This is a genomic window from Streptomyces sp. NPDC002513 (assembly GCF_053595355.1).
Genome location: NZ_JBSFXK010000011.1, coordinates 57672 through 164213 on the forward strand (window position 1 = coordinate 57672; position 106542 = coordinate 164213).

At 70.0% G+C, this 106542-nt stretch carries 94 protein-coding genes and 8 pseudogenes (1 of these 102 cut by a window edge); 64 read left to right on the forward strand and 38 right to left on the reverse strand.

Annotated features, from left to right (window positions below):
- From kdpB to ACWD5Q_RS10565, 6 genes are all read left to right on the forward strand, one after another.
- A protein-coding gene (gene kdpB / locus ACWD5Q_RS10540) for a potassium-transporting ATPase subunit KdpB (RefSeq protein ID WP_451426635.1) crosses the window boundary here: on the forward strand, positions 1-124 show its 3' end. It extends 2006 nt beyond the left edge of the window; the window shows 124 of its 2130 coding nt (coding positions 2007-2130); the start codon falls outside the window, past its left edge; it ends in the stop codon at positions 122-124.
- A gap of 5 nt (positions 125-129) precedes the next feature.
- Positions 130-798, forward strand: coding sequence for a potassium-transporting ATPase subunit C (locus ACWD5Q_RS10545; protein ID WP_451426636.1), 669 nt, complete (start codon positions 130-132; stop codon positions 796-798).
- A gap of 132 nt (positions 799-930) precedes the next feature.
- The gene (locus ACWD5Q_RS10550; RefSeq protein ID WP_451426637.1) at positions 931-1614 is read left to right on the forward strand and encodes a response regulator; all 684 of its coding nucleotides are present in this window, start codon (positions 931-933) and stop codon (positions 1612-1614) included.
- A gap of 1 nt (position 1615) precedes the next feature.
- Positions 1616-4162: an ATP-binding protein gene (locus ACWD5Q_RS10555; RefSeq protein ID WP_451426638.1), complete on the forward strand. Its 2547-nt coding sequence runs from the start codon at positions 1616-1618 to the stop codon at positions 4160-4162.
- 102 nt (positions 4163-4264) lie between these two features.
- Positions 4265-4387: a hypothetical protein gene (locus ACWD5Q_RS10560; RefSeq protein ID WP_451426639.1), complete on the forward strand. Its 123-nt coding sequence runs from the start codon at positions 4265-4267 to the stop codon at positions 4385-4387.
- A 144-nt stretch (positions 4388-4531) separates the two neighbouring features.
- Complete coding sequence (locus ACWD5Q_RS10565) at positions 4532-6349, forward strand: APC family permease (protein ID WP_451426640.1); 1818 nt, start codon at positions 4532-4534, stop codon at positions 6347-6349.
- Positions 6350-6438: 89 nt separating this feature from the next.
- Here the strand turns inward: ACWD5Q_RS10565 and ACWD5Q_RS10570 are convergent, their stop codons facing one another.
- Complete coding sequence (locus ACWD5Q_RS10570) at positions 6439-7620, reverse strand: MalY/PatB family protein (RefSeq protein WP_451426641.1); 1182 nt, start codon at positions 7618-7620, stop codon at positions 6439-6441.
- Positions 7621-7896: 276 nt separating this feature from the next.
- On the opposite strand from ACWD5Q_RS10570, the gene tmpA reads away from it, so the two are divergent.
- Positions 7897-9534 carry a 2-trimethylaminoethylphosphonate dioxygenase gene (gene tmpA / locus ACWD5Q_RS10575; RefSeq protein ID WP_451426642.1) on the forward strand — a complete coding sequence of 546 codons (1638 nt, stop codon included), beginning with the start codon at positions 7897-7899 and terminating at the stop codon, positions 9532-9534.
- On the opposite strand, the gene ACWD5Q_RS10580 is transcribed toward tmpA, so the two are convergent.
- The 3 genes from ACWD5Q_RS10580 to ACWD5Q_RS10590 all read right to left on the reverse strand — a co-directional run bounded on the left by ACWD5Q_RS10580 (position 9531) and on the right by ACWD5Q_RS10590 (position 12317).
- Positions 9531-10325, reverse strand: coding sequence for a GntR family transcriptional regulator (locus ACWD5Q_RS10580; protein ID WP_451426643.1), 795 nt, complete (start codon positions 10323-10325; stop codon positions 9531-9533). The genes tmpA and ACWD5Q_RS10580 overlap by 4 nt on opposite strands.
- 178 nt (positions 10326-10503) lie before the next feature.
- Complete coding sequence (locus ACWD5Q_RS10585; protein ID WP_451426644.1) at positions 10504-11310, reverse strand: CAP domain-containing protein; 807 nt, start codon at positions 11308-11310, stop codon at positions 10504-10506.
- A gap of 431 nt (positions 11311-11741) precedes the next feature.
- Positions 11742-12317 carry a thiamine pyrophosphate-binding protein gene (locus ACWD5Q_RS10590; RefSeq protein WP_451426645.1) on the reverse strand — a complete coding sequence of 192 codons (576 nt, stop codon included), beginning with the start codon at positions 12315-12317 and terminating at the stop codon, positions 11742-11744.
- 813 nt (positions 12318-13130) lie between these two features.
- Between ACWD5Q_RS10590 and helR the strand changes: the two genes are divergently transcribed.
- Positions 13131-15278: an RNA polymerase recycling motor ATPase HelR gene (gene helR, locus ACWD5Q_RS10595; RefSeq protein WP_451426646.1), complete on the forward strand. Its 2148-nt coding sequence runs from the start codon at positions 13131-13133 to the stop codon at positions 15276-15278.
- Between the two features lie 240 nt (positions 15279-15518).
- On the opposite strand, the gene ACWD5Q_RS10600 is transcribed toward helR, so the two are convergent.
- The 4 genes from ACWD5Q_RS10600 to ACWD5Q_RS10615 form a co-directional block, all read right to left on the reverse strand.
- Positions 15519-16361: a patatin-like phospholipase family protein gene (locus tag ACWD5Q_RS10600; RefSeq protein ID WP_451426647.1), complete on the reverse strand. Its 843-nt coding sequence runs from the start codon at positions 16359-16361 to the stop codon at positions 15519-15521.
- A 225-nt stretch (positions 16362-16586) separates the two neighbouring features.
- Positions 16587-18653 (reverse strand): phosphocholine-specific phospholipase C, encoded by a 2067-nt coding sequence (locus ACWD5Q_RS10605; protein ID WP_451426648.1) that lies wholly within the window; start codon positions 18651-18653, stop codon positions 16587-16589.
- A 446-nt stretch (positions 18654-19099) separates the two neighbouring features.
- The gene (locus tag ACWD5Q_RS10610; RefSeq protein ID WP_451426649.1) at positions 19100-19669 is read right to left on the reverse strand and encodes a carbonic anhydrase; all 570 of its coding nucleotides are present in this window, start codon (positions 19667-19669) and stop codon (positions 19100-19102) included.
- A 552-nt stretch (positions 19670-20221) separates the two neighbouring features.
- Positions 20222-21580, reverse strand: coding sequence for a glycoside hydrolase family 3 N-terminal domain-containing protein (locus ACWD5Q_RS10615; RefSeq protein WP_451426650.1), 1359 nt, complete (start codon positions 21578-21580; stop codon positions 20222-20224).
- 801 nt (positions 21581-22381) lie between these two features.
- Between ACWD5Q_RS10615 and ACWD5Q_RS10620 the strand changes: the two are divergent.
- A pseudogene (locus tag ACWD5Q_RS10620) lies at positions 22382-22525 on the forward strand (VOC family protein); the annotation flags it as partial.
- Position 22526: 1 nt separating this feature from the next.
- Here the strand turns inward: ACWD5Q_RS10620 and ACWD5Q_RS10625 are convergent.
- The 3 genes and pseudogenes from ACWD5Q_RS10625 to ACWD5Q_RS10635 form a co-directional block, all read right to left on the reverse strand.
- A complete protein-coding gene (locus ACWD5Q_RS10625; RefSeq protein ID WP_451426730.1) occupies positions 22527-22895 on the reverse strand; it encodes a hypothetical protein in 369 nt (122 codons plus the stop codon).
- 315 nt (positions 22896-23210) lie between these two features.
- Positions 23211-23306 (reverse strand): annotated as a pseudogene (locus ACWD5Q_RS10630) (IS481 family transposase); the annotation flags it as partial.
- Positions 23307-23526: 220 nt separating this feature from the next.
- Positions 23527-23928 (reverse strand): hypothetical protein, encoded by a 402-nt coding sequence (locus tag ACWD5Q_RS10635; protein ID WP_451426651.1) that lies wholly within the window; start codon positions 23926-23928, stop codon positions 23527-23529.
- 519 nt (positions 23929-24447) lie between these two features.
- On the opposite strand from ACWD5Q_RS10635, the gene ACWD5Q_RS10640 reads away from it, so the two are divergent.
- The 6 genes from ACWD5Q_RS10640 to ACWD5Q_RS10665 all read left to right on the forward strand — a co-directional run bounded on the left by ACWD5Q_RS10640 (position 24448) and on the right by ACWD5Q_RS10665 (position 31452).
- The gene (locus tag ACWD5Q_RS10640; protein ID WP_451426652.1) at positions 24448-24612 is read left to right on the forward strand and encodes a hypothetical protein; all 165 of its coding nucleotides are present in this window, start codon (positions 24448-24450) and stop codon (positions 24610-24612) included.
- A gap of 408 nt (positions 24613-25020) precedes the next feature.
- Complete coding sequence (locus ACWD5Q_RS10645) at positions 25021-25761, forward strand: alpha/beta hydrolase (protein ID WP_451426653.1); 741 nt, start codon at positions 25021-25023, stop codon at positions 25759-25761.
- A 343-nt stretch (positions 25762-26104) separates the two neighbouring features.
- Entirely contained in the window at positions 26105-27187 is a 1083-nt protein-coding gene (locus ACWD5Q_RS10650; RefSeq protein WP_451426654.1) for a hypothetical protein, read from the forward strand.
- A 20-nt stretch (positions 27188-27207) separates the two neighbouring features.
- A complete protein-coding gene (gene tap / locus ACWD5Q_RS10655; protein ID WP_451426655.1) occupies positions 27208-29433 on the forward strand; it encodes a telomere-associated protein Tap in 2226 nt (741 codons plus the stop codon).
- A 13-nt stretch (positions 29434-29446) separates the two neighbouring features.
- Entirely contained in the window at positions 29447-30001 is a 555-nt protein-coding gene (tpg, locus tag ACWD5Q_RS10660; protein WP_451426656.1) for a telomere-protecting terminal protein Tpg, read from the forward strand.
- Between the two features lie 182 nt (positions 30002-30183).
- Positions 30184-31452, forward strand: a complete 1269-nt coding sequence (locus ACWD5Q_RS10665; protein WP_451426657.1) for a hypothetical protein — start codon at positions 30184-30186, stop codon at positions 31450-31452.
- Positions 31453-31546: 94 nt separating this feature from the next.
- Here ACWD5Q_RS10665 and ACWD5Q_RS10670 read toward each other — a convergent pair whose 3' ends face one another.
- Complete coding sequence (locus ACWD5Q_RS10670) at positions 31547-33388, reverse strand: TniQ family protein (protein WP_451426658.1); 1842 nt, start codon at positions 33386-33388, stop codon at positions 31547-31549.
- On the opposite strand from ACWD5Q_RS10670, the gene ACWD5Q_RS10675 reads away from it, so the two are divergent.
- Positions 33381-34064 (forward strand): hypothetical protein, encoded by a 684-nt coding sequence (locus ACWD5Q_RS10675; protein ID WP_451426659.1) that lies wholly within the window; start codon positions 33381-33383, stop codon positions 34062-34064. The two genes, ACWD5Q_RS10670 and ACWD5Q_RS10675, sit on opposite strands and share 8 nt — an antisense overlap.
- Here the strand turns inward: ACWD5Q_RS10675 and ACWD5Q_RS10680 are convergent.
- The 3 genes and pseudogenes from ACWD5Q_RS10680 to ACWD5Q_RS10690 form a co-directional block, all read right to left on the reverse strand.
- A pseudogene (locus ACWD5Q_RS10680) lies at positions 33984-34625 on the reverse strand (TniB family NTP-binding protein); the annotation flags it as partial. The gene ACWD5Q_RS10675 and the pseudogene ACWD5Q_RS10680 sit on opposite strands and share 81 nt — an antisense overlap.
- 8 nt (positions 34626-34633) lie before the next feature.
- On the reverse strand, positions 34634-36685 hold the full coding sequence (locus ACWD5Q_RS10685) for a transposase (protein WP_451426660.1): 2052 nt from the start codon (positions 36683-36685) through the stop codon (positions 34634-34636).
- Positions 36675-37307 carry a TnsA-like heteromeric transposase endonuclease subunit gene (locus ACWD5Q_RS10690; RefSeq protein WP_451426661.1) on the reverse strand — a complete coding sequence of 211 codons (633 nt, stop codon included), beginning with the start codon at positions 37305-37307 and terminating at the stop codon, positions 36675-36677. The genes ACWD5Q_RS10685 and ACWD5Q_RS10690 overlap by 11 nt, the downstream gene beginning before the upstream one ends.
- 581 nt (positions 37308-37888) lie before the next feature.
- Between ACWD5Q_RS10690 and ACWD5Q_RS10695 the strand changes: the two genes are divergently transcribed.
- A complete protein-coding gene (locus ACWD5Q_RS10695; RefSeq protein ID WP_451426662.1) occupies positions 37889-38473 on the forward strand; it encodes a hypothetical protein in 585 nt (194 codons plus the stop codon).
- 394 nt (positions 38474-38867) lie between these two features.
- Here the strand turns inward: ACWD5Q_RS10695 and ACWD5Q_RS10700 are convergent, their stop codons facing one another.
- Together ACWD5Q_RS10700 and ACWD5Q_RS10705 are read right to left on the reverse strand one after the other, a co-directional pair.
- On the reverse strand, positions 38868-39806 hold the full coding sequence (locus tag ACWD5Q_RS10700) for a MerR family transcriptional regulator (RefSeq protein WP_451426663.1): 939 nt from the start codon (positions 39804-39806) through the stop codon (positions 38868-38870).
- Positions 39807-40397: 591 nt separating this feature from the next.
- Complete coding sequence (locus ACWD5Q_RS10705) at positions 40398-40934, reverse strand: ArsR/SmtB family transcription factor (RefSeq protein ID WP_451426664.1); 537 nt, start codon at positions 40932-40934, stop codon at positions 40398-40400.
- Positions 40935-41034: 100 nt separating this feature from the next.
- Between ACWD5Q_RS10705 and ACWD5Q_RS10710 the strand changes: the two genes are divergently transcribed.
- The 6 genes from ACWD5Q_RS10710 (at position 41035) to ACWD5Q_RS10735 (ending at position 48328) form a co-directional block, all read left to right on the forward strand.
- Complete coding sequence (locus ACWD5Q_RS10710) at positions 41035-42285, forward strand: MFS transporter (protein WP_451426665.1); 1251 nt, start codon at positions 41035-41037, stop codon at positions 42283-42285.
- Positions 42286-42422: 137 nt separating this feature from the next.
- Complete coding sequence (locus ACWD5Q_RS10715; RefSeq protein ID WP_451426666.1) at positions 42423-43457, forward strand: Gfo/Idh/MocA family protein; 1035 nt, start codon at positions 42423-42425, stop codon at positions 43455-43457.
- A 419-nt stretch (positions 43458-43876) separates the two neighbouring features.
- Entirely contained in the window at positions 43877-44830 is a 954-nt protein-coding gene (locus tag ACWD5Q_RS10720) for a DUF5996 family protein (RefSeq protein WP_451426667.1), read from the forward strand.
- Positions 44831-45025: 195 nt separating this feature from the next.
- Positions 45026-45673, forward strand: coding sequence for an HD domain-containing protein (locus ACWD5Q_RS10725; protein WP_451426668.1), 648 nt, complete (start codon positions 45026-45028; stop codon positions 45671-45673).
- An 8-nt stretch (positions 45674-45681) separates the two neighbouring features.
- On the forward strand, positions 45682-46671 hold the full coding sequence (locus ACWD5Q_RS10730) for a GlxA family transcriptional regulator (RefSeq protein ID WP_451426669.1): 990 nt from the start codon (positions 45682-45684) through the stop codon (positions 46669-46671).
- Positions 46672-47074: 403 nt separating this feature from the next.
- The gene (locus ACWD5Q_RS10735; protein WP_451426670.1) at positions 47075-48328 is read left to right on the forward strand and encodes a PP2C family protein-serine/threonine phosphatase; all 1254 of its coding nucleotides are present in this window, start codon (positions 47075-47077) and stop codon (positions 48326-48328) included.
- A gap of 63 nt (positions 48329-48391) precedes the next feature.
- On the opposite strand, the gene ACWD5Q_RS10740 is transcribed toward ACWD5Q_RS10735, so the two are convergent.
- Both ACWD5Q_RS10740 and ACWD5Q_RS10745 read right to left on the reverse strand, forming a co-directional pair.
- Complete coding sequence (locus ACWD5Q_RS10740; RefSeq protein ID WP_451426671.1) at positions 48392-49129, reverse strand: class I SAM-dependent methyltransferase; 738 nt, start codon at positions 49127-49129, stop codon at positions 48392-48394.
- A 256-nt stretch (positions 49130-49385) separates the two neighbouring features.
- Positions 49386-50324 (reverse strand): RNA polymerase sigma-70 factor, encoded by a 939-nt coding sequence (locus ACWD5Q_RS10745; protein ID WP_451426672.1) that lies wholly within the window; start codon positions 50322-50324, stop codon positions 49386-49388.
- 173 nt (positions 50325-50497) lie between these two features.
- Here ACWD5Q_RS10745 and ACWD5Q_RS10750 point away from each other — a divergent pair, with 173 nt between their 5' ends.
- A complete protein-coding gene (locus ACWD5Q_RS10750) occupies positions 50498-50983 on the forward strand; it encodes a carboxymuconolactone decarboxylase family protein (protein WP_451426673.1) in 486 nt (161 codons plus the stop codon).
- Positions 50984-51062: 79 nt separating this feature from the next.
- Here the strand turns inward: ACWD5Q_RS10750 and ACWD5Q_RS10755 are convergent, their stop codons facing one another.
- Together ACWD5Q_RS10755 and ACWD5Q_RS10760 are read right to left on the reverse strand one after the other, a co-directional pair.
- On the reverse strand, positions 51063-51713 hold the full coding sequence (locus ACWD5Q_RS10755; protein WP_451426674.1) for an ankyrin repeat domain-containing protein: 651 nt from the start codon (positions 51711-51713) through the stop codon (positions 51063-51065).
- 163 nt (positions 51714-51876) lie between these two features.
- Positions 51877-52452 carry a GlcG/HbpS family heme-binding protein gene (locus ACWD5Q_RS10760; protein WP_451426675.1) on the reverse strand — a complete coding sequence of 192 codons (576 nt, stop codon included), beginning with the start codon at positions 52450-52452 and terminating at the stop codon, positions 51877-51879.
- Between the two features lie 286 nt (positions 52453-52738).
- Between ACWD5Q_RS10760 and ACWD5Q_RS10765 the strand changes: the two genes are divergently transcribed.
- The 8 genes and pseudogenes from ACWD5Q_RS10765 to ACWD5Q_RS10800 all read left to right on the forward strand — a co-directional run bounded on the left by ACWD5Q_RS10765 (position 52739) and on the right by ACWD5Q_RS10800 (position 58029).
- A complete protein-coding gene (locus ACWD5Q_RS10765; protein ID WP_451426676.1) occupies positions 52739-53998 on the forward strand; it encodes a sensor histidine kinase in 1260 nt (419 codons plus the stop codon).
- A complete protein-coding gene (locus ACWD5Q_RS10770; RefSeq protein WP_451426677.1) occupies positions 53995-54699 on the forward strand; it encodes a response regulator in 705 nt (234 codons plus the stop codon). The genes ACWD5Q_RS10765 and ACWD5Q_RS10770 overlap by 4 nt, the downstream gene beginning before the upstream one ends.
- Positions 54700-54904: 205 nt before the next feature.
- Complete coding sequence (locus ACWD5Q_RS10775; RefSeq protein ID WP_451426678.1) at positions 54905-55108, forward strand: hypothetical protein; 204 nt, start codon at positions 54905-54907, stop codon at positions 55106-55108.
- Positions 55109-55120: 12 nt separating this feature from the next.
- On the forward strand, positions 55121-56587 hold the full coding sequence (gene rox, locus ACWD5Q_RS10780; protein WP_451426679.1) for a rifampin monooxygenase: 1467 nt from the start codon (positions 55121-55123) through the stop codon (positions 56585-56587).
- 128 nt (positions 56588-56715) lie between these two features.
- A pseudogene (locus tag ACWD5Q_RS10785) lies at positions 56716-56862 on the forward strand (transposase); the annotation flags it as partial.
- The gene (locus ACWD5Q_RS10790; RefSeq protein WP_451426680.1) at positions 56863-56997 is read left to right on the forward strand and encodes a hypothetical protein; all 135 of its coding nucleotides are present in this window, start codon (positions 56863-56865) and stop codon (positions 56995-56997) included.
- Positions 56998-57016: 19 nt separating this feature from the next.
- Positions 57017-57457 (forward strand): hypothetical protein, encoded by a 441-nt coding sequence (locus tag ACWD5Q_RS10795; protein WP_451426681.1) that lies wholly within the window; start codon positions 57017-57019, stop codon positions 57455-57457.
- Entirely contained in the window at positions 57454-58029 is a 576-nt protein-coding gene (locus ACWD5Q_RS10800) for a hypothetical protein (protein WP_451426682.1), read from the forward strand. Before ACWD5Q_RS10795 ends, ACWD5Q_RS10800 begins: the two co-directional genes overlap by 4 nt.
- Positions 58030-58061: 32 nt before the next feature.
- On the opposite strand, the pseudogene ACWD5Q_RS10805 reads toward ACWD5Q_RS10800, so the two are convergent.
- From ACWD5Q_RS10805 to ACWD5Q_RS10840, 8 genes and pseudogenes are all read right to left on the reverse strand, one after another.
- A pseudogene (locus ACWD5Q_RS10805) lies at positions 58062-58223 on the reverse strand (IS30 family transposase); the annotation flags it as partial.
- A 78-nt stretch (positions 58224-58301) separates the two neighbouring features.
- A complete protein-coding gene (locus ACWD5Q_RS10810) occupies positions 58302-58958 on the reverse strand; it encodes a class I SAM-dependent methyltransferase (protein WP_451426683.1) in 657 nt (218 codons plus the stop codon).
- A 272-nt stretch (positions 58959-59230) separates the two neighbouring features.
- The gene (locus tag ACWD5Q_RS10815; RefSeq protein WP_451426684.1) at positions 59231-60079 is read right to left on the reverse strand and encodes an alpha/beta fold hydrolase; all 849 of its coding nucleotides are present in this window, start codon (positions 60077-60079) and stop codon (positions 59231-59233) included.
- A gap of 206 nt (positions 60080-60285) precedes the next feature.
- A complete protein-coding gene (locus ACWD5Q_RS10820) occupies positions 60286-60981 on the reverse strand; it encodes an alpha/beta fold hydrolase (RefSeq protein ID WP_451426685.1) in 696 nt (231 codons plus the stop codon).
- Positions 60982-61090: 109 nt separating this feature from the next.
- Positions 61091-63892, reverse strand: coding sequence for a helix-turn-helix transcriptional regulator (locus tag ACWD5Q_RS10825; protein WP_451426686.1), 2802 nt, complete (start codon positions 63890-63892; stop codon positions 61091-61093).
- A 339-nt stretch (positions 63893-64231) separates the two neighbouring features.
- A complete protein-coding gene (locus ACWD5Q_RS10830; protein WP_451426687.1) occupies positions 64232-65128 on the reverse strand; it encodes an alpha/beta fold hydrolase in 897 nt (298 codons plus the stop codon).
- 258 nt (positions 65129-65386) lie between these two features.
- Positions 65387-65986, reverse strand: coding sequence for an Rv1733c family protein (locus ACWD5Q_RS10835; RefSeq protein ID WP_451426688.1), 600 nt, complete (start codon positions 65984-65986; stop codon positions 65387-65389).
- 397 nt (positions 65987-66383) lie between these two features.
- Complete coding sequence (locus ACWD5Q_RS10840; RefSeq protein ID WP_451426689.1) at positions 66384-66848, reverse strand: pyridoxamine 5'-phosphate oxidase family protein; 465 nt, start codon at positions 66846-66848, stop codon at positions 66384-66386.
- A 459-nt stretch (positions 66849-67307) separates the two neighbouring features.
- Between ACWD5Q_RS10840 and ACWD5Q_RS10845 the strand changes: the two genes are divergently transcribed.
- Positions 67308-68000 (forward strand): response regulator, encoded by a 693-nt coding sequence (locus tag ACWD5Q_RS10845; protein WP_451426690.1) that lies wholly within the window; start codon positions 67308-67310, stop codon positions 67998-68000.
- A 263-nt stretch (positions 68001-68263) separates the two neighbouring features.
- On the opposite strand, the gene ACWD5Q_RS10850 is transcribed toward ACWD5Q_RS10845, so the two are convergent.
- Positions 68264-68719: a Crp/Fnr family transcriptional regulator gene (locus tag ACWD5Q_RS10850; RefSeq protein ID WP_451426691.1), complete on the reverse strand. Its 456-nt coding sequence runs from the start codon at positions 68717-68719 to the stop codon at positions 68264-68266.
- 650 nt (positions 68720-69369) lie between these two features.
- On the opposite strand from ACWD5Q_RS10850, the gene ACWD5Q_RS10855 reads away from it, so the two are divergent.
- The 11 genes from ACWD5Q_RS10855 to ACWD5Q_RS10905 all read left to right on the forward strand — a co-directional run bounded on the left by ACWD5Q_RS10855 (position 69370) and on the right by ACWD5Q_RS10905 (position 80912).
- Positions 69370-70785 carry an APC family permease gene (locus tag ACWD5Q_RS10855; protein WP_451426726.1) on the forward strand — a complete coding sequence of 472 codons (1416 nt, stop codon included), beginning with the start codon at positions 69370-69372 and terminating at the stop codon, positions 70783-70785.
- Between the two features lie 28 nt (positions 70786-70813).
- Complete coding sequence (locus tag ACWD5Q_RS10860; protein ID WP_451426692.1) at positions 70814-72028, forward strand: arginine deiminase; 1215 nt, start codon at positions 70814-70816, stop codon at positions 72026-72028.
- Between the two features lie 18 nt (positions 72029-72046).
- Positions 72047-73048 (forward strand): ornithine carbamoyltransferase, encoded by a 1002-nt coding sequence (argF, locus tag ACWD5Q_RS10865; protein WP_451426693.1) that lies wholly within the window; start codon positions 72047-72049, stop codon positions 73046-73048.
- Positions 73049-73052: 4 nt separating this feature from the next.
- The gene (locus ACWD5Q_RS10870) at positions 73053-73976 is read left to right on the forward strand and encodes a carbamate kinase (protein ID WP_451426694.1); all 924 of its coding nucleotides are present in this window, start codon (positions 73053-73055) and stop codon (positions 73974-73976) included.
- A gap of 178 nt (positions 73977-74154) precedes the next feature.
- Positions 74155-74787 (forward strand): hypothetical protein, encoded by a 633-nt coding sequence (locus ACWD5Q_RS10875; RefSeq protein ID WP_451426695.1) that lies wholly within the window; start codon positions 74155-74157, stop codon positions 74785-74787.
- Between the two features lie 299 nt (positions 74788-75086).
- On the forward strand, positions 75087-76100 hold the full coding sequence (locus ACWD5Q_RS10880; RefSeq protein ID WP_451426696.1) for a 2-hydroxyacid dehydrogenase: 1014 nt from the start codon (positions 75087-75089) through the stop codon (positions 76098-76100).
- A 36-nt stretch (positions 76101-76136) separates the two neighbouring features.
- On the forward strand, positions 76137-76517 hold the full coding sequence (locus ACWD5Q_RS10885; RefSeq protein WP_451426727.1) for a hypothetical protein: 381 nt from the start codon (positions 76137-76139) through the stop codon (positions 76515-76517).
- Between the two features lie 433 nt (positions 76518-76950).
- Positions 76951-77451 carry a hypothetical protein gene (locus tag ACWD5Q_RS10890; RefSeq protein WP_451426697.1) on the forward strand — a complete coding sequence of 167 codons (501 nt, stop codon included), beginning with the start codon at positions 76951-76953 and terminating at the stop codon, positions 77449-77451.
- A 515-nt stretch (positions 77452-77966) separates the two neighbouring features.
- The gene (locus ACWD5Q_RS10895) at positions 77967-78404 is read left to right on the forward strand and encodes a hypothetical protein (RefSeq protein ID WP_451426698.1); all 438 of its coding nucleotides are present in this window, start codon (positions 77967-77969) and stop codon (positions 78402-78404) included.
- A 64-nt stretch (positions 78405-78468) separates the two neighbouring features.
- A complete protein-coding gene (locus ACWD5Q_RS10900; RefSeq protein ID WP_451426728.1) occupies positions 78469-79503 on the forward strand; it encodes an Acg family FMN-binding oxidoreductase in 1035 nt (344 codons plus the stop codon).
- Positions 79504-79685: 182 nt separating this feature from the next.
- Positions 79686-80912, forward strand: a complete 1227-nt coding sequence (locus ACWD5Q_RS10905) for a glycoside hydrolase family 88 protein (protein ID WP_451426699.1) — start codon at positions 79686-79688, stop codon at positions 80910-80912.
- 219 nt (positions 80913-81131) lie between these two features.
- On the opposite strand, the gene ACWD5Q_RS10910 is transcribed toward ACWD5Q_RS10905, so the two are convergent.
- Together ACWD5Q_RS10910 and ACWD5Q_RS10915 are read right to left on the reverse strand one after the other, a co-directional pair.
- Positions 81132-81389 (reverse strand): alpha/beta fold hydrolase, encoded by a 258-nt coding sequence (locus ACWD5Q_RS10910; protein WP_451426700.1) that lies wholly within the window; start codon positions 81387-81389, stop codon positions 81132-81134.
- Positions 81390-81596: 207 nt separating this feature from the next.
- Complete coding sequence (locus ACWD5Q_RS10915; RefSeq protein ID WP_451426701.1) at positions 81597-82217, reverse strand: TetR/AcrR family transcriptional regulator; 621 nt, start codon at positions 82215-82217, stop codon at positions 81597-81599.
- 131 nt (positions 82218-82348) lie between these two features.
- On the opposite strand from ACWD5Q_RS10915, the gene ACWD5Q_RS10920 reads away from it, so the two are divergent.
- Positions 82349-82561, forward strand: coding sequence for a DUF4287 domain-containing protein (locus ACWD5Q_RS10920; protein ID WP_451426702.1), 213 nt, complete (start codon positions 82349-82351; stop codon positions 82559-82561).
- Between the two features lie 453 nt (positions 82562-83014).
- On the opposite strand, the gene ACWD5Q_RS10925 is transcribed toward ACWD5Q_RS10920, so the two are convergent.
- The 4 genes and pseudogenes from ACWD5Q_RS10925 to arsM all read right to left on the reverse strand — a co-directional run bounded on the left by ACWD5Q_RS10925 (position 83015) and on the right by arsM (position 86660).
- Positions 83015-84532 carry an MFS transporter gene (locus tag ACWD5Q_RS10925; RefSeq protein ID WP_451426703.1) on the reverse strand — a complete coding sequence of 506 codons (1518 nt, stop codon included), beginning with the start codon at positions 84530-84532 and terminating at the stop codon, positions 83015-83017.
- A 403-nt stretch (positions 84533-84935) separates the two neighbouring features.
- Complete coding sequence (locus ACWD5Q_RS10930; protein ID WP_451426704.1) at positions 84936-85478, reverse strand: nucleotidyltransferase domain-containing protein; 543 nt, start codon at positions 85476-85478, stop codon at positions 84936-84938.
- Positions 85479-85561: 83 nt separating this feature from the next.
- Positions 85562-85741, reverse strand: a pseudogene (locus ACWD5Q_RS10935) (ATP-binding protein); the annotation flags it as partial.
- A gap of 25 nt (positions 85742-85766) precedes the next feature.
- Entirely contained in the window at positions 85767-86660 is an 894-nt protein-coding gene (gene arsM, locus ACWD5Q_RS10940; RefSeq protein WP_451426705.1) for an arsenite methyltransferase, read from the reverse strand.
- A gap of 107 nt (positions 86661-86767) precedes the next feature.
- Between arsM and ACWD5Q_RS10945 the strand changes: the two genes are divergently transcribed.
- The 15 genes and pseudogenes from ACWD5Q_RS10945 to ACWD5Q_RS11015 all read left to right on the forward strand — a co-directional run bounded on the left by ACWD5Q_RS10945 (position 86768) and on the right by ACWD5Q_RS11015 (position 99533).
- Positions 86768-87145 carry an ArsR/SmtB family transcription factor gene (locus tag ACWD5Q_RS10945; protein ID WP_451426706.1) on the forward strand — a complete coding sequence of 126 codons (378 nt, stop codon included), beginning with the start codon at positions 86768-86770 and terminating at the stop codon, positions 87143-87145.
- Positions 87142-87876, forward strand: a complete 735-nt coding sequence (locus ACWD5Q_RS10950; protein ID WP_451426707.1) for an aquaporin — start codon at positions 87142-87144, stop codon at positions 87874-87876. Before ACWD5Q_RS10945 ends, ACWD5Q_RS10950 begins: the two co-directional genes overlap by 4 nt.
- 30 nt (positions 87877-87906) lie before the next feature.
- The gene (locus ACWD5Q_RS10955; RefSeq protein WP_451426708.1) at positions 87907-88329 is read left to right on the forward strand and encodes an arsenate reductase ArsC; all 423 of its coding nucleotides are present in this window, start codon (positions 87907-87909) and stop codon (positions 88327-88329) included.
- Positions 88330-88540: 211 nt separating this feature from the next.
- Entirely contained in the window at positions 88541-88882 is a 342-nt protein-coding gene (locus tag ACWD5Q_RS10960) for a hypothetical protein (RefSeq protein WP_451426709.1), read from the forward strand.
- Positions 88875-89771: a polysaccharide deacetylase family protein gene (locus tag ACWD5Q_RS10965; RefSeq protein ID WP_451426710.1), complete on the forward strand. Its 897-nt coding sequence runs from the start codon at positions 88875-88877 to the stop codon at positions 89769-89771. Before ACWD5Q_RS10960 ends, ACWD5Q_RS10965 begins: the two co-directional genes overlap by 8 nt.
- An 83-nt stretch (positions 89772-89854) precedes the next feature.
- Positions 89855-90190 (forward strand): annotated as a pseudogene (tnpA, locus tag ACWD5Q_RS10970) (IS200/IS605 family transposase); the annotation flags it as partial.
- Between the two features lie 177 nt (positions 90191-90367).
- On the forward strand, positions 90368-90811 hold the full coding sequence (locus ACWD5Q_RS10975; RefSeq protein WP_451426711.1) for a hypothetical protein: 444 nt from the start codon (positions 90368-90370) through the stop codon (positions 90809-90811).
- A gap of 190 nt (positions 90812-91001) precedes the next feature.
- Positions 91002-91195 (forward strand): annotated as a pseudogene (locus tag ACWD5Q_RS10980) (IS256 family transposase); the annotation flags it as partial.
- Between the two features lie 416 nt (positions 91196-91611).
- Positions 91612-92898, forward strand: a complete 1287-nt coding sequence (locus tag ACWD5Q_RS10985) for a flavin-containing monooxygenase (RefSeq protein WP_451426712.1) — start codon at positions 91612-91614, stop codon at positions 92896-92898.
- A gap of 10 nt (positions 92899-92908) precedes the next feature.
- The gene (locus ACWD5Q_RS10990) at positions 92909-93379 is read left to right on the forward strand and encodes a RidA family protein (RefSeq protein ID WP_451426713.1); all 471 of its coding nucleotides are present in this window, start codon (positions 92909-92911) and stop codon (positions 93377-93379) included.
- The gene (locus ACWD5Q_RS10995) at positions 93376-94050 is read left to right on the forward strand and encodes a DUF1028 domain-containing protein (protein ID WP_451426714.1); all 675 of its coding nucleotides are present in this window, start codon (positions 93376-93378) and stop codon (positions 94048-94050) included. Before ACWD5Q_RS10990 ends, ACWD5Q_RS10995 begins: the two co-directional genes overlap by 4 nt.
- Positions 94050-95195 carry a M20 family metallopeptidase gene (locus ACWD5Q_RS11000; RefSeq protein WP_451426715.1) on the forward strand — a complete coding sequence of 382 codons (1146 nt, stop codon included), beginning with the start codon at positions 94050-94052 and terminating at the stop codon, positions 95193-95195. Before ACWD5Q_RS10995 ends, ACWD5Q_RS11000 begins: the two co-directional genes overlap by 1 nt.
- A gap of 275 nt (positions 95196-95470) precedes the next feature.
- The gene (locus tag ACWD5Q_RS11005) at positions 95471-96913 is read left to right on the forward strand and encodes an aspartate ammonia-lyase (protein WP_451426716.1); all 1443 of its coding nucleotides are present in this window, start codon (positions 95471-95473) and stop codon (positions 96911-96913) included.
- 64 nt (positions 96914-96977) lie between these two features.
- The gene (locus tag ACWD5Q_RS11010) at positions 96978-98333 is read left to right on the forward strand and encodes an MFS transporter (protein WP_451426717.1); all 1356 of its coding nucleotides are present in this window, start codon (positions 96978-96980) and stop codon (positions 98331-98333) included.
- Between the two features lie 273 nt (positions 98334-98606).
- Positions 98607-99533, forward strand: coding sequence for a LysR family transcriptional regulator (locus ACWD5Q_RS11015; protein WP_451426718.1), 927 nt, complete (start codon positions 98607-98609; stop codon positions 99531-99533).
- A 48-nt stretch (positions 99534-99581) separates the two neighbouring features.
- Here ACWD5Q_RS11015 and ACWD5Q_RS11020 read toward each other — a convergent pair whose 3' ends face one another.
- Positions 99582-100145 (reverse strand): TetR/AcrR family transcriptional regulator, encoded by a 564-nt coding sequence (locus ACWD5Q_RS11020; RefSeq protein ID WP_451426719.1) that lies wholly within the window; start codon positions 100143-100145, stop codon positions 99582-99584.
- 297 nt (positions 100146-100442) lie between these two features.
- Here ACWD5Q_RS11020 and ACWD5Q_RS11025 point away from each other — a divergent pair, with 297 nt between their 5' ends.
- From ACWD5Q_RS11025 to ACWD5Q_RS11035, 3 genes are all read left to right on the forward strand, one after another.
- A complete protein-coding gene (locus tag ACWD5Q_RS11025; protein ID WP_451426720.1) occupies positions 100443-101915 on the forward strand; it encodes an aldehyde dehydrogenase in 1473 nt (490 codons plus the stop codon).
- Between the two features lie 82 nt (positions 101916-101997).
- Positions 101998-103365 carry an aminotransferase family protein gene (locus tag ACWD5Q_RS11030; RefSeq protein ID WP_451426721.1) on the forward strand — a complete coding sequence of 456 codons (1368 nt, stop codon included), beginning with the start codon at positions 101998-102000 and terminating at the stop codon, positions 103363-103365.
- Between the two features lie 130 nt (positions 103366-103495).
- Positions 103496-105001 (forward strand): APC family permease, encoded by a 1506-nt coding sequence (locus tag ACWD5Q_RS11035; RefSeq protein ID WP_451426722.1) that lies wholly within the window; start codon positions 103496-103498, stop codon positions 104999-105001.
- A gap of 69 nt (positions 105002-105070) precedes the next feature.
- Here ACWD5Q_RS11035 and ACWD5Q_RS11040 read toward each other — a convergent pair whose 3' ends face one another.
- The gene (locus ACWD5Q_RS11040; protein ID WP_451426723.1) at positions 105071-106063 is read right to left on the reverse strand and encodes a phosphotransferase family protein; all 993 of its coding nucleotides are present in this window, start codon (positions 106061-106063) and stop codon (positions 105071-105073) included.
- Between the two features lie 196 nt (positions 106064-106259).
- Here ACWD5Q_RS11040 and ACWD5Q_RS11045 point away from each other — a divergent pair, with 196 nt between their 5' ends.
- Complete coding sequence (locus ACWD5Q_RS11045) at positions 106260-106469, forward strand: hypothetical protein (protein ID WP_451426724.1); 210 nt, start codon at positions 106260-106262, stop codon at positions 106467-106469.
- Positions 106470-106542 lie beyond the last annotated feature (73 nt).

Genomic DNA, 106542 nt, shown 5'->3' on the forward strand with positions numbered 1-106542 from the left:
GGTGAGCGCGGACAGGATGCTCCGCCGCAACCTCGGGATCTACGGGCTCGGCGGCCTGATCGCCCCCTTCATCGGCATCAAGATCATCGACATGCTCATCTCCCTCATCCCCGGAATCGGCTGATCGCCATGAACAACTCGGTATCTTCCACGGCCCGGCTGCTCGGGGCGGGCCTGCGTGCCCTCCTCGTGCTGACCCTGGTGACGGGCGTCATCTACCCGCTGGTCGTCACCGGCATCGCGCAGGGGCTGTTCCCCGGCAAGGCGAACGGCTCGGAGATCAAGGCGGACGGCAAGGTCGTCGGATCGTCCCTGATCGGGCAGTCGTACGACCTGCCCCTGAAGAAGGGGCAGCAGACCCCGGACGCGGACCTGAAGTGGTTCCAGGGCCGCCCGGCCAACGGTCTGGGCGCCAACAGCGTGAACACGCAGTACAAGCTGCTGCTGTCGGGTGCCACCAACCTCGCCGCCGACAGCAAGGTGCTGGTCAAGCAGGTCGAGGACGCCAAGGCCGCGGTCGTCAAGGACAACTCGGTGCCCGGTTACACGGTCACGCCGTCCGAAGTGCCCGCCGACGCGGTCACCTCCTCCGGCTCGGGCCTGGACCCCGACATCTCCACGGCCTACGCCGACCTCCAGGTCCACCGGGTCGCCGCGGAGAACGGCCTGCCCGTCGCCCAGGTGGAGAAGCTGGTCAAGGACCACACGACCGGCCGCACCCTCGGCTTCATCGGCGAACCCCGCGTGAACGTCCTGGAGCTCAACATCGCGCTCAAGGACCTCGCGGCGAAGAAGTGATCGCCTTACGCGACCCGCACGGGAGTCGGCGGTCCGGGAGTGCATCCCGGACCCCGGCTCCCACAGCCGTGAAGCCGGTCACCCCGCTTCCGGCGCGTACGGCCCGACGCACGACAGGAGAGGCAGACCCCCATGACCCGGGTGCTCGTGGTGGAGGACGACCCGCAGCTCGTGCGGGCCCTCGTCATCAACTTGCAGGCACGTCACTACGGCGTGGACGCGGCCCCGGACGGGGCCACGGCTCTCCGGCTCGCTGCCGCCCGTCCGACCGATGTCGTGGTGCTCGACCTCGGCCTGCCCGACATGGACGGCGTCGACGTCATCAAGGCCCTGCGCGGCTGGACCCGAATGCCGATCGTGGTGCTGTCCGCCCGTCAGGCGTCCGACGAGAAGGTGGCCGCGCTCGACGCCGGGGCCGACGACTACGTCACCAAGCCGTTCAGCATGGACGAGCTGCTGGCCCGGCTGCGGGCCGCCGTCCGCCGCACCGAGGACACCCTGCTCGTCCCGGAGGTGGCCCTGGTCGAAACGAAGCACTTCAGCATCGACCTGCTCGCCAAGAAGGTCGTCCGGGGCGGGCAGGACATCCGGCTGACGCCGACCGAATGGCATCTGTTGGAGATCCTGGTCACCAACCCCGGCCGGCTGGTCACCCAGAAGCGCCTGCTCCAGGAGGTCTGGGGCGCCTCGCAGAGCAACAAGACCAACTACCTGCGGGTCTATATGGCACAGTTGCGCCGCAAGCTGGAGACGGACCCCGCCCACCCCCGCTATCTGATCACCGAGCCCGGCATGGGCTACCGCTTCGAGGAATGACATGGCACGCGGCAAGCTCCGGATCTACCTCGGCGCGGCACCCGGCGTCGGCAAGACGTACGCGATGCTGTCCGAGGCACATCGTCGTATCGAGCGAGGCACCGACTGCGTGGTCGCCTTCGTCGAGCACTACCACCGGCCGCGCACCGAGGTGATGCTGCACGGCCTGGAACAGGTGCCGCGCAAGGAGATCGAGTACCGGGGCACTACGTTCTCCGAGATGGATGTGGACGCCGTCCTGGCGCGCCGTCCTCAGGTGGCCTTGGTGGACGAACTGCCGCACACGAACATCCCCGGCTCGCGCAACACCAAGCGCTGGCAGGATGTCGAGGAACTGCTCGCGGCCGGGATCGACGTGATCTCGACCGTCAACATCCAGCACCTCGAGTCGCTGGGCGACGTGGTCGAGTCGATCACCGGCATACGACAACAGGAAACCGTCCCGGACGAGGTGGTGCGGCGCGCCGACCAGATCGAACTGGTCGACATGTCGCCCGAGGCGCTACGCCGCCGGATGGCCCACGGCAACATCTACAAGCCGGACAAGGTCGACGCGGCTCTCGCCAACTACTTCCGGCCCGGCAACCTGACCGCGCTGCGGGAGCTGGCGCTGCTGTGGGTGGCCGACCGGGTCGACGAGTACCTGAACGCCTACCGCAGCGAGCACCAGGTCTCCACGATCTGGGGTTCGCGCGAGCGGATCGTGGTCGGCCTGACCGGAGGCCCCGAGGGCCGGACCCTGATACGGCGTGCCGCGCGGCTCGCCGAGAAGGGAGCGGGCGGCGAGGTGCTCGCCGTCTACATCGCCCGCAGCGACGGCCTCACCGCCGTCTCTCCGAAGGAACTGGCCGTTCAGCGCACGCTGGTCGAGGACCTGGGCGGAACGTTCCATCACGTCGTCGGTGACGACATCCCGGCGGCCCTGCTCGACTTCGCCCGCGGCGTGAACGCCACCCAGATCGTCCTCGGCGTCTCCCGCCGCAGGAGCTGGCAGTACATCTACGGGCCCGGCGTCGGCGCCACGGTCGCCCGCGAGTCCGGCCCCGATCTGGACGTCCACCTCATCACGCACGACGAGGCCGGCAAGGGCCGCGGACTGCCGGTGGCGCGCGGAGCACGCCTGGGACGCTCCCGGGTCATCGGGGGCTGGCTCGTCGGAGTGCTCGGCCCCGCCTTCCTCACCTGGCTCCTCACCAGCGCCACCCCGTCCGTCGGCCTCGCCAACGACATGCTGCTGTTCCTGACCCTGACGGTGGCGGCGGCCCTGCTGGGCGGCCTCTTCCCGGCGCTCGCCTCCGCCGTGGTGGGCTCCCTGCTGCTCAACTGGTACTTCACCCCGCCCGTCCACACCCTGACGATCGCCGACCCGAAGAACATGGTCGCGATCGTGATCTTCGTCGGGGTCGCCGTGTCGGTGGCCTCGGTGGTGGACCTCGCGGCCCGGCGCACCCATCTGGCGGCACGGCTGCGCGCCGAGTCGGAGATCCTGTCCTTCCTCGCGGGGAACGTCCTGCGCGGCGAGACCACGCTGGAGGCGCTGCTGGAGCGGGTCCGCGAGACCTTCGGCATGGAGTCGGTGGCCCTGTTGGAGCGGACCGGCGAGACGGAGCCCTGGACCCGCGCCGGGAGTGTGGGGCCCGAGCCCGCGAGGGTCCCGGAGGACGGGGACGTCGACGTGCCGGTCGGCGACCTCATGGCCCTGTGCCTGCGCGGTCGGGTGCTGCCCGCCGCCGACCGCCGGGTACTGGCCGCGTTCGCCGTGCAGGCCGCCGTCGTCCTGGACCGCCGGCGACTCCAGCAGAAGGCCGACGAGGCGAAGGAACTGGCCGAGGGCAACCGCATCAGGACCGCGCTGCTCGCCGCCGTCAGCCACGACCTGCGTACCCCGCTCGCCGGCATCAAGGCCGCCGTGTCCTCGCTGCGCTCCGACGACGTCGAGTGGTCCGCGGAGGACCGGGCGGAGCTGCTGGGCGCGATCGAGGAGGGCGCCGACCGACTCGACCACCTCGTGGGGAATCTGCTGGACATGTCCCGTCTGCAGACCGGCACCGTCACGCCGATCATCCGGGAAACCGACCTCGACGAGGTGGTGCCCATGGCCCTCGGCGGGGTGCCCGAGGACAGCGTGGAACTGGACATCCCCGAGACCCTGCCCATGGTGTCAGTCGACCGGGGGCTGCTGGAGCGGGCGGTCGCCAACGTCGTCGAGAACGCCGTCAAGTACAGCCCGCCGGAGGAGAAGGTCCTGGTGTCCGCGAGCGCCCTCGCCGACCGCGTCGAAGTGCGGGTCGTCGACCGTGGGCCCGGGGTCCCGGACGAGTTCAAGGACCGGATCTTCGAACCCTTCCAACGGTACGGTGACTCGCCCCGCGGGGTCGGCGTCGGCCTCGGCCTGGCCGTCTCACGCGGCTTCGCCGAGGCCGTCGGCGGCACGCTCCATGCCGAGGACACCCCCGGCGGCGGCCTCACCATGGTCCTGACCGTACCGACGGCGCCGGAGCGCGGCTGGCCGGAGCAGCCGGCCCTGCCGGTGGCGGTCACGCCGTGAGGACGTCAGCCGTCGGACGGCACGGTGTGGAACTCGCGCTCCGGTCCAACGGCAGCCGCCAGGTCTTCCGGCGGCCGGCGCGGCACCGCCGACCCCGCCCGGGTGACCGCGGCGGGCCGGCACTGCGAGGCCGGCGACGGCCTGGCCCGCCGCCCGGTCCGCCGGGAAGTACGCCGTCACGGCGGGCCCCTGGAGGACATCGGCAGCCGCGACATGGGCCTGTAGCCGTCTCTCCCTCCAGCTCCCGGGCCGGTCTTCCCTCCCCCACACGGCCGACCCGCCCGGGCCCCACCAGGAAGCGGACGCCCACCCCACGACGGACACTGACTCCGACCGTTCGACTGTCCGACCGGCCCAGACGAGGTCCCGATGGCGTATGGCCTGGCACGACGTGAGCTGAAACCGAGGGTGCCACTGCGGCCCGGCGAGGGGGAGAAGCACCATCTCACCAGCCTGGAAGGGCTGGCCGCGCTGTCACTGGACGCGCTCAGCTCGGTGGCGTACGGCCCCGAGGCGATCGTCCTGGCGCTCGTGGCCGCCGGCACCGGCGCGCTGAGCGCGACCCTGCCCATCACGCTGGCGATCACCTTTCTGCTCGCCGCCCTGGTCATCTCCTACGGCCAGGTCATCGCCGTACACCCGGACGGCGGAGGCGCCTACGCCGTAGCGAAGTCGGACCTGGGCAAGAAGGCCAGCCTGCTCGCCGCCGCCAGCCTGGTCGTCGACTACGTGCTCACCGTGGCCGTCAGTCTGGCCGCCGGCGCCGACGCGCTCGTGTCGGCGTTCCCCGTCCTCGCCCACGACAAGCTGCTCGTCTGCCTGGCGGGCCTCGCCCTCCTGACGGGCGTGAACCTGAAGGGCATCACCGACAGCGCCCGGGTGCTGATGCTGCCCACCGCGCTGTTCGTCGTGGCCATCCTCGGAGTCGTCGTCCTCGGCCTGCTCCGTTCACATCCCGCGGCCGTCGTCGGTACGGCACGGTCCCTGCCGGCGCACGAGACGCTCGGTCTGCTGCTCATCCTCAAGGCGTTCTCCTCCGGCTGCTCGGCCCTGACGGGTGTGGAGGCCATCGCCAACGCCGTCCCGACCTTCCGGACCCCGAGGGTCAAGCGCGCCCAGCGCACCGAACTCATGCTGGGTGCCCTGCTGGGGCTCATGCTGGTCGGCCTCGCCGTGCTGATCCGCCGCGACCGTGTGGCCCCGCGCGGCGACGTCACCGTACTGGCACAGCTCACCGCAGGCGCCTACGGCACCGGCTGGGCGTACTACGCCACCAACATCCTCGTCACCCTGGTCCTGCTCCTCGCCGCCAACACCAGCTTCGGCGGACTGCCCGTGCTGATGAGTCTGCTCGCCCGCGACCACCGTCTGCCCCATCTGTTCGGGCTGCGCGCCGAACGCCCCGTCTACCGCTACGGCGTCGTCTCCCTGGCCCTCATGGCCACCCTGCTGCTCATCGCGGTCGACGCCGACACCCACCGGCTGATCCCCCTCTTCGCCATCGGCGTCTTCATCGGCTTCACTCTCAGCCAACTCGGCCTCGTGAGGCACTGGGCGAGGCGGAAACCCGAGGGGTGGAAGCCCCGCGCGCTGATCAACGGCACCGGGGCCCTGCTGACCACCCTGGCCGGCGTCATCCTCCTCACCACGAAGTTCCTGGACGGCGCCTGGGTGGTCGTCATCGCCGTCCCGCTGATGATGCTGCTGTTCTCCCGCATCCAGCGCTACTACACCGCCGTGGGGGAGGAGCTGGGACTCGGCCGCATCCCCGGCCCACCCGACCGGCGTACCTCGAGCCTGGTCATCGTCCCGCTCGGCGACGTCAGCACACTCGCGCGGCACGCCATCAGTGCCGCCCTCGCCCTGGGAGACGAGGTGATCGCCGTCGCCGTCCAAGCCGACCCCGACAAGACCCGCGCACTGCGGGAGGCATGGGAGCGCTGGAACCCCGGCGTCCGGCTCGACGTCATCGACAGCCCGCACCGCTCCCTCGTGCAGCCGGTGGTCGACTACGTACAGCGCGCGGCCCAGGACAGCCGGCAGATCGCCGTCCTCATCCCCGAGGTCGAACCCCGCCACCGCCGCTACGAGATCCTCCAGAACCAGCGCGGACTGCTCCTCGCCACCGTCCTGCGGGCGCGCACGGATGTGGTGGTGTGCCTGTTGCCCTACCGCCTGCGTGTCTGAGCCGGCAGCTTGTCCGGGGGAGCGGTTCTCACGCGGGATTGCTGTCGTGCCCCCTCCTACGGACGAGACGTGCCGTCATTCTTGCGGTGTCACAGCTCGCGCAGCGCGCGTCCCATCCGGGTCAGCGCCTGGCGCAGAATGGCTGGTGACGTCGCGAAGTTGAGCCGCACGCACCCCGCCCCGCCGGAACCGAAGACGTGCCCGGAACTGAGGGCCACTCTGGCCTTCTCCAGGAACATTCCCGCCGGCCCGGCCATATCACTCACCACCCCGGGACGATCGGAATGCTGGTCGCTGTGCAACCCCAGCTCTGTGCAGTCCAGCCAGGCGAGGTAGGTGGCCTGCGGCGGGCGGTACCGAACACCGGGAAGGTGTTCCTCGATGAGCTGCCCCAGCAGGCGCCGGTTGGCGTCGAGCCCGAGCAGCAGTTCGTCGAGCCAGTCCCCACCGTCGTGAAACGCCGTGGTGTGGGCGATGACCCCCAGATGGCTGGGGCCGTGGCTGACTTCTTCGGGCATGCGACGCAGGTCGTCGGCCGCGTCGGTGCCGGCGATCGCCAGAGCCGCCTTGAGACCGGCGAGGTTCCACGCCTTGGACGCCGAGATCAGTGCGAAGCCGTTCTCGGACCCCGGAACGCGGAGGAAGGGCGTGAACGTGGCCCCGGGCAGCACCAACGGAGCGTGGATCTCGTCGGACACCACCCGTACGCCGTGTTTCCGAGCCAGCTCTGCGATGGCCCGGAGTTCTTCACGGGTGTGGACGACACCGGTCGGGTTGTGCGGGTTGCTCAGGAGGAACGCCGCGCGGCGGCCGCGGCGTCGGGCTCGTATGAATGCGTCCTCCAGGGTGCCGAGGTCGACCCGCAGGTCCTGCCCGAGCCTTGCCTCGATGACTTCCCTGGCGGCGTGCGCGATGAATGCGTAGAAGGGCGGGTACACCGGTGAGCACACGACGACGGCGTCACCGGGGTCGGTTGTCAACCGGAGTATTTCGACGATGCCCATCATGACGTCGGGCACGATCGCCGTGTGCTCGATGCGCAGATCTTCCCAGCCCCATCGCGCGCGGGCGAACCCCGCCAGCGCCTCGGCGTAGGCGCTCCCGTGCGGATATCCGGTGTCGCCGAGATCGATCGTCGTGTGCAGCGCTTCGGCGATGGGAGGCGCGAGAAGCACGTCCATCTCTGCGACCCACAGCGGGAGCACATCCTTGGGGTACACGCGCCACTTCATGCTCGTCCGCTTCTGCAGTTGCTCAAGAGACAGTTGCATGAGGGGATTCGCCCGACTGCCCTGCGAGTCGTCGAAACCCGCACTCTCCCTGCGATCCATTGGTCTGCGCTCCCGAGGCCGTGTAGAAGCGTGCTCGTGCGTTCGTGGGCACTCTCATAGTGGCGCTGCTGGGCGCCTGCTGCTCCTCTTGGGGCCACCCTCGACGCCGGCAGACGGCGGGATTCGGCTCGCCGCCACCTCCAGGTCACTCCCCGGACGTGTTCGGCTGTGACGGTCGGAGAAGTTGGCTATACAACTTTGCCCTGAGGAGCGAATGTGTCCGCCCTGCCCAGCTTCCCGATCGGCGACCTGCCGGTGATGTGGCTCCGCGACAACTGTCCGTGCAGGGAGTGCCGCGATCCGCGCTCCGGTCAGAAGCTCTTCCAGATCGGCTCCCTGCCCGCCGGGCTGCGGATCGGTGCAGTGGCCGCCGCCGACGGCGCCGGGGAGCCGGCCGTCGAGGTGGTCTGGGCCCCCGACGGGCACCGCTCGACGTACCGGCAGGCCTGGCTGGAGGCCAATCGGCCCGGGGGACCGGGACACCGGGACCGGCGCACCGAGGCCGGGAAGGAACTGTGGACGGCGCGCGATCTGGCCGGGCGGTCGCCCGCGGCGGGCTGGGAGGAGTACCTGGCCGAGCCGGCGCTGCGGGCGCGGATGCTGGAGTCCGTGCTGCGGCTGGGCTTCATGGTGCTGCGCGGGGTGCCGGTGCGCGAGGGCCAGGTGCTCGCCGTGGCGGAGACCTTCGGCTACGTCCGCGAGACCAACTACGGCAAGCTCTTCGACGTGCGCGTCGAGCCCGACCCGAACAACCTCGCCTTCACCTCGGTTGCCATCACACCGCACACCGACAACCCGTACCGCGACCCGGTTCCGACGCTCCAACTGCTGCACTGTCTGGTCAACGACGCGGACGGCGGGGACTCCGGCCTCGTCGACGGCTTCGCCGCCGCCGCGCTGCTGCGGCGTGCGGACCCGGAGGCATTCGAGATCCTCACCCGAACACCCGTGCCCTTCGTGTTCCGCGACGCGGGGACCGAACTGCGCGCCGACCGCCCGCTGATCGCCACCGACCCCCTGGGCCGCGTACGCGAGGTGCGCTTCAACAACCGTTCGATCGGCACCCTGCGGCTGCCCGCCGACGCACTCGAGTCGTTCTACGCGGCCTACCGCACCTTCGCGGAGTTGCTGCTCCGTCCGGAGCTGCGCCTGGACCTGCGCCTGCTGCCGGGCGACTGCCTGGTGTTCGACAACACCCGGCTGTTGCACGCCCGCACCGCGTTCGCCCAGGACGGGGCGCGTCATCTGCAGGGCTGCTACGCCGACCTGGACGGACTGGCGAGCACCCTGGCCGTGCTACGCCGCGCGGACACCCTGGAGCCGCTGGCCGAGCTGTTCGCCGGGGCAGGGTCGACGGAGTACCTGGGCGAGCCGGTCTCCATGGCCCAGCACATGCTGCAGGCCGGTGCCCGGGCCGAGGCCGCCGGTGCCCCGCCGCACCTGGTGGCCGCCGCGCTGCTGCACGACGTCGGGCACGTCGAGGATGACGTCGTCACCGGCCGGGACCTGATGGCCGGCAACGACAACCGGCACAGCCACACCGGCGCCGACCTGCTGGGCCGCTGGTTCGGGCCCGAGGTCACCGAGCCGGTGCGCCTGCACGTGGCCGCCAAACGCTATCTGTGCGCGGTGGAGCCGGGCTACCACGACCGGCTGTCCGAGGCGTCGAGGTACACGCTGGAAGTCCAGGGCGGTGTGATGACCCCGGCGCAGGCGGCCGAGTTCGCCGCGCTGGCGGGCGCCGCCGACGCGGTCGCCGTCCGCCGCTGGGACGATGAGGCGAAGGACCCGGACGCCGTCACACCGCCGTTCGAGCACTTCCTTCCGCTGCTCACCGCGCTGCTGCGCGGCTAAGAGTTCCAGGCGCCGGGGGCCGTCGTACCGGGCCGGTGGCGGCGGCCCAGGGTGGAGGTGGCCACGGAGTTGTGCACGGTGAAGGCGATGGTCCCGGGCAGGTAGCGGTCCTCGGACCACTCCACCGGCACCCCCTCCGGATCCGTGGTGCGGCGCCGCTCGCGCAGCAGGACCTGCCCGGGCGGGCAGTCCAGCAACCGGGCGTCCTCGGCGTCGGCCCACGCGAGGTCGATGGTGTGGTCGGCGTCGGTGAAGAGCACGCCGTGCGTGACGAGGGCCTCGGTGTGCGAGACGACGTCCGGCGGCAGTTCGGCCACCAGCGCGCCCACCCGGACCGGGTAGAGCGACCGTTCGACCATGACCGGCTCCCCGGACAGGGTCCGCAGCCGCAGCACCAGGTACACCTCCGCCCCTGCCTCCAGGCCCAGTTGCCCGGCCTCGACGGCGTCGGCCGGCCGGCGCACCACGCGGTCCACCCGGCCGCCCGGCGTCTCGCCGATGGAGCGGGCCCAGTTGGTGAAGCTCAGCAGCTCCGAGAAGCTCTGAGCCCGGGGGCCGCCGAGCACCGTGCGCCGCGTGCCGCGCCGGGAGGTGACCAGACCGTCCGAACGCAGTACGGCCAGCGCGTGCCGGATCGTGCCCCGCGAGACGCCGTAGCGCTCGGCCAGCGTCCCCTCGGGTGGCAGCTTCGCGCCGGTGGCGTACTCGCCCGCGATGATCGCCTCGCGAAGCTCGGCCGCGACCTTCCGGTAGCGCAGTTCGCTGTCCGGGCTGCCTGGCTCCTGCCGCACCGTGTCTCCTGAGCCGCTCATGGTCGTGCGGGCCGGGTGCCCGGCCTGCAGCAGACCCTACCCGCCCGGGAGGGGACCGGGGGCCCGGGCCGTAGCCGACGAGTGGTCAGACCGCCGCGCCTGGACGGCTTCTGGGCGACCGGGCGGAGAACACCCCGCCTGGGACGAGGAAGACCGTCTACCGGGCGGTGCCGAAGTTCTGGGTCCAGTAGCTGCCGGGCTGTGCGAGGCCGACGCCGATCTCCTTGAACGCGCAGTTGAGAATGTTGGCCTTGTGGCCGGAACTGGACATCCAGCCCGCCATGACCTGCTCGGGAGTGGAGTAACCGTAGGCGACGTTCTCGCCGTAGGCGCTCCAGTCGTACCCGGCACGGGTGATCCGGTCGCCCGGGGAGGAGCCGTCGGACCCGGTGTGCGACATGTTCCGGTGGGCCGCCATGTCGTCGCTGTGGGCCTGTGCGACCTTGGTGAGGGTCGCATTCAGGGTCAGAGGCGAGCAACCGACCTTCGCGCGCTCGGCGTTGACGAGTTCGACGACGCGGGCGGTGGCCCCGGACGCCTTCGCGGTGGTGCCAGGAGCGCTCGGCGAGGTGCGGGTCGCGGTGGCCTTCGGGGTGCCGGCGGTCGCGGTGGCCCCGCGGTGCGCGGGGGCCGTGGTCTTCGCAGCGCCCGTCTTCGCGGCCTTCGGACGCACGGTGGCCTTGGGTTTCGGCGCGGCAGTCTTCGGCGTGCTCTTGGCGGCGGTCGGAGTCCTCGACGGCGTGGGACTGGGCGCGCCGTTCTCCTCGCCCTGCCAGCGGTGCGGCCGATCCGTGCGGTTCCACGAGACCGAGTTCGTGTTCTGCGCATCGGTGTGCGTCTGGTGTGTGCCGCCGCCCTGCCAGTCGACGCACGCCAGGGCGACGGTCGGCACGCCCACGGCTGCCACGGCGACGGCGGCCATGACTATGTGCCGGTAGTGCTTGTCCTTGCGATGCTTTCCCACGCGTGACCTCAAGATCCGCTCCTGAACTGCGGCGACATCCTGTCGGTCGATTCTTAGGAAGGCGTCACGCAGAGGGCAAAGGGCCTTCGTACTACCTTGCTTCGTAGATCAGGAGGGCCCTTGCGGCGGGAGTGAGGACATGCTGGTCCGGCCGGAGACTCCCTGGTGGAATTCTGGTGTCTCGTCAGAAAGCCTCTGATTCGAGGAATGAGTGAGAGTGCCGAGCAATCGGAATGCCGTCGGGCCCGACCTGCTCTACGACGGTATCAAGCCGGACAAATTCCATATGTCGCCAAGGTGGTCTCTACTATCCGGCGCGCATAGATCCAGAATTCGATGTGACGGATGTCACGAAATCATCACGCCTGCCGATGAGTGAAGGCTGGAAACCGGCCCGCCCGTCGACCCGGTGTCGCCGGCAGCCGACAAGCTCAGCACGGCCGAGACGGCACGACTCGGCGTCTGCACGAGCTGGACGGCCGTGTCCTGGCCGCGCCGCCCCGAAACCGTCGGACGTGGCAGACCATGAGGTGAGCGGCGCGGAATGCGTGTGCGGGTGTGTTCCTCTCCCCCGTCGCGTCATCGGAATCTCCTTGCGTGGAAACCCCCCGCTTCAGCCGGGGGAGGAAACGCATCCCGGGCCCGGAGCCGCGCAGCGGCGGAGCGCGCTCCCCCCTGGTGGTGGTGGTTTGGACCGGCATCTTCGGCATGCCGACCAAGTGGAACACGGGAAGGTGTTCGGTGTAGGCGCCGGCGATGCCGTTGATGGCGCTGAGTTCGCCCACCCCGTAGGTGGTGCTCACGGCGCCGACACCGTGAATCCTCGCATAGCCGTCCGCGCTGTAGGCCGCGTTCAACTCATTGCAGCTGCCCACCCACTTGATGTCCGGGTGCCCCGCGACCGCGTCGTCGATCGGAAAGGCGTAGTCTCCCGGGGCACCGAAGACGTGGCGCACGCCGATGTCCCTCAGACGGTTCAGCACGTGCTGCACAACAGTCGTGGACATGACGGATCCTCTCTGTCAGGTTCCGGATCGCCCTGCGCCGTTCAGAGCGGCAGAGCATCGCCCGCTGATGTCGGCGGCGCTGCCTCGGAGTGCGCGGTCGCCGCGGTGCGAACCGGACTTCGCGCTACTCGAACACGCCCTCGTGCAGCTGAGCGAAGAGTTGGGTGTTGGGCTGTAGTCGACGGGAACGTCGATGATCGTCACGGCGCCCGCCAACGGATGGCCATGGCCCGTACGAGTGCAGCCGACCGAGCGGCGTGGGCATGCTGCGCAGTGTGATCACGGCCCTGGGCGTGCCGTGCCCGTCGGACCCCGACGACCTGCCCGCTGGGACCCCCGCAACGCCGGCGGCGATGTTCCCGGGCGGCCGGGGCCGCATGTGCCGGGGAGTGCCAGTGCGTATGGCAGGCGGTGCCGCGTCTTTGTCAGCCGTACCGGACTGGATGTCGCGCCATGTGCGCGAGGGAGCCGACGCTGACGAGCTTCAGCAGCAGGGAGATGGCGACTTGGGGATGGGCAACACCTGTCGCTCGGGCGGCAATTGAGAGGACCCACTCCTTGCCACTCTCAACTTATAGCGCACCGGGGGGCTTGCGGCAAGACCCGGGTCGTGCCGCAGAATCACTGGCCGAGGCCAGAACCTACGGAAATGGGAGATTCACGAAGTGCGTATGTTGTTGTCGGCTGGTGGATCGTGCGGTGACGTCATGCCGGTGGCGGGACTGGCGCTGCGGTTGCGGGCGCTCGGATCCGGGGTGCGGGTGTGCGCGCTGCCGGGCCTCGCGGGACCGACCTCGGATCGGAGCTGATGACATGACCCCCCTGACCACCAGCGCGTTCGACCTTCCCGACCACCTCTCTCCCAAGGCAGACCCGGCGCTGATCGCCGGCGACGAGCAGCACTTCGCGGCGGTCGCGGAGAGCCTTGAGCAGGCGATCGCGGAACTGTCCGACCGCCTCGATGCCGAGCTCAAGGCGCCCGGAGGCGTGGGCCGGGCGGCGATGGACCGGGACCTGGAGATCCACCGGCTGACCGGTCGCCTGCGCGCCTTGCGCCGCTTCGGTTTGGACCTGTGCCTCGGACACATCGTCAGCGCCGACAACCTCGAGCCGGTGTACGTCGGACGACTCGGCCTCACCGACAGCGCGGGTCGTCGGCTGCTGGTCGACTGGCGCTCCCCGGCGGCTGAGCCGTTCTTCGCAGCCACCCACGCCAACCCGATGGGGGTGGTCAGACGCCGCAGATACCGCTGGACCCGCGGCCGGATCAGCGACTACTGGGACGAGGTGTTCACCGCTGACGGGTTTGAAGGGGACGCCGCGCTCGACGACCAGTCTGCCTTCATCGCCAGCCTGGGCGCCAACCGGTCGGACCGGATGCGCGATGTGCTCGCCACCATTCAGGCCGACCAGGACGCCATCATCAGGGCGGGATCCCGGGGCGCTCTCGTCGTCGACGGCGGTCCGGGAACGGGTAAGACCGTCGTCGCTCTGCACCGCTCCGCCTACCTTCTCTACTCCGACCCGCGCCTCGGGCATCGCCGGGGCGGCGTGCTGTTCGTCGGCCCGCACCAGCCCTACCTGGCCTACGTCGCCGACGTCCTCCCCAGCCTCGGAGAGGAGGGCGTGCAGACCTGCACGCTGCGGGACCTCGTCCCCGAGGGAGCCGCAGCGGCGACCGAGACCGACCCGAACGCGGCTCTCCTGAAGTCGTCCGCGCAGATGGTGCAGGCGATCGAGACGGCCGTCAGGTTCTACGAAGAGCCGCCCGCCGAGGGGATGACGGTCACGACCGACTGGTCCGACATCTGGCTGAGCGCCGACGACTGGGCCGAGGCGTTCGAAGCACCAGGACCGGGTACGCCGCACAACGAAGCACGCGAGCAGATCTGGGAGGAACTGGTCACGATCCTGCTGGACAAGCATGACGGCGACGTCCCGCCCGACCTGTTCCGGAAGTCGCTGCTGCACGACGAGGAACTGGTCGGCACGCTCGACCGCGCGTGGCCGCTGCTCGAAGCGGCTGACCTCGTCGGAGACCTGTGGTCGGTTCCCGCGTACCTGCGGATGTGTGCTCCCTGGCTCAGCCCCGATGACGTTCGCACGCTGCAGCGCGAGGACGCCCAGGCCTGGACGGTGTCCGACCTGCCGCTCCTGGACGCGGCCAGGCAGCGGCTCGGCGACCCGGAGGCGGCACTGCGCAAGCGCCGGCACGACGCCGCGGTCGCCGCCGAACGCGAGCGCATGGCCGGCGTCATCGACAACCTGCTCGAGGCCGATGCCGACGGTGAAGGAGCGGTGACCATGCTCCGCGGACGAGACCTTCAGGACAGCCTGATCGACGAGACCGCACTGCCGAGCGCCGACCCGGACCGGCTCGCCGGCCCGTTCGCGCACATCGTCGTGGACGAGGCCCAGGAACTGACCGACGCAGAGTGGCACATGCTGCTGCTCCGCTGTCCGTCCCGGAGCTTCACCATCGTCGGGGACCGAGCCCAGGCCAGGCACGGGTTCACCGAGTCGTGGCAGGAGCGGCTCGAGCGGATCGGGCTCGACCGGATCAACGTGGCCTCCCTGAGCATCAACTACCGGACGCCGGAAGAGGTCATGGCGGAGGCCGAACCGGTCATCCGAGCCGTGCTTCCGGACGCCAATGTGCCGACCTCCATCCGCAGCAGCGGCGTCCCCGTCGTACACGGATCTGTCGGGGATCTGGACTCGATCCTCGACGCCTGGCTCGGTGCGCACGCCGACGGGATCGCCTGCGTCATCGGTGATCCCACGTTCCGGGCGACGTCCCGCGTACGGTCACTGTCTCCGGAGCTGGCGAAGGGACTGGAGTTCGACCTGGTCGTACTCATCGACCCGGAGGCGTTCGGCCAGGGTGTCGAAGGAGCGGTCGACCGCTATGTCGCGATGACCCGGGCGACCCGGCAGCTCGTCATCCTCACGAGCCCCTGACGTCGGCGAAGGCAAGGTGATCGCCGCCCGACGATCACGAGGAACGCCATCGAAGGAGTCTGCCCGGCTTCACGGTCCGCGCCGGGGAGAAGTGGGAGGCGTCCAAGAAGCCGCAGGCTCGCGCCACGGCCCCGATGGGCAACGCGGGCTGGGCCTGGAGCCGCCGCAGGGCGGTCTCCAGGCACACCTGCACGCACTCGACACCCCGCAGCGGGGGGATCCTGGTGATGTGCGTCCGCCTCAGGCGCGGGTCCACTCCATGGCCAGTCCACGGCCCTGGAGGCGCCCCGCCTCGGCGGCCGGCCTGCGCGTGGACGGGTCCAGCGGGTTGGCGCCGATCGCGGCGCGCGACGCTTCGTCCGGCTCGACGAGCGAGACCTCGGCGCCGTGCGTACGCAGTTCCTCGAGGGCCTGGTCCAGCGGCTTGTCGCTGGGGAAGGGCTCGACGGATCCCATCGGAACGATCACCAGCACACGGGACGCTCCCGCGGCGTAGTCCGCGTTGGCGATGGAACGGACCCCGCCATCGACGTACCGGTGCCCGTCGATCGTCACCGGCGGCCAGACTCCAGGGACGGCACAGCTGGCGGCCACGGCATCGACCAGGCCGACTCCGGACGACTTGTCGAACACCCGCGGACTGCCGCTGTCGGCGTCCACGGCCACGATCCTCAACGTCCTCGCGGGCCAATCGTGCGACGGCAGCCGCGATTCGATCACCGCCCGGCGCTCCGGTTCCGGAACGGTCTCGGCACGCAGGGCGAACTCCCCGACAGCACGCCGCATCTGCGCGACGGTGGCGGCTTCGCCCAGCGCCGCACCGATGTCCGCGGCGAACCGGTCCAGGTCCATCTCGGCCATGATCTCGTCGGCCTGCAGCGCGGGATCCACCTGCCTGGCATACAGCTGTTCCAAGGGCAGCCCACTGCCCAGCTGAGCCGCCACGGTCGACCCGGCGGAGGTGCCCACGATCAGGTCGGCCCCCGTCACGTCCTGACCCGCATCCGCCAGTCCCGCGAGCAGTCCGGTGATCCATGCGATCCCGCCGACCCCGCCACCGCCCAGCACCAACGCCTCTGTCATGGCCCCCCTTGATCGCCGGTGTGTTCAACGTGAAGCCTAGTACGCCCATGCGCCAGTACGCCGACACGTCAGGAGGTCGTCCGAACCCCCTGCGAGTCCGGTACTCGGTCACCCTGCGCGGCCCTCGCGACGGCCTCAACATCTTCAACGGCCATGGCATGGCCACGGTCAAGCCTTTGTGCGGGCGTTTCGGTCCGCACCCCGGGCGGGGTGCGGACCGATGGGTCAGCCGGTGATGCTGGGAGCGCCCGTCTCGATATGGCCTGTGAAGCGCCGCGAGAAGGAGTTGTCGGCGCTGACCGTGACGGTGACGTCGTACCAGCCGCCGTTGTAGGCCACGGCGTTGAAGAAGTCGCCCGTGAACTCTCCCGCCTTCACCTGGTAGGTCCAGGGCCCGTCGCTCCGGTAGTTGTTCGACTTGATGGTGAAGGTCACGTCCCCGGCGGTCTGGTTCGTCATGCGGAACCAGACCGCCTGCTTGCCGGTGTCCGGGGCCGGGGCGTAGGAGCAGCCGACCTCGATGCCCTTGGCCGGGCCGAGGGCGTTGCCGGTGAATCGGCGCAGGAAGCGGTTGGGGCCGACGACGCTCAGGTCGTAGAGCCCGTCGCCGTAGCCGCTGCCGACGTTGAAGTAGTCCTCCACCTGACCGTCGGTGTGCGTGGCGGCGTTGTAGGGGGCGACGGTGTACTGCCATGGGCCGCCGCTGCGGTAGGCGTTGGCGTAGACCGAGAAGTGGACCGCCTCGGTGGCCTGGACTTGCTGGTTCGTCATGTCGATCCAGGCCAGGATCTGGCCGTTGGCGTTGTAGTCGAACCGGCCGATGGAGGCGTTCGGCTGGTACGGCAGGGCCCGGGCCGGTTTGGTGCCCGGTTCCTGCGCGGGCAACGCGTTGGTGGTGGCGCTGGGGTTCGGCAGCAGATAGCAGTTGACCTGGCCGATGACCGCACTGGTGGAGGGCAGGGACGGCATCCCGTAGACAGGAGAGGTGAAGTCGAAACAACTGGTCAGGTCGCCGGTCACCGTGCGGCGCCAGGCGCTGATGCTCGGGCAGCGCGCGGGGGTACCGAGTGCCGTGGTCCAGGTCTCCATGAACTGGATGACCGATGTGTGGTCGGTGACCTGGGAGTTGACCCAGCCGCCGCGGCTCCAGGGCGAGACCACGAACATGGGCACCCGGAAGCCGAGCCCGATCGGCGCGCCGTTGACGAACTCGTCCGGGGTCCCGGCCGGCGGGACCGGCGGCGGCACGTGGTCGAAGAAGCCGTCGTTCTCGTCGTAGTTGATGAACAGCGCGGTGGAGTTGAAGACCGCCGGATCCGCGTTGAGTGCCTGCATCACCAGGTTGATGAAGTGCGCACCGTCGTTCGGCGGGGCGGAGGGATGCTCCGAGAAGCCCTGGTTGGCGACGATCCAGGAGACCTGCGGAAGCGTGCCGTTCTGTACGTCGTGCCGGATGGCGGCCGCGATGTCGTCCGGCGTCGACCCGGTGGCGCGAGGAACCGAAGCCATGCCTCGGTCGTACAGCGGGTTGCCGGCGGAGGCGTTGTCGAACACGGAGAAGTAGGCGAGCCCGTTGTCGCCGAAGTTGTCGCCGGCGTTCTGGTAGACCTTCCAGCTCACGCCCGCGTTCTGCAGTGACTCCGCGTAGGTCTGCCACTTCAGGCCGGACTCGTCCGCGCCGTCGTACGCGGGGCCGCCGGCGGTGCCGTTGGGGTCGATCATGCCGCCCCACAGGTAGGTGCGGTTGGGGCCGGTGGAGCTGAGGATCGAGCAGTGGTACGCGTCGCAGAGGGTGTAGGCGTCGGCGAGAGCGTAGTGGAAGGGGATGTCACCGCGGTGGAGGAAGCCCATGGTGCGGTTGGTGCCCTTGGCGGAGACCCAACTGTCCATCTTGCCGCTGTTCCAGGCCTTGTGCTGCGAGGACCATGCGTGGTCGATCGAGCCGTCGCACTGCGCGAGTCGCTCGCCGTCGACGCCCAGCCAGGGAGACGTGGCGCTCATCGACCAGGGGTACTGGCGCCCCGATCCGGAGGGCTGGTTGAAGACCGAATAGCCACCTGGCAGCGTGATGGTGCTGCGGTCCGCGAAGCCGCGGACGCCCTTGAGCGCGCCGAAGTAGTGGTCGAAGCTGCGGTTCTCCTGCATCAGGATGACCACGTGCTTCACATCGGTGATCGACCCGGATGCGGCCGACGCCGTTGCGCGCTTCGCGGCGGGCAGTGCCTCCAGCCCCAGGGCACTGCCGACGACGGCTGCTCCTCTGAGGAACGTACGGCGGTCGAGCGGTGGCACATGGACCTCCGAAGGGTGGTGGGAGGAGATGAGGGGCGGTGTTACTCTCGGGTAGCCGCATGGCCGAGGGCCGAGGTCCAGTCAACATGGGCATGAACATTTCAAATGCCCTTTGAGTCGGACTCGTTATCACATGGAGATGCCACGTGCCCGTGGAACCTGAGGCCGCGGGCACGGCAGCTGCTGCTGATCCACGGCGCGGGCGGAAGCGCGTACCGGCTGTAGCTCAACGAACCGCCCGAGTGGGGCCCGGCAGATGGCCGCGCAGACGAGTGCTCCAGCCGTCAGGCGTCGAAGCGGCGGCGGGCCGTCACACCGGCATCCCGTGGATGCGCTCGGCCGCCTCGGCCTGTCATGGTGGCTGTCCGTCGCGTCGGGGCGTCTCGGCGGGGCGGTTCGGTCCCCTCAGCGACCTCGCCGCACTGTGCGTTTCGTCCGACGGGTCGTCAGGAGGGCGCGCCGTCCAGGACTTCCACCTTGCCGGTGTCGAGCGAGTAGTAGGCGCCGACCACGGCAAGGGATCCCTTGTCCACGAGCGGGGCGAGGTCCTCGTTGGAACGCAGAGCGGTCGCGGTCAGTTTGACCTGAGCACGGGCCATCGTCTCGACCGGGTCGGTCCCCCCCACCCGGACGGCGTGCCGGTACGCCGGCCGTAGTGCCTTGACGATCGCATGCAGATTGCCGGGCAGCGACTTGCCGTCATGAAGGGACCCGTACGCCGCCTTGATGGCACCGCAGCGCTGATGCCCGAGGACCACGATGAGCGGAGTGCCACTCGTCATGGGCCCGTACTCGACTGAACCGGTGTCGACCGGGCCGACTGCCGTCCCGCCCGTGCGCATCACGTAAAGGTCCCCCAGACCGGTATCGAAGAGGAGTTCGGGCGGCACACGGGAGTCGATGCACGAAAGGATCGACCCGAAAGGCTCCTGCTCCTGTGCCACGAGCTGACGCCGGTTCGGGTCCCGGTCGGGGTGTCGAAGATCGCCGCTCACCCAGCGCTCGTTGCCCTGCATCAGTCTGGCGAACGCAGCGGCGGGCGAGGCCGGCCGGGCGCTCGGTGACGGGCTTGCGGCTGTCGGTACGGCCTTCGTCGACGAACAACCCGTGAGCACGACCGTGGCGCCCGCGAGCCCGCCGGCAAGCAGGGTTCTCCGATCCGGGCGTCCCGCTCTGTCCATCGGTCGTTCCCCTCAGCCGCTCGACCACGTTCGTACGTCTTGACCAGGGGGATTGTGCAGTGTGCCGCGGGTGACCCAGGAGCAGGCGCAAGCGGGCGCGGGCCACATTGCCACCGACGGCCCACAGAGCCGGCTCCATCGGCGGTCGGACGACGCGAGCCGCGGCCGGTCCCCGGTCGGGTGCGGTGGCGTCGGCATGCCGTCGGGCGGCTGTCCTCCTCGACGGTCCGTCCGGCGGCCGACACCGTGCGAGCCGGCCCGCGGTTGACACTGTGCGAGCCAGGCCGGCGGTTGACACCGCCGGCCTGGCCGGGACTCCGCACCGAGACGGGGAGCGGTCATGCGGTCGGCTTCGGCACGATGTACCCGCGCCTGCCTACCGGGCGTTCAGCCGCAGACGAGCTGGCCCGCGTTGCGCTTGGCGGTGAGGATCCGATGCACGCTGTCGTCGACCTTGGCGCGGAAGGAGGCGTCTTGCTGCATCCGGGTCTGGATGGCCTGCGCCATCGCCGGTACGACGTCCGGTCGTACGGTCAGGATCATGTTTCCGCCCGCCGCAATGAAGTTCACCGCTCGCTGGGCGGGGGTGAAGGACCGCACGGCCACCGCGTTGCCGAGGTCGTCCGAGATGACTACGCCGTTGAAGCCGAGCTTGATGCGCAGCAGTTGGCCGATGACGGTCGGTGAGAAGGCGGCGATGTGCCGCGAGTCGATCTTGGTGTAGGTGGCGAGTGAGACCATCACGAACGGCGCACCCGCTCGGATGCCGTTCCGGAACGGTGTGAGACTGGAACTGCTGGCAGTGGTCACCGAGTCCGTCACGTTCGCGGTGGTGTCGGTGTTGCCGATCACCTGGCCCAACCCGGGAAAGTGCTTGAACGTGGTCATGACGCCCGACTGTGCGAATCCGCTGGCGAAGGCGATGCTGTGGGAACTCACGACGTCGGGCGTGTGTCCGTACTCACGGGAGTAGCGGCCGATCGGGCCGTTGCGGGTGCCCAGGCTGGCCGGGACGACGTCGGCGACCGGAGCCAGATTGAGGTTGACCCCGGCGGACTTCAGCTGCTTGGCCCACTCGGCCGCCCGGCTGCGCAGGGTCGTGGTCGACCAACTGCCCTGGGTCAGCCCGCTGGGTATGGTCGAGAATCCCGGGCCGCCCAGTACCTGTACCTGGCCGCCCTCCTGGTCGGTGGCGACGAACATTCCTACGCGCTGCCCGCCGACCTGGTCCGCCTGGCCGCGGACGCTGTCGACCAGCGTTCTGGTCGCCTGCGTGCCGGCGGTGCTGCGCCCGGTCAGCATGATGGACCCCACGTGATTGCTGCGCAGAGTACGCAGTTGAGCCTGGTCGGCGCGAGCCGCGGGGACGCCGCCCATGAAGAGCTGTCCCACCCGCTGCGCGGAGGTCATCGCGGAGAAGTACTTGTCGACGCAGGCGGTGGGAGTGAGCGGCGGGGCGACGGTCGCGGCATCCGGACCGCTGATGGTGTCGCCCGAAGCGGTGATGACGGCCGAAGGAGTAGTGGTGGCGGCACTCCCGCTGGGGGAGTAGCTGGGCAGGGAGCCGATGGTGCCGGCGGCCTGCGCGCCTCGGCTGGCCGGGGCCGCACCGACGGAATCGGTGGCACCCCCGCGCGCGGCCGCTTGGCCGCAGGCGGAAGCGGCCAGCGCCAGACAGACCAGCGGGGCCGCGGTACGCAGAGCCGTGAAGCGGCGGTTGCGGAGCCGCTGGGCGCGTATCGTCATCGGTTCTTCTCCTGTCGTGGATGCGCCACGGACCGTCCCGGACGGCGGGACTGGCCTCGCTTCTGTTGCGCTGAACGGGGATGCCGCGTCACCCCGACCGCGCGCAGAGTGCCACGGGGCGGCGCTTCTTGCTTCGGGGGGTGGCCGGTGCCGTGAAACGGGTGGGCTGGGACGTGCGGGCGCCGTGGATGAGGGGGGTCTGGGGGGCCTGCCCCCAGCCCCAGCGCACCGGGCCCGTTCCGGTGGATGGCGCCGCATGTCAGGGTTGCCCAACGCCAAAGTGCTGGCTCGTCGGCAGCCGCTCCCTTCGGGCCGATGGTCGGCACGGCTCCATCCTGCGGACTGCTCGTTGGCTTTGCAACTTGTGGCAAGAGTGCCAGGGAAGCGATCGACGCAGACGACGACGGCCGCCCCGAAGACCGACGATCGGAAGGCTCTGCCTCGCATCCGCTCACCGGGCGATGTCCCACGGGACTCGCCGCTCACAAGAACGACTGCATCCGCCGGGCCCGCACGAAGCCGCCGCCGGACCGGTACCTCGAGGCCGCCCGGGGCTTGAAGGCGTACGTCGACCAGGCCGAGGCCGCCGCACTCCCTGCGCGACTCCATCCTCCAGGCCCACCTCGCCCAGGTCGCCGTCGCCCAGAACGACTGTCCTGTTCCAGATAACTGTTGGCATGGTGCGGCCCTGACCTGCTGTGCTTACGGTTGAGCGGAACGAACGCGCCCTCCCCGTCCCGCTCACCCTCAGGCAGCCGCCTCTATGGCGTGCACGGAAGTCCACTGATCGGCTCGGAGGTCCGTGAGGACGGACTCTTCATCGGCTTCCAGCGGGTCGAGGACTACCGGGCTCCGAGTTGGCCTGACCAGATCGTTCCCCAGCAGCTTCACATCTGCTTCAAGGCCGCGGAGAGTCTGGACGAGGCCGAGGCCCGGCTGCTGGAGCCTACGAGACCTGGCCCCGCAGCTCAAACTGGAGATCCAGTACGCCTTGCAGCGCCGCCACGACGCCCGCTCCCGCACCGCCGCCCCTCGCCTGGTCATGCCGGCCGTCCGGCGCGTCCAGGCGCTCGGGGTCGCCTCGCTGCTGGACCTGCCGGAACAAGAATGGCGTCAGAAAGTCGGGGCCCAGGCCGACGAGTCGGCCCTGTTCCTCCTCGATGCCCGTGATGCGCTGGAGACCCTGCGGGACGGGAGCGGCCGGGAGATCGAGTACCCCAGGGATGTGCGGCGGCTGAACAAGCTGCCCGGCATCACCACCCCGGCCGGACGTCCCTGCCCGCGCGCCCGGCTGCGGTTCGACCGCATCCCCCAACCCTGGCTGCGTGAGCTGGGCAAACGATCGAACGCCTCAGGGCCAGGCACCGCGTCCCCGCGGCGAGGCCCGTTCCCGACCGTCAACGGGCTTCCGCCGCCTCTCTGCTGCGGCGACTGGAAGCCGTCACCGCACGCTACCGGCAGCTGGAGACGGAGAACCAACAACTCAGGGAAGCCCTGGCCCTCGCGCTCGGCGAACGGCGCACTGCCGACGTCCGCGGCATCCGTGAGACTGCGACGTCATCATCGTCAAGAGCGATCGGCCCGTGCTGAGTGTGCTCAACCACTCGGCGAGATTCACATATGAGCCAGGATCTGCCGCACGTCTGAGCGGCCAGCCGTCCTCGACCACGCAGCGGGCCAGACGCAGACGGCCGATCTCGGTCAGGGGTGCATTACGGTGAGGCACGAGGGCCTTTCTGGTTGCTGGTGCAGATGTCGCAATCCACACCGAGCCAGAAGGCCCTCACCCATTTCAAGGTCCCTCAGCCGAGACCTGCATCACCTACCCGCCTGTCCACAACCTCCCGAGACGGAACAGCTAGAGCGCGACGGGCCGGGCCAGCTCCAACACACGGGAGCCGGACCGACACGATACTGCTGGACGCCGCTGACAGGCGGGGGCTGGTTCAGCAGTGGGGCAGACCGGGCACGACGCGGAACGCCGTTGCGTAGTCCACGTACGGTCCGAAGGTCCAGGTCGTCTTGTCTAGTTCGAGTTTCTGGCCGTTCCCGATTACCGCCGAGGTGCGGTACCAGACGTCGCCGGCATTGCCGACGTTCCCGCCGGACACCCAGCAGTCCACCAAAACGGAATCGCCCGGCGAGAGGGTGAGGCCGTTGGCGTACTTGCTGCATCCCGCGTCGGCGCACGTGTAGACGCCCACGTGGTTGGCGGTGCGCAGCTGGATCCACATCGGATTGGAGCCGTGGTTGTTCGGGTTCGGGTCGGCGGACGCTTGCGAGGTCGCGCAGAGGATGGATGCCCCAGCCATGGCGAGTGCGGCGACAGCCTTGATCGCACGGGTCATGGTGTGTTTCCCTCGATTCCTCCGGCCCTCTGCGAGGCCGGTCCAGTTGCCACTTTCCGGGCGAGGTTCATGTGGTCCCCCTGACGTCCGTGGGGCACAGACTGTGCTGCGCCAACCATGTCGGTGAACGGTCACGCCGGAGAATGACGTTGACCTGACGTTAGACCGGACGCTTCGGACTGCTGCGTGGGCATCCAGCGGCGACTGGTGCGTTTGGATTCGCCTGTTGGCCCCGCCAGAACGTTACGGCGGGTTCCGGGTGGGGTGAAGGACCTGTATGCACTGTGAAACGGTCCTTCCGGTGTCAGTCTGCACAGTGAGCATGCGGCACCTGACCCTCGCGCTGCCGCCCCGCTTCGCCGGACGCCTCTTCGGCGGTGGCGCCTGCGCTGACACAAGTCAGGCGCCGCGCATGGTGTGAGGTACAACATACGGACCGCGTGTAAGGGGGGAGCGGATCGCTGCTCCCTACCGGTGAGACGGGCCACCTGGGCCCGTACTGCCAGAAGGCTGCCCCCTATGGATCCCAAGCTCACACTGCTGCTCACGGTGGTCACTGCCCTCGCCGTCATCGCGGCTGCTGCCGTCGCGATCGTGGCCCTGGCTCGCGCTGACAGGGCGGACATTCCCCGCATTGTGCGGGAACTCCCAGCCGTCATGCGTGCCTTCCTGCTCCACAAGTAGGTCCGGATACCCCGGTGGCGCTGGCGAGGCAGTGCCCGTGGCCACCGCGAACGAAGCGCACTGCTACCTTCCACGGAAGGCTGATTACCGCAGTTGGCGAACTTCGCCAACTGCGGTAATCAGTCACGCCCTTTGTGACTGAGCACTTCACTGGGCCAGTGAGCGGTCGAGTTGGCCGGCTGAGCGCTCGGCGTTCAGCAGGTCGAGCGGATCGGGCCAAGGGGCCTCCGCGAAAACCCGTTGGCGGACCACGGCGACCGCTGCTACGTTTTCGGAGGCCGTGCGAGAGAACGAGGAGGTGGTACCCGTGAACGCAGTATCGACATGGGTGCTCCCCTCCGGGGTCACGGTCGGGCGATAGGTCGTCGTCCGGGAGCGCCGTCTCTGAGCCTCCCGAAAGGCACGACCATGCACTTCACTTCTGAGCAACGCCTCGACGACGGCGTCCTCGAACGCGAATTCACCCTCGGTGAGATCCCCGGCATCCTGTGGACGCCCGCATCGGCATCCGCATCCGCTCCGGCGCCGCTGATCCTGCTCAGCCCCCCTCCCCTCGGGCTGCGCAAGACGTACCCCCGACTGGTGGCCCGGGCCCGGCACTCCGCGGCGGACGGCTTCGCCACGGCCACCATCGAGCTCCCCGGAAGCGGCGACCGGCCCCGCCTGCCCGCCGCCGAGCAAGCCCGCGCCGACCTGCGCCGGGCGATGGAGGCCGGAGAGCCGGTCGGCGACGAGATCCACGACGCCCTCATCCTCCCGCTGGTCGACAAGGCGGTCCCGGAATGGCAGGCCGCCCTGGACGCTCTCCTCGCACTGCCCGAGATCGGCGGCCCGGTCGGGTACTCGGGGGGAGTGATCTCCATCGGTGTCCGCCTTGCGGTGGTCGAGCCGCGCATCTCGGCCGCCGTTCTGTTCGCCGGGAGTTTCGTGCCGCGCGCCATGTTCGAGGAGGCCCGCCAGGTCACCATTCCGCTGCACGTCCTGCTGCAGTGGGACGACGAAGGCAACGACCGGCAGGCGGCCCTGGACTTGTTCGACGCCTTCGGTACCAAGGAGAAAACCCTGCACGCCAACATGGGCGGCCACACCGGCGTCCCTCAACACGCCGGGGACGCCGCGGCCCGGTTCTTCACCCGGCACCTGAACTGAGACCGGGCCGGCAGACCCGCCGCAGACGGTAGGCACTGTCGGCCAGGATGCTTGCTCATCGAGGCAACAGGCCCCGCCTCATGGCGGGGCCTGTTGCATGCCGGGACGCCCAGTGGGCGCCCCCCTGCGGGCCGACCTGTCCGCCCCGCCCTGGCTGGCCCGCGCAATCTTCGATGAGAACCGCTTGTCCTGCCTCAGGTAAGTCCGGGCATGGTGGGTTCCTGGCCTGCAGCGCCCGGACTTGGCTGAGACGCTGGACGTCGGTGCGTCTCTCTCAAGTCCGGGCAGCCGTTTCTCAGTGCGTCTGCTGAGTGCCGGAGGGGCGGCCGTAGACTCGCGCGCCATGGAAGAGATCTTCAGGCTTGGTGAGGTCAGCTGTCCGTCGGGGACCCTGGTCGTCGTGGACGGCGGCTATCTGGGGTTGTGGAGCGGTGAGCGGTCGCCGGCGGAGATCGATCCCGCTTTGCTTGGCGTTGACGACCCGGCGATGGCTGCCGAAGTGCTCAACTCGGTCGACTTCGCCGTGGTTGGCCCGGACGCTTCGGCAGCGGTTCGCACCTTCGACCGGCAGCCGGGTGCAATGCTTCATGACATCCCGGCCTCCCGGGCGGCGGAGTTTGGGAGGATGTTCGAAGAGCACTGCCGGGCCGCTGGCCTGGACGCTCGCTTGGAGGCGTTGCCGGGCCGCGAACCGCATGCCCAACGTGTGCGCCGGACTGCCGCTGAAGGCGGCGGCAGTTTCATGATGTTCGGGGTGCCTGTCGTCGCAGTGGGCGGGGTGCCCCGCGACCGTCATCTGCCGGTGCTGGCTTCGCGGGCCGACTTCGGCGACGGTGCCGGGCCGCGCTGGTCAGAGATATCGGTTCGGATGAGCGACGCCCCAGCGGAGTCATCCGTTCTGCTGGGTGACATCGGCGTCGACTGGGCCCGGGTGCTCTTCGGCGATACCGATGCCCTGAATGCCTGGCAGCACGACGAGCCTGTGGACGGCTTGGCCGACGTCGCGTTCTGGGGTGCTGCCGCAGAGGAAGCCGCCGCGACGTTCGCGGCACCGGAACTCGGCGAACCCGGCGAGGACGGTGTCCGCGGGTGGACTGGGCTGGCCGTGGCGGAGGCGATGGAGAAGGCTCGCGCTGTGCAGAGCTGGAAGGAGGAGACCGGACGCCGCATGATGGTGGACTTCCGGCCCCATTCCCATCACTGGCAGGTCATGCGACAGATTCGCGCCTCTGAAGTCGAGGCCGGAACTGTGGACATCGGCGACGCCCGACTGCTCTGCGCGATGACGAGTTGGGGCGACGGCTACTTCCCCGTGTCGGCCGACCTGGATGCGTCAGGCACTGTGGTCGCGGTGCGGGTGAGTTTCTCCGAATTCGTACGCGAAACGTACGAAGAATGTACGCAATCCGTACGCCTCGCGAAGTAGGATGTCGACGGGAGGTGTTGATGTCCGAGTTGTTCGAGGCGGTCGACGCGCTGGTTGCGTCTCGGTCCCCGTTGCCGCTCCCGGAGGAGCGCAAGCGGCTGCGCCAGGCCCATGGGCTGACGCTGGACGAGGTGGCCGGGGCGCTGAAGGTGCGACGGGCGACGGTGTCCGGCTGGGAGTCCGGCAAGACCGAACCCCGGCCGCCGGAGCGGGAGGCCTACGCACGCCTGCTCGAGCAGCTCGCCACGCTGTACCCCGCCCCGGCCGGCACCGCGGCGCCTGCCAGGGGCGCGGCGCCCGAGACCATCGACCGCGCGCCTGCTCCGGCCGAGGAAGCCCGGACTGTGCCCCCGGGCCGGGCGCCCGAGGCCGCGGCCATGACCTCTTCCGAGACCACCGCCCCCCGCCCCGCCGCTGTCCCGTCGGGTCCGGCGGTCGCCGTCGCGCCGTCGTCGCCGTCGCGCCGCCCGGGAGGGAGGCAGGCGACCGCGGCGAGCGCCCCAGCGGTGGGTGCCGACCGGTTCGCACACGGGCCGTTGCTCGTCGTCGACGCCGAAGCCGACCGCCAGGTGACCGGCTACGGCGTCGGCGGTTTGATCCTGGACGTGCCCGCCAAGTCACTGCCCGCGCTGGTGGAGTGGACGCTGAAGGAGGCACGCTTGGGGGCCGAGAAGGTGCACGGCTCCGGCAAGGACGCCGACCCGCTGCTGGTGCTCACCGCCGCCGCCTGCAAGCGGTACGGGCTCCCGCCCCAGCTGGCGGAGTCCGAGCGGCTCGCCGGGCGGCTCCCGGACGGGCACAAGGTCCTCAAGCAGCTGGACCGCGCCGACTGGCAGCTGACGAAGCGCGGGTTCGGGCCGTGGGCGCGGATCTACCGTCCCGCCCGGGGACGGGAGCGGCAGTGCGTGCAGCTGTGCATCCCGTCGTGGAACGCCCTCGACACCCGCACATGGGGCCAGGCCGCACAGCTCGACCCGGCGGAACTCGCACTGCTGCTGGGCACCTACGCGACCCGGGTGATCACGCCGCGGGGCTCGACCGCCGTCACCGGTCTGGAGCTGATGACCGCCCTCAACCCGCCGACCCGCGCGAGCGAGCCGGACGCGAGCGGCAAGCGGCACAAGGAGCACCGGCCCGGCTCACTGGGCGAGCAGCCGATCGACTGCGCGCCGTGCGAGGCACCCGACGGACACCCGCTGCTCGCCGACCTGCCCCGCTTCCACCAGCGGGGACCCGCCGAGATGCTGTTCGAGGAGGCGTACGACTGGGCGCGGGAGCTGACCGATGCGGAGTGCATGCAGCGGTACCTGGTCGGCATCGACGTCAACCTCGCCTTCGGCGCGGCCGCCAACGGCGCGGTCGTCGGACTGGCGACGCCGCCCGTGCACCTCACCCACCCCACCTTCGATGCGACGCTGCCCGGGGCATGGCTGGTCGACCTTTCCCACGTCGAGCTCTCGCACGTGCTGGTCGGCAAGCAGTGGCGGCGACTCGAAGGCGCGTTGTTGCCCAGCCCGTTCACACCGACCGGCGAGCGCCCGACGGGCCCGGCCTGGTACGCGACCCCGACGGTGGCGTACGCGGTGGAACTCGGCTACGACGTCGCTCCGACCGAGGCCTGGGTGCGGCGGGAGAAGGGCAGGTTCCTGGACGGCTGGTACCAGCGCCTGCGCAACGCCTACGTCGCCACCATGGGGGATCTGGGCGTGGGCGAGTCGCTGCCCCCGCAGCAGTTCCTCAAGGCGATGGACGGCTACCGGCAGCGTGACCCGGAGATGGCGATCGTGCTGGACGCCATCAAGTCCACGGTGAAGGGCGGCATCGGCAAACTGCGCGAGCGGGCACGCGGCGGTGGCTGGAAGCCGGGCCAGGCATGGCCGGCCCTCGCGCGGCCGACATGGCGGCCGGACATCCGCGCTGTTGTCATCTCCCGGGCCCGGATCAACATGCACCGCAAGATGGTCGCCCTCGCCGCGGCCACCGGCCGGTACCCCGTGGCGATCCTGTCGGACTGCGCCGTCTACGCCGCCACCGGGCCGTCCCCGCTGGACGTCCTGCCGTATGGCGCCGACGGCAAGACGGTGCCCGGCTCCTTCCGGCTGGGGGTCTCGCCCGGGATGGTCAAGCACGAGGGCACCCAGACCACCCTGTGGGCGGAGGAAGTGCGCGAGAAGCACGGCCAGGTCCTCAACCTCGCGCGGTACATCAAGACGGGCGAGGTCACCGCCAAGGACGACGGAGAGTAGGAGACGAGGGCCGATGGACACCGTCGGAGAAGGCCTCGACGCCGTGCTGCAGAAGGCGTTCACGCGCCCGATCCCGAAGCGGGCGGGCGCCCAGATGCGGTACCTGGTCCGGCAGCTCAAGGGCACCAGGCCGGTGGCCGAGCTGCTCGGCGTCACCCAGCGCACCGTCGAGCGGTACGTGAAGGACCAGATCAAAAAGCCCCGGCCGGAGCTGGCACAGCGTATGGAGCGCGAGGTCAGAAAGCGGTGGCAGCCGCAGATCCGGGCCAAGGCCAAACAGGCCGCGGCCACCACCGGCGGCATCGTCATCGACACCCGCGCCCGGTTCGGCTACACCGCCGCCCCCGGCACCACCGATGACGCCCGGCTGCGCCACCTCACCGTGGCGCTGCCCCCGCAGTACGCCGCCCGCCTCTTCGAGGCCCAGGACACCGGCGGCAGCGAGCAGCAGCTACGGGACATCACGGCCGAGGGCCTCCAGGAGATCTACTTCAGGGACCACGGCCGCCGCGCCCAAGGCCTGCTGGTGGAGTTCACCGACGTGGAGCAGGTGGAGTTCGACCTGTAGGCACACTTCGAGGGAGCGCACCCCAGGCTGCCGGTGTGCCTTACCGGGACTCTTGTGACTGAGCGCTTCAGTTGGCGAGTGAGCCCTTGAGTTGGCGGGGGCCGGCGCTCACGTCTGCGCTGCGCGGAGCGCATGCGGGTAAGGGGCTCGCCGTGCAGGCCGGCGAGAACTACGGTGCTGGGGTGACTGATCTTGAAGTAGTGGCACGTGGGCTGGTTGGCGGCGAACGCTCTTTTGAACAGTTGAGATGCCATCCGCGGCTTCCGCTGGTGGCCTGCTCGGACTCCGAGCGTCCGGCAGTCCACATCTGGGACTGCGGCGCGGGGCAGCTGCGCGAACTCGGCTCCGTGGACGTCACGTCGAATGCCTATGGAGACGCCTTTGGGTGGGAGCGGGCAGAGCGGACGCCCGCTGTCGCGTGGCATCCGTACCAACCACTGCTTGTCGTGACTGGGGAAGACGGACTACGGCAATGGACTCCTGCTGGGGTCTCCGAACCGGAAGGCGTACCAGCCACCGCCTCCTACCGCAGCCTGGCTTTCAGCCCGGACGGGCAGACCCTGTGGGGTTCGCCGTCGTTTCGCGACGAAGGCGGCGGGTGGGAGAGCTCGGACGTCCTTGACCTTGCCTCCGGAACCATCGGTGCCGGACCCCGGTGGGATACAGGAGTCGCGGAGCATCCCGGGGGCGGACTTGTCGCCACGCTCGCCAGCGACCAGGGGGCCACGCACTGCCTTTTCGCGCGCGTCGATCAGGGGACCGCGCCTGCCATGATGCGGCCGCTCCGCCGGGCGCTGATCCTGGACTGTGACGGCTATGAGACTCCGCTCTTCAGCGCGGACGGACGTCATATAGCGGTACGTGGCAACGCGTACGACAACTCGGTGGAGGTGTTCGAGTTTCCTTCGTTGCACCGGGTTCTGGCCACAACCCTGGGCGACCCCAGCCCTGGTTATCCGTACCCGCAGGAGTGGCGTGACCAGATGGAAGCCTGGTCGCGTCACAACATCGCCTTCGGACCGCAACCGGGCGTGCTGTGGATCGCAACGCCCGCGGGGGCGCTGGTCGAGGTGGACCTCGAAACCCGGCAAGCGGTCGAGCACGATGTGCTGACCGGGTCCCGCTTGTCTGCGCTGGCCGTCACGGCGACCGGCGAGCTTCTCGTTGCCGGCAGTGAGGGAGAGCTGGTGCTCTTGTCCGTGCTGACCGGCTCCACGCAGACCCGCACCACAAGCAGGGACGTCTCGAGGGCTGCAGCCATAGCGTTCTTGGAGGCCACCGCCGAGATTCCGGACGACGGCGACGACCTGGAGACGCACCTTGTCCTGACCGACGGAACCCGCACATGGGAAGCAGACGATCTGGCAGCGGTGACCGCGGCCAGCGCAACAGATCCAACCTGGCTTCAACTTCAAGCAGCCATCAACAAGGCACAGGCCCAGAGCGAATAAGCCGTGGAACGCGATGCATCGCCTGCGACGGCGGTGCATCCCCAGGGATGCTGGCCGAAATCGAAATCCCAGCAACGCTTCGCCGCTGAGCGCTTCAGCTGGCGAGTTGGCTACTGGAGCAGGCTGCGTCAACGGCTCGCGTGAGCTGGGCGGCGTAGGCGTCGAGAAGCGGCTTCATCTGCTGGTAGAGGGGGACTTTGTCCTGCCGGATCCAGTGACCGACGGTGAACCGGTCCTGGCTCCATGTCGCGTCGAGCTCGGGATCGTTTTGGGCTTCGGCCGGTTGTGGGGCGAATTGGGTCTCACCGTGGGTGACTTCGGTCCAGATGTATGCCGTGGCGGCGAGGCGTGCGCGGTCGTCGGAGATGTAGCGGGGGCTGGGCCGGCGTTTCAGCTGGTCGGCGATCTGGTGCCATGCGTCTGACGGCAGCGCCCAGTCGGCGAGAAGGGTGCGTCGGTGCCGGTAGTCGATCAGTGGTGAGGAGGCGAGGTCTGCGGCGATCGCGTCCAGTGCTTGCTCGTATGCCTCCGGAGTGCCCTGCCGGCGGGCCCATCTGGCGATGGGCCCGCCCAGACCCTTTCCATCGATGCCGAGTCCGAGGAACTCGGCGGCGTCGACGATGGTCTTCCCGAGGGCTCGTCGGACGAGGAAGGCGGATGTTGTGCGCCGCAGGACCGGCATGCTGAAGGCGACGGTGAAGTCGCCGAGGTGGCGTTCGGCCCACTCCAGGGGGAGGAACGCCGGAACGTGCTGGGGGCCGTAGTCGAGGCCGCGTTGGGGCAGTCGGCTGCCGCCCCTGCCGCTTCGTCGGTGCGTGGAGACCAGGTATTCGGCGGCGTTCTGGAACCTTTCGGAACAGTCATCCCGATAGCGGCGGAATCCGGTGTCCCAGCTGCGGTGACGTTTCGGGGCGATGCCGCTGCGGGTGCGGTTCTCGACTGGTGCGAGTGGGGCCAGCGCAGATCGCAGGTCGGTGGCCGACAGGATGGCGTCGGCGGCGAGGAGGATGATCGCGCAGGCCCGGGCGTCCTGGGGCGGCGTGCTGACATGCAGGGAGTGCGAGGAGTCCTGGCGGGCGGCCAGCACCTGATCGGTGCGGTGGCTGTCGACGTTCTGTGCGGTGGGCCGGGCCTTCGGCCAGGTGATCATGACAAGCCCGCTGACCATCTGGAGATCGGTGAAGTACTCGCTGGCTGTCGCCGCCGGGGTGTCCGGGCCGAGCATGGCGGCGATCTTCTTCTGCAGTGCGGAGAGTGCCTCGGGCAAGGGTTCTGCTGGTCCGGGCGGCTGCCGGTCGAGGCGGGCTCCGCAGAGTTGGGCCGTCCGTTGTGTGCGGCGGGACTCGTGGGCGAGGGGTGCTCGGCACTGGGCGGGGTGGAGTCCGGCGATGGTCGGGCGGGCGATGAGCTGTCCGGGGCGGTCGGTGAGCGGTCGCTGGCATTCGGGACAGAGGTGTTCGAGGAAGCGCTGGTGGTGCTCGCAGGCGAAGATGACGGGCAGTCTCCAGTCGGTCTTCCAGGGGCCGCCGTGGTCCGTCTGCAACGGCGTCCCGTCGCCGGCGAGGCAGCCGGGGCAGTAGCGGGCCGCTGCGGGGAAGAGCCAGTCCAGTGCGGGGATGCGCTTGCCGGCGCGGACGACGTCGAGGCTGTGGGCGATGGGTGGGTAGCGGGGTGCGAGCGGCAGCAGGGTCAGAGCCGTGGCTTCGGCTGCGGTGAGGCGGGTGGCGGCCTGGAAGTCGTTCATTCGCTGGGCCGGCAGTTCGAGGGAGAGGGTGGTGCGGGTGATGGCCTGGGTGTTGGGCTGGTACTCGGCCAGGCCGGTGCGTCGCAGGACCGTGTCCGGGGCGACGTCGAGCCGGTGGGCGAGCCGCATCACGTAGCCGGCCAGCAGTTCGCCGGGCAGCGGGTCCAGACTCCGGGGCAGCGGAGTGATCATCGGGCGCTCTCCTGGGCTGTGCCGAGGGGGCCGCGGTCGTCGAAGACGGTGTTGCGGCCCGGCGGGGCTTGCGAGGGGCGGGTTTTTCCGGGACGGCGGGGACTTCGCCGGCGCCGGCGTCGCGCCGGTCGCTGTCGCGCAGGTCGATGGCGATGCCCTCGAGGAGTTCTTCGTCCAGGCGTTCCCGGCCGGAGTCGATGGCCTCGCGGCAACCGTCTTCGATCAGCCGTTCCAGGAGGCCGACGACGCCGTTGGTGCGGTGGTAGAGGTACTCGGGCATCGTGCCCTCGGTGAGCATGCCGGGGACCGCGTCCAGGAGCCGAAGGCCGCTCTGGACGCCATGCAGGTGCTGGACCCAGGCGGTGATCTGAGGTGCGGTGCTGTAGTGGAAGCGATCCAGCTCGATCAGGTCGAAACGCCGTTCGGTCTGAGTGGCCTCCAGTCCGTGGGCCTTGGCATGCCTGGAGGGCGGGAGCCGCCACTGTCCGGTGGCCGGGTCGTGGCGCCCCTCGCGCAGCAGACCGGAGCCCGGGATGTCGACGCCGACCAGGACCAGGGTGACGTTCATGCTCATGAACGCGCGGATCAGGTCGAGGGTGTCCTGGTCGTCGGCCCGGTGCATGCGAAGCCTCGTGATGTCGTCCAGGATCAGGACCTTGGTGCCGTGGTCCCGTAGGGACGCCGCGACCTGGCGGATCAGATCGGGCAGGTCCATGCGGGGGCCGAGCGGCGCGTCGAAGAAGTTCAGGATCGCCTTGCAGGTGCTCTTCGGCTTCGCGGTCACCGGCGTCTGGACGTAAGCGACCGGGATGTGCAGGTCACGGCTGCCGGGGCGGGCGTCGGGGTTGAGGTAGTCGTTGAGAGCGAGCCACCGTTCCTGGAAGGCGGCGGCAATCTCGCAGACGCATTCGGTCTTGCCCTGGTAGCCGCCGCCGGAGACCATCACCCCGGCCCGGGTAGTGGGCTTGATCTTCAAGGCGTTGGTCTCGATGCGGCCGCTGAGAAGTTTCTCCACCGCCCGGCTCATCGGGGTGTCCAGCAGCTGCAGGTTCGCGTGGGTGGCCGTGCGGTGCAGGTTGTGCAGCATCTTCTTGCGCCGGCTCAGGAGCCCGAAGGCCGCGCGGTCCATCACCGGCGCCGGGACGAACAGCTTGCGGGTGCGGCACCAGTGCTGCCAGCCGACCGCGGTGTCACGGGCCGGAGCAGGGCCTGTCAGGACGAACGGCAGCGTCTCCATCTCGCCTGTCACTGCGGTCCTTCCTGTACCGGCTGAGAAACGGAACCGGCCTCGTCATCGGCGTCGGGCAGCGTGAAAAGCGAGTGCTCGCGCAGGCCGTCGCCGAGGCGGGGCGGTGAGACGAGCGGAGCGGCGACCGCGGCCTCGCGCCGGCGGCGCCGTTCCGCGTCGACGGCCTGCTGGTTCTGGCGGACGAGCTCGGTCGGCCGCGGCGCGACGGGCAGCGGCGTCAGGCCGGCGGGGGCCCTCCGGTCGCGTTCGGCGGCCCGTGCGCGGGCGACTTCACGGGTCCGTTCTGCCCGCTCGGCCTTGGTCATCTGACTCGGCCAGGAGTCCACCGGGGAGCGGGCGCCGATCAAGTCGAGCAGGACGGGCAGGAGTTCGGTGTCGTCGCGGGGCGTCAGCCCGGCCCGGGCGGCCTCGCGCAGGACCTGCTGGACTCGCGCGTCGGAGAACGCGAGGAGGTCCTCGCCGGTGGACAGTCCGTTCCAGGACAGGGTGTGCCACTGCCCGGCGAGCTCGATGAACGCCTGCCGGCAGTCGCGGGGGTCGCGGTGCACGACCCATTTGTCCCGGTGCCGGCCGCTGCGAGGGGAGGGAAACAACCTGAGCTCGCCCAGGACGGGGTCGTCGCCGCCATACCAAAGTCCGCCGATCTTGACCCCGCGACGGCCGTGGATCTTGACGAAGTGCGCGGGCAGAAGGCGGTGGTAGAGGCTCGCGTCCGGGATCTGCAGAGCGATCCCGTCGCGGGCCGCCGCCGTGGCGAACAGAGTGTTCGGGCTGTGCCGACCGCCGGGGTCCCAGGCGGGCGCATACTGGTCCAGCCTGCGGTTTTGCCAGATCCTCACGATCCAGGTAGCCAGCAGATGTTCCATCTCGTCCAGGGTCCAGACCGCGTCGCCCTCCGGGTCGGCACCCCGGTCGGCGACATCCCGCCCGCGGTAGCCGAGAAGCATTTCCAGCAGCAGCGACTGGATTCCCAAGAACGCGCGTTCGCAGGCCGCCTTGTCCTGAGCTCGCATCGCCCTCGCCGGCAGCACCACCATCCCCAGCGTGCGGGCGACCTGCACCAGGTGGTGGTTCTTGTAGACGCTGCCGTGATCGCTGGTCACCGTCTCGGGCGCGAAGAACGGCCGTCCGGCGACCGGATGGCCGGCGAACTCGGTGACCAGCGCGGCCGGGACACCGGGGTAGTGCCATTCCATGTCCGGCGTCCAGTCCGGGCGCATCGGCAGCGGCAGCATCACGTCCCGCAGCAGCATGGCCACCTCGATGGAGGAGTCCGATTCCGGGGTGAGCCGGAAGGCGACCAGGGAGTGCGTGAACGCGTCCAGTCCGAGGGTGAGATCGACGGTGATCGGCTCGCCGAACACGTCGTCGCGCAGCTTCACCGGGAACGGCGTGGTGTCCAGCACCACCACCTGGCCGGGACGGGTGATCGTCACGGTAGAACCGCCGGTGTCCACCGCTGCGGCTGAGCGGAGGTAGCGCTGACGTCCGCTCTCGGGCCCGAACCACTCCTTCCAGACCTTCAACAGCGTCGTGTAGTGCGGGATCTTATTCTCCGCCTCCGTGCCGAACTTCTCCCGCACGAACTGGTGGATCATCCGTTCCTTGGTCTTCATCCCGACCCGGGAACGGTGCAGACACTCCGCGTGGACCGCGTGAATCGCCTCCGCCACCTGCAACGTGATCTTGCGGTGCCCCCGCAGCACGGGGGTGAGACGGCCGTCCGCCAGCCCCATGATTCCCTGCTCAGGCCAGGCTGCAGACCACCGTTGCAGCGTGCGCTCGCTGACCTTCCCCAGACCCAGCTGACGGGCGTCGTCCGGGTGCAGAGCCTTCAGCTCGGCCACTTTGGCGAGCCGCCGCTCGGTCAGTGTGGTCCGCTCCGGGTCGTACTCGGGCCGGGGCTCACCCTCCTGGGGCCAATGCCGGCTGCCGCTGCGGAAGCCGCTCTCGGCCTCCAGGAAGTGGGCCACCCTCAGCCGGAGCCGCTTCTGGTCATCGTCCTTCAGGTCCTCGAACCGGGCGGGCTGCTGCTTGTCATCCATCATGGCCTCCCGCCGGATAGACCCAGGTCGCATCCCCGAACGGCAGAGTCAGGTCGACGGCCATCCGCCGGTGCCAGAGGAGATGGACCGCGTGCGTGCGGGCCACCGCCGGAACGTGCGTCTGATCCACCAGCTCGGCGAACCGCCACGGACGTCGGCCAACCGCAGTCAGCAGCTGCCGCTCAAGCCCGAGCGGATCGGCCATCGGGTGGCGCCGCACCGACAACGCGTCGATCCCCGCCAGCACCTGCCGGCGCCAGCCGGTCACCACCATGTAGCGCCAGCCCGCGGCGGCCGCCGCCTGCGCTGCCGCCGCGAACCGCACCTCGTCCTCCTTGCCGATCAGGCCCCCGGGACGCACGTCCACCAGCCACGAGGCTCCCGCCGCGAGCACGAGGAAGTCCGGAATGTGCGAGCCCTTGCCCTGCGAGGAGGAAAACCGCAGACGGAACGGCTGGGACAGCACCTCGTCGAACCCGCCGACGAAGTCCAGGACCAGCAGCAGCCAGCGTTCGGCCAGGCTCTCGAAGCCGTGTTGCCTGCCGGTCGTCACCAGGCACTCCAGCCCAGGCCGGTGACGCTGACCGGTCCGCCAGGCAAACCGCCGAACCGGCACCGACGCCATCGCCGGCCCCGCCGATTAGGTCCTTCACCGGGACGATGACCTCGGACTTGCCGGTCTTCCACGTCACCGTCCACGTACGCGTCCATCCCGGCCCCAGATCCAGGCACTCGGTGGCCGGCTCGGGCAGCGCGTATGGCAGCGCGAGGTCCTCCACACGGCAGGCGTGGGACCACACCGGACCGGCCGGAACATCGACGACCTGTACGTCACCCATGGCGAGAGCACACCGCAGAGCACGAGCCGTACGCGGGAAAAGGCCCAAAGCAACATCAACAACCGGGCCGTACGGATACCCTGCTCAACTCGCCAAATCAAATGCTCAGTCACAACTCTTCCGGGGAACCGTGCGGTTGCCGGGCGCGCTCTCGGGTGCGGATCGGGGTGGCCGTTGCGGGGGCGGGGTGACTACCGTGTGGCGGTCGGTAAACTCGACCCTCACCCAGGAGAGCAGTATGAAGGCTCGCAGGAGCTCCGCGGAAACATCGACGTACCGCCCTGCACCTGTGCGTGTATTAGCGGCAGTTGCGGCCTTGGGGGCGCTCCTGACGTCCGCGTGCAGCAGCGGGACGAAGGCGCAGCCCATGCCCGCTGCCCCTACCACCACCGCGGCGCCGTCTTCCGCCTCTCCCGCCCCTCCCGCGCATCCCGTCGCAACAGCGGACTCCGACTTCCAGACGTACTGCGCGAAGAGCGGCCCTTCACCACTCCTGACCGGCCAACCGGCTTACGGGGGAAAGGGCCCGCACCCCGTACTCATCGCTGCCCAGGGCGATACGGAACTCATCGCTGTCACCGCTTCCCCGATCCCGTCGGCGGGCTCGTCCATCCCGCCTGACGACACCTATCGCCCCCTTCCGGAGAAGGCGCAGCTTGTCGCCTGCGTTGGCAAGGAGGGCACGGGGCCCCTGCTGGAGACCTGCCGGTACCTTGGCCACGGCGACGACTACATCCGCTACTGGAGGCAAGGCAAATACCGGGTCACCGTGTACGAGGCGAGAAGCGGGCGCAAGATCGGCACCACGCGGATCTCGGGGGCCGATCACTTCAAGTGCGATCCCTCGCTGGTGTTCTTCGGGTCCGAGGACCACACCGAGACCATCCTGACCGAGCCGACGCGCGCCGAGTTCAAGAAGGTCCTGGCCCGTTGGGTTGAGGCAGACCGCTGACGCGGTGAAGGCGGCTTCTGCGGGAGCATCGGGACCGAGAGAGACCGAGGAGGGGCATGGGAACCCGGGGTTGCACGGCCCAGTGGCGCGCTCCCGGACTCGATGGCCGGGTGCTTGGCCGACTCAGTCGGACACGTTTGCCGGCAGCCACGCTGCTCGAAGGGCTGATGGCGACTGGTCGCTGCGCGGTTCGTCGGCTCCGGCGCTCGTGGCCACGTCAGGGGTGCTGTTGGGCGCCCGCCGGGCGGTGAGGCCGGCCGCCAACGGTGGGACCATGCGGGTCGCATCGCCGGCATCGCGTTCACAACGAGTGACGGGTGCCTACTGAGAAAGGCTCACTGCCCGAGCGGTCCCCCAAGAACCTGTCGAGAACACGGGGAGAGCCGCTGCCGCATCATCGGGCCGTCCGCATCCTCAGGGCTTTGACGGACCAGTCGATGACCGGCGCCAGGGGTTCCGGGGCCGGCCAGCAGTTGATCACAGCGAGCAGGCTGAAGTACCGGTCCCTGCGCGGATCGTTCGCGCTTTCCAGACGGTGCAACAGCCAGCCCCGCAGCCGAGCGTCGTCGGGACGGCCGACGGCGAGCGCACACCCCGCAGTGAGTGCCACGACCATGGGATCGGCCTGTGACGAGTCGGGGCTGATGCCGGATGCCACGGCCGCTCCCACAAGTTCGCGGGTGACGGCCACAACGTCCGGGCGTGGCGGAGCGGTGGCACCGTCGGGCAGTTCGGCCGCATGGTCTTCAACCAAGCTCCGCATACCGGCACGAAAACCAGGGTCCTGGGAAAGCTCCGCCAGCTCCATCCATGCGGCGACCTGTTCCTCGGTGGGGTTGTCGGGTAGCTCGGGGGTCATGGAACGCCGGACCGCAGCGTGGCCGGAATGGCCATGACGGCCTTCGAAGATGACGTCGAGGAAGTCATCGATCAACCGGCGCCTCCCGGCTTCGGACAATGTGGCCAGCTGATGCATACGTTCCATCTCCTCAGGGGTGGGCTCGCGCCTGGCCGCGGTGGTCAGCACCGCTCGCCGCAGACGCAGGACGCTGATCTGTACGTTCAGGGCGGCGGCATGCTCCGCGGCGACTTCGCTGAGCGTGAGTTCCTGATCCGCTACACGCCGGATCGCGTCGAGGCCGAGGCCCAGTTCGCGCAGCGTCCGTACGAAGGCCAGACGAGCGACGGCATCCGGGCCGTAGAGGCGGTATCCGGCGGGGGTGCGATCGGCCGGTGTCACGATGCCGCAGTCAGAGTAGAACCGGATCGTCTTGACCGTCAGCCCGGTGCGCCGGGCCAGTTCACCGATCGAGTAAAGGGTGTCGCCGTCCATGACCCCCACCTTCATGTCTCCCCTCGCGGGAGACTCAAGTCTGCGCCTCGACGTCTCACCCCACCCCTTCCCACGCCGCGCGGGGCTCGCAGAAGTGGAAGGGCGAGCCCATCCGCTCCTCCTCCACCATCACGGTGGAGACGAGCAGCTTCCGAACACAGCCCAGACGGAGGTCGGATGTCGGCGGCAGGCACCAATGCCCGTGCTTACCGTCGACAGCAGAGCCGTGAACCCGCAGATGGACTGGTCAGCAGTCCGGGAACGCGTCATCGCAGTGGAGGAGGCCGAGCGTCGAGCATGCGGCCAGGGGTCATCTCCGTACACCGGTTCCCTTCAAAGGAACTACAGCTATTGGTCTTTGCAGGTCTCTGACCCGTCTTGGCAGTCCGCTGATGAGCCCCAAAAGGCTGCCGGCTCGACCTCGCTGAGATGCTCGAGGCGTGTGTCGCGAGGCTGAGGAGACACCTGTGGTTCAGAGGTGACTGATGCCGCATCTGGCAACGATCACCCGTTCTTGCAGCCGGAAACCCAATGCCTGCGTGTGGCGGAACGGGTGCGATGCCATCGAGCGGGTACAGGCGTACGCGCACATCACCGGAGGGACGTGGGATCGCTGTCTGGGCCCGTTACGTCCTGAAGGGGGAAGGCCGTGATGGTGACGCCCAGGGGGATGGTGCCCGGCGCGTGCGGCGGCTGTGCGGCCTCGTGGAGGTCGGCGGCGAGTTCGGCGAGTCGCCGTCGGACGTTCTGCCAAACCTCGGGGGCCACCCACAGCTCGGCGTCGACGGTCACGCCCTCGCTCGCCTCTTGCCGGCGGCCGGCACGTTCCCGGAAGGTGTGTGCCATGGTCTCGGCCAGCATCGTGGTCCCATTGCGCTGGTCCGACAACGGCGTGCCGTGGACGGTGCGGTAGCGACGCTCCCTGCCACCGCGGCGGGTGCGTTCCTCCGCCAGCTCGACCAGGCCCACCGCGTCCAGGCGTCGCAGATGCTGGCTGGCCAGCGCGTGTGAAATGTCCAGCTCGCGGGCGAGTTCGGCGGCCGACATAGGGCCGGGCCACATAAGGCTGAGCATCCGGAGCCGCAAGGGATGGGCGAGCGCGCGCAGTACGGGGTCGGTATCGGTCACGCAAGCCAGTAAAGCGCACGCGGACACCGCTACGACCCCTACCTCCAAGCAAATGCTTGGGGGTAGGGTGGCGCGATCGAGTGCGCTGAAAGGGGAGGGCGTGGGCGGGAACATGCTCAAGGTCTTACGAGACCGCAACGCGGGACTGTATCTGGGCGGGGTCCTCGTCTCCGGTTTCGGCGACTCAGCCATGTCGCTGGCCGCCGGGATCTGGGTCAAGACACTCACCGGTTCCAACAGCCTCGCCGCGTTCGTCGGCTTCTGCGTCTGGCTACCGTCCTTCGCAGGACCTGCGATCGGCACGGTGGCCGACCGGTTTCGCCGCCGTTCGCTCCTGGTCGCCACCAACCTGGCCCTGGCCGTCGTCATGCTCGCGCCACTCGCCGTGCGCTCGCAGGGACAAATCTGGCTCCTGTTCGCCGTGCTGACCGTCGTCGGAGCGGGCATGGTTCTCACCGACGCGGCCGAGACCGCCCTGGTGGCCGGCGTCGTACCGAACGAACTGCGCGGCGACTTCAACGGCCTGGTACGCACCGCCATCGAGAGCATGAAGCTCCTCGCTCCGCTGGCCGGCGCAGGCCTGTTCACCGCGTTCGGCGGGCCGACGGTGGCAATGCTGGACGCGGTCACCTTCGTCCTGGCCGCGGCTGTCTTCAGGCTGATCCGGGTACAGGAGGCTTTGCCTGGAGCCCGCGTCCGGCGGGCATGGACGGCTCAGACCGCTGAAGGCGCCCGCTACCTGTGGCGGCACCCGGTGCTGCGCTCGCTGGTGGTCACCGGTGGGGCGGCCATGGTGCTGTCCAGTGTGAGCAGCACGGCCACGTACGCGATGCTCGACGCCGGGCTCCACCGGTCCCCGGCTTTCGCAGGCGTACTGACGCCGCTTCAGGGGCTCGGATCGGTCGTCAGCGGGCTGGCAGCCGGTGCGCTGATGCGCCGGATGTCCGAGCGCGCATTCTCGGCGGCAGGACTTGCCCTCTTCGCCGTCGGCGTGCTCGCGCGGGCGACTACCTCCCTGCCCATCGTGCTCGGCGGCAGCGTGGCGATCGGTCTGGGTCTGCCCTGCCCGCTCATCGCGGCGCTGACAGCAGTCCAGAGGGAAAGTCCGTCCGCGTTGCTCGGCCGGGTCGCGGCGACCGCCAACACGTTGATGTACGCGCCCACCGGACTCGCCCTGCTGCTCGGCACGGGAATGGTGGCCGCCCTCGACTACCGTGTGCAGACTCTCGCCGCCGGCATCTGCGGTGTGGCCGTGGCCGCCGTGCTCGTCGTCTCCGGCCGCACCACGCGGGACACAGCACGGAGCAGCACACAGCCGATCAATGAAACGCAGGAAGCCGACGCCGCGTAGCAGGAACGATGCCGGAAGAACCCAGGATCGCCACGCGCTCGGACGGACCCGTGCTGCGGGTACCGGCGCCGAGCACTCGTTCTCCGCCTGCGTTCGACCGTTCCACACGATGCGGCAGGGCTGGCACACTGGTCCGCGTGTCGAGGGACCTTCGGATCGGGCTGCTCGGGGCAGCCGCCATCGCGCCCAGTGCGCTGATCAAGCCCGCGCGGCAGACGCCGCGTGTCACCGTGACCGCCGTCGCGGCACGCGACCGGGCACGCGCCGAGGCGTTCGCCCGCAAGCACGGCGTCCCCGTCGTGCACGCCGGCTACGACGCGCTGCTCGCCGACCCCCGGGTGGACGCCGTGTACGTGCCCCTGCCCAACGGGTTGCACGCCGAGTGGACACTGAAAGCTCTCGAGGCCGGTAAGCACGTGCTGTGCGAGAAGCCGTTCACCGCCAACCGTGCCGAGGCCGAGTGTGTCGCGGACGCCGCCGACGCCGCCTTCGCGCGCAGCGGCTTGGTGGTGATGGAGGCTTTCCACTACCGCTACCACCGGCTCGCCGAACGGATGCGCGAGGTCGTGGCGAGCGGCGAACTGGGGGAGCTGCACCGCGTCGAGGCCGAGGTGTGTTTTCCCCTGCCTCGGTTCAGCGACATCCGCTACGACTACACGCTGGCGGGCGGCGCGACGATGGACGCCGGCTGCTACGCGGTACATGTCGCCCGACTTCTCGGCGGCGATCCGTCCGTCACCTCGGCACGGATGATGACGCTGCGCAGAGACCCGCGCATCGACCGCGCCATGAGTGCCGAGCTCGCTTTCCCGAGTGGGGCGACCGGGCGCGTCCGCGCGTCGATGTGGTCGCGCCGTGTGGTGTCGATCCGGGCCCGCGCGGTCGGAACGGACGGCGAACTGAACGTGACCAACTTCGTGATGCCCCAGCTCTACCATCGGATGACGATCCGCGCGCCGCGCAGTTCGGGAGGACACGTGGTACGGCGGGAGCGCGTACCTCGGAACCCGTCGAGCTACGCCTGCCAACTGGCGGCGTTCGCCGCCGCGGTGCTCGACGGCGGGCCGGTCATCACCTCCGCCAGGGACGCCGTGGCGACCATGGGCGTCCTCGACGGCATCTACCGCGCCGGCGGGCTACCGCTCCGCGGCGCGACGAAGGTGAGACGCTGATCACCTGGGCCGCCAACGCCAACGCCAGCGGGGCGGGCGCCCCGGCCGGGTTGATCACCGGCCCATCGCGGGCGTCCGGCGGTACTGAACCCGCCCCGCGTACCGGGTGATGCCGCGTGGCGTCAGACCGACGGCCGCCGCCGGCGAAGGCGCTCCGCCCCCTGCTCGCCGTGGCAGCTTTGCCCGCATGGTCTGCACGCCGGGCGGTCATTCACTGCATCCTGCTCCCGGCCGGGCAGGGAAACGCCCGTCCTATGGAACAGACAGGATGATTGGCGGGATCCTGACCGGCGTACGACAATGTGTACGGGGTCGGACCGCGGTGTGCGGGACCGACCCGCTGCTGCATGGGGGGCGCAGCCGCATGTCTCTGGCCTTCGTCCCCTCCCGCTGATTCTCCGGCACGCCGGGAGGCCCTCTTGAGCGAACATCTCCATGCGTGGCCCTCTCTGGTCTATGCGGACCTGGCACCGATGGTCGGCCACGTCAACCGGTTGGTCCAGGTCGGCGGCAAGTACACCCTTGACCAGCCGTTCGAAGCAGGCTGGGGAAACATCGTCCTCGATGTCACTCCCCGGGGCCTCAGGACGCCTACGCTCAGGCAGCCGGACGTGACCTTCACCGTGCACTATCGCCTGCTCGACGGTGACGTGGTCATCGAGGCCGACACGGGCTCGCGGACCCTGGCACTTCCCGCGGAATCCGTCGCCGCGTTCTACGCGTCGTTCTGCGCCGCGGCAGCCGAACTTGGCATACGCAGACCGGGCAGCTCGCTGTTCTGCGAGATCCCCGATGCCCCGACACGTTTCGAGGACGATCACGTCGAACGCCCCTGGGATCGCGATGCGGCCCGGCACATCTGGGAAGCGTTGAACCGTGCCGCCGACGGGCTCGAGACGTGGCAGGCTCCTTACGAAGGACACCGACCCAGGGTCGGTGTCATGTGGGGCGGCTTCGACCTCTCCGCCACGCGGTATCGCGCGCAGCCCACCGAACCCCCCTTGGACCGCCCGGCTTTCCTGCAGAACTGCCAGGTCGAGGCATATGTGTCAGTGGGATTCTCCTTCGGGAGTCCCCAAGCGCCTCACGTGGGTATGTACGGTTATATCTGGCCCCAGCCGGACGGTCTTGAGGGCCGTTCCTGGGGCGTCGACGGCGCGGCCTGGCATCCCGATGCCGGTCTGGTCCTTCTGCCGTGGGCCACGCTCAGGGAGACAGCCGATCCGCGAGGGGCCATCGTGGCGTTCGGTGACGCCGTCTACGACGCCGCCGTCGAGACGGCGGGCTGGCCGTCCAACCTCATCGGTCCTCGGTGCGACGGTTGGTACATGAGCAGGACACCGCCGATACCCGCCCGGAGCCGGCGCCACTGAACGACGGTCCGCTCCTGCGCCGTTCCTCCAGATCGCCGCGGCGCTGTTCATCACCCCCGAGACGGCTTCCGCCGACTCTGTCGGTATCTGTGGGGTGGACGTCCTGATCGCCATGGCGCGCTGCGGGCCCCGGCGTCAGGCTGAAGGGACAGCGCCGGTGGGACGGCGACCGCACACACAGGGAAGGCGGACACCATGGGGATCGACGACACCAGGGTGGCGAACGTGGACGTGCCGGGCACGAAGCTGGCCCGCGAGGCGACGGAGCTGATCCGTGACACCACGAGCGACCTCGTCTACCACCACTCCCGCCGGGTGTACTTCTTCGGCAGCCTGCAGGGGCGCAACCGCGATCTGAGCTTCGATCCGGAGCTGCTCTATCTCGGAGCCATGTTCCACGACGTGGGCCTGAGCGAGCCCTTCCACGCCAGTGGCCGCCGCTTCGAAGTGGACAGCGCCGAGGAAGCGAAGCGGTTCCTGCAGGCGCACGGGGTTCCGGAAGACAGTGTGCGCCGGGTCTGGACGGCGATCGCCCTGCACACCACGCCCGGGATTCCGGAGTTCATGGAGCCGGAGGTGGCTCTGGTCACCGCCGGGGTGGAGTACGACGTCCTGGGCATCGGATACGGTGCGATCCCGGCGGCGGAGCGGGCCGAGATCGTGGCCCTGCACCCCCGCCCCGACTTCAAGAGCCAGATCCTGAAGGCGTTCACGGACGGCATCCGTCCGAAGCCGGAGACGACGTTCGGCAATGTGAAGGCCGACGTTCTGGAGCACTTCGTCCCCGGCTTCCAGCGCGGCGACTTCGTTCGTACGATTCTCGAGTCCCCGTGGGAGGAGTAGGTCGGCCGGTGTCCCGCCGCAGTCATACGGTCGCGGTCGTCGCCTTCGACGACGTCCAGCTCCTTGATGTCACCGGCCCGGTCGAGGTCTTCACGACCGCCCAACGCTACGGTGCGGACTACGACGTCCGAGTCGTCTCGCCCACCGGCGCCGATGTCGTCACCTCGTCGGGACTGACCATCGGCGTCAACGGCTCGCTGTCCTCCCTTCCCCGTCGGATCGGCACCCTGCTGGTCCCCGGGAGGAGGGACTGGCGGGCCGCTGTCAGTGACACGGACCTGGTGGAGTCGGTCACGCACCTGACCGGTCGGGCCGAGCGGGTGACCTCCGTCTGTGCGGGGGCGTTCGTTCTCGCCGCGACGGGATTGCTGGACGGTCGGCGCGTCGCTACACACTGGGAGCTTGCGCCGGACCTGGCGGTGGCCTTCCCAGGGGTACAGGTGGAACGCGAGCCCGTCTTCGTCCGCGACGGCCATGTCGTCACGTCGGCCGGGGTCACCGCGGGCATCGATCTCGCGCTCTCCCTGGTCGAAGAGGACTGGGGAGCCGACGTGGCCCGCAACGTGGCCAGGCAACTGGTCGTCTTCATGGCCAGGCCCGGCGGGCAGGCGCAGTTCAGCGCCCGGCTGGTTCCGGGCCAGCCGCGGCACACGGCGGTCAGACGCGTGATGGACCATGTCGGCGCCGACCCCTCGGCCGGGCACACACTCGATTCCCTGGCCGCTGTGGGAGGTGTGAGCGCACGGCATCTGGGGCGGCTCTTCCGTACCGAGATCGGCATGTCTCCTGGGCAGTATGTCGAATCCGTGCGGATGGAGGCCGCCCAGGTTCTCCTGGAGAAGGGCAGTGACACGGTGGAGGAGGTGGCGCAGCAGGCGGGATTCGGCTCCTCGGAGTCGCTGCGCCGGGCCTTTCAGCACACCCTGGGCGTCTCTCCGACCGCGTACCGTGCCCGCTTCCAGAGCACCGAGGGCAGCCGCCGCGTCGTCGCGGCCTGAGGACCCGCATCCCTCGCAGTGGAACGTCCCCGGCTGCCTGTGTGCAACGCCGACGGTGCACCGATAGGGCCGAATAACATGAACGTAGCGACGTCCGCGGCTGGGCATGCCGCGGGCGCCGGGCCTCGGAGGCCGCGGATCGGCTCGGGCGGTCCCTATGCCGCCGGAGCTGCTACGAACGTGCGATGCGCGTCCGTAACCGCTGCCCAGGCTGCGGAACCGACCGGCTGGTGCCTGGACGGGACACGGCCGGCATGCCGATCCGCCGTGACTGTGCGGGTACTGTCCGTGACTTTTGCTCCGGCGCAGCGAGGTGACACCAGTTTCGCGATCTGCAATCGAGGCCGTGGCGATGAACGAGGCATCATCGGCAACCGGGCCCGCCCCTCAAGGCGGCGGATCCATGACGCTACGTCTCCTGGCCGACATCGGTGTCATTCTGGCCAGCAGTCTTGACCTTGACGCCGAGGAGGCTCTGCGCCGGCTGTCCCGTCGCCTGGTGCCGCAGTTCGCCGACGCCTGTGTGGTGGATCTCCTGGACGGAGACCGCGTGCGGCGCATCGCCGTCACGCACCGCGACCCGGACCGCGCCGTGCGCGCACTGCCGGAAGGGCCGATTCCCGGCCTGGCCGACTCAGCCGACCCGCTGGGCCGGGTGCTGCGCGGTGCAGGCCCCGTGACCTTCGAGGGCCCGGCGCGCAGCCGGGTGCCGGGATCACCGGGGAGCGTCCAGCAGCACCTGTACCGCGTCCTGGACGCCGGATCCGTTCTTGTCGTCCCGCTGCGGGCCCGTAGCGAGACCCTCGGCGCACTCACCCTGATCCGTCCTCCCAGAGTTCCCTTCGGGGCGGAGGACCAGCAACTGGCCACCGATATCGGCCGCCGCGCCGGGCTGGCGCTGGAGAACGCCCGACTGTACGCCTTCCAGCGCAACACCGCCGAACAGCTCCAACGCTCTCTTCTGCCGGACCTGTCCGGCCTGCACGGCCTGTGGCTGACTGCGCGGTACGCCCCTGCCCGAGCAGGCGCCGAAGTCGGCGGCGACTGGTACGACGCCTTTGCGCTGCCCGGCCCATCGACCGTTCTCGTGATCGGCGATGTGATGGGCCACGACCTCACGGCGGCCGTCCGCATGGGGCAACTGCGCAACATGCTCCGGGCTCTGGCCTACGACAGCGGCGACACACCGGCCGGGGTGATGTGCCGACTGGACCGCGTCATGCAGGGGATGACCTCCATCGAACTGGTGACAGCCGTGATCGCCAAGCTCCACGCCCCCGGTGCTGCCGGCTGGCCGCTGTCGTGGACCAACGCCGGTCACCCGCCGCCCCTGCTCACCCTGCCTGACGGGACCACTTGTCTCCTGGAAGACGGACACGCCCCGATCCTCGGTCTGGACCCGCCGTCCCGGAGGACGGACGCACACATCGTCGTGCCACCCGGCGCCACCGTGCTGCTGTACACCGACGGGCTGATCGAGCGTCCCGGCGAGGACATCGGCCGTGGCCTGACCCGCCTGCGGCAGCAGGCAAGCGCCCTGGCTGCCTGCCCCCTCGACGCGTTCTGCGACAGCCTGCTCATCCGGCTCGAGACCGGTTACCACGACGATGTCGCGGTGCTCGCCCTCAGGAACTCCGACACGGCTACGGCAGCCTGACGCCTCGGTAGGCGTCGCGCGTGCACGGATGTCTCGCGCTGGAGAGGCGGTGACGCATTCCAGCTATGGCTGGGCGGTACGGCGGAACAGGGCCGTCCACAGGAAGGATTCACCGAAGCGCCGGGACTCGGGCGGCTCGTGGTGCATGCGGCGGAGTTCAACCTCCGCCAGATCGGAGAAGATCCAGCGCAGGGACTTTGGGGTGTAGGCGAGGCCGCCGTGGAGGCGGGACGTGCGGTAGTAGTCGGTGTCGCCGAGTTCGGAACCCATCTCGCCGGCTGCGAAACAGGTGAGGGCCAGCTGCCCGCCGGGCGCAAGAGCCCGGTCGAGCAGAGCGAGGTAGCTGATGCGACGGTGCGGCGGCAGATGATGGAAGCAACCGGAGTCGTAGATCAGGTCGTACGGGCCGGTGAGCTCGGTGCCGACAAGCTGGAACGCGTCGCCGCAGTGGAATCCAACCTCGATCCCCGCCTCACGGGCGCGGTCCTCGGCCCACGCGATGGCCGCGGGGGAGAGGTCGACGGCGTCCACCTCGAAGTCCGATGAGGCGAGGTGGAGCGCGTTGCGGCCCGGACCGCACCCCAAGTCGAGAGCGCGACCGACGGGGATCAGCCCGCGTTCGAGGTAGGAGACCAGGTTTTCGTCCGGCTTCGCCACGAAGAACGGCACGGGCTTGGAGCGGTCCGCGTAGAAGCTGTCCCACCAGGAGGCCGCTTCTGCTGTCCAGCGGTCGGCCTCCGGCGCGAACAAGCTGTCCAGGAGCTTGAGCACATCGTCCACCGTGCGGATGTTCCGGTCCATCCGTCCCCCTTCCCTGTCCGCTGATCGTAGGCCCGGCTGCCGCAAAAGCCCAGATCAGATGGTGTGGTCGGATGCTCCGGACGACCGTGTGAGGGGCTCGGGCGAAGGCAGCGGCGAGCCCGCTCACAACGTGGGTGGTGCACTGCCCAAGCACCCACCGAAGGCCATCACGGGGGCACTCCCAGCCGCGCTGGCCCAAGTTTTTCGCTGATCCACCGGACACGCCCTCATGCCTCTCCGGGCGGCAACCCCGGGCTCAGCGGCGCAGGGCGGTCTCCCGCTGCATGTGCGACAGTTTCTCGGGATTGCGTACGGCGTAGAGACCGGTGATGAGGCCGTCGTCGATACGCACAGCGATCACGGTGTCGATCGCGCCGTCGAGCCGGAGAACCAGCGCCGGGTAGCCATTGACCTGTGCCGGCCGCAGCGACGCCGCGGCGATCCTGCCCAGCCCGGCGGCCAGCAGGCGGGCCACCTTGTCGGCCCCCACGACGGGCCGCGGGACGGCCTGCTTGACCCCGCCGCCGTCACCCAGGAAGACGACGTCGGGCGCCAGGATGTCGAGCAGGTTCTGAAGATCGCCCGTTTCGGCCGCCCGATGGAACGCATCGAGCGCGTCTTGGGTCTCGGTCCGGGAAACGACCCCGCGCGGCCGACGCGCCGCGACGTGTGACCGTGCCCGGTGCGCGATCTGGCGGACCGCGGCCGGGCGCTTGTCGACGGCTTCCGCGATCTCGTCATACTCCAGTTCGAACACCTCACGCAGCACGAACACCGCCCGCTCGGTCGGCGTGAGCGTCTCCAGCACCAGGAGCATCGCCATCGAGACGCTGTCGGCCAGCTCGACGTCCTCGGCCACGTCCGGCGCGGTCAGCAGCGGCGCGGGCAGCCACGGACCGACGTAGGACTCCCTGCGGCGGCCGAGTGTGCGCAGCCGGCTCAGCGCCTGGCGCGTGGCGATCCGGACCAGGTACGCACGCTGATCCCGCACCGTGCCGAGGTCGACGCCCGCCCACCGCAACCAGGTCTCCTGCAGGACGTCTTCGGCGTCGGCGGCCGAGCCGAGCATCTCGTAGGCGACGGTGAACAACAGGTTGCGATGGGCGACGAACGCCTCGGTGGCGGGGTCCGTGCGTTCGCCGCCGGTGAGTTGCCCGGCCGTGTCCCCTGCGCGCTCGCTGCGCTCGTCCTTCACCGGCTGCTCCTGTCTGTTCGCTTTCGACGCTGCCACGCGCACAAGACGCCGGTCACCGCAGCTTTGTGACACCCACAAGCAGTGGCGCACGTCACACGAGCACCCCGTCACAAGGAGCGGGCCGTCGGCATCTTGTGTTCGTTCAGTGCATCACCACGAGTGAGGACGAGGCCATGGACGCCCGATTCAACTTGTTCGACAACGAGATCGCCGCCAAGTTCACCAAGCGGTTCGCCAACGCCGGCCTGGTGATCCAGCAGTCGCCGCTGCCGATGTCCACGCAGGAGTTGGTGTCGCTGCGCGCCAGCCAGATCAACGGCTGCGGTTGGTGCATCGACATGCACACCAAGGAGGCCACAGCGGCCGGTGAAACCGCGGTCCGGCTCAACCTGGTCGCCGCCTGGCGCGAGTCCACCGTGTTCACCGAGGCCGAGCGGGCCGCCCTGGCGCTCGCCGAAGAGGGCACCCGGCTGGCCGACGCCTACCAAGGCGTGTCCGACGAGACCTGGGCCGAGGTACGCAAGCACTACGACGACGACCAGATCGCCGCGCTGGTCTCTCTGGTCGCCCTGATCAACGCGGCCAACCGGCTCGCCGTGATCGTGCACCAGAAGGGGGGTTCCTACGAGCCCGGCATGTTCGCCGCCGCGCTCAACTGATCGGCGGACGAACCCGGCCCGGCCCGGGATCATTCGATCCGGGCCGGGCCCGCGCATGTCGCCACCTGATGACAACACATCACCGTCCGGTCTCCCTGTCGTCGGCGGCGGCGGCCTGTGTTTCGGCATCGCGCAATGCGTCGGTGATCGCGCGGAATCCGCGGCGCTCGGCATGGGCGCGGGCAGTGATGCCGTCGCCGTCCGGCAACAGCGGGTCGGCACCGGCGGCGAGCAGGATCTCCACCACCTCCTGGTGCGTGCGGCCGCCGTCGCCGAGGATGACCGCCTCCAGCAACGCTGTCCAGCCGAGCTGGTTGACGTGATTGACGTCGATGTCCGTCTCGGCCAGTACGGCCCGCACATACTCGACATGACCGCGCTCGCTCGCCGGGATCACCGATACCCCGCCGAAGCGGTTGGTCAGCGTCACGTCCGGGCCTGCCGGCAGCAGCGCACGCATCATCGGCACGCTGCCGGTGACCCCGGTGACCAGCCACGCGCTGTCCAGGCGCGCGTCTTGCGCGTTCACGTCCGCACCAGCGGCCACCAGCTCGCGGGCCACCGCCACCTGGTCGGCGAGAGCGGCCACCAGTACAGCGGTGCGGCCGTCCGCATCGCGCGCCTGGATGTCGGCCCCCGCCGCCAGCGCCGCGCGGACCGCATCCACGTCGCCGCGTCGTGCGGCGTCCAGCAGGGTGCGGTCGGCCGGGGACGAAGACGTGTCGGTCATGGCGAAGCTCCTTTGGAGAGCGAGGGCGGGCAGCAGGGCGGCACGGCCGCGTACAAGCCAGGCTGCCAGGTGGGAGCGGTGGCGCACCCGAGGGGGAGCGCCACATGCCGACGGTGCCCGCCGGGACCGCCCGGCAGGCATGTCAACGGTCCCGGCGGACGGGTCAGCGGGCGTTGCTGATCGCGGCGACACCGGCCTGCGCGAACTGCTCGTCCAGGTCACCGGACGGTGCGCCCGCGACACCGATGCCCGCGATCGGCGCGTCGCGGTGGTCGACCGGGGCGCCACCCGCCAGGAACAGCGTGCCCGGGATGTCCTTGAGAGTCGGGGCGTTCTGCAGGCGCTTGGCCAGCTCCGAGGTGGGCGCGTTCCAGGAGACCGAGGTGAAGGCCTTCTTGATCGCGGATTCGTAGGACTGCGGGCCGGCTCCGTCACCGCGCAGGGTCACGAGGGTGTTGCCGTTGCGGTCCACCACCGCGACGCTCACCCGCTGGCCGCTCTTGTGCGCTGCGTCCAGCGCGGCCTGGGCGGCACGGGTGGCGGCGTCGATGGTGAGGTGATCGGTTGCGGTCGTGGCGTTGTCCTTCACCGTGGCCTGCACCGCCTGCGCCGGGGCGGCGGCACCGGGCTGGGCGGAGGCGGACACCGCGCCGATCACGCCGGTCCCGATGATCGCGCACCCCGCGGCGGCGGTGACGACCTTGGCACGGGTGGAGAACTTCCTGGCCTTGTGCTGCATGACGGGCAACTCCCTGTGATGAACAGATGCCGGATGGACCAGCGCCGTTGTGCGCTGTGCTCCCAGCCTCCGTCCGTTTCCCCCGCCGAACCGTCAGCGTCCCGGCTCGCACCGGCGCGCGGGACGGAGGACGGTCCCGTCATCCGATCGGTTGACCCGCGCCCACTCCCGCTGGGTCACAATGGAGGTGTTTGCCCAGCTCAGGAAGCTCGGCCGGGATGCGGAACACCCGGGCAGCCGAGCGGACGGAGACACCCCCGACGGCCCCGGCCGGAAAGGATCACTGATGCCGCCCCCCGCTGTCGAGCGTGGCTCCCGCCGGCTCGCGCTTGTCATCCACGCGGTGTTCTTCCTGCTGCTGGGCGCCGCCGCGATCCGCTACGTGCAGCGGCACGGCACCCAGGCGCCGACACCGGCTGTCCTCGCGCTGGCCTGTGCTCTCGCACTGCTGTACGTCCTCGGCCCGGCCCTCGGCCGGCGCGCCACGTCCAGCCCGGACCCCCTCGCGCCCCCGGCACTCCTGTCCGCGGGCCCGGGCCGGCCCACGGGGCCGCGCCTGCTGTGGTTGTGCGCGCTGGTCGCGGTCTGGGTCGTGCTGGTCACCCTGGCGCCCAGCTTCTCCTGGTGCGCTGTTCCGCTGTTCTACACCGCGCTGCGCACCCTGCCGCCGCCGGCCGCCACACTCCTCGTGGCACTGTTCACCGTGTTGGTGATCTTCGCGCAGCTGCGCCTGGCCCACCGCTTCGACCTGGACCTGGTGGTCGGCCCACCCGCGGTCGCCGCTCTGGCCACTGCGGTCTTCGCCCACATGGACCGCCAGACGACCCGTCAAGCGGCCCTGATCCGTGATCTGATCCGCGCACGCCGCGAACTGGCCGCCACCGAGCGCCGCGAAGGCGTCCTCGCCGAACGCCAGCGGCTGTCCATGGAGATCCACGACACCCTCGCCCAGAGCCTGTCCAGCCAGCACATGCTGCTCCAGGCCGCCGACAGGCTGTGGGACGCCGACCCGCAGCGTGCCCGGGACCACGTGGGCACCGCCGCCACGATCGCCGAACGCAGCCTCGCCGAGGCCCGCCGCTTCGTCCACGACCTCGCCCCCGCCGACCTCGCCGAAAGCGGCGGCCTGGAGGCCGCACTGCGCACACTGGCCTCCCGGGAGACGACCGACGAGTGCACCGTGGGCTGCCACATCGAAGGCAGCCCTGGACCGCAGCCCTTGCCCGACGGCGTCCAGTCCGCGCTGCTGCGCGTCGCGCAGGGTGCCCTCGCCAACGTGAGGGAGCACGCAGGCGCCACCCACTGCGCCCTCACCCTCACCTACCTCGACGACCAGGTCCGCCTGGACATCGCCGACGACGGCCGGGGCTTCGAGGCGACCGCCCTGCCCGAGCGTGCCACCGGGGTCCGCGGCCACGGCCTGCCCGCGATCCGTGCCAGAGTGCGCCAGCTCGGCGGAACCCTCACCATCGAGTCCGCGCCCGGAGACGGCAGCGTCGTCTCCGCTTCCGTCGCACTTCACCCCGCCCCCGGAGAGGCACCGTGACCCGCACCGACCCCACCGAACCCGCGCGGCCCGAGCCCGCCACCGCCGGCGCCCCGCGCCCCGGCCGCCCCCCGATCGCCGTCCGCGTCCTGCTGTGCGACGACCACGCCGTGGTCCGCGCCGGACTGCTCGCCCTGCTCGGCAGCGCCCCCGGCATCGAGGTGGTCGGCGAGGCCGGCAACGGCGACGAGGCCGTCGCGCTCGCCGCCAAGCTCGCCCCCGACGTCGTCCTCATGGACCTGCAGCTCGGCGCCGGCATGGACGGCATCCAGGCCACCCGCCGCATCACCGCCGACTCCGGCGGCGCGGTGCACGTCCTCGTCCTGACCACGTACGACACCGATGCCGACGTCACCCGAGCCGTCGAGGCAGGTGCCACCGGGTATCTGCTCAAGGCCGAACGGCCCGAAGAACTCTTCGCCGCAGTCCACAGTGCCGCAGCCGGCCGCACCGCCCTGTCCGCACCCGTCGCCCACCGCGTCATGGCCCACATGCGCAGCCCCCGTCCCACCCTCACCCCCCGCGAGCGGGACATCCTCGGCCAGTTGGCGCGCGGCATCTCCAACCGCGACATCGCCAAGGCCCTCTTCCTCAGCGAGGCCACGGTCAAGACCCACCTGGGCCGCATCTACGCCAAACTCGGTGTCGACACGCGCGCCGGCGCCGTAGCCGTGGCAAAGGAACAGCGCCTCCTGCCGTGACCGCGGGCAGGCCGTGCCCGAAAACGGCGTCCACTGTCATGGGGCAGACCCCGCAGCGGCCGGGCCGGGCAGGCCGCACCGGATCGCCGCCAGGAGAAGCCTGTGCGTCCGCGACGGACGACACAAGGCAAAGGCAAGGAGGTCGCTCACTCCTTGCCACTCTCAACGTATAGCGCACCGGGGGCCTTGCGGCAAGACCCGGGTCGTGCTGCAGAATCTCCAGCCGAAGCCAGAACCTGCGGAAATCCGGGATTCACGACGTACCTGTGCTTTTGCCGATGTATGGGCCTCGCTGTATGTCCGACCGCCGGTGGGAATCGCGGTGCGGCTGTGGGAACCCGGCGCGGAGGTGCGGGTGTGCGTGCCACCGGATGGCGCGGAACTGCTGGCCGAAATCCCCTCTCGTTGAACGGGCGTTGTGATGATTGACGTGATCGTGGTCGGCGGCGGACCGACGGGCTTGATGCTGGCCGCCGAGTTGCGGCTGCACGACGTGCACGTGGTCGTGCTGGAGAAGTTGACCGAGCCGACCGGGCAGTCCCGCGGACGTGGCCTGCACGTGCGCAGCGTCGAGATAATGGACCAGCGCGGCCTGCTGGACCGGTTCCTCGCGGTCAGTGAGAAGTTCCGGGCGGGCGGTCTCTTCGGCGGCATCCACAAGCCGTGGCCGGACCGGCTGGACACGGCTCATCCGTACGGCCTCGCCACCCTGCAGCCGGTCACCGAGCGGCTGCTCAATGAGCGTGCCCTCGAACTCGGTGCCGAGATCCGGCGCGGCTGCGAAGTCGTCGGGCTGAGCCAGGACGAGGACGGGGTGACCGTCGAGCTGGCGAGTGGGGGCACCCCCGCCGACGAGGCCGTAGCCGGCGGGGGAGGTAGGCGCCTGCGCTCGCGCTATCTCGTCGGGTGCGACGGCGGCCGCAGTGCGGTGCGCAAGCGGCTCGGCGTCGGTTTCCCCGGTGAGCCCGCCAAGGTCGAGACGCTGCTGGGCGATATGGAGGTGACCGAGGATCCGGCGACGGTTGCCGCGATCGTCGAGGAGGTCCGCAAGACCCAACTGCGGTTCGGCGCCATCCCCTCCGGGGACGGGGTGTACCGCCTCATCGTGCCCGCCGACGGCGTGGCCGAGGACCGTGCGACCGCGCCGACCCTCGAGGAGTTCAAGAAGCAGCTGCGGGCCTTCGCGGGCACAGACTTCGGGGCGCACTCGCCGCGCTGGCTGTCCCGGTTCGGCGACGCCACCCGGCAGGCCGAGCACTACCGGGTCGGCCGGGTGCTGCTGGCCGGCGACGCGGCGCACATCCACCCGCCGACCGGCGGGCAGGGGCTCAACCTCGGTGTGCAGGACGCGTTCAACCTGGGCTGGAAGCTGGCCGCCGCGGTCAACGGTTGGGCTCCCGAGGGGCTGTTGGACAGCTATCACGCCGAACGGCACCCGGTGGGGGCCCGTGTGCTGGACAACACCCGCGCGCAGATCACGCTGCTGGGGACCGAGCCCGGTGCGGTCGCGCTGCGGGAGCTGTTCTCGACGCTGATGGACTTCGAGGAGGTCAACCGGTACGTGACCGAGATGATCACCGCGGTCGGGGTCCGCTACGACTTCGGTGAGGGTCACGCACTGCTGGGCCGGCGCATGCGGGACGTGGGGCTGAAGCGGGGCCGCCTCTACGAGCTGATGCACGGCGGCCGCGGGCTGCTGCTCGACCAGACCGGCCGGCTCTCGGTGGCGGGCTGGGCGGATCGGGTCGACCACGTCGTCGACGTCAGCGAGGAACTGGACGTGCCCGCGGTGCTGCTGCGGCCGGACGGCCACGTGGCCTGGGTCGGTGAAGACCAGCAGAATCTGCTCGGTCAACTGCCCAAGTGGTTCGGCGCTCCCGTCGGCTGAGCGCGCTGTCGCGGCCCGAAGGGGACGGTGCCTGGGTGCGGCCGAGTTCGGCGCCGTACCCCGCCGGGCTCGAAGCCCCCGCGCAGTAGGCCGGCCTCGGCGCGATCCAGATCGCCCGCCAAGGTGCCCCGCACGGCTCCGGCCTGGGCAGGACCCGTTGGGCGGTAGAGCGCACGTTCGCATGGCTGCACCAGTTCAAGCGTCTTCGCATCTGCTACGAGATACGTGCGGACTTCCACCAAGGCCTCCTCGAACTCGCCTGCTCCATCATCTGCTTGCTCAGCGACTTCGAGCAGGGCTTCGTCGATGCACTGCTGGCCCGCATGGGAATGGAGACTTCCAAGCTGTCCCTGTACCAGGCAAACCACGAGAAGTACCTCAAGGCGGCCCGCGCACGCGCCGCCCGATGACGACGGATAGAACAAGGGAATGAAGCAAGCCGGAGCCCTTATCGCTGCAGTGGCCCTCGCCGTCTGGTTGGTGTGGAACCTGTTCCGCATCGTGACTGGCCTTCGAGACAGATCATGGCGGCGCCCGCTGTGGTGGACACGTGTGTGCTCCGTCGCGTTCTTCGCGGGCCTCGCGTCGTGGATCTGGGGAGTGTTCAGAACAGGGCTCGACGTCCGCGAAACGTGCCAGTTCGTCCATCACCAGTACTACGACAGGGCATACAGGGATGCACACGCCGCGGAGTTCCAGAAATTCTTCCCTCTGCACAACAAGTGCAATGCGCACTTCGACCTGGTTCCCCCATGGCTCAATCCGGCCCTCGTGGTGTGCGCCGTCATCTCCTTGGCCGCGATTGCTGCCCTCTTGAGGTTCGGCATCGCGCACCTCACCAGTTTACCCAGAAAGGAAAAACAGTCATGAACCAGACTGGTCTGTCACGACGTCGGTTCATCGGCGCCACGTCCGGTGTCGCGGCAGCCGCGACACTGGTCAACCTCAGCGGCGCCATCGTGGCCTCTGCCGACACTCGCACGTGGCAGAGCGCAACGTCGAGGAACGGTTGGCCCACCCTGGACAAGGCGACCGACTTCACCATCGAGGGCAGCGGCCGCAAGGTCGCGCTCGCCGAGGAAGACCCGTCCCGATTCGGTGCGGGCGCCGGTCATGGCCTTGCCGTCGAGAGCCGCGGCGGGCAGCAGTCCGGCCGGCATCGGGTGTTCGACGGCCCGCTGGGCAGCGCGGCGCTGCTCGCGCTCGACCGGCCCCGGGGTGCTCGGGATCTCGGGCGCCGTTGCGGTTCCGGCCGCGATTTCGGTGACGTATGCGCAGGTCGCCGTGTCCAGGGCGTCGGCGTCCAGGTCGGCGAGCGCGCGGCGGAAGATGCGTTCGCCGAGTACGAGGTACTGGCCGGTCAGCGGGTCGTACCGGGCACCGATGCGGGCCAGTTTGGCCTGCGGGGCGCGGGCGGCCCACTTCCGGATCGCGGTCATTGAGTCGCCGCCGACCATCAGCGTCGCGCACGCGGCCAGCACCCCGCGCGGTCCTCCGCCTCAGCAGGCCGCTCGCTGATCATCACGTCGGACGTGACGGGACCGCTGGCGCGCTGTCGGGAGCGTGCCCGCGGAACACGCAAAGCACGCCCGGTGCGCAGACAGGTGACCGGCTCGCGCTGGAGTGCCCCGCGCCCTCGCTCTGCCCGCGTGCCGCCCCAGGCCGCCTTGGTACGGGGCGCTGTTACGGCACCGCGCCGTAACGTCGCCGCGCGTTACGGCGCCGGTTTGGCCGCCGCGATGCGCTCCACGGTGCCGGCCTTGAGCCGCCGGGTCTCCACGACCCGCAGTCCCGCCGCTTCGACCAGGGGAAGCTGGCGGCGGGTGAAGTGTTCCCCGGCGGCGCGGATCGTGATCCGCTCCAGGAGCCACTGGACGGCATACAGGGGCGGCCAGTTGCTGCCGATGTGGTCGAGCAGCAGGAGTGTGCCGCCGGGCTTGAGTGCCCGGGCCATCTCGCCGACGGCCTGGGCCGGATCGGGGATGCTGCACAGCGCCAGCGCGCACACCACCGTGTCAAACGTGTCGTCCTCGAAGGGGAGCGCCTCGGCATTGCCTTCACGGAGTTCGACGTCGATTCCGAGCTCGGCCGCGCGCCGAGAGGCGATCTCCAGCATCGCCGGGCTCAGCTCGATTCCCGTGAGCCGTACGTCGGCGGGATAGAAGGGGAGGTTGCGACCGGTGCCGATCGCCACCTCCAGGACGCGGCCGGTGGCGCGGGAGCCGATCCACTCCCGTCCGCCGCCGAACTGGATGCGTTCGAAGAAGGCGATCTGCTGGTCGTAGTGGGCTGCGGCTTTGTTCCACACCCTGCGCTGTCTGGCGATGGGGGTCTCGCGCACCGTGGCGCGCCTGCGGGGGACACCGGTCATCGAGTCGCTCGCTCCTGTGCTGCAGGGCTGAGGAGGGGGCCGCTGGTGGCCGGGCACCCCAGCACTCATCTACTCCCGTTTGCCGGTCGCGAAGTCTACAACCGGTCTGCGCCGTCCGCTGCTCGTGGGCTCGATCGCTGTGGTGGGGGAGCGGGCGCAGGACCGGGCCTCGATCGGTGGTGTGTCACGTCGCTCCGGACAGGGGTGGTTGGGCCCGGTCAGGCTGCGCGGGTGCCGGAGATTCCCGGCACCCGCGCAGCCCGGTGAACGGGTCAGCGGACCTGCCGGGCCGCGTCCTCGATCACGCGGGCCACCACTTCGGGATGGCTGATCATGACGACGTGGGAGGCACCCTCGACCTCCACGACGTGGGACTTGGCGCGCTGGTACTCGAACCGTTCGAGAGCCGGGGGAATGGACTTGTCGGCGGTGGCGACGATGCCCCAGGAGGGGATGGTGTGCCAGGCGGCCGCGGTGGTGACGTCGGTGAAGGACGAGGCGCTGAAGGGCCGCTGCTCGGCGGCCATCAGCCGGGTCTCCTTCTCCGGCAGGTCGGCGGCGAACACGTCACGCAGCCGGTCGGGCCGGATGTAGAGGTCGGTTCCGGTGGTGCCGTCGGGGTTGGTGAACGGCACCTGGTTCAGCGCGGCCTGGATTTCGCTGCCGGGGTAGCGCTGGATGAGGTCGCCCAGCTTCTCGCCGGTGTCGGGAACGAACGCGGCGACGTAGACCAGGGCCTTGACGTTCGGGTTTCCGGCCGCCGCGTTGGTGATCACGGCGCCGCCGTAGGAGTGGCCGACGAGGACGACCGGACCCTTGATCGACTTCAGGACGCTGGAGATGTAGGGGGCGTCGGTGGGCAGGCCGCGCAGCGGATTGGCCGGGGCTACGACCGGGAAGCCGTCCTTCTGCAGCCCTGCGACCACGCCGTTCCAGTTGGAGGCGTCGGCGAAGCCGCCGTGGACGAGTACGACCGTGGGCTTGGCCGCCGAAGTGCTGTCGCTGTGGTTCTCGGTGGCCGACGCCGCTTGGGTCAAGGTGGCGACGGCGGCCGCGCCGGCCAGGGCTGCCGCCGCGGCGGCACCGACGACGTAGGTGCGGCGTCTGCGTGAGGACTTCATGATCGTGCTCCTGTACGGGATGGGTGGGCGTTGGCCCGGGCAGGGCGCGCAGCGGTGCCGGGCCGCGGCGAGGTGGCGTCGAAGGGTGCGAAGAGTTCAGGGATGACTGCGGGGCGAGGCCGGAGAGCGGTCGGGGCAGTCGGCACTCGCCGACCGGTTGCGACGGGTCGGCCGGCGGGCGCTGTCGAGGGCGGTGCGGCGGGCGATCAGCCGAGGGCGGCCTGCTTGATCAGGTCGGCGACGGCGGTGGGCTGCGAGACGTAGACGGAGTGGCTGCCGGGTACTTCGACCGTCCGGGCCCCGATCCGCTCGGCCATCGCGCGCTGGGCCGGCGGCGGGATCATGCGGTCGTCGCCGGCCACCAAATACCAGGCCGGCTTGGTACGCCAGGCCGGCTGGGACACCGCGCCGCCCAGGGCGTCCACGCTCCAGGGAACCTGCGAGTCGGCCATGAACTCGGCCTGGGCGCGGGGCAGGTCACCGGCGAAGGAGTCGGCGAACTTGTCGCGGTCCAGGAACAGAAAGCCCTGATGCGGCGGCAGGATCGGCGGAACCGGGGCTCCCGGCGGCGGATCGGCGATCAGCGTGCTCACCGACTCGCCCTTGTCGGGGGCGAACGCCGCGATGTACGCCAGCGACGCCACCTTCTCGTGATTGCCCGCCTCGGTGATCACGGCCCCGCCGTAGGAGTGGCCGACCAGGGTCACCGGCCCCGGTAGCCCGTCGATCACCTGCCGGGTGGTGGCCACGTCGCCTTCCAGCGACAACGTGGCGTTTTGCACGACGGCCACGGTGTAGCCGTCGGCCTTGAGGGCGTCGTAGACACCCTGCCAACCGGAGCCGTCCACGAAGCCTCCGTGAACGAGCACGACATTCCCGCGCGGTGCGTTGTCGTTCATCATTCCTCCAGTCCTCTCCGGGCCTGAATCCGAGGCCCTCGCCGAGAACACTAGGAATGCGGCCGATTTCGCCGCTTCAGTAATGTGACGTAGTTCCGGCCGCCGGGGGGTGTCACCGCTCGTGCAGCTGCTCCAGCGCGTCCCGCAGGGCGGCTCGGGAGGTCACACCCAGTTTGGGGAAGAGCTGGTAGAGGTGGGTGGAGACGGTGCGCGGGGACAGGAAGAGCTTCTCGGCTATCTGTTTGTTGGACAAGCCGGCGGCGGCCAGGCTCGCGATGTGCCGCTGCTGCGGTGTCAGTGCGGCGGCCTCGGGCCGGGACGCGGCACGCGCGGGGGCACCGCAGGCACGCAGTTCCTGGTTCGCCCGGTCGGCCCAGGGGACCGCGCCGAGCCGCTGGAAGATCTCCGCCGCGGTACCCAGGTGGTGGCGTGCCTGCGCAGGTGCTTTGCCGCGCCGAAGCCGCTCACCGCAGTACAGGTGGATACGGGCCAGGTCGAAGGGCCATCGCTCGGCGCCCTCGACGGCCAGGGCGTCATGGAATCCCGGATGCCGTTCGCCGTCGGCCGCCAGTGCGGCGGAGGCGTGCAGCAGCATCCTCAGGCGTGGGGACACCGCGTCCAGACCGGCGTTGCGGGCTGCGGCGACATGGTCGAGTGCCTGTTCGCGTCGGCCGGTTCGTACGGCAGCGTCCACCAGGTCCATGACCGTCCACAGCGCGTGCGGGGCGAACCTCGGCAGTGTTCCGGCCGGCGCGATGAACGTCGCATGCCGGTACGCCTCTTCGAAGTCTCCCCGCCCCAGGGCGGACAGGGCCTTGGCGTGGGCTGCGAAGGCGCGTACGGCGTCGGCGCGCCGGGGACCGGACCATTGGTCCATCTGGTCGGTCAGGCCCCGGACCGCCGCGTCGTCGCCGCCTGCCGCCGCCGTGCAGGCCAGCAGGAACTTCCCCGGCCAGGCGAGCATCGGGTAGTGGTACTGATCGCACAGGTCCAGTCCTTCGCGGACCGCCTGCCGCAGGTCCGGCCACTGCCCGGTCAGCCAGGCGTGCTTGCCCAGGAGGAACAGGGCGTCGATGGCCGGGGTGACGGTCTCGCCCCGGCGCCCGCCGGCCACGACGCGACGCAGCCCTTCCGCGCATCCGCCCAGACGGTCCACATACGCCCCGGCGATGGCCACCCGGACGATGCGCAGCGGGTCGGACTCGTGCGCCAGCCCCGCGATGGCCGTGTCCAGCAGTGCCAGATCGGATGGGCTCGTGCGGGCCGGATCGGCTAACGTGCTCCGCGAGGTCGCCAGCAGGCCCGGTGCCATGGGGTACCTGGCCAGGGCAGCGTCGAACCGGGACCACAAGTCGGGTCGGCCACCGTAGAAGCACACCAGCATCAGGGTGTGCAGCGCCTCGAACAAGGTGGTGTCGGCAGGGTCGTACGGCTCGGGATGCAGGGCGATGGCCCCGCACAACAGGCTGTATGCGGTATCGATGTCTCCACAGCCGCTGAGCAGATACGCCGACCCGGCCACCGCCGCGGCCATCGATCCCGCCCCGGGTGCCGCGCGGCGCGCATCGTCCAGCAGACGCGGCACATCACGCAGGTCACCGGTGATGTTCGCGCCGGTGTACGCCGCTTTCGCAAGCCGCCGTGCCCGTTCGGGACCCTCAGGGGTCAGATCGGCGGCACGCAGGAGCGCCGCCACCGCGGCGGGTCCGTCGCCGCGGCGGCCGATCACGGCGGCCACCTGCTCCACCAGCGCGGCGACCTGTTCGTCGGGTCCATGCGCGGCTTGGGCCAGATGCCATGCCCGGCGCTCCGGAACGTCCTCCCATGCCAGGGCCAGCGCGCGGTGGGCGCTGCGCCGCTGATCGCTGGTCGACAGATCCACCACTGCCGAGCGCGTCAGCGAATGCCGGAACCTCAAACCGGACGGTTCGTCCACGCGGATCAACTGGGCGCGCTCGGCGGGGCCCAGGTGCTTGAGGCTGCACCGCCCGGCAACGGCCCGCCGCAACACCCGCAGGTCCCCGGTGCCGTCCAGCGCGGCCAGCAGCAGTACGTACCGCGTGGCCGCGGGCAGGCTCGTGATCCGGGACGCGAAGGCCGATTGCAGCCGGTGGCTGAGCGGAAGACGCTCGGGCAGGGCCTCGGAGGCTGCGCGCTGCGAGCCGCTGAGCGCGACCGGAAGCTCCAGCAGCGCCAGCGGGTTGCCTTGCGCTTCGGCCATCAGGCGCCGTCGCACCCGCAGCGCCAGTGCCGGGAAGCGGTCGACCAGCAGATCGTCGGCCGCGGGATCGCTGAGAGGACCCACGTCGTGGACGGGAAGACCGCTGTAGTCGAAGAAGCTTTCCGCTCCCGGTCTTGCCGCGCACAGCATCCCGGCGCCGCTGCCGTCCAGTCGGCGCGCCACCTGGCCGAGGACCACGGCGCTGGCCGAGTCCAGCCATTGCACGTCGTCCACGACCAGCAGTGTCGGCCTGTGGACCGCAAGTCGTCTGACCAACGACAGCACGGCCTCGGCAACCGATTCGTGTTCGGGTGCCGGGCCGTCCTTCCGACCCAGGACCACGGTCAGGGCATCTCCGAGGACGACAGACGGCTGCTTTTCAGCCGCCGCGTCGAGCAACTGCCCAAGACCGCTGTAGCTCAGCCGCGCTTTGTACTCCACACCGGCGGTCGGCAGGACGTACATGCCGGAGTCCTCGGCCCGGGAGGCGGTGGCGGCCAGCAGCGCGGTCTTCCCCACGCCGGGCTCCCCCAGCAGCAGGAGCGGACCGCCGGCCCGCGCAATGCCCGCCAGGAAGCGGCCGATCCGGTCCAGATCTGCCTCGCGCCCGATCAGCGGCCCGTCGCCTTCGAACAGCCACGGGGTGACCTGGCCTCCAGAACGGGTGCGTTCACCGCTGTCATGAGGAGTCATGACGCGTACCTCCTGCCCGAAATACCTCTGATGTTCAATTGCGGGCGTTCCTGGTAGGTGAGTTGCCGGCAGTTGGCGACGGGCATCGTCGTGATCTGCTTCTCGCCGATCCCGATCCCGATCCCGGTCCCGATCCGGTGCAGCGCCGACGGCATCTACTCGTGCAGGGGCGAGCAATGCCGGTGCGGCGCGGCGCGGACGAAGGCGTGGTCATGCGTCAGATCGGAACCGTTCCCAAGCGAATACGGTGGCGCTTCTCGGAGCCCTTGTCGTCCGGGCGATTCTCGCAGCCGAACCAGGGACGGCCCGGCAGATACGGGAACCGCGAACGACGGCGGGCTAGCGATGCCCCGCGGTCACGAATGCGGTGATTTCGCCGGCGAACCGCTCGGGCTCCTCCACATGGCCGAAGTGTCCGCTGTGCTCCAGGACCAGCAGTTGCGAGGCAGGGATCAGCTTGTGCAGTTCCTCGGCCCACCGCACCCCGCACACGACGTCATGGCGTCCGACCACGACAAGCGCGGGCACGGTCAGCGCGCCAAGCGACGCGCGGTCGTCGATGAGGTCGGGTTCGCCGTGCTCGTCCTGTCCCGAGATGTAGGTCGCCCGCAGGGACTCCTGCAGCGGGGCCCACCGCCGCGCATCAGCCCAGTAGTCCGCGACATAGGCCGGCACGATTGCTCTGGCCACCGCCACCATGGCCTCGTCGCTGGAGATGGCCGGGATCGCGGCGAACGCCTCCAGGATCGCCGGCAGTTCCGGGCGGTCGGCGTGCCGTGCGGCGAAATCCCCCACGGACCGCATTGCCTCCTCCGCGTGCTCGGGCCCGGTGACAGGCGCGCTTTCGTACAGCACGACCCCTGCGAGTTGGTCGGGGCGGCGCAGCGCGTGGTACTGGGCGACGAAGGCGCCGTGGGAATGGCCGAGCAGGTGTACCCGGCGCACCGGGAGGTGGTCGATCAGTGCGGCCAGATGCCGGCTGTAGCGGGCCCTGGTGTAGCCGTGGGGATGGCTGGCAAGCCGGTCCGAGCCGCCTGTTCCGGCCGGCTCCACGTACACCATGGTCAGGAACTTCTCCAGCTCCGGTGCGCGCAGGTACTCCCACGCGATGCCGGGTCCGCCGGGGTGTGCCACACACACCGGTCCGGTGCCGTGGACGTGATAGCGCAAGACGGTGCCGTCCACCCCGAGGGTGTGGACGCCTTCGGCCAGCGGGCTGGTGACAGGTGAGACCACGAATGCTCCCGATCTTGAAGGTTGGTCGATGACGCCGACAAGATGCGCAGGCGGAGCGAAAGTTCGATCCCTCCTGTGTGATGTAGGTCACATCGCACGGAGTGGGGGTTGGGGCAGGTGGCCGGAAGCTTTGGCACGGAGGAGTTCTTCAGCCGAAGCGGAGGGAAGAGACCGGGCTGCGCTCCCCGGCCACCACTGAGGACTGACATTTCCGGTACCGGCTCGGCCGGGCGTGTCGCGGGCCCTGTCCCCCGGCGGTCAACTGGTCTTGTGGCCCCACTGCGGCCCGACCAGGGTCCACTCCCTGTCCCACTGCTCGATGCGCCGCCGGTCGAGCCACCGCCGCCCTACGCGCCCGGCGCCGTACACCACGCCGCTCACGCCGAGAGCGGCCGAGGCTCCGAGCAGCCCGGCCTCGACGGCCGCTCGCGTGGGGGCCAGCGGCGGGGTGCTCGCCTCCCCCTGACCGTCGATCCAGATCCTGACCGTGGAGCCGGCCTTCTTTCCGGTGGACACCAGCGTCGTGCCGCGGTGTGCGGAGCCGTCCGAGGCCGTCCAGCGGACCTCCGCTGATGCCAGGTCTGTGCCCACTCCCGAGGGCACCGTGCGCGGGACATCAGTGAGGAGAACGGCGAGGACGGGGGTCCGTTCGGCCCGCTGCTGGGCGAAATCCTGGTGGGCGGCGTGGGCAGTCACCACGGCGGCGAGCGTGCCGCCTATCGCCATGAGGGCCCCCACGGCCAGCAGGAGCCATGCTTCAAGAACGTCGTCGCGTCGCCGGATCGGGTTGCTCCGCCACCGCCACAACGGCAGCCTCGTGCGCTTGCGCCTCCCGTTCGCGGGCTTGCCCTTGCGCATTTCTCCGCACCTCCTCGTCGTCACAGACAGGAAGGTGGCATCCCGAGCGAGGCCGCGACATGGGCCGACCAGGCAGAAGGGGAGGGCCGATCGGGGGACAAGTGGGGGAGGACGGAGGGCCGTTCGGCCCAGACCGCGCACGGTCCCGCTGATACGTCGTGGATCTGCGCCCAGGCAATGGCCCGCCGTGCCCTGACGGGGCCTCGCACAGAGTGTCTCGTCAGCTCCCTGCGGCGAAGAGGCCCTCGCCGTACGGCTCCGTCCGCCGCCACCTTTGCTCGGGCCGCTCTCCGGTGAGGGCGGGACCGGTGGTCGCTCACCCGTGGAGGCCGACGCCGGCGTGACCGGACCCAACGGGTCCGGGGCGGCCGGCCACGAGCGGCTCCGCAGGCCATGATCAGGTGTCGTCGGACTCCTCGTCGTCGGCGAGCCGGACCCCGCAGATCAGATCCGGGCGGATGCGCACCGCGTGGTCCATGGTCTGGTTCACCCAGGGCTTGAGCAGTGCCTGGTAGCGGGCCAGTTCCGCCGAATCGGTCACCAGGCGGGCGTAGCCGGTGACCACCACGCTCCAGCCGAGATGCGTGTCCGGGTCGATGGCGTCGGCCTCGTACGCCACGACGACACCCCGACCGCCGTCCTGCGCGGCGCGCGCGGTCAGGGCGGCGCCCTCGTGGGTGCGGATGACGATGTCGCCGTTGTCCAGGACGTGGTTCACCGGGCGGACGGTCGGCAGCGCGTGGCGGGTGAAGACGATCCTCCCGAAGGGCACGCTGCCCAGCAGCCGCAGGGCTTCGTCTCTGTTCAGCTCGATGCTCCGGCGTGGCGCGGCAGGGAGGGGCTGAGCGGTGTCGAGGGTCATGGGGGCTTCCGTTGGTTTCGGGCCTCACCGCTGTGCGACTTCGGCAGGCGCGGCGGGGTTGTTGCGCGGCCTGTCGCCGTGGTGGCGGCCGATGTGCCGGTACGGCGCGGGCGTCGTCCCTTCGAGGCGTGGGCGGCTGCCTGTCCGTGGCGCCCGGGGGAGCCACGGACAGACTCGATCAGGTCATTGGAACGGCACCGGTGCTCCGCGCACCAGGGCCGTTCGGCCCTGATGCGCGTCCGGCCGACCCCGCGTACCCCGTGAGTGGGCCGTGCGCATGATCTCCTGCACGGTGTCGAGGGCGGCGCGCTCGCTCCGGGCCGCGGGACACTGTGGGCGGCGATCAGGGCCGACCGGCCCTGGCCCTTCGGCCCGGATCCGGGAAAGGATCCCGGAATGGAGGACCGATTCCGTCGCCGGCGGACATCGGTGCGGAACGTGGAACCAGGGAGCAGTTTGATGGCGGACAGCGAGCAGCCCGGCACCGGCAACCCGATCCGGGTCTTTCTGCTGGACGACCACGAGGTGGTACGGCGCGGCGTACGCGACCTGCTGAACGACGAGCCGGGCATCGAGGTGATCGGTGAGGCCGGCACGGTGGAACAGGCACTGGTGCGCATCCCCGCGTTGCGCCCGCAGGTGGCGGTGCTCGATGTCCGGCTGCCCGACGGCGACGGTGTGACCGTGTGCCGGGAGATCCGCTCGCGCATGCCCGAGCTGGCCTGCCTCATGCTGACCTCCTTCGACGACGAGGAAGCACTGCTCGACTCGATCATGGCCGGCGCCTCCGGGTACGTCCTGAAGCAGATCCAGGGCTCGGATCTGGTGTCCGCCGTGCGCACCGTGGCCGGCGGCCAGTCCCTGCTCGATGCCAGTGCCACCACCAAGCTGATGGCCCGGCTTCGCGGGGGCGGGCAGGAGGAACAGCAGCCCGACGGACTGCACGGCCTGACCGACCGGGAGCGGGAGATCCTGGCTCTGATCGGCGAGGGTCTGACCAACCGACAGATCGGTCAGCGGCTCTACCTAGCCGAGAAGACGGTGAAGAACCACATCTCCCGTCTGCTGGCCAAGCTCGGCGTGGAGCGCCGCGTCCAGGCCGCCGTCATCGCCACCCAGGTCCAGGGCCGGCAGCGGCAGGAAGGGCACTGAAGCCCTGCGGCCGACGGGGACGCGAACGAACCGCCGGCCACTGCGACGCCGTGCGGCGACGTATGCGGCATCCACATGTCGAGGTCGCGTACGGCGACGCCTTACACGAGCGACGGCGACGCCCGCTGCAGGCCTGCGTCACCGTCCGGTGCGAGTCTTGAGCGCAGGACCGCCGCCCGCGTACGTCAGTTCAGCGGAGCGGGCGGCGGGGTGCCGTAGAACGTGATCGAGGGCCGGCCTTCTCCTTCGTCGCCTCGGCACGCTCAGGCGACGCCGCCCGCGCCGTACGGGGCGTAGAGGTCCAGCAGCCGGGTCCTGGCGCAGCGCAGACGGTGAGCGAGTACCTCACCGGCCCACTGGGCGACGGCCTGGCCGAGCGCCGGGTCGTCCTGGCACATGGAGCGGACGGCCTCGGCATCGAACTCGTACGCCCGGACGGGAGTCGCCGCCTCGGCGCCCAGATGCCACACGTACGGCGCGAAGAGCCAGGACCAGCCGACGAGTTCGTTGTGGCCGAGCGTCTCGATGACGGCGGCGCGCCGGCCGGGCACGTGCATGTCGAGCTCGATCGTGCCCGTACGGATGATCCAGAAGCGGCTCGCGCGGGCTCCCTCGTCGAAGAGGCGAGTCCCCTGCGGGAAGGACACCTCCCTGGCGACGCGCATGAGCCGTTGCCGATGCTCGGTGGGAAGGGCGCGGAGCATGCTGGGGGTGTTCATGGCCTGCCTTCCGACGGGATGTACGAACTGCCACCACCAGCGTGGTGCGGCGGCCGGGTCGGCACGAGGGGCCGTCCGGCCCGGAGTTGGGCCCACCCGGCCCTGAGCACATCACCCTGTGCGCGGGGCTCGCCGACCACGGCCGGCCCGCCGCCCTCGTGCCGGTGAGGACGGCGGCCGTGGTGCGGGGATCGTGCCCCCGAGTCCCGCGCGTTCGTCCTCGCGTCTCCTGGGGCGTGCGGGTGAACCGCCCCCTCGAATGGGCGGCAAGGAGGCGGCGCCATAGGCCGGTTGACGGTGCCTCTGGAAGGACTCGCTTCAGCTTCTGCTCCCCATGGTTGAGCCGGACGCTGTGCGGCGGAGAGGCCGGCACGACTACGGGGCTGGGGTCCAACAGCCGGCTCTCAGGGAGACGTTGGCCCAGGACCGGGCGAGTTGGGCTGGTTGGGCCTTCGGCACCGGGACCAACGGGGCCACGCGCGGGCCGTGTGGCCGCTGACCGTGCCGGGTGGAGACCCAGAAAGATCGGTCGCGGATCGACTCGCCCGTAGCGACCTGCACCAGGAGTCCCACCCATGGCCAGAACCACAAGAGGCGGAAAGGACACGGCGCCCACAGCGGCGCTCGGCCTACCCGCCGCGTCCGCGCTCGTGATCGGCAGCATCATCGGCACCGGAGTCTTCGCGCTGCCCTCCGCCCTCGCCCCGTACGGGCCCATCTCCGTCATCGCCTTCATCGTCGTGACCCTTGGCGCGCTGGCGCTGGCCCTGACCTTCGGGGCGCTGTCGAAGCGCGTGCCCGCGAGCGGCGGCCCGTATGTCTACGCTCGCGAGGCCTTCGGTGAGTTCGCCGGATTCCTCAACGCCTGGTCGTACTGGATCACCGCGTGGGCCGGGAACGCGGCGATCGTCGTGGCGTGGGTCGGCTACGTCGAGGTCTTCGTGAACACCGGTCACCAGAAGTGGGTTTCGGTGCTGCTCGCGCTGGTCGGGCTGTGGATACCCGCCGCGATCAACCTCACCGGCGTCCGGACCATGGGCGCGTTCCAAGTGATCACGACCGTGCTGAAGTTCGTCCCGCTGATCTTCATGGCCACGGTCGGACTGCTGTTCATCGACGCCCACAACTTCGGCCCGTTCAACGCGAGCGGTCAGTCGGCGCTGGGTGCGGTCTCCGCCGCGGGCGCCATCGCCCTGTTCAGCTACCTGGGCCTGGAGGCCGCCTCGGTGGTCGCCGGCCGGGTGCGGGAGCCGGTCCGGAACGTGCCGCGCGCCACCGTCTACGGCACGCTCGTCTGCGCCGTCATCTACATCCTGGGCACCCTCGCCGTCTTCGGCACCGTCGCACACGGCAAGCTCAGCGCCTCGTCCGCGCCGTTCACCGACGCCGCGAACAACATCTTCGGCGGCACCTGGGCCGGTGACCTCGTCGCCGCCGCCGCGATCATCTCCGGCATCGGCGCCCTCAACGGCTGGACCATGCTGTGCGCCGAGATGCCGTACGCGGCGGCGCGCGACGGCCTCTTCCCGCGCGCCTTCGCCCGGCTGCGTGGCGAGAACGACGTGCCGGTCTTCGGCATCGTCGCCTCCACCGTCCTCGCCTCGCTGATCACCGTCTTCAGCTACACGCGTTTCCAGGACGTCTTCACGAAGATCGTGCTGCTGAGTGTTCTCACCGCCGTCATCCCCTACCTGTTCTCCGCCGCCGCCCAGCTGTACTGGCTGCTGGTCCGCGGCCGGGAAAGTCTCCGTCCCCGCCTGCTTGCCCGTGACGTCACCGTCGCCGCGCTCGCCCTGGCCTTCTCGTACTGGTCGATCCAGGGCAGCGGCTACCAGACCGTCTACTACGGCCTGTTCGTGCTGCTGCTCGGCGTGCCGGTCTACATCTGGCTGAAGCGAGGCCAGGCGGTCTACGGCGACACGACGGCGCCGGCGGACGCGGCGAGCCCGGCCCAGCAGGAGCGGGCACCCGAGACGCCCCCGCTGACCCAGCGGCCTTCCCGCGAGATCCGTACGAACCGCGCCGGGGGACCCCGGAAGCGGAACGACCTCCGCCCCCACGACTGACCACCCCGAGCACGGAGGAACTCCTGCGATGAACACCTTTCACGTCGACTCCGAGGTCGGCCCGCTGCGCCAGGTCATCCTGCACCGCCCCGGCCTCGAACTCTCCCGCCTCACCCCGCGCAACGTCGACGCCCTGCTCTTCGACGACATCCTGTGGGCCAAGCGCGCCCGCGAGGAGCACGACGCCTTCGCGCAGGTTCTGCGCGACCACGGCGCCCGCGTCCACTACTTCGCCGACCTGCTGGCTCAGACCCTCGACGTCCCCGCGGCCCGCGACTGGCTCCTGGGCCAGGTCGTCACCCCGGCCACCGTGGGACCGGCCCTGATCGACCCGGTGCGCTCGCTGTGCGCCGACCTCGACGGGGAGACGCTCGCCGGCTACCTGATCGGCGGCCTGCTGAAGAGCGACCTGCCGCTGGCCACCCCGCACAGCCTCGTCTGGAACGCGCAGAACGGCGACGACTTCGCCCTCGCGCCCCTGCCCAACCACCTCTTCCCCCGCGACAACTCCTGCTGGGTGTACGACCAGGTGTCCGTCAACCCCATGGCCAAGGCCGCCCGGCGGCGCGAGAGCCTGCACGCCCAGGCCATCTACCGCTTCCACCCCCTGTTCGCCGGCATCGCACCCGCACCCCTGCTCGACGGGCCCGTCGGCACCCTCGAAGGCGGCGACGTCCACGTTCTCGGCAACGGAACCGTCATGGTCGGCATGGGGGAGCGGACCACCGCCCAGGCCGTGGAGAACCTGGCCGCACGTCTCTTCGCGGCGGGTACGGCGAACCGGCTGATCGCCGTCCAACTGCCTGCGGCCCGCGCGTATATGCACCTGGACACCGTGCTCACCATGGTCGACCGCGACACGTTCGTCATCTACCCCGGCCTCGCTGATTCCCTGCGCTCGTGGACCCTCACGCCCAGCGACGCACACCCGGCCGGCTTCGCCGTCGCCCCGGACTCGGACCTGGCGACCGCCCTCGCCGAAGCCCTCGACCTGGACAAGGTCCGGATGCTGTCCGCTCCCCAGGACATCCGCAACGCCGAGCGCGAGCAGTGGGACGACGGCAACAACTTCCTCGCCCTCGCGCCGGGTGTCGTCGTCGGCTACGAGCGCAACGTCACCACCAACACCTACCTGCGGAAGCAGGGCATCGAGATCGTCACCATCGCCGGGGCCGAACTCGGCCGCGGCCGGGGCGGCCCCCGCTGCATGAGCTGCCCCATCGAACGTGACCCGGCCGTCTGACCCGACAAGGGGAAAACCATGAACGTCTCCCTCCGAGGCCGCTCCTACCTGCGCGAACTCGACTTCACCGCGGCCGAGATCCATCACCTCCTCGACCTCGCCACCGACCTCAAGGCAGCCCGGCGCGCCGGCACCGAACACCCCCGGCTCACCGGCAAGCACCTCGCCCTGGTCTTCGAGAAGACCTCCACCCGCACCCGCTGCGCCTTCGAGGTCGCCGCCGCCGACCAGGGGGCCACCACGACCTACCTCGGCCCCGGCGACACCCACGTCGGCCACAAGGAGTCCGTCGCCGACACCGCCCGCGTCCTCGGCCGGATGTTCGACGGCATCGAGTACCGGGGCTCCGTCCAGTCGATCGTCACCGAACTCGCCGCCGAGGCCGGAGTCCCCGTCTACAACGGGCTGACCGACACCGCACACCCCACCCAGAGCCTGTGCGACATGCTCACCATGCGCGAGCACAGCCCCAAGCCCCTGACCGGCATCTCCTACTGCTACCTCGGCGACGCCCGCAACAACATGGGCAACTCCCTGCTCTCGATGGGCGCACTGCTCGGCATGGACGTGCGCCTCGCCGCGCCCGAGGCCCTGTGGCCGGAACCCGAGCTGGTCACGGCCTGCCGCGCGCTCGGCCGGACCAGCGGGGCCCGGATCACCCTCACCGAGGACGTCGAGACCGCCGTCCGCGGGGCCGACTTCCTGCACACGGACGTCTGGGTGTCCATGGGCGAACCGGCCCACACCTGGCGGGAGCGGATCGAGCTGCTGCTCCCGTACCAGGTCAACGACAAGACCCTCGCCCTCACCGGCAACCCGGACGTGAAGTTCATGCACTGTCTGCCGGCTCTCCACGACCTCCGCACCCAGCTCGGCCAGGAGCTGTTCGAGACCTATGGCCTGAACGGCCTCGAAGTCACCGACGAGGTCTTCTCCTCACCCGCCTCGATCGTCTTCGACCAGGCGGAGAACCGGCTGCACACCATCAAGGCCGTGCTCGTCGCCACCCTGGGGGACTAAAACCATGCGTATCGTCGTCGCCCTCGGCGGCAACGCCCTGCTGCACCGCGGTGACCGCCCCGACGCCGCCGTCCAGCAGGCCAACATCGATCGGGTCGCCACCGCCCTGGCCACTCTCGCGCAGGACCACGAGCTCGTCATCACCCACGGCAACGGCCCTCAGATCGGCCTGCTCGCCATGGAGAGCGAGGCCGACCCCGCGCTCAGCGCCCCCTATCCGCTGCACCTGCTCGGCGCCCAGACCCAGGGCATGATCGGCTCCCTGCTCGTCTGCACCCTGCACGACGCCCTGCCCGGACACCGGATCGCCGCCCTCGTCACGCACACCCTCGTCCGGGCCGACGATCCCGCCTTCGCCCGGCCCACGAAGTTCGTCGGCCAGGTCTACGACCGGGAGACGGCCGAGGAGCTGGCCCGCAAGCGCGGCTGGCACATCGCCCGGGACACCACCAGCTGGCGGCGCGTCGTCGCCTCGCCCCGGCCCGAACGCATCCTGGAGACCGGCACCATCCACGAACTGCTCAACAGCGGGGTCCTGGTGATCTGCGCCGGCGGGGGAGGCGTCCCCGTCACCGCCGACCACCACTCCGGCGCGCTGACCGGCGTGGAGGCCGTCGTCGACAAGGACCTCACCGCGGCCCTGCTCGCCGAGGACCTCGAGGCGGACTTCCTCCTCATCCTCACCGACGTCCCCTACGTCTACGAGGGCTACGGCACCCCCGACCAGCATCCTCTGCTCGACGTGACTCCCCGGGAGCTGCAGAACGGCGGCTTCCCGGCCGGCTCCATGGGACCCAAGGCGGAGGCGGCTGCCCGGTTCGTCGAACGCAGCGGAGGACTCGCGGCGATCGGCGCCCTGGATGCGGCCTACGAGATCGTCCACGGCACGGCGGGCACGCTGATCCGGCCGGATCTCCCGGTCGGTTGATGCCGGCTGACGACGGGGGGGAGGGCGGCGCCCGGCCGCCGCCCTCCCGGCCCCGGAGGCAGGGACGTTCAGCCCAACGGCTGGAGACCTTCGGCATCCGGCGTGACCGTACGCACCCGACAAGAGTGAAAGGCGTCAAGAGGACGACGCCTCATACATCCCCGAAGGGATCACCATCATGGCCGTGCACGAGCACCCTCACCGGCGCCCGGGCTTCCCTCTGTCGGCCGCCTTCCACCGGAACCGGACCGCCTCCACCTCCGAGTCCGCTGTGTCGGCGCGTCGCGACACGCACACCGCGCAGGCCTATGCCCTCGCGTCCCTGCGCATCCTGACCGGGTTCGTCTTTCTGTGGGCGTTCCTGGACAAGACCTTCGGCTTCGGCTACGCGACCGCGTCCGGCAAGGGCTGGATCGACGGCGGGTCGCCGGCGAAGGGTTTCCTCGGTTCCGTCGCGGTCGGGCCGATGGAGTCGACGTTCCACGCGTGGGCCGGCGCCCCGTGGGCGGACTGGCTGTTCATGCTGGGCCTGCTCGGCATCGGCGTGGCCGTCATGACCGGTGTGGCGCTGCGGCCGGCGGTGGTGGCGGGCACGGCGATGACGGCGCTGATGTGGATCGCCGAGTGGCCGCCGGCCAAGCACCTGTCGGACGGATCGCCGAGCATGTCGACGAATCCGTTCGCCGACTACCACGTGATCTACGCCGCCGCCCTGATCGTGGTGGCGGCAGCGGGCGCGGGTGCCACCTGGGGCCTGGGCCGGCTGTGGGCGCGGCTGCCCATCGTCCGGGACCACGCCTGGCTGCGCTGACCCGCACGCGGCGGGACGGACCTCGCCCCGGGCCCGTCCCGCCGATCGGGGGCGTGGGGTCCGCCCGCCGCCCCCGCCGCGGCCGGACCAAGGCATGACCAGGGATCTGCCGGAAGCCGCGGCGAGGGGCACCGGTCTCGACCACCGTGCCCTCCTTCGAGATCTCCCCGGGAGACGCGCAGGCGGCCCGGGGTCCTGGGACGATGGGCCCGCCTCGTGAGCCCATCGGCCCTCTTCACCTCGACAATCCCGGCCTACGGTGGAGAGATGATCGCCCCGATGCGACAGGAGGAGAACAGGTGGAGATCGTCGCCTACGGCGTCCTCGCCGACGAGGAGCCGTTGCTGCGGGAGGCCTTCGACGGTGCGCTGGCCGGCCGGCACGAGCTGCGCTGCCTGGGACTGTTCCTGGACCGGGACACCGTGCCGACCGCCGCGGACCATGAGGTCGTCCTCAGCAGCGTCAACGACACCCTGGACGCCGACGTTCTGCGCTCACTGGCCGAGGGTGGCACCCGGATGATCGCCCAGCGGTCCACCGGTTACAACAACATCGACCTGACCGCAGCCAAGAAATTCGGGCTGACCGTGGCCCGGGTCTCGTACTACTCGCCGTACTCGGTCGCCGAGTTCGCCTGGACACTGGCCCTCGCGGTCAATCGTCGTATCGTCCGCGCTGCGCACCGCACCCGGGAGTTCGACTTCCGGCTCGACGGTCTGATGGGCCGCGATCTGCGAGGCCGGACGGCCGGGGTCGTGGGCACAGGAAAGATCGGGGCCGCGTTCACCCGGATCGCCCATGGATTCGGGATGCGCCTGCTGGGCTGGGACATCGCCGAGAATCCCGACTGCCTCGCCCTGGGAATGGAGTACGTCGCGCGCGAGCGGCTGTTCGCCGAGGCGGACCTGGTCAGCCTGCACGTGCCGCTGCTGCCGGACACCCACCACCTCGTCGACGCCCGGACCCTGGCGCTGATGAAGGACGATGCGATCCTGGTCAACTCCAGCCGAGGTGGTCTGGTGGACACCGATGCCTTGCTGGAGACGCTGCGCGCCGGACGGCTGAGCGGTGTCGGTCTCGACGTGTACGAGGAAGAGGCCGGCGTGTTCTTCCTCGACAAGTCGCTGGAAGTGATGACCGACGACCGCCTCGCGAGGCTGATGACCTTCAGCAACGTCCTGGTCACCTCGCACCAGGCGTACTTCACCAGGGACGCCGTCGGTCAGATCGTCGAGACCACCGTGGCCAACATCGGGGACTACATCGCCGGCCGCTCCGGCGACAACACGCTCGTCCGCCCGGAGACGTCCTGAATCCCTTCCGGCGCACGCCCAGCCGCCCCCGGATGTCTGCTCTCCCAGCTTGCCTCCACCGGCTCCACCCGGCCGGTCCACGTCCTGCGCGCCGGTCGCACCCCGGCCGACCACGCCCTGCGCGCCGATACCCGCCGCCTGGTCCGGCAACTTTCCGACGCACGGGCGGAGTTCTGGTACGAACAGGACGCGACCGGCGAACCCGGCTCCCACACAGGCCTGATGGACCTCGGCGGCCTGGACCTGCCCGCCGACGCCGACGTGTACCTGTGCGGCTCGCTCCCGTTCACGCGTGCCGTCCGCAGCCAACTGCTCCGGGCCGGCGTCCCCGCGCGCCGGATCCGCTACGAGGTGTTCGGCCCCGACCTGTGGCTGGCCTACGCCGAGGACTCTCACCCTTGCGTAGGCTCCCGGTGACGCCACGGCTCTCGAAGACATCCGTCTCGCCACGCTGCCGGCCGACCCGCACAACAGGCTCGCGCAGGACACGCCCATCGACGGCGCTCCCGGATCCCGGAGTCCTGAGACACTGAGGGACAAATCGGGCAAAGGCGTGGAGGAGAGCGGTGGCTGCGGCTGCGGCGGTGCGAAGGAACAGACCGTGCCCGAACCGGACGTGCGGTCCGTCCCCCACGTCCTGCGGCATGCCACGGTCTTCGGTGCGCGCGACGCCCTCCCGGCCGGCCGCGCCCTGCTGCTCCTCGCTGACCGGTTCCGCCGCGGGTGCCCGCGCAGTCCTCGGACGCCGACGCACCCAGCACCCGCGGCACCCGCCGTATCCGCAATCACGACGAAGAAACCAGTCACAACGAAGAAACAAGTCACGACGAAGAAACAAGGAAGGTACGTCATGGACAGAGCGCATCGCTGGACCGGCGCGCTGGTCGGGACGGTCGGCGCGGCCCTGATGGCCGCCGGCCCGGTCATGCTTCTGCAGGGTCGCAAGGGCCGGAAGGAGATCCGTAGCGAACTGGCCGCACAGAAGATCACGTTCCCCGCCCACGGGCTACCGGCCCACCTCATCCCTTTCGCCGGGCAGAGCGTGGAGACCGGCCCCCAGGCCCACGCGTACGCTGAGCTGATCAAGGACCATGTCGTCAAGGCGACCGGCGGCCGCACCTACGCCGAGATCACCGAAGAACTGCGCGTCGCCGGGAACGACGACGAGAAGCTCACCCAACTGCGCCAGACCGCCTTCATGGGTGAGACGCTGCGCGGCTCGCTGCTGTCCGCCTACCAGGCCTGGCACCTCACCACGCTGGTCACGGGCCTGGGAGGTGCGCTGACCGGCCTCGGCGCGGCGCTGGTGGCCACGGTAGGCGCCGTGGGTGCGGATCCGCGCCGCCGCTGACCGGCCCGGCCCCGCAGGCCCACTCGGGTCGAGCCGCCGAGTGGGAGCCCTTCTGACGCAGAGTCAGCTGCCTGCGGACTCCGCTCTCGTCCTACGGCCGGTTCGAGCCGGGCTCGGCCCCCGTACACCCCGGGTGCCGAGGACGATCGGCGCGAGGATCTCTTGCCGGGCATACCCGAGGTCTTCGCGCAGGCGGCCGCCGTCCTCGCCGACCATGGCGGCGGCCTCTCCTCAACTCTCCGTGTTCTCATGGCACTTGGGCCTGCCTTTTCACCGGTACTTCATGTCGGCCGCGCGTGTGACGCCGCGCCCTGTGCGCAGGCCCGCGCTCCTTGCCTGACCGCCGCGACTGCCCCCTCAGTGCACCCGGGGTGTATCCGCGTCCCCGCAGCCCATCCGGCCCTGTCGTGCTCGCCGGAAGAGGGACCCTCGGCCCCTGCCGACGGGCTCATCGGCCGCCGCGCCGAGGTGGCCCGATGCCGGAAGCTGACTGCCGACCGATCCGGAGGTTTCCCGTGTACGACCGCACAGAGCGCCCGCGCGACTGTTTCCACCGCCGTCCCCCGTGGCGGGCGCGGCGCACGGACCGGACCGGCCGCCGTCCGGCCGCCCTGGTGCTGCCGCCGGCCCGGCGGATGCTGTCAGCGCAGGCCGGGGATCGCTTCGCGCCCGAAGCGGGGCGCCGGTTCGGACTGCTGACCGGGGCGGTGTTCCTTCCGGTGCAACTTGGCACCGGGTGGGCCATGGCCTGGCACAAGGGCGTCACCCGGGCCTCGCTCGCCGAACCCGGCTCCGGGCACACGCTGGCGGCCAGACTCGGCCTGTTCCCGGTCGTCCTGCTCGCCGCGGCCGGACACGATGTCGCGCATCCCAGGGGCCGCCCGGAACGCGCCCGGGCCCTGGCCGTCGTCTCCCTGGTCGGCCCGCCGGGCGTCGTCCTGCCCGCCACCTGACCGGCGCCGCTCCGACTCCCCGCGGTCGGCCGTGCGGGTGATCCCGGACGAGAGAGGAAGCATGATGCGTACCCCTGGCCTGGATGCGGCAGCCCTGGAGGTGCTGCTCGCGGCGGCGGTGGCGGCGCCGTCCCTTCACAACACACAGCCCTGGCGCTTCCGCGTGAACCCGGACGACCAGCTCCTGGAGGTGCGTGCGGTGCCGGCGCGGCAGCTATCGGTCGCCGACCCCGACGGCCGCGCACAGCATCTGTCCGTGGGCGCGGCCGTGTTCAACCTCCGGCTCGCCGCCGAGCACTTGGGCTGGCGACCGGACGTGCGGCTGCTGCCCGACCCGGCCGAGCCCGACCTGCTGGCCGACATCCGGCTCATCGGCCGGGCCGATCCGCACGACCACCGTGGGCGGGAGGCGGATCTGTACGACGCCATCGCGCGGCGGCACAGCAGCCGGATGCCGTTCACCGGCCGCCCCGTACCCGATCCGGTCGTGGCGGAGATGTCCGCGGCGGCACACACCGAGGGCGCGCGACTGCATGTACCCGATATCGTCGGGACCCGACGGCTGCTGCGCCTGACCGCCGTCGGCGAGGCCCGTAACCACGCCAGCCCGGCGCGCACCGCCGAGGCCCGCACGTGGATCACCGCCCCAGGGGCGGACAGGCCGTACGGCATCCCGGTCACGGCCCTCGGTCCGCCGGACGCGGCCGGGCGGCTACCGATGCGGGACTTCACCGGCCCCCTGCCCGCGCTGCATCTTCCGGCCCTCCGCTTCGAACGTCATGCCCAGGTGGCCCTGTTGTGGACATCCCGCGACCGGCAGGAGGACTGGCTGCGCGCGGGCCAGGCACTGCAGCACGCACTGCTGACGGCGACGGTGCACGGGGTGCGCACCTCTCTGCTGCACCAGGCGATGGAATGGCCGGACCTGCGGGCGGCCACCAGCCTCTTCCGCAAGCGATGCCACCCGCAGCTGCTGATCCGATTCGGCTACGGTCCGGACGGCGGCCGCACTCCGCGCGCCCCCGGACAGTCTGCGGCAGAGGTCGCGGACGAGCCCGCCCCGGAACGTCCCGTGACCAATGCCGGATCGGCGACCTGAGTCGGATGATCGCCCAGCGTACCGGCCGCATATGCGCCGCCGTGAAGTCGCCGGTCCGGGCATGTGGGACGCCCACCGGGTTCACATACACGAATCTGACACATGTGGGTGTACCTGAAGGTCACTGCCATGCCAAACTCGCTCAACGGTCCTTGCGGAATTGGCTAGTTGGAGGGATCTCCATGAGCATTTCCCGGCGTACTGTCCTCGCCGTGGCAGCCGGTGCCACGGCAACCGCCACCTCGCCGGCACGGGCCGCGGAGGCGTCCGGTGACCAGGAGCCGGCGTCGACCGCGCATACGCTGCGTACGGCAGCCGATTACGCGGTGGAGAAGTTGCGCGCGGTCGCACCGGGCGTGAGCGCCTTTCCCGTCGCCACGAAGTTCGAGAAATGGACCTTCTCCCAGGACGGTGACTGGATCGGAGGATTCTGGCCGGGGACGCTGTGGATGGCGTATCTCTACAGCAAAGAGGACGTGTTCCGAACGCTGGCCCTCGACTCGGCCCGCAAGCTTGCTCCCCGCCGGAACGACACCACCACCCACGACCTCGGTTTCCTCTTCTATCCGTCATGGGTCACCGCCTGGCGGCTGACGGGCGACGACACGTGGCGCGCGGGCGCCGTGCAAGCGGCCGAGTCGCTGATTCAGCGATACAACCCCAGAGGCCGCTTCATCCGAGCGTGGGGAGCACTCGACGACCCGCGCAACGCCGGCCGGGTCATCATCGACACCATGATGAACCTCGATCTGCTGGACTTCGCGAGCCGGCAGACAGGCGACGCGAAGTACCTCGACGTCGCCGTGAACCATGCCGAGACGGCACAACAGGTCTTTCCCCGCGAGGACGGGTCGACCCCCCACGCCTACGACTTCGATCCCGACAGCGGCGCACCGATCGGCCCGAACACGGTCCAGGGCTACAGCCCCACCTCCTGCTGGTCGCGCGGGCAGGCCTGGGGCATCTACGGGTTCACCACGATCTACCGCCGGACCGGGAACCGGCAGTTCCTGGCCACAGCGCGCAAGCTCGCCGACTTTGCGGTGGGAGCGCTGAGCCCGGACCACGTGCCCGTGTGGGACTACCGTGCACCCCAGCAACCGTACGACATCAAGGACGCATCGGCGGGCGCCGTCATGGCATGCGGACTGCTCGACCTGTCCGCCGCGACCGGCAGGCGCGAGTACCGGCAGGTGGCGGTGCGGATCCTCACCGCGCTGTCGGAGACCTGCCTGACGAGAAGATCTGCTCGAGCCGAGGCGATAGTCGCCCGCTGCACCCGCAACCGGCCGGCCGAGGACGGAATCGAGATCTCCCTGCCCTACGCCGACTACTACTTGCTGGAAGGCATCTTGCGGGTGCTGCAACCGCAGGACGTCGACCGGGCCATCGACCTGTCGATGCCCTGACCGCTGCCATGCGCCTCCGGCACCGCGACCGGCCCCACAGCCGGGGCGACCACGGTGCCGGAGGACGCCGCCACGGCGGCGATCATGGCTGAGCACATGCGAGACCGGCCGCCGGCGTGCGGAGCCGCTCCGAACATCACCGAGGCCGGGCGTCCCACCCTGAACGCCCATGGCCGCCACTCGGCTCTGCGTACCGTTTCGGTGAAACGGGCCGGCGGGTCACGCGTGAGGTGCGACCATGCCCAAGAACTCCTCCACCACCCGCCCCAGGACGTCGGGGTGTTCGAGGTGCAGGTCGTGCCCCGCTTGGGGGATGCTCACGGCCACCGTCTCCGGTCGCCGCTGGAGCATGCCGTCGATCTCCTGCGGCGAGAGGATGCCGCGCCGGCCCAGGACGGCCAGGGTCGGACAAGCGATGCCTGCCCACTCGTCCCAGAAGGACCGGCGGGCGTTCTCGGCGAGTGAGGCGACCATCACGTCGCGATCGAAACAGGGCCACCAGCCGCCGTCCCGCTCTTCCAGCCCGGCCGCCCAGCCCTCGCCGACCGTGCCGCCGCCGAAACAGCAGGATGACAGGCGGCCCTTCCCCGCCCCAGTCGCGACAGGTGAGGCGGACGCCGTCGCGTTCCACGGTGCGCTCGGCCCAGGTCATGTGACCCCTTTCCGGATGTGGACGCGGTGGTGTCAGCGGTAGGCGGCGAGGAAGGCGCGGACGCCGGCGGCGGCGTAGCGGTCGAGGTCCGCCTCGGTGTGCTGCGGCGAGCCGGTGAACATGGCCTTGTTCACCGGGATCCACAGCAGAAGTCCGGAGAAGTGGTGTGCGGCCAGGAGCGGCTCGTCGACGTGGAGCAGTCCTTCGTCGGCCAGGCGCCGGAAGGCGTCCGCGAGGGTGTCCAGGACCCGCTCGAAGCCCTGCTCGTACCAGGCGGTGCCCAGTTGGGGGAAGGTGTCGGCGTTGGAGATGATCAGGCGCCGCAGTCGCAGCACCTGGGGTTGGGTGAGAGCGGCCAGGAACCGGCGGGCGAGTCGGTGCAGGTTCTCTTCCAGGGTGTCGGAGTCGCTGGGGATGTCGGCCACCAGGTCGATCATGGTGTCGATCTGGTCGGTGGTGGCCAGGACGATCTCCGCGAACAGCGTTTCCTTGTCGGTGAAGTGCTTGTAGACGGTCTGCTTGGACACTGCGGCCAGTTTGGCGATGTCGTTCATGCTGGTGCCGGAGTAGCCCTTCTCCAGGAACACCTGGGTCGCGGCCTTCACGATCGCCTGATGTTTGCGGGCCGACCGGCCGGGCTCGTGGGTATCCACTCCGACCTCCTGGAGGTAAGTACTGGACGGTCTAGTTTTGCATAAGTACTGTACCGTCCAGTCCCAGGTAATCGATCCCCCACAACACACTCACAGGAACGCCAACGCTCAACTGACAGGAGACGTCCGACATGACCGCATCAGCGAAGGGCCCCGCCAGCTACTTTCCCTCGATCGAGAAGAAGTACGGGCGCCCGATAGCGGAGTGGAAGGACCTCATCCGCTCCTCGCCTCTGACCAAGCACATGGAACTGGTCACCTGGCTGAAGTCCGAACACAGTCTGGGACACGGCCACGCCAACGCCCTTGTGGCCCACACCCTCGCCGAGGAAAGCAGCAGGTGACCGCTGCCCGAGCGTACCGACGGCACGGTCGCCACAGCGATCGCTGCGCACTACCCCTGCATCACTCGGCGTCCTGCGACGGCCCCACCCGCGAACGGCCGAGCTCCGCCGTGCCGCCGTGGGCAGCGGACAGCGGCAACCCCGTCCATGACGCACCCGCCATCCCCTGACCGTCGCGGGGTGACCACCTCGGGGCCGGATCGCTGAGGGGCGCAGTGCCCTACGGCGCCGACGGCCGCCGCGCGGCGAGCACCGACTCCAGCACGGCCCGACGCCGCCGGTACGGCCACCCGGCCGTGACCGTCCCGGGCATCCGCGGCCCGACGCGGCCCGCGGCAGCGCCGGCACCGGCCAGCCGGCGACTCCGGCCCGCCCGCCCACTGGTCTTCGCACGGTCGACGGTCATCGCCGTACACCGAAGCCGTCGGCGGCATCGTGCGCTGGAGGGAGCGGTCAGGACTGCCGGGCGTGCACCGGGCTGTGGGCGACCTCGTCCGGGCACTTCCCGTGCGGCTCGCGCTTCCGCTGGTCGCGCTGCCAGTCGAACGTCGCGAGGGCGAGGGACGCCACCATGCCGATGAGGCCGGCGACCAGCGCGGCGACGAGGGCGCCGCGGTAGTCGCCGCTCCTGCCGAGCACCGTGTAGAAGAGGGCGGGCAAGGCAGCGGTTCCCACCGAGGCGCCGAGCCGCTGACCGGTCTGCAGCGCGCCGCCCGCCGCGCCCGCCATGTGCACGGGCACATCCCGCAGGGTCATGGTGACGTTGGGGGAGACCACGAAGCCGCTGCCTATGCCGCCGAGGAACAGGGCCGGGGCGGCGATCCAGGGAGCGCTGTCGAGGGGCCCGAAGCGGAGCAGCAGCGCGGTGCCGCCCAGGCCGATGATCACGCCCGCGAGGCCGCACACGGTGAGCAGGCGGCCGAACCGGTCCACCAGCCGGCCGGCGACCACGGCTGCGCTCGCCGAGCCGATGGCGAACGGCGTCACGGCGAGGCCGGACTGGAGTGGGGAGAAGCCGAGGCCGTGCTGGTAGTAGAGGGCGAAGACCAGCCAGACGCCGCTGAAGCCGATGAAGTACAGCGTGCCGACGCCGGAGCCCACGGCGTAGCCGCGCACGGTGGTGAACAGGCGCGGGTCGAGCAGCGGTTGGGCATCCCGGGCGACGAGGCGGCGCTGCCACTGGACGAAGGCGGCGAGGAGCGCGGCGCCCACGAGGAACAGCCACCACAGGTTGCTGATGCCGCCGGAGTCCGCCTGGACCAGCGGGTACATGAGCGCGAGGACGCCGAAGCCGAGCAGCAGGACGCCGGTCAGGTCCAGGTCTCCCCGGCCGGACCGCCGGACGCGGGGCAGGAGGCGGTAGCCGAGCAGAACGGCGATGACGCCGATGGGAACGTTGACGTAGAAGATCCACCGCCAGCCTTCCGCACCGGAGGCCAGGGCGAGGATGGCGCCGCCGGTGATGGGGCCGACGGCGGAGGAGATGCCGACGGTCGCCCCGAAGAAGCCGAAGGCGCGACCGCGTTCGGCGCCGCGGAACATCTGCTGGATGAGCGCGGAGTTCTGGGGGGCCATGACGCCGGCCGCCAGGCCCTGGGCGAGGCGGGCCGCGATCAGCAACGTGATGTCGGGAGCCGCTCCGCAGGCCGCGCTGAAGATCACGAAGGCGCTGAGGGACAGCAGGAAGATGCGGCGCCGGTCCAGGGCGTCGCCGAGGCGCCCGGCGGTGACGAGGGCGAGGGCGAAGGTGAGGGCGTACCCGGACACCACCCACTGCACCTGCGCGGGGGAGGCGTGCAGGTCGCGCTGGATCGTGGGCAGGGCGACCGCCACGATCGTGACGTCCAGCAGGGTCATGAAGCCGGCCACCAGGGTGACCCACAGGGCCCGCCACCGGTGTGGATCCGGCACGTACTCGGACCCCTGACTGTCCGGGTTCCGACCGCCTGCCGCTGACGTCGACGCTGTCACAAGGGCTCCTCTCGCCAGGATCGAATCCAGGCGAATCAAGTTTCCCCATCCCGCTGCACGGGCGCACACCGCAGCCCGCGGTCCGAGCACTCTCGGAAAAGAATTCTGCACAGATCGCCGGATGAGGCATGAGGGGCCGCGCGCCGGGTACTTGGGCGATCTAGAACAACTGCGTCTCCAGGCCGGCGAAGTGCTTGTGCGGCGCCGCGGGCTCACTCCGGCCCGGCGGCTCGCCTCGGCCAGAGTGATGCCATAGGGGCCATGCGCGCCGCCAGGTCACCACCGAGCCGGAGCCACGGCGAATGATCCGCAGCAGCCGTCGGCCCTCGTCGTCATCGATCTCGCGTAAGCGCACCCGTTCTGCCATGCGCAGACGTCAGCGGCTGCACGCGTTTTCAAGCCCTCATGCCGGACGGGCGCCCTGCTCTCGCAGCACCGCTTCCAGCCGGGTGAGGTCCTCGGTGTCCTTCCTGCGGCGGGGCCGGCCCGGAACCCAGATCGGCATCATCTGTTTGATCTCGATCTGGGCGCGGGGACTGATGATCCGGCACTGAAGTGCCCCGATGCGGCCAACAGAAGCATCGAGCATGCCCTCTGGCCACATCTCCCCGGCCCAGGGGCCGCCGGCGACCACAACGCGCCCGAACCGGTCCTTGCCCAAGAGAGCGAAGCTGCTCTCCACGCCCTGCTTACGGAAATCGATCTGCTGGTCGGCAGGCGGCCCGGACAGAGGCTCATAGCCGGAACCCAGCAGGCCGGCGGTCAGAGCAGAGGCATCCTCCGCCCAGGCGAACCAGTCGATGTCCACGTGGTCGCGCGTGACCTTGCCGATGAAGAAATCCATGGCCCACCCCCCGCGGAGCCACACCTCCACACCGAGGACCTTCGCGATCTCCACCGTCTCGCCGATCAGCCGAAGCTGCAGTGCACTGCGCTCTCTGTCCACAGTCGAGCAGGCTATGTGGCAAACCCAGCCGCAGCAGCTCGATTTCCGGCTGCGAGAACGGGCGAACGTTGCCTGATGCGGCATTAGGTTGCGCTGGACTGTACTGCTGTGGCCCGGGTCGGGGCGAGGCGGTAGGAGCCGGTGCCGGTCTCGACGATCGTGCCGGTGAAGACGAGCCGGTCGACGACGGTCGTGCAGAGCCCGGGATCGGTGAAGATCTTGGCTCACCCACCGAAGGTTTCGTCGGAGGCGACGGCGACGCTGCATGAGGTCCCCGCTCCCGTGGTCTCAGTTCTGGCAGCCGCAACCCGACGCCGTTTTCGCCTGGGTGACGCTCGGGACGGGGTCGGCAGAGGTCTCGCCGGAGGTGCGGCAGGCGTCGACGCTGCGGCATGCGTCGGCTGGCTCCGCCGCCTTGGTGGGGGTATCGGCGGCCATTGGCTTGGTGGCGCGGACGATGGCGGAGTGCATGCCGTCGGCGACCGGGTGGGTCGGGGTGATCTCGATGTCCGTGAAACCGGCGGCTTGCAGCCCTGCGTGGTATTCGGCGAAGGACAGGGCGCCGGCGATGCAACCGACGTAGTCGCCGCGCTCGGCCCGCTGTTCCGGGGTGAGGGTGTCGTCGGCGACGACATCGGAGACGCCGATGCGGCCGCCGGGCTTCAACACGCGGAAAGTCTCGGCGAAGACAGCGGGCTTGTCGACCGACAGGTTGATCACACAGTTGGAGATCACGACGTCGATGGAGTGGGCGGGCAGCGGGATGGCCTCGATGGCGCCCTTGAGGAACTCGACATTCGCGGCGCCCGCCTTCGCGGCGTTGGTGAGGGCCAGGGCGAGCATCTCGTCGGTCATGTCCAGGCCGTATGCCTTGCCGGTGGGGCCCACGCGGCAGGCGGAGAGCAGGACGTCGATACCGCCTCCGGAGCCGAGGTCCAGGACGCGCTCGCCCGCGCGTAGTCCGGCGACGGAGGTGGGGTTGCCGCAGCCGAGGGAGGCGGCGACGGCCGTAGCGGGCAGCGTCTCACGCTCGTCTACGCCGTAGAGGGTGGCACCGAAGTTCTCGTCGACCTCGACAGGCTGTGGTCCGCAGCAAGCGGTGCCGCTTCCGGTGACTTTCAGGGCCACAGTGGCGTAGCGCCGTCGGACGGTTTCGCGCAGGTCGGTGGACTGCTCGCTCATCACGTCACTCCTGGATGTACGGGACACGGCAGTGCCCCGGAACGGCCTGTATCGACGTTCGTTGATGCAACCTTGCGCGTTGCATCGAAAAACGTCAACATAGAGATATGTCGAAACAAGAGCTTGAGGTGATCGGCCAGGACGCCGGTGGCGACTGCTGCGGCGCGCTCGCGTCCGCGCCGCTGGACGATGAGCGTGCGGCTCGGCTGGCGAAGGTGTTCAAGGCCCTCGGGGATCCGGTCCGGCTCCGGCTGCTGTCGATGATCGCCTCCCGGGAAGGCGGCGAGGTCTGTGTGTGCGAGATGACGCCCGCCTTCGACCTCTCCCAGCCGACGATCTCCCACCACCTCAAGCTGCTCCGCCAGGCCGGGCTCATCGACTGCGAACGGCGCGGGACGTGGGTGTACTACTGGGTACTGCCCGGCGTCCTGGACCAGCTCACCGCGTTTCTGACCACGCCGCAGACCGCGGGAGCACTCGCGTGACCGTCCCCCTCGGCCGCCGCGTCGCCGCCGAAGCCGTCGGGACCGGGCTTCTGGTCGCGGTCGTCGTCGGTTCCGGTATCCAGGCCACCGAGCTCTCGCGTGACGCCGGCGTGCAGCTGCTCGCCAACTCCCTCGCCACCGTTTTCGGTCTGGGAGTGTTGATCGCGCTGCTCGGGCCGGTCTCCGGCGCGCACTTCAACCCCGCCGTGACCCTCGCCGCGTGGTTCACCGGACGCCGCGCCGCCGGCGGCCTTACGCTGCGGGACATCGCCGCGTACGTGCCCGCCCAGATCGCGGGGGCGATCGGCGGGGCGATCCTTGCCGACGCGATGTTCGCCAAGCCGCTGGTGAAGTTCTCCACCCACGACCGGTCTGCCGGTCACCTGTGGCTGGGCGAGGTCGTCGCCACGGCCGGGCTGATCCTGCTGATCTTCGGCTTTGACCGGATCGGCCGCGCCGCGCTCGCCCCGGCGTCGGCCGCCTCCTACATCGGGGCTGCCTACTGGTTCACCTCCTCCACGTCGTTCGCGAACCCGGCGGTGACCATCGGCCGCGCCTTCACCGACACCTTCGCCGGCATCGCCCCCACCTCCGTCGCCCCGTTCATCACGGCCCAACTGCTCGGAGCCGCGCTCGGACTGGGCGCCGTCGCGGCGGTCTACGGCCGCCCTGCTCCCGCCGGAGACGAGGTCGTCGCCCCGCACGGCCAACCCGAACTCGCCTCCCCCTGACCCGTCCCACTCTCGAGAAGGACTCCTGCCATGAGCGCTCCCACCCCGCGCGCGTCGGTGCTGTTCGTCTGCGTCCACAACGCCGGCCGCTCCCAGATGGGCGCTGCCTTCCTCACCCACCTCGCCGGTGACCAGGTCGAGGTCCGCTCGGCCGGTTCCGCGCCTGCCGACACCGTCAACCCGGCCGTGGTCGAAGCCATGAAGGAGGTCGGCATCGACATCTCCGCCCAGACCCCGAAGGTCCTCACTACGCAGGCCGTGCAGTCCTCGGACGTGGTGATCACCATGGGCTGCGGGGACACATGCCCCGTCTTTCCCGGCAAGCGGTACCTGGACTGGCAACTGGACGACCCCGCCGGGCAGGGCGTGGACGCCGTGCGGCCGATCCGGGATGCCGTCGAGCAGCGCGTGCGCGGGCTGCTCGCCGAACTCGGCATCCCGGCAGCGGCATGACCACCACGACCGACATCCGCGTCGCGCCCACGCCGTCGGAACGCGCCGAACAGGTGCTGGCGGAGGAGACGAACGGAGCCGTCAACGCCAGACCGAGGGTGGCCAGGGCGACGCCCAGGGACAGGGTGGAGCGGGCGCCGATGCGTGCGGCCATCTGCTGGTCTCCGTGCCTGCCGCCGTCGCCGTGGCGAGTTTCACGGTCGCGCCCCACATGATCAGCCTGTACGACCTGACCGAGCGGCTCGCCCCCGCGGAAAGGGCCGCGGTCGCCATGACCATCCTGTGCGCCGGTGGCCCGCTCGGTACTGCCGCCGGGCAGGCCGTGTCCGGCGCCCTCGCGGAGACTCACGGCACCGGAGGCGCCCTGGTGGTGGCTCTGGCCGTCGCAGCCGGTGCGCTGCTCCTCGCGCTCTCGGCAACCATGGCCGATCGGGGCCGCAATGTCTGGATCGTCGACACCGTTCCCACGGAGAATCAAGTGCCTCGGGGGCCCGTGGCACCGGTATTGCCGTGCGTGACACCTAGCCAGGTCTCAGACTGCGGGCATGGATGAAACCACTGAGCCCGCAGCCGTCACGCATGCAAAACAGTCGAGCGAGTCTTTGGGACATCCGCCCGGTGCTCGGCTGCTGATCGTCAACTGCGATGACTTCGGCATGTATCCAGCGATCAACGCCGCGGTGATCGAGTCGGTCGAAGAGGGCATCGCCAGTTCGTGCAGCCTGATGGTCCCGTGTTCTGCGGCGCGGCAGGCCATGGAACTGCTCAGCCGACGACCGCAGATCCCGTTCGGAATCCACCTCACCCTGGTATGCGAGATGCCCGCCATGCCGTGGGGGCCGATGGCCGCCAAGGAACGAGTTCCCTCACTGCTGGACCCTGCAGGCGAGTTGTTCCCGCCGACCCCCGCCGGACGGGCGGCCCTGCTCGGCCAGGTTCGGCTCGATGAGATCGAACTCGAGTTCCGCGCCCAGATCAATGCGGTCGCCGACGCCGGGCTCGCGCCGACCCACCTGGACTTCCATTGCCTGGCCGATGGCGGTAGCGACGACATCCTCGACCTGACGGTAGTGCTGGCTGCGGAGTACGGCCTCGCGGTGCGGGTCTGGCTCGAACCCGGGCGCCGGACGATGCGGCAACGCGGGCTGCCGGTCATCGACAACGACTTCCTGGACAGCTTCTCCCTCGACATCGAAGGAAAGGCGGCCCGATACGCTCAGATGCTGTGCGACCTGCCCGCCGGACTCAATGAATGGGCGGTGCATCCCAGTCTGGGCGACGAGGAGTCGCAAGCCGTCGACGATGGCTGGCTCGTGCGCCGGACGGACTACGAGTTCCTGACGTCGCCGCAGGCCCGTGACGTTCTTCGGCAGGAGGACATACGCGTGATCGACTACCGAACCATCCAGCAACTCTGGTCCCAGGGCACGAGCTCGCGATGAGCGATGCGGCCCGCCGCTCTGCGGGCGGCGGGCAGCCGAGCAGGAAGCCGCAGTCGTCAGCCTGCCTTGGCGGGCTCCTCGACCGGCGTGATGTCTTCAACGGCGAGATGCTGACGCGCTGCGAGGAGATCATGCGCGACGTGTGCGAGAGCTTCGGCGCAGAACTGCGGGAGTTCAACGGCGAAGGCGACCACGTCCACCTTCTCGTGCACTGCCCGCCAAAGATCGCCCTGTCCAAGCTGGTCAACAGCCTCAAAGGCGTCAGCTCCCGCTACCTGCGCGCCGAGTACACCGGCCGGATCAACCGGACCGGGACGGGCTCGGTGTTCTGGTCCCCGTCCTACTGTGCGGGGTCCTGCGCCGGCGCACCGCTGAGCATCGTCAAGGACTACATCGAGAACCAAAAACGCCCGGCATGACCGTCCCCCCAGGCACAGCGCACTCCGGCGCTTCGCACCTCCGGGCCAAGGATCGCATTCCCGCCCGGCCTGAAGGCCGGGATTCCCTGCGAAGAACAAGGGATGGCCTGTCGGAGGTGACCGCTAATGTTCTTGTGACGTGGATCGCGGTGGCGGCTGATGCGGAGGGGGCACAGGATGGGTGCTTCGGCCTGGGACTACTACGTGCCGTACCAGGAGGATCTTGGCGCCGCGCTGGAGGAGCTGCGGCACCGAGTGTTCCGCGCCGGTGACTACTACTGGGTACGCGGCGGCGACTGGCTTTCTGAGGAGGAGCGCCGCCCGCGCCCTTCGACGCTGGACGAACTGTGGGCCGACGAGTGGACGCAGCACTCTGGTACCCACTCGATTCTCGACGTCTTCAGCGTCCAAGGGGAAGATGAGGAGCCCGAGGCCTGTGCAGTACAGCCGGTGACCGCCGAAGAGGCCCGGAAGGCCACCGGCACTGAACGGCTGACCCGCGAACACGTTCCAGCGATCCAAGACCTCGCTCGCGAGCGCTGGTACGGCCGTTGCGCAGTACTGCACGATGACCACGGGAGGGGACATGAGATCTACTTCTGGGGTTGGTCTGGAGACTGAGCCGTCCACCTCCTCGGGCCAGTAGGCGGTCAACCGCACACACGCCAAGATCCGAGCCCCCGGCGAACAGGCGGTGGCACGACCGCGGCAGGGCACGCGGACGGTGCCGTCGGCGCTGGTGCGCGGGACCGGGCAAGGCTGGCGCGGCCCGTAGCTACCTGCCGACGGTACCGCCGTCGACGGCTTCTCCCTGATCGACGAGATCGTCCAAGAGAGTGCAAGGCGGATGCCGGCCGCCGCGCTCGAAGCCGAAGTCGACGCCTACGTCGCCGAGTTGCCCGACCGGCGGGACGGGCACGGCCGATAACTCGTTGTCCGCAATGGCTACCACCGGCCAGGAGGGCCACCCCCGCGGCCGGGGCAGTAGAGGTGAGGGCCCCGCGGGCCCGCGGGTGAACGACCGAGTACGGACCGGCCAGAACCGAAGCAGACCCGCTGTCTCAGCGTCTACCGGAGCCGGAGCCGAAACGGCCCTTCAGCGCTTGTTCGACGGTGAGAAGGCCGGCGGCTTCGAGGACCTCTCCGGCGAGGGACATTCCGATCCGTACGCCGCCCGCTGCACACAGTGATGGATGCCGTCGAGGTCCCGGCTCGCGCTCGATCACCGTGTCGGAAGAGGCGGGGCGCACGAGATCGGGACAGTCACATCCACAGGTCGTGACGGTTACTAAATCTAGAAATCAGATCGCCTACAACGGAAACATCTGTTGGACAGGTTTTCAGGTGCGCCCGAGGATGTCTCGTGCGGTAGCACGGTCGACGCGACACCGGGATGGACTACCGCCTGAGTGGAGGCTGCAATGCCGAGTGAAGAGACTGAAGTGGTCGTCGTCGGGGCGGGCCAGGCAGGCGTGGCGATGAGCGAGCACCTGGGAGCTCACGGCGTACCGCACATCGTCCTGGAGCGGCACCGTATCGCCGAGCGGTGGCGTTCGGAACGGTGGGACTCCCTGGTCGCGAACGGGCCCGCGTGGCACGACCGATTCCCGGGGTTGGAGTTCTCCGACGTCGCCCCCGATGCCTTCGCCTCGAAGGAGCAGGTCGCGGACTACTTCGTCGCGTACGCCGAGAAGATCGGTGCCCCGATCCGGTGCGGTGTCGAGGTGACCTCGGTGCGGAGGCACGCCGGTCGGCCTGGCTTCCGTGTCGAGACGTCGGAGGGCTCCATCGACGCGCGCTTCGTCGTGGCTGCGACCGGACCGTTTCAGCGGCCCGTGATCCCGCCCATCGTCCCCGACGGTGCCGTCCCCGTGCAGATCCACTCCAGCGGGTACCGCAACCCCGAGCAGCTGCCCGAGGGCGCGGTCCTCGTCGTCGGGGCCGGCTCCTCGGGGGTCCAGATCGCCGACGAGTTGCGCCGGTCCGGTCGCCGGGTCTTCCTCTCCGTCGGTCCACATGACCGTCCTCCCCGCGAGTACCGCGGACGTGACTTCTGCTGGTGGCTCGGTGTGCTCGGGATCTGGGACGCGGAGACGCCTCCCCGAGGTGCCGAACATGTCACCATCGCGGTCAGCGGCGCCCGCGGCGGCCACACCGTGGACTTCCGTGCCCTGGCCGGCACCGGCATCGAGCTCGTCGGACTGACCGCGTCCTACGACGACGGCGTACTGCGCTTCGCACCGGATCTCGCCACGAACATCGCGCTCGGCGACGCCAAGTACCTCGCGTTCCTCCGGGCGGCCGACGCATATGTCGAGCGCAATGGGTGCGACTTGCCCGAGGAGCCGGACGCCCACGTCCTCGGGCCGGACCCGGACCGCGTGAGAAGTCCCCTCCTCGAGCTCGACCTGGCCGAGGCCGGTGTCACCTCGATCGTCTGGGCGACGGGCTTCGCCACCGACTACGGCTGGCTCGAGGCCGACGCGTTCGACGAGAACGGCCGGCCGAACCATCGACGAGGAGTGTCCTGCGAGCCCGGCGTCTACTTCCTGGGCCTGCCCTGGCTGTCCCGCCGCGGGTCGAGCTTCATCTGGGGGGTATGGCACGACGCCAGGTACGTCGCCGACCACATCACGACCCAGCGAGGCTACCTCGCCTACGGCACCACCTACCGGCCCGGCGCCACGCCGGCGACCCGGAAGAACTGAGGAGCAGACGATGACCTCCACGAGCCAGGGCCGCCAGGTGAAGGCCCCGATCGTCGCCGGCGGGCACACCCGGATCCGTCCGTTCAACACGCGCGACACCTATCCCGAGCAGAGCCTCGACAACGACCTCTGTCAGGCCGTCGTCGCCGGCAAGACGGTGTACGTCCGGGGCCAGATCGGCCAGGACCTCGACACCAGCGAGTCCGTGGGCATCGGCGATGCCGAGGCCCAGGCAGAGCAGGCCATGGCCAACATCAAGATGCTGCTCGAGGAAGCGGGCAGCCGCATGGAGCACCTGGTTAAGCTGACCATCTACCTGATCGACCCGCGCTACCGCGAGGCGGTGTACCGCACCGTGGGCCGCTGGACCAAGGGCGTGTACCCCATCTCCACAGGCCTGGTGGTCTCCGCCCTCGCCCGCCCGGAGTGGCTGTGCGAGATCGACGCGATCGCCGTGATCCCCGAGGAGGAGCAGGCATGACCTTTTCCCTGGTGGTACGTGACGGTGAGCGGTTCGGCATCGTGGCCAGCTCGTCGAGCCCGGCGGTCGCCGCCCGGGTCGCCCATCTGCGGCCCGGGGTCGGCGCGGCGACTTCGCAGAACATCACCGACCCCACGCTCGGCACGAGCCTGCTGGAGGCGCTGGCGGACCACGGCGACGCCGAACGCGCCCTGGCCGACGTCACCGGCGCGGCGCGGAACGCGAAGACCATCGCATACCGGCAGCTGACCGTGCTGGGCCGTTTTGGACCCGGGTTCGCCTACAGCGGCTCGCGGACGCTCGGCACGCACGCCTTCGCCACCGCGGACGGCGCGGTGGCGGCCGGCAACATGCTGTCCGGCGAGCACATCCCCGGCGTTCTCCTCGACGCCTACGCCGCGGCCACCGGGGAACTCGAGGAGCGTCTGGTCACCGCCCTGAAGGCCGCCGTCGCGGCCGGCGGCGAGGAGGGACCGGTGTACTCCGCGGGTCTGGCGGTCGTCGCGGACGTGGGCTGGCGGGTGACCGACCTGCGGGTGGACTGGGCCGGCGATCCCGTGGACCGGCTCGGCGAACTCGTCGACGTCTGGCTGCCGCAGCGGGACGACTACGTGCGGCGCGGACTCGACCCCGCCTCCGCTCCTTCGTACGGCGTCCCGGGCGACCGGTGATGGGCGCGCTGAAAGAGGCGGCCCGGCAGGCGGTCGACCGTCATGCCGAGGAGCTGATCGGTCTCTCCGAGCGGCTGCACGCCGACCCGGAGACCGCCTGGGAGGAACACCGGGCCGCTGCCGCCGTACCGGAACTGCTGGACCGCGCCGGATTCGACGTCACTTCGTCCTACCTGGGCCTGGAGACGGCGTTCCTCGCCCGGCTGGGGAGCGGGCCCGTCCGGATCGCGCTGTGCGCCGAGTATGACGCGCTGCCGGGCCTCGGCCACGCGTGCGGGCACAACCTCATCGCGGCGAGTTCGGTGGGGGCCGCGCTCGGCCTGGCCGCCGTCGCCGACGATGCCGGCCTCACCGTCGAGGTCTACGGCACCCCGGCCGAGGAAGGCGGCGGCGGCAAGATCGAGATGCTCGACCGGGGCGCCTTCGCCGGAGTGGACCTCGCGATGATGGTGCACCCGGCGCCGGTCGACGTCGCCGAGGCTCGCCCGTTCGCGGTCAGCCACTCCAAGATCTCCTATACGGGGAAGTCCGCGCACGCCGCGGCCTATCCGGAGGCCGGGGTCAACGCGGCCGACGCCTTCACCGTGGCCCAGGTCGCGATCGGCCTGCTGCGCCAGCAGCTGCCGGCCTCGGCCAGGGTGCACGGTGTGGTGACCCATGCCGGGGACGCCCCGAACGCCATCCCGGAGCGGTCGACCGGCCGTTGGTACGTGCGGGCGGAGACGCTCGCAGAACTGGCCGAGCTGGAGCCACGGGTCATGCGGGCCTTCGAGGCCGGTGCCCTCGCGACCGGCTGCGAGCTGGAGATCGAGCCGGAGAGCAAGCCGTACGCGGAGTTCCGTACGGACGAGACCGCCCTCGGGCACTACCGTGCGAACGCCCTCGCCTTGGGCCGGGAGTTCGCGCCGCCCGGCCAGGCCGCGCGGATGAACCGCGCCTCCACCGACATGGGCAACGTCTCGCAGGTGGTGCCGGCCATCCACCCCTACATCGGCATCGGATCCCTGCCCGCCACCAACCATCAGCACGAGTTCGCCGCGTACTGCGTGGGCCGGACGGCGCAGCGGGCCCTGCTCGACGGGGCGATCGCGCTGGCCTGGACCGGCGTGGACCGCAGCGTGTCGGCCGGGGGAGCGGCGCCGTGACGGGAGCGGTCGCCGCCGTGGCCGCTCGGACGCCCGCACACGCTGCCCGTGACCATGGGCGCGGACAGCGCCGTGCTGCCCGACGCCGGCTCCGCGTGGCCCAGCCCCGGCCGCTACGCCGGGACGGCCGGGGCGCCTGGCCGGGCGCGGACGGACCCGAGTCCGACGGTCACGGCGTCCCGGGCGCACCTGCCCGGTGTTCCCGCCGCTGCCGCACCCCGGCTCAGTGTGTCGTTCACCGGACCCCCTGACCCCCGACGCCCCGGAGGACACCGATGCCCCTGACCTCAGGCCCCCAGCGCACCGTCCCGGCAGACAACGGATACCGGACGGAGCACGACATGCTCGGCGACGTCGGCGTGCCGGCGGACGCCTACTACGGTGCGCACACCGCCCGGGCGGTGGCCAACTTCCCCCTCACCGGGGAGACCCTCGCCGCCCGGCCGCACCTGATCGGCGCCCTGGCGGCGGTGAAGCACGCCGCGGCCCGCGCCAACGCCGAGGTCGGCGCCCTGGACGGCACACTCGCCGCGGCGATCGCGGACGCCTGTGCCGAGGTCCGTGACGGCGCGCTGCGGGACCAGTTCGTGGTCGACCTCATCCAGGGCGGCGCGGGCACGTCGACCAACATGAACGCCAACGAGGTGATCGCCAACCGCGCCCTGGAACTGCTCGGACGCCCCCGCGGCGAGTACTCGGCCCTGCACCCCCTCGACCACGTCAACCTCGGACAGAGCACCAACGATGTCTATCCGACCGCGGTGAAACTGGCGCTGGACGCGCACATCGCCGAACTGCTCGTCGCCCTGGCCGGCCTGCGCGCGGCCTTCGAGACCAAGGCCGCCGAGTTCGGCGACGTGCTGAAGATGGGCCGCACCCAACTGCAGGACGCCGTACCCATGACGCTGGGGCAGGAGTTCGGCGCGTTCGCCGCCACCCTCGCCGAGGACGAACAGCGACTCGCCGAGGCCAGACTGCTGCTGCACGAACTCAACCTCGGCGGCACGGCGATCGGCACCGGACTCAACGCCCGCCCGGGCTACCGGGGGCGCGCGATGGAGTGTCTGCGCCGGCTGACGGGGATCCCGACGCTCGTGTCCTCGCCCGATCTCATCGAGGCCACCCAGGACGTCGGCGTCTTCGTCCAGCTGTCCGGCGTGCTCAAGCGCATCGCCGTGAAACTGTCCAAGATCTGCAACGACCTGCGTCTGCTGTCCTCGGGACCGCAGGCCGGATTCGGCGAGATCAACCTCCCCGCGCGGCAGGCCGGATCGTCCATCATGCCCGGCAAGGTCAATCCGGTGATCCCCGAGGCGGTCAACCAGATCGCGTTCGAGGTCATAGGCAACGACGTGACCGTCACCCTCGCCGCCGAGGGCGGCCAGCTCCAGCTCAACGCCTTCGAACCAGTCATCTACCGCAGTCTGAGCGCCGGCCTCGACCACCTCACCGCGGGGATCGGAGTCCTCACCGAGCACTGCGTGCGGGGCATCACCGCCAACCGGACCCGGCTCGCGCAGACCGTCGCCGCCTCCACCGGACTGGTCACCGCGCTCAGCCCCGCACTCGGCTACGAGACCGCCTGCGCCATCGCGCTGGAGGCGCACCACACCGGCAGGCCCGCGCTCGACCTCATACGCGAGCGCGAGCTGCTGACCGAGGCGGAACTCCGCGAACTCACCAGCCCCGCTTCCCTGACCGGCCTGCCCGCGCTCTGAGAGCAGGGCACCGTCGGCACCCGCACAGCTCCGGCTTCTCCACCCATCCCCAGAAGGAGGTCATATGCGCACCTATGACAGCGGCGCCACGACGACCGAAGTCGCGGTGGCCACCGACGTGGTCGCACTACGCAGGAGCGTCGCCGCGGGAGCCGTCGGCGTGTTCGTGCACTGGTTCGACTGGGCTGCCTACGCCTATCTCGCCAGTACCGTCGCGACCGTGTTCTTCCCGACCGAGAGCGGCACGACCGGACTGCTCGCCGTGTTCGGTGTGTTCGCCGTGTCGTTCGGTATCCGACCGATCGGTGCCCTGGTGCTCGGACCGCTCGGCGACCGGATCGGCCGCAAGCGCACCCTGTCGCTGGTCATCTTCATGATGTCCGGCGCGACCCTGGCGATCGGTCTGCTGCCCGGCTACGCGTCGATCGGGACCGCCGCCCCGGTGCTCCTGGTCGTCCTGCGCCTGATCCAGGGCTTTGCCGCGGGCGGCGAGTTCGGCAGCGCGGCGAGCTTCCTCGCCGAAAGCTCGCCCCGGCGCCGTCGCGGATTCGGTGTGAGCTGGCTGGAGGTCGGCTCCCTGCTGGGCTTCCTCGCCGGCTCGTTCGCCTTCCTGCTGCTGTCCGCGGGGCTCGACGACGACCAGCTGACCTCCTGGGGCTGGCGCATCCCCTTCCTCATCGCCGCGCCGCTGGGCGTCATCGGCTTCATCATCCGCAACAAGATCGAGGACACCCCCGAGTACCGGGCACTCGAAGCCAGCGACTCCGCTCCGCGCAGCCCCGCGTGGGAGCTGCTGCGCTCCCACAAGCGGCAGCTGCTCCAGGCGGCGGGCCTGATGGCGGCCATGCACGTGCCCTTCTACGCGGTGCTGACCTACCTCGTCACCTACGAGACCGACCACCTGGGGCACTCGGCCGACAGCGCCGCCCTGCTGTCCACGGTCATCTCGCTGCTGGGGCTGGTGCTCGTGCCGCTGTTCGGCCTGCTGTCCGACCGGGTGGGACGCAAGCCGGTGTTCGTCGGGGCGACGGCGGCCCTGCTGGTCGTCTCCACCCCGGCCTTCCTCCTGATGCGGACCGGACTCGCCGGGACCTGGATCGCCGGTCTGCTGCTCGGCGTGATTCTGGCGGCGATCCTCGGCACGTACGCGGTGTGGTCGGCGGAGACCTTCCCCACCCGTACGCGTCAAAGTGGTCTGTCCATCGCCTACAACCTCACCGCCGCCCTGTTCGCCGGCACCGTGCCGTATCTGATGACCGTGCTCATTTCAGCGACCGGCAGCACCCTGGTGCCCGGCCCGTACCTGATGGTGTTCGCCGTCGGCGGTCTCGTCGCCGCCCTGTCCCTGCGGGAGACCGCCGGTTCCGCCCTGCTGCACCCTGAGGACGTGCCCGAAGCGGCGGCCCTCGACGCTCGCTAGAAGATTCAGGAGCGTTTCGAAAGGAGCGTCGCCCGCCCGAAGGGCGAGGCCCGAGGCGTCTGGTCGCGGTGCAACGCAAGGCGCAGGGGCGTCCGCGTACTGTGCGTATGCGGACGCCCCCGACAATGCGGCGAGGTGCGGTGCCTGGGGGCACGTCCCAGCCGCCAGGCCGGGGGAACGTCACGGGCCAGACCCGACTTGCGGCACATGCCCTGGTGGACAGCACCGCATAGGGTCGGCACCGACACGGATCGCCAGGCGCAAGGGTCACGGATGACGTCACCGGTGGGTTTCACGCTCGTTCAGCTCCGCTATTTCCTCGTCGCCGCCGAACGCGGTTCGATGACGGAGGCGTCGGCGGAGCTGCACATCGCGCAGTCCGCCGTGTCCGCGGCCATCTACAACCTGGAGCGGGACCTGCAGGTGCAGCTGTTCATCCGCCGACGGGGCCGGGGGCTGACCCTCACACCCGCCGGGGAGCGGCTCCAGCAGCAGGCACGGGATCTGCTGGCCCGCGTCCGCGAGGTCGAACGGGAGGCCCGGGGAGACGGGGAGACCATCTCCGGACCGGTGACCGTCGGCTGTTTCGTGACCTTGGCCCCCTTCTACCTGCCACCTCTGTTCAGCGAGTGCACCAGACGCTATCCGGGCATCGGGATCGACGTGGTGGAGGCGGAGACGGACCAGCTCGTCCACGCCCTGGCGGCGGGACGCATCGACTTCGCCCTCACCTACGACATCGGCCTGCCGACCGGGCCGGACCTGCACAGCGAGATGATCGCCCGCGCCCCGGCCTATGTCATCGTTTCGGCCGATCACCCGCTGGCCGGTCAGGGCAGTGTGGAGCTGACCGAACTGTCCACGGAACCGCTCGTCCTGCTGGACCTTCCCCACAGCCGCGACTACTTCCGCTCGCTGGTGGCTGCCACCGGCACCGCGCCCGATGTCCGCTACCGCACCCGGAGCTACGAGACCGTGCGCTCCCTGGTGGCCCGGGGACTCGGCTACTCCGTGCTCAACCAGCGGCCGACGACCCGTCAGACCTACGGCGGCGGCGAGATCGCGGAACTTCAGCTCCGGGACGGCGGCCCCCCGCTCGAAGTCACGATCGCCTCCGTGGGGGGCATGACCCAGACCGCGCGTGCCCGAGCGGTGATGGACCTGCTCCGGGAGATCGCCGCCCGGTCCACCCAGGTCTGAGCCGGCCACCGCTCACCGGAGAAGGATTCGAGCGGTGGCCGTCGAGCTCTACAGTTCGGTGCAGCCCGTCACCGCCCGCGCATGGGCCAGAATCAGCTCACGGGCTCTGTCGGGGCGCAGCGCCGCGTTGTGGCTGACGATGTGCAGACCGTAGCCGTCCTCCAGGGCCACCAGCCCGTGCGCCAGATCGTGCGCGGACGCGGCGAGGGAGAACACACCCGTCGCGGCGCCCACCTCGAAGGCGGTCGTGTAGAGCGCGACCTCCCGGGCGAAGAGGGAGGTCATCAGCTCGGCGTGGCCAGGGCTGCGGCCGGCGCGCCGGTGCAGTTCGTACAGCAGCCCGTGGACCGGATCGTCCGTCATGCTCGGCAGACCGCTGCGCAGCAGGGCCCGCAGCCGTGCTGCGGGATCTTTGGCAGGTGCCTCGTCGTAGGCCCGCTGGCGAGAGGCCAGGTAGCTCTCGACCGCGCCTCGGTGCACCTCCAGAACCAGGTCGTCGAGCTCGGGATAGTAGTACAGGACCGAGCCCTGGGATACGCCCGCCGCGTCCGCGATGTCCTTGATGCGCAGGCCCTCCAGCCCGCGCTCCGCGATGGCCCGCCCCGCGGCCAAGACGAGGGCCTCCCTGCGTGCCGTCTGGTTACGTGGTCTACCCGCTTTCCCCATGGTGGTCAATTCTCTGCTGTCCGTATCAGTCTTCGCAAGAAGTTTCCGCCGGAAGCATTGACGGTCGGTTCACCTATTGTTTGAATTCCGACTCAAAGAAACCGGCGCGGGCACTCGCTGCCGAGCCCCCGCCCCTGTCGCGCCCGCCGTTTCCCGGGGCACCCCCTGAGACGGCCCGGGCCACACCTGATCCGAACGGGCACCGGTTCGCCCACGTCCCACGACGCAATCGAAGGCCACAGCATGCAGACGTACGCCCACTGGCGGCAGCGCGCCGCCGACCTCACGCCACGCACGCGCCTGTTCATCGACGGAGCGTGGGCCGACCCGGCCGACGACCGGTGGATCCCGACCGTGAACCCCGCGACCGGCAAGACCACCGCCCACGTGGCGGCCGGTTCGGCCGCCGACGTCGACCGGGCGGTGACCGCGGCCCGCACCTCCTTCGAGGACGGCCGCTGGTCACGTACCGCACCCACGCAGCGCAAGCGGGTCCTGCTCGCCCTCGCCCGCCTCATCGAGGAGAACAGCGAGGAACTCGCCCTCTGCGACACCCTGGACATGGGCAAACCCATCGCGGAGTCCCACGGCACCGACGTGCCCGGCGCGGCCGGTGTCTTCGCCTGGTACGCCGAGGCCCTCGACAAGCTGTACGACGAGGTCGCTCCGGCCCCGCCCGGCAATCTCGCCCTCGTGCGCCGCGCTCCGCTGGGCGTCGTGGGCGCGGTGGTGCCCTGGAACTTCCCTCTGGACCTGGCCGGCTGGAAGCTCGCGCCGGCCTTGGCCGCGGGCAACAGCGTCGTGTTGAAGCCGGCCGAGCAGTCACCGCTGTCGGCGCTGCTGTTGGCCGAACTCGCTTCGCGGGCCGGCCTTCCCGACGGCGTGCTGAACGTCGTCCCCGGTCCGGGAGAAACGACCGGACGGGCGCTCGGTCTCCACCCGGACGTGGACACCCTGGTCTTCACCGGCTCCACCGCCGTGGCCCGGAAGTTCCTCGCCTACTCGGCCGAATCGAACATGAAGCAGGTGTGGCCCGAAGCCGGAGGCAAGAGCCCCAACCTGGTCTTCGCCGACGCCGACCTGGATGCCGCCGCCGAACGCGCCGCCTGGGGCTTCGCCTACAACTGCGGGCAGGTCTGCTCCGCCAACACCCGCCTGCTGGTCGAGGCCTCCATCGCACAGGAGTTCACGGCCAAGGTCGCCGAACACGCTCGCGCCTGGCAGCCGGGCGATCCACTCGACCCCGCGACCCGCCTCGGGCCCCTCGTCGACGAGCCCCAGGCGGAACGCGTCCTCACCGCGCTGCGGTCGTCGGGCGGCACGATCGTGTGCGGCGGTACGCGCCCCGACCGGGACGGCGCCTACATCGATCCCACCGTCGTCACCGGCCTGGGACCCGATGCCCCGCTCGTACGGGAGGAACTGTTCGGCCCCGTGCTGACGGTACTGCCCTTCCACGACGAGGCCGAGGCGGTCCGCCTGGCCAACGACTCCGCCTACGGCCTGGCCGCGTCCGTGTGGACGCGGGACCTCGGCCGGGCCCACCGTGTCGCCGACGCACTCCGGGCGGGCACGGTGTCCGTCAACACCGTCGACGCGCTCAGCCCGTTCACCCCCTTCGGCGGATTCAAGCAGTCCGGCCATGGCCGTGACCTCTCCTTGCACTCTTTCGACAAGTACACCGGCCTGAAGACGACCTGGATCGCCTATGGCTGACCATGCCGGAAACCGACAACCCTCCCGGCACAGCACCCGCTACCTCCACCTCCACCTCCACCGAACAAAGGACGCACCACCGATGACCGTCGACGCCTCAGCCCTCACCCGCCTCGACCGGGCGCACATCATCCATCCCTACCTGCCGGGCAGCGCCACCGAGCGTGTCGTCATGACCGAAGGCTCCGGCTGCCGCCTCACCGACTCCGAGGGCCGCACCTACCTCGACGCCACCGGCGGCCTCTGGCTCGCCCAGGTCGGCCACGGCCGCACCGAACTGGCAGACGTCGCACACGAGCAGATGAAGAAGCTGGAGTACTTCACCAGCTTCTGGGAGTTCTCCAACGAGCGAGCGATCGAACTCGCCGCGCGCCTGGCCTCCCTCGCCCCCGCCCCCCTGAACCACGTCTACTTCACCTCGGGCGGCTCCGAGGGCAACGAGGCGGCCATCAAGATGGCCCGTTACTACCACCACCGGCGCGGGGAGAGCAGCCGGACCTGGATCCTGGCGCGCAGCAAGGCGTACCACGGCATCGGCTACGGCGGAGGCTCGGCCACCGGCTTCCCCCTCTACCACGAGGGCTTCGCCCCGATGATGCCGCACGTCTCCCACCTCACGCCCCCGTGGCCGTACCGATCCGAGCTCTACGGCGACAAGCCGCTGAGCCCCGAGGAAGTCACCGACTTCCTCATCCGCGAACTGGAGGAGCGCATCGCGGAGATCGGCTCCCAGAACATCGCCGCGATGATCGGCGAGCCCATCATGGGCGTCGGCGGCATGCTCGTCCCGCCGGCGGACTACTGGCCCCGCGTGCGTGAGGTCCTCGACCGGCACGGCATCCTGCTGATCTTCGACGAAGTCGTCACCGCCTACGGACGCGTCGGCGAGTGGTTCGCCGCCCAGTACTTCGGCGTCACCCCGGACATCATCGTCACCGCCAAGGGCATCACCTCCGGCTACGTCCCGCTCGGCGCGCTCCTGGTCGGCGACCACGTCGCCGAGGTCCTCCTGCGAGAGCACGGCTTCCCCATGGGCTACACCTACAACGGCCACCCCGTCGCCACCGCGGTGGCCACCGCCAACCTGGACATCATCGAGAAGGAGGACCTCCATTCCCGCGCGACGAGTCTGGGCGCCTTCCTTCACAGCGAACTCCAGGCCCAACTGGGCGAGTTGCCGATTGTCGGCGAGATCCGCTCGGTCGGCATGATGCTCGCCGTCGAACTCGTCCAGGACCGCGCGACCCGCGCACCCCTGCCCCTGAACCCCGACCGGATGCCGCATGACGTCATCCGCCGCGAAACCGGTGTGATCGTGCGCGACTCCGCGCACAGCCTGGTGCTGTCCCCGCCGCTCGTCATGACCGAGGCCGAGGCCAAGGAAGCGGCCTGCGCGCTGCGCGGCGTCCTGGAGCGCACCGAGCCCACCGGTGAGATCCGCGCCGTCTGACGCCCTCGGGGGAGGCCCGGCCCGCGACCGGGCCTCCTCGCCCAGCACCACCCGACACGGACCCCGCACCGTAGCGGCGATCCGCCCGCGCCCCCTCGCAGTCTCTCCTCTCCCTTCCTAGGAACTGCCCGTGTCCTCCCACCTCTCGACGACCGAACCACGCGTATCCCAGCCCGCCACCGGCACCCTGCAACGCAGTCTCAAGCGCTTCGACATCACCGCCATGGCCATCGCCGCGGTCATCTCCTTCGACACCGTCGGGCAGATCGCCACCGGCGGCGGCGAGGCCGCCACCTGGACGGCGGCCATCGCTCTCTTCTTCCTTGTCCCCTACGCCCTGCTGTTCGCCGAGACCGGCGCCGCGTTCCCCCAGGAAGGCGGCCCGTATGTGTGGGTCAAACTCGCCCTCGGCCGTCCGGCAGCCGCACTCACGACCCTCATGTACTGGGTCACCAACCCCATCTGGCTCGGCGGCTCACTGGTCTTCCTCGCCGCGAACACCTGGGACGGCTTCGTCTTCCACCTGGGCTCCGGCACGGTGGCCGACTACGCCTTCAAGCTGCTGTTCGTGTGGGTCGCCATTCTGACGGCCGTCGTCTCCCTGCGCCGCGGCAAATGGATCACCACTGCGGGCGCGGCGATGAAGGTCCTCGCCCTCGCCGTGTTCACCCTCACGGCCGTGCTCTACGGGGTGCGGCACGGCTTCCACGGTCTGGCCGACGCCAGCTTCACCCCGACGACCGCCGGCTTCCTCGCCCTCGTGCCGATCCTGCTGTTCGCCTACGTCGGCTTCGAAGCGCCCAACGCCGCCGGTGAGGAGATGCACGACCCCCAGCGCGACGTGCCCGCCGCACTCGGACGCTCCGCGGTCATCGCGGCCTGCTGCTATCTGCTGCCGGTCCTCGCGCTCCTGGCCGTCGTACCCGCCCACCAGGTCACCGGCATCGGCGGCTTCATGGAAGGCGCCCGCCTCGTCTTCGGCGTCTACGGCGGCGCGGCCGGCCCCCTGCTGAAGATCACCGCCGTCATGTTCGTCTTCGCTCTGCTCACTCAGGGCAGCGCCTGGATGATCGTCAGCGACCGCATGCAGGCCATGGCCGCGGCCGACGGGGGCTTCTTCACCCGCGCCCTCGGCGCCTTCCACCCACGGCTCGGCACGCCGGTGCGCACCAATCTGCTCTCCGGAGCCGTGGCCACGGTGTTCATGCTCGCCGCCATGCGGTTCGCGAACGGCGACGCGGCCGACATGTTCGCCGTGGTGCTCACCGTGGCGATCACCACTTTGCTGCTCTCCTACCTGGTCGTCATCCCCGCGCTGGTCCTGCTACGGATCCGCCGGCCGGACGTTCCGCGGCCCTATCGCGTCCCCTTCGGCACTCGTGGCTTCCTGTTCTGCGCGGTCCTCGTCTACGCGTGGATCCTGATCGGGTCGTGGTCGGCGCTCTTCCCCGGAGTCCTGGAACAGCTCTTCGGTATCGACTACGTCTTCCACGACGTCTGGGGAGTTTCCCGTACCTCGTTCGAAGCCTTCACCCTCGGCACCGTCGCCGCCCTGCTGATCGTCGGCGCCATCGGCGTAGTGGTGGCCCGCCGCGAGGACGCCGCACCGGGCGCAGCCGGCGAGGCCGGTTCTTAACTTCAAGCTGAGAGGGCGGGAAGCGGCCCTTCGCCCTGGCCGGTGCTCCGCGCAGCCCAGCGCATCCGGCTACACCGACGGCAGGAGCGCCAGCGCTTCCTTCACGTTGTGCTCAGCGATCCCCTGCATGAACGCCCGGCCGGGGAAGTCACCGTCGAGGAGACGCAGTGGACCGGCTACCAGCGACAGACGCATCGCGAGCATATAGAGGTCAAGGCGCTGCGGGTCGAGACCGGGCCGGGCCAGTGCGGTGTACCACTCGCCGAAGCGGAGCTGGAGGAAGACGTGCTCCCACTCGACGTCGAAGTACATCAGGCCCTCGATGTCGATCAGGACAGGGTGACCGTCGGCGTCGACCAGGACGTGGTCGGGTCCGAGTTCTCCGTGGATCAGTCCGTATTCCGCGCGAGGGCTCACCCGATCGGCCAGTTCCTGGAGACGGTCGCGCAAGGCCGTGTCGGCTGCCGCGACCCTGCCGTCACGCCCCGCCGCCTCCTCAAGGTCCCGCAGGGCGCGGTCGAGGACCCGTCGCTCGCACGAGATCTCGGATGCGGGGCTGCCCCGCTCCAACAGGTCCACCCTGCCGTAGTGCTGGGCCTGGTGTCGCTGCATCGTCTCAAGCATCTCGGCGAGTTCGCCCGTGACTCCCGCGGCGCGTGTGGGATCGGTTTCGAAGAGTGCTTCGAGGGTGCCGCCGGAGACATCCTCGACCACGGCGACGTCCGCCGGATACTGGCGCCGGCTGCCATCCGCCAGGAGTACCCGCGGAACCCGCGCCCCGAGGCCGTTCAAGCTTCGTTGCGCGGTCAGGAACGGGACCAGCCCGGAGGCGGGCGCGAACGGGTCAGCCGGATCGGCCTCGCGCGCGCCTGGCCAGAAGTTCTCAGCTTCGGCCCAACTGCAGATGATCACACTCGCTGTGTGACTTCCATCAAGGCGGGCCCGGTACACCCCTTTCTTGCTGCCCCCGCGCAACCGCTCCACCCCGACAACGTGGCATCCCGCTCCCAGTGCGTCACGCACGAGCCCTGACAGGTCTTCGATGTCCGCGAATTGCCGCATCCGCAGAACCTACTGAAGACGTCGCCGCGCGTGCCACTGGATACGTCCTTCGCAGCCTCCGACTGCCGACGAACGGTGCACGTCAGGGAGGTCCTCCCAGCCCAGGTCTCCGTAGGGTCTACGAACTGGCCTTCTGAACAGGGACGTTGCCGAGTGGACCTCTTCTGACGCATAAACTGCCCTCCAGAAGACCGCGATGCGCTACGCGGACTTCGCCCGCCAGCTTCTGGAAACGGCCGCCGAACAGAAAACCCGTGAGGGCCGACAGCGACCTTCTGCCATTCTGCTTGCCATGCCCGCACGGAATCGAAGACTGCCCCGGCACCGTGCCTGGCCGCTGACCACCACCGACATCAACGAGTGTCTCGGCCCCCTCATGACCCGCAACGTCGCTTCCGTAGTGTGATCTTGGTCGGGTAGGGTTCTGATCTTGTGGCGAGTGGGCACATAGCTGGTGAGACATACCCCGAGCGGACACG

What these genes read in the sequence shown, in the direction of transcription:
- ACWD5Q_RS10545 (WP_451426636.1), top strand. Translation starts at nt 130, where the DNA reads ATGAACAACTCGGTATCTTCCACGGCCCGGCTGCTCGGGGCGGGCCTG.
- ACWD5Q_RS10550 (WP_451426637.1), top strand. Translation starts at nt 931, where the DNA reads ATGACCCGGGTGCTCGTGGTGGAGGACGACCCGCAGCTCGTGCGGGCC.
- ACWD5Q_RS10555 (WP_451426638.1), top strand. Translation starts at nt 1,616, where the DNA reads ATGGCACGCGGCAAGCTCCGGATCTACCTCGGCGCGGCACCCGGCGTC.
- ACWD5Q_RS10565 (WP_451426640.1), top strand. Translation starts at nt 4,532, where the DNA reads ATGGCGTATGGCCTGGCACGACGTGAGCTGAAACCGAGGGTGCCACTG.
- ACWD5Q_RS10570 (WP_451426641.1), bottom strand. Translation starts at nt 7,620, where the DNA reads ATGCAACTGTCTCTTGAGCAACTGCAGAAGCGGACGAGCATGAAGTGG.
- ACWD5Q_RS10590 (WP_451426645.1), bottom strand. Translation starts at nt 12,317, where the DNA reads ATGTCCACGACTGTTGTGCAGCACGTGCTGAACCGTCTGAGGGACATC.
- helR (WP_451426646.1), top strand. Translation starts at nt 13,131, where the DNA reads ATGACCCCCCTGACCACCAGCGCGTTCGACCTTCCCGACCACCTCTCT.
- ACWD5Q_RS10600 (WP_451426647.1), bottom strand. Translation starts at nt 16,361, where the DNA reads ATGACAGAGGCGTTGGTGCTGGGCGGTGGCGGGGTCGGCGGGATCGCA.
- ACWD5Q_RS10610 (WP_451426649.1), bottom strand. Translation starts at nt 19,669, where the DNA reads ATGCAGGGCAACGAGCGCTGGGTGAGCGGCGATCTTCGACACCCCGAC.
- ACWD5Q_RS10615 (WP_451426650.1), bottom strand. Translation starts at nt 21,580, where the DNA reads ATGACGATACGCGCCCAGCGGCTCCGCAACCGCCGCTTCACGGCTCTG.
- ACWD5Q_RS10635 (WP_451426651.1), bottom strand. Translation starts at nt 23,928, where the DNA reads ATGACCCGTGCGATCAAGGCTGTCGCCGCACTCGCCATGGCTGGGGCA.
- ACWD5Q_RS10640 (WP_451426652.1), top strand. Translation starts at nt 24,448, where the DNA reads ATGGATCCCAAGCTCACACTGCTGCTCACGGTGGTCACTGCCCTCGCC.
- ACWD5Q_RS10645 (WP_451426653.1), top strand. Translation starts at nt 25,021, where the DNA reads ATGCACTTCACTTCTGAGCAACGCCTCGACGACGGCGTCCTCGAACGC.
- ACWD5Q_RS10650 (WP_451426654.1), top strand. Translation starts at nt 26,105, where the DNA reads ATGGAAGAGATCTTCAGGCTTGGTGAGGTCAGCTGTCCGTCGGGGACC.
- tap (WP_451426655.1), top strand. Translation starts at nt 27,208, where the DNA reads ATGTCCGAGTTGTTCGAGGCGGTCGACGCGCTGGTTGCGTCTCGGTCC.
- tpg (WP_451426656.1), top strand. Translation starts at nt 29,447, where the DNA reads ATGGACACCGTCGGAGAAGGCCTCGACGCCGTGCTGCAGAAGGCGTTC.
- ACWD5Q_RS10670 (WP_451426658.1), bottom strand. Translation starts at nt 33,388, where the DNA reads ATGATCACTCCGCTGCCCCGGAGTCTGGACCCGCTGCCCGGCGAACTG.
- ACWD5Q_RS10685 (WP_451426660.1), bottom strand. Translation starts at nt 36,685, where the DNA reads ATGATGGATGACAAGCAGCAGCCCGCCCGGTTCGAGGACCTGAAGGAC.
- ACWD5Q_RS10690 (WP_451426661.1), bottom strand. Translation starts at nt 37,307, where the DNA reads ATGGCGTCGGTGCCGGTTCGGCGGTTTGCCTGGCGGACCGGTCAGCGT.
- ACWD5Q_RS10695 (WP_451426662.1), top strand. Translation starts at nt 37,889, where the DNA reads ATGCCCGCTGCCCCTACCACCACCGCGGCGCCGTCTTCCGCCTCTCCC.
- ACWD5Q_RS10700 (WP_451426663.1), bottom strand. Translation starts at nt 39,806, where the DNA reads ATGGACGGCGACACCCTTTACTCGATCGGTGAACTGGCCCGGCGCACC.
- ACWD5Q_RS10725 (WP_451426668.1), top strand. Translation starts at nt 45,026, where the DNA reads ATGGGGATCGACGACACCAGGGTGGCGAACGTGGACGTGCCGGGCACG.
- ACWD5Q_RS10735 (WP_451426670.1), top strand. Translation starts at nt 47,075, where the DNA reads ATGACGCTACGTCTCCTGGCCGACATCGGTGTCATTCTGGCCAGCAGT.
- ACWD5Q_RS10740 (WP_451426671.1), bottom strand. Translation starts at nt 49,129, where the DNA reads ATGGACCGGAACATCCGCACGGTGGACGATGTGCTCAAGCTCCTGGAC.
- ACWD5Q_RS10750 (WP_451426673.1), top strand. Translation starts at nt 50,498, where the DNA reads ATGGACGCCCGATTCAACTTGTTCGACAACGAGATCGCCGCCAAGTTC.
- ACWD5Q_RS10755 (WP_451426674.1), bottom strand. Translation starts at nt 51,713, where the DNA reads ATGACCGACACGTCTTCGTCCCCGGCCGACCGCACCCTGCTGGACGCC.
- ACWD5Q_RS10760 (WP_451426675.1), bottom strand. Translation starts at nt 52,452, where the DNA reads ATGCAGCACAAGGCCAGGAAGTTCTCCACCCGTGCCAAGGTCGTCACC.
- ACWD5Q_RS10765 (WP_451426676.1), top strand. Translation starts at nt 52,739, where the DNA reads ATGCCGCCCCCCGCTGTCGAGCGTGGCTCCCGCCGGCTCGCGCTTGTC.
- rox (WP_451426679.1), top strand. Translation starts at nt 55,121, where the DNA reads ATGATTGACGTGATCGTGGTCGGCGGCGGACCGACGGGCTTGATGCTG.
- ACWD5Q_RS10795 (WP_451426681.1), top strand. Translation starts at nt 57,017, where the DNA reads ATGAAGCAAGCCGGAGCCCTTATCGCTGCAGTGGCCCTCGCCGTCTGG.
- ACWD5Q_RS10800 (WP_451426682.1), top strand. Translation starts at nt 57,454, where the DNA reads ATGAACCAGACTGGTCTGTCACGACGTCGGTTCATCGGCGCCACGTCC.
- ACWD5Q_RS10810 (WP_451426683.1), bottom strand. Translation starts at nt 58,958, where the DNA reads ATGACCGGTGTCCCCCGCAGGCGCGCCACGGTGCGCGAGACCCCCATC.
- ACWD5Q_RS10815 (WP_451426684.1), bottom strand. Translation starts at nt 60,079, where the DNA reads ATGAAGTCCTCACGCAGACGCCGCACCTACGTCGTCGGTGCCGCCGCG.
- ACWD5Q_RS10820 (WP_451426685.1), bottom strand. Translation starts at nt 60,981, where the DNA reads ATGATGAACGACAACGCACCGCGCGGGAATGTCGTGCTCGTTCACGGA.
- ACWD5Q_RS10825 (WP_451426686.1), bottom strand. Translation starts at nt 63,892, where the DNA reads ATGACTCCTCATGACAGCGGTGAACGCACCCGTTCTGGAGGCCAGGTC.
- ACWD5Q_RS10835 (WP_451426688.1), bottom strand. Translation starts at nt 65,986, where the DNA reads ATGCGCAAGGGCAAGCCCGCGAACGGGAGGCGCAAGCGCACGAGGCTG.
- ACWD5Q_RS10840 (WP_451426689.1), bottom strand. Translation starts at nt 66,848, where the DNA reads ATGACCCTCGACACCGCTCAGCCCCTCCCTGCCGCGCCACGCCGGAGC.
- ACWD5Q_RS10845 (WP_451426690.1), top strand. Translation starts at nt 67,308, where the DNA reads ATGGCGGACAGCGAGCAGCCCGGCACCGGCAACCCGATCCGGGTCTTT.
- ACWD5Q_RS10850 (WP_451426691.1), bottom strand. Translation starts at nt 68,719, where the DNA reads ATGAACACCCCCAGCATGCTCCGCGCCCTTCCCACCGAGCATCGGCAA.
- ACWD5Q_RS10860 (WP_451426692.1), top strand. Translation starts at nt 70,814, where the DNA reads ATGAACACCTTTCACGTCGACTCCGAGGTCGGCCCGCTGCGCCAGGTC.
- argF (WP_451426693.1), top strand. Translation starts at nt 72,047, where the DNA reads ATGAACGTCTCCCTCCGAGGCCGCTCCTACCTGCGCGAACTCGACTTC.
- ACWD5Q_RS10870 (WP_451426694.1), top strand. Translation starts at nt 73,053, where the DNA reads ATGCGTATCGTCGTCGCCCTCGGCGGCAACGCCCTGCTGCACCGCGGT.
- ACWD5Q_RS10875 (WP_451426695.1), top strand. Translation starts at nt 74,155, where the DNA reads ATGGCCGTGCACGAGCACCCTCACCGGCGCCCGGGCTTCCCTCTGTCG.
- ACWD5Q_RS10890 (WP_451426697.1), top strand. Translation starts at nt 76,951, where the DNA reads ATGGACAGAGCGCATCGCTGGACCGGCGCGCTGGTCGGGACGGTCGGC.
- ACWD5Q_RS10900 (WP_451426728.1), top strand. Translation starts at nt 78,469, where the DNA reads ATGCGTACCCCTGGCCTGGATGCGGCAGCCCTGGAGGTGCTGCTCGCG.
- ACWD5Q_RS10905 (WP_451426699.1), top strand. Translation starts at nt 79,686, where the DNA reads ATGAGCATTTCCCGGCGTACTGTCCTCGCCGTGGCAGCCGGTGCCACG.
- ACWD5Q_RS10920 (WP_451426702.1), top strand. Translation starts at nt 82,349, where the DNA reads ATGACCGCATCAGCGAAGGGCCCCGCCAGCTACTTTCCCTCGATCGAG.
- arsM (WP_451426705.1), bottom strand. Translation starts at nt 86,660, where the DNA reads ATGAGCGAGCAGTCCACCGACCTGCGCGAAACCGTCCGACGGCGCTAC.
- ACWD5Q_RS10945 (WP_451426706.1), top strand. Translation starts at nt 86,768, where the DNA reads ATGTCGAAACAAGAGCTTGAGGTGATCGGCCAGGACGCCGGTGGCGAC.
- ACWD5Q_RS10955 (WP_451426708.1), top strand. Translation starts at nt 87,907, where the DNA reads ATGAGCGCTCCCACCCCGCGCGCGTCGGTGCTGTTCGTCTGCGTCCAC.
- ACWD5Q_RS10960 (WP_451426709.1), top strand. Translation starts at nt 88,541, where the DNA reads ATGATCAGCCTGTACGACCTGACCGAGCGGCTCGCCCCCGCGGAAAGG.
- ACWD5Q_RS10965 (WP_451426710.1), top strand. Translation starts at nt 88,875, where the DNA reads ATGGATGAAACCACTGAGCCCGCAGCCGTCACGCATGCAAAACAGTCG.
- ACWD5Q_RS10975 (WP_451426711.1), top strand. Translation starts at nt 90,368, where the DNA reads ATGGGTGCTTCGGCCTGGGACTACTACGTGCCGTACCAGGAGGATCTT.
- ACWD5Q_RS10985 (WP_451426712.1), top strand. Translation starts at nt 91,612, where the DNA reads ATGCCGAGTGAAGAGACTGAAGTGGTCGTCGTCGGGGCGGGCCAGGCA.
- ACWD5Q_RS10990 (WP_451426713.1), top strand. Translation starts at nt 92,909, where the DNA reads ATGACCTCCACGAGCCAGGGCCGCCAGGTGAAGGCCCCGATCGTCGCC.
- ACWD5Q_RS10995 (WP_451426714.1), top strand. Translation starts at nt 93,376, where the DNA reads ATGACCTTTTCCCTGGTGGTACGTGACGGTGAGCGGTTCGGCATCGTG.
- ACWD5Q_RS11000 (WP_451426715.1), top strand. Translation starts at nt 94,050, where the DNA reads ATGGGCGCGCTGAAAGAGGCGGCCCGGCAGGCGGTCGACCGTCATGCC.
- ACWD5Q_RS11005 (WP_451426716.1), top strand. Translation starts at nt 95,471, where the DNA reads ATGCCCCTGACCTCAGGCCCCCAGCGCACCGTCCCGGCAGACAACGGA.
- ACWD5Q_RS11010 (WP_451426717.1), top strand. Translation starts at nt 96,978, where the DNA reads ATGCGCACCTATGACAGCGGCGCCACGACGACCGAAGTCGCGGTGGCC.
- ACWD5Q_RS11015 (WP_451426718.1), top strand. Translation starts at nt 98,607, where the DNA reads ATGACGTCACCGGTGGGTTTCACGCTCGTTCAGCTCCGCTATTTCCTC.
- ACWD5Q_RS11025 (WP_451426720.1), top strand. Translation starts at nt 100,443, where the DNA reads ATGCAGACGTACGCCCACTGGCGGCAGCGCGCCGCCGACCTCACGCCA.
- ACWD5Q_RS11030 (WP_451426721.1), top strand. Translation starts at nt 101,998, where the DNA reads ATGACCGTCGACGCCTCAGCCCTCACCCGCCTCGACCGGGCGCACATC.
- ACWD5Q_RS11040 (WP_451426723.1), bottom strand. Translation starts at nt 106,063, where the DNA reads ATGCGGCAATTCGCGGACATCGAAGACCTGTCAGGGCTCGTGCGTGAC.
- ACWD5Q_RS11045 (WP_451426724.1), top strand. Translation starts at nt 106,260, where the DNA reads ATGCGCTACGCGGACTTCGCCCGCCAGCTTCTGGAAACGGCCGCCGAA.